This window comes from Phreatobacter sp. (assembly GCF_052440005.1).
Taxonomy (GTDB): domain Bacteria; phylum Pseudomonadota; class Alphaproteobacteria; order Rhizobiales; family Phreatobacteraceae; genus Phreatobacter.
Genome location: NZ_JBQVQL010000003.1, coordinates 1 through 93639 on the forward strand (window position 1 = coordinate 1; position 93639 = coordinate 93639).

Consider the following 93639-nt stretch of genomic DNA (forward strand, 5'->3'; position numbering starts at 1 on the left):
TCGACGCCGCCCTCGACGACCGCTGAAACTAGCGCCGCCAACTCGGCGGCACGGGCGGCTGCGGCGGTGCGCGCTGCCCTTCCTCGATACGCCGGCGCATGTGATCGGCGACGTCCCGCACCGGTTCCAGCCCCCGGTCGAGGTCGCTCGCCTGCACGTTGGCGAATTCCAGCTCTGAGATGATCTTGTCGATCTTGGCGAGCGCCTCGGGATCAGGCCGCGTCACCAGTTCCAGCCCGAACAGGATCAAGAGCGGGCCCACCGGGATGAAGAGCATCAGCGCGATGGTGACCTGCCAGAGCAGGGTGCGGTCGTCGAGGGTCGGCGCGTTGAAGGCGCCGACATAGGCGGCGCCGATGGCCGGCGGCAGGAGCAGGACCACGATGATCCCGACCCACCCTGCGAATCGCGGCCTCAACCGTGTCGTGATCTGCATTGCTCGCCCCGCGGGAACGCCCGAGGGCGCCAGTGTGGGACGAGGCGAGGGTCAGCGGCAAGACCCCATGGCCGTACCGTCAGGGCCGGGGCGTTGCCGCCGGGGGAGCGGGCACTCCGCCCGAGGCGGGGCTGCGCGGATCAGGGCGGGGGTCCACCTCGACGGCCTCCTTGCCCCGCTCGGCGTTCTCCCGGTCGCGGACGGTACGTCCCTCCTGGCCGGCCTCGACGCCCTGGGCGTCCTCGTCGTCGGCCGTCATGCCGCCGCCGGATGAGCCCCCGGCGGAACTCGCACCGCCCATCCCCCCATCGGGTTGGACCGGCGGCACCTGGGCATAGGCGGCGGCGAGGGGCACTGCGAGCAGGGCTGCGGCGGTCATCAGGCGGCGGGTGATCATGAATGCTCCGGGGCGCGGGGGGTGTCGCCGGCGGCGCCGGCAGTAATGGCAGGCCGAAGGCGTCAGGGAGCCTGACGCGGCGTAGAGCCGGTTGCGGAGGGGTCGGCGGGGGCCGGCGACGGCGCCGCCGTGGTCTGTCCGCGTTCCATCGGCGTCTGGCCGCTCGGATTGCCGCCCATCATGGAGAAGACCACGATGCCGAGGACGAGAACCGCGCCAAGGCCGCCGATGAGGCCCCAGTTGCCGGACGTGCTGCGGGTGACGCGCGGATCGGTCGGCGGATCGAGGTCAGGGCGACGGCCGCCGTCGAGGCGGGTCGGCTCGGCCGGGACGCGCTCGTCGCGGGGATCGTGCTGGGTCATGGGGATATCCTCCTGCCGAGGGTAACCCCCGCGCAGGCCTGCGGTTCCGCGCAAACGGGGGTCCGTTCGCAGCGGAGATGTCAGGATATCGATGAGGAAGGGGAAATTGGTCGGAGTGCCGAGATTTGAACTCGGGACCCCTTGCACCCCATGCAAGTGCGCTACCGGGCTGCGCTACACTCCGACCGTGCGGGGGATTTAGGACGTTTCGCGCGCCGCCGCAACCCGCTTGGTGATGGCCAGCCCCCACAGCAGTCCGGCGAGCACCCAGAAATGGCGCCAGTGGTCGCTGTCGATGATCTGCCCCTCGAAGGCAAGGCCGCAAAAACACGCGAAAACCGCGATGGTGAGGGGCTGCCAGGGCGTCCGGATCAGGGATGCGACCAGTCCGACGATCAGCGTCGACCCTGTGAGCACGAGGTAACCGATGCCGCCGATCCAGCCGCCGGCCATGAAGGAATTCAGATAGACGTTGTGCGGATCCTCGGGAAAGAAGCGGGCGAACTGCAGCGGACCGATGCCGAACGGCCGATCGAGAGCGAGCTGCCAGCCGTAGGCGTGCCGGCCGAATCGCCCCATCGGCCCCGAATCGTAGCTCTGGTTGAGGCTGGCGCGCTCGCGCATCAGCTCCGCCACCTTGTCGACGCTGAGCAAGACGGCGACGAAGGCCATCAGCAGGACGAGGCCGGCGGCGACGACGAGGAGAATTCGGAATCGCTGGGCCGGTGTTTCCGCCGTGAGCACCATCAGCCCGATCATGATCGCGGCCGAGAGGCCGAAATGGATCCAGGCGCCGCGCGAGAACGAGAGGAGCAGGGCGACCAGCAGCACCGCGAAGACGGCGCCGGCCTTCACGAGCGAGGCGGATGAAGCGCGCAGGAAGGCCTGCATCGCCACCAGCATGGGGAGCACGATGAACGGGCCGAAGACGTTGGGGTCGTTGAACGTACCCTTGGCGCGGCCGTACAGGGTGAAGAGGTCGAAGGCGCCGGGAAAGAGACGGAAATAGCCGGCGATGCCGGCCGCTGCGGCGATCAGCGCGGCCAGGGTCCAGCCGCGGAGGATCACCTCCATGCGCGCTGCCGTGTTGTCCGCAGCCGCCACCGCGAAGAAGACCATGGTGACGGCCAGATACCAGGAGACTGCGATCCAGGGCGCGACCTTCGGCTCCGCCAGCACGGGGATCGCCGCGATCGTCAGGCCGAGGCAGTAGACGACGAGAACGACGAGCAGCGGCGCATGGACCGCGCGCAGCCGGATGCCGCCGGTCAGCGCGAAGGCGGAGATGGCGAGGAGCGCCCCGATCTCATAGGGGCTGGGTTCGGCGAAGACGAAGGCCCCGCCCACCATCATCAGCCAGAGCGCGGCGAGCCTCAGGGGCTCGCCGCCGGCCATCCCCCCGGCGCGGGGCGCGGGGAGGGCGAGGGTCAAAACGCGTTCTCGCGGTGCCTGGCGAGCGAGATAGGGGTCTTGGCGAGAATGTAGAGGTCGAAGAGCACCGACCAGTTCTCGATGTAGTAGAGGTCGTGCTCGACGCGGCGCTGGATCTTCTCCGGCGTGTCGGTCTCGCCCCGCCAGCCGTTGATCTGCGCCCAGCCGGTAATGCCGGGCTTCACCTTGTGGCGGGCGAAATAGCCGTCGACCACGTCGTCGTAGAGCTTGTCGGCGGCCTTGGCGTGGGCCGCGTGGGGCCGCGGGCCGACCAGCGACAGGTTGCCCTTGAACACGACGTTGAAGAGCTGCGGCAACTCGTCGATGGAGGTCTTGCGGATGAACCGGCCGACGCGGGTGACGCGCGGGTCGCCCTTGGTGACCAGCTTCGAGGCGGTGGCGTCGCTCATATCGGTGTACATGGAGCGGAACTTGAACACCTCGATCATCTCATTGTTGAAGCCGTAGCGCTTCTGCCGGAAGAAAACCGGACCCTTCGAATCGAGCTTCACGGCGATGGCGGTGGCGAGGAAGACCGGCGACAGGGCGATCAGCGCGGCGGTGCCGACGATCTTGTCGAACACCCATTTCAGCACGACGTCCCAGTCCTGGATCGGCTTGTCGAACACGTCGAGCACGGGGACGTTGCCGATGTAGGAATAGGCGCGCGGCCGGAACCTGAGCTTCGCGGTGTGGGCGGCGAGGCGGATGTCCACCGGCAGTACCCAGAGCTTGCGCAGCATGTCGAGCACGCGCTTCTCGGCGCTCATCGGAATGGTGACGATGACGAGGTCGACACGGGTGCGGCGGGCAAATTCGAGGAGGTCGTCCACGTTGCCGAGCTTCGGCACATGGGCGGCATGGTCCGGCGAGCGCTCGTCCGTGCGGTCATCGAACGTGCCGCAGATCGTCACGTCGGTATCGGCCTGGGCGAGGATGGAGCGGATGAGCTCCTCGGCCGGCTCGCCGCCGCCGACCACCACGGCGCGACGCTGCAGGCGTCCGGCGCGCGACCAGGTGCGGACGAGCTGGGCGAGCCCGGTCCGCAGCCCCATCATGATGACGAGCCCGGACAGATACCAGGAGCCGAGCCAGACGCGGGAGAAGGCATCGCCCGCCTTCGCGAAGAAGGCGACCGCCATTGCCAGCAGGAACACCATCGTCCAGGCGAAAAACAGCCGGCTGAACTGCGCCACATGGGTGCGGAAGACGTGGACGTCGTAGAGCCCCGCCGCCTGGAACGCGGCGAGCACCAGCATGGCGACGCCGAACAGGCCGACCAGCGAAATCCATTGGACGCCGTGGAGCGGATAGACCCAGCCGAGATAGACGGTGGCGCCGAGAGCGAGGACGATGACGAATTCGACGAGGCGCACGAGGCCCGAGAGCACAACGGGCGAGTAGACCGGGCCGACGGCCTCGTCGGCGATCCGGGCTGCGAGATCGGAAAGGGGCCGTCGTGGCTCTGCGGACGGCTGGCTGGCGCGGCCCGCTTCCGTCGCCTGGATGATGTCCCGACCGGTAAATCCCAACATGTTCCGGCTACTCCGTCGCGCCACCGGGGCGCGTGACCTGTCCCGCCGGCCAGCATTAACCGCCAAAGGTTGCTTTTCGCTTGATCCCGGCGAGGGTTTCAGCCTGCCCGGCGGGCCGCCAGCGCCTCGCCGTAGGCCGCGAGCACGCCCTCGGCCATGGCCTCCACCGAGAAGCCGGCGCGGATGCGGTCCCTGAGGCGCGCGGCCAGCGCCAGGGTTTCGTCGGGATCGTCGAGGGCGGCCTCGATGGCGCCCGCGAGCGCCCAGTCGCTGCCGGCCGGCACAAGCCGGTCTGCGTCGGGCCCGAAGATCTCGCCGATGCCGCCTACGGCGCTCGCGAGCACCGGGATGCCGGCGGCGCCGGCCTCGATCACCACATAGGGGAGAGACTCGGCCCGCGAGGGCACCACGAGCAGGCGGCCGCGCGCGAAGGCCTCGCGCGCGGGCAGCGCGCCGGCGAAGGTCACCGCCTCCGCCAGTCCCGCATCCCGGGCCTTCTGCCGAAACAGACCGGCATCGGGGCCGTCACCCACGATGGTCGCCGTCAGCGGCCGGCCCCGGCCGCGCAGCAGGGCAATCGCGTCGATCAGCACGTCGATGCCCTTGAGATGCCTGAGCTCGCCGATGAAGAGGAGGTCGGTGGCGTCCGGCCTGGCCGGCACGGAGGAGAACTCCCCCTCGCTGACGCCGTTGTGGACCACGCGCACCGCGCCGCCGGGCTTGCAGACCTTGGCGGCGAAGGCGTTCAGCCCGTACAGGCTCTCGAACAGGAAAAGGTCGGTGCGCGCGGCGAGAACGCGCTCGAGCGTCAGGTAGACGAAGCCGACCGGCGTGCCGCGGGAATAGTGCAGGCTGCCGCCGTGGGGCGTGTAGACCTTGAGGCGCGAGCCGCCGGCGAGGCGGGCGAAGGCGCCGCCCTTGGAGCCGTGGCCGTGGACGACGTCGACGTCCTTGTCGGCGATGAAGCTGGCCACAGCGCGTCCGGCGGACCAGTCGGCCGGACCGAGTTCCCGGCTCATCGGCACGCGGGCGAGACCGAGGGCGAGGGCAGGCTTCAGCCCCTCGAACACGGCGTTCGCCCTGTCACCGCCCGTCGAGGCGTCCGCGACGATGCCGACCCGGTGCCCGCGGGCGGCCTGCGCCGTCGCCAGGTCCACCACGTGGCGGAACAGGCCACCGACGGGGGCGCGCATCACGTGGAGAATGGAGAGGCTCTGCACGGCGGACGATCAGAACCAGCGCTCGCGCACCACGACGGTGTCGCCGGGCGCGAGCGGATGGGTCAGCGGCACGTCGGCGCGGTAGAGCTGGCCGTTGAGCTTGCGCGTGACCTCGATGTTCCACCGGTTGGCCCGTGGGGTGAAGCCGCCGGCGATGGCGATGGCGTTCTGCGCTGTCATGCCGGTGACGAAGGGAAACTGTCCGCCAGCCGTGACCTCGCCCATGATGAAGAAGGGGCGATAGGTCTCGACCTCCACCGAAACGCTGGGCTCGCGGATGAAACCGCCGCGCAGCCTGGCCGCGATGTCACGGGCCAGCACCTCGGTCGAGCGGCCGGCCGCCGGGACGAGCCCGATCAGCGGCATGGCGATCGAACCGGTGGCGTCCACGGCATAGGAATTGGTCAGCCCCTCCTGGCCGAAGACCACCACGCGCAGCCGGTCTCCCGTGTCGAGGAGATAGGGTCCGCGGGGCATGATCTGGTCGTGCGGCACGAGCGTGCCCTGGGGATCGACGGGCCCGACCGTGCCACGCGTCGTATCGACGAGTGTCCCGGGTCCAGCGCCCGGACGGCCGGCGCAAGCGCCGAGAACCAGCGCCGTCGCCGCAACCAGCAGGATGGAGCGCATCACGGCTGCACCTCGATACCTTTCATGCTCATGGGGTGATCATCGGCCAACGTGGTTAAGAAAACCTGACCGCCGCACGCCATGCGCGAGCCAATTAACCCGATGGCAACCCTAATGATTTTTAATCCTCTCCGTGGGCGTCGCATGGAGATGACAGCATTATGGTCGGGGCAGGTGACACGGTACCGACGGGTCGCGGCAGGGCGTCCCTGGTCGACCTCGATCTCGCGGGTCTCGCCCGTGCGGTCTGGGCTGCGCGCCTGTGGATCGCTGTTCCCACGCTCCTCGCGCTCGCCGGCAGCTTCGCCCTCGTCAGCGTCAGGACGCCGACCTATCGCTCGGAGGCCCGCATCCTCGTCGAGAACGGCGAGAACGCCTTCACCCGGCCGGAGAGCGACCGGTCGAGCGGCGAGCGCGCCGCCGTCGACCAGGAGGCCGTGCTCAGCCAGGTCCAGCTGATTCTCTCCCGCGACGTGGCCAAGGCCGTGGCGCAGAAGCTCGATCTCGCCCGCAAGCCGGAATTCGATTCCGCGCTCCGCAGTTTCAATCCGGTCAAGCAGGTGCTCATCTTCCTCGGACTCGCCGAAAACCCGATGCGCATGACCGCCGAGGAGCGCGTGCTGCGCAGCTATTTCGAGAAGCTGACGGCCTTCCAGGTCGACAAGTCCCGCATCATCGCCATCCAGTTCGATTCCCACGACCCGGTTCTCGCCGCCGAGGCCGCCAACATGGTGGTCGCGCAGTTCATCGAGGCGCAGCAGGCCAACAAGCGGAGCCAGACCCGCAACGCCAGCCAGTGGCTTTCGGGCGAGGTCGACGGGCTGCGTCGCAAGGTCGAGGAGGCCGAGGGCCGGGTCGAGAGCTTCCGCGCCCGCGCCAATCTCTTCGTCGGCTCCAACAACACCAGCCTCACGGCCCAGCAGCTCGCCGAGGTGAACAGCCAGATCGCCGCCGCCCGCGCCCAGCAGTCGGACGCCCAGACGAGGGCCCGGCTGCTGCGCGACTTCCTGCGCTCCGGCCGCCCGATCGAATCAGGCGAGGTCCTCAACTCCGAGATCATCCGCCGCCTCAACGAGCAGCGCGCCGCTGCTCTCGCCCAGCTCGCCGAACAGTCCTCGACGCTCGGGCCGCGCCGTCCGCGAATCGCCGAACTCCAGGCCCAGCGCGCCAATCTCGACGGCCAGCTCCGCTCGGAGGCCGAAAAGCTCGTCCGCGTGCTGGAGAACGACGCCCGTTTCGCCGGCGCACGCGTCGAGGCGCTGCAGCAGAACCTCGACCAGGTGAAGCGGCAGGCCGGCGAGGCAAGCGAGCAGGAGGTGCAGCTGCGCGTGCTGGAGCGCGAGGCGAAATCCCTGCGTGACCAGCTCGAAACCCTTCTCGCCCGCTATCGCGACGCCTCCGCCCGCGACACACTGGCCACCCTGCCGGCCGACGCCCGCGTCATTTCCCGCGCTCTCGTCTCCAACGTTCCCGCCTTCCCGAAGAAGCTGCCGACGATCCTGATCGTCACGCTGGGAACCTTGCTGCTCGCCACCACGGTGGTGGTCACCCTGGCGCTCCTCGCCGGTACGCCCGCCCCGGCGGCCGAGGCCGCAGACGCAGCTCCGGAAGCTTCGCACCGTGCCGGCGATATCGATGCGCCGCCGCTCGCCGCCACGCATGAACCGGACTTTTCCGACCTGCCTCCCGCGACCGCGGAGACCGCGACGCCCGAGAGCATCGCCGCGCTCGCCCACCTGCTCGACGCCGGCCCGGACGGCGCGGCCTGCCGCCGCACCCTCGTCGTCGCGACCCGTGACGGTCTCGCCGCATCCGGTGTCGCCCTGGCTCTGGCGCGGGAACTCGCCGGCGCCGGACGGCGCGTGGTGATGATCGACCTCGATCGCGACGACGCCTTCCTGTCTCCGCTCGCCGGTCCCGATGCCGCCGGCCTGTCCGATCTGGCCGCCGGGGCCGCGGGTTTCGGCGACATCATCCACACCGATCCGCAATCGCCCTGCCACATCGTGCCGGCGGGAACGCTCGGAGCGCCGGACGCCGACATGGCGGCCTTCGCGGTCGAGGCCCTGTCGCGGGGCTACGAGGCGATCATCCTGTCGGCCGGCGTCATGCCCGCCGACGCCGAGGACTTCGACGCACTTGGCGCACTGGCGGGCGATGCGGTGGTCGTCGCCGAAGGAGAGGCGAGCGACCCCGAGGTGCGGGCGGCCTATGGCAGGCTGGCCGGCGCGGGACTGAAGCCCGTGGTGGTGATGCTGGCGACCGACGACGAGATGGCCGCGGCCTGAGTCGGGCCGGGTCGTTTAGCGCCCTGTGGGGTCGACACCGCCGCAGCAGCTCATCGTCCACATCATCAAGTTCTGAAAGAGAAGACGAGGCCGTCAAAGAAGTCTCAAGACTTGGTTGGCAGTCTCCCGTCCGTGATTTTGCGCATGAGACGCAGCCGGGGAGGGTGAGACCATGAGCGATCTCAGGATGAACGTATTCCGGGCCGGCCTGGAGGCGCTCTACCTTACCAACGCCCACCGGCTGATGCGCCCCTATGTCGGCGGCGTCGGCGCCGTGCTGATGCTCCATCACGTGCGTCCGGCGCGGCAGCAGGATTTCGCGCCCAACGCCCTGCTCGAGGTGACGCCCGAATACCTCGACGGCGTCGTCGAGCGCGTCCGCGCCAACGGCTTCGACATCGTCACCCTCGACGAGGCCCATGACCGGCTGCTGGCGGGCGAGGAGGGCCGGCCTTTCGTCACCTTCACCTTCGACGACGGCTACCGCGACAATGCCGAATACGCCTATCCGGTGCTGAAGAAGCACGGCGTTCCCTTCACCATCTACCTGCCCACCTCCTTCATGGACCACGAGGGCGAGCTCTGGTGGCTTGTGCTGGAACACACGATCCGCAACGAGCAGTCCGTGACGGCCACGATCGCCGGCGAGACCGTGCAACTCGACTGCTCAACGCCCCAGCGTAAGCGGGAGGCCTTCCACAGGATCTACTGGTGGCTGCGCTCGCTTCCCGAGACGGAGCTGCGCGCGTGCGTCCGCGATCTCGCGGACCGCCACGGGTTCGATTTCCGCACCACGTGCCGTGATCTCTGCATGACCTGGGACGAGGTGAGGGCGCTCGGCGCCGACCCGCTCGTCACCTTCGGCGCCCATACCGTCGACCATCTCATGCTGGCGAAGTTTCCGGAGGAGACGGTGCGCAGGGAGATGGCGACGTCACGCGGGCGCATCGAGGGCGAGCTCGGCCGCAAGGTCGACCACTTTGCCTATCCCGTGGGGGATCCGACCTCGGCCGGCCCGCGCGAATTCGCGATTGCCCGCGAACTCGGCTTCAAGACGGCGGTCACGACTCGCCCCGGCCTTCTCTTCCCCGAGCACCGCGAACATCTCACCGCACTGCCGCGCGTCTCGCTCAACGGCCATTTCCAGTCGCTGCGCTATGTCGACGTGCTGTTGTCCGGGGCGGCCTTCGCCGTTTTCAACAGGTTTCGGCGGGTCAATGCGGCGTGATCCGCCGCTTCCTGGAAATTCCGCCGCGCCCCCGTCGCGAGAAGGCCTGAATCAGATAGTTTGTGCTGGCTGACCCGCTCCCCGCGGATCAACCATCATGATCGGCCGATGTCAGAAGCCACCGGAACACGTCCCTTTTCCGCTTTCGAATGGATGCTCTCGCTGCGCTACCTCCGGGCGCGCCGCAAGGAGGGCTTCATCTCGGTCATCGCCGGTTTCTCCTTCATCGGCATCATGCTCGGCGTCGCGACGCTCATCATCGTCATGGCGGTGATGAACGGCTTCCGGAAGGAGCTGCTCGGCAAGATCCTCGGCGTGCAGGGCCACATGGTGCTCCAGCCCATCGATACGCCGCTGACCGACTATGCCGAGGTCGCCCAGCGCCTGATGCGCATCCAGGGTGTCCGGCTGGCGGCGCCGGTCATCGAAGGCCAGGCGCTCGCCTCATCCGCGTTCAACGCGGGCGGCGCCATCGTGCGCGGCATGCGGGCCGAAGACCTGCGCCGCCTGCCGCTCATCTCCACCAACATCAAGCAGGGCGGCCTCGAGGATTTCGACACCAGCGAGGGTGTGATGGTCGGCCAGCGCCTCGCCAACCAGCTCTCGCTGAGGCTCGGCGACAGCCTGACCCTCGTGTCGCCCAAGGGCTCGTCCACGCCCATGGGCATGACGCCCCGGATCAAGGCCTATCCGATCGTGGCGATCTTCGAGGTGGGGATGACGGAATACGATTCCGCCTTCGTCTTCATGCCCTTCACCGAGGCGCAGGCCTATTTCAACCGCGAGGGCGACGCCTCCTCCATCGAGGTCTATACCGACAACGCCGACCGCATCGAGGAATACCGGAGACGCGTCTCGGAGGGGGTCGAGCGGCCTGTCTTCATCGTCGACTGGCGACAGCGCAACGCCACCTTCTTCTCGGCCCTCCAGGTCGAGCGCAACGTCATGTTCATGATCCTGACGCTGATCGTCTTCGTCGCGGCGCTGAACATCATTTCCGGCCTCATCATGCTGGTGAAGGACAAGGGCCGCGACATCGCGATCCTCAGAACGATGGGCGCGACGCGCGGCGCCGTGATGCGCATCTTCCTCATCACCGGCGCCTCCATCGGCGTCGTCGGCACCATCGCCGGCTTCATCCTGGGCGTCGTCGTCTGCCTCAACATCGAGAAGATCCAGGAGTTCGTCTCCTGGCTGACCGGCACCACCCTTTGGGACCCGACAGTGCGCTTCCTCACCCAGATCCCGGCGGACATGTCGACGGGCGAGACCCTGACCGTGCTGGTCATGGCGCTGGTCCTGTCCCTGCTCGCCACCCTCTACCCGTCCTGGCGGGCGGCCAAGCTCGATCCGGTCGAGGCGCTGCGCTATGAGTGATGTCGTGACCGCTGAAGCGCCCGTCGCCACCGCCCCCGCCGGCGAGGAATCACCCGTTCTCTGGATGGAGAAGGTCGAGCGCCGCTATGCGGAAGCCGGCGCGCCGCTGGAAATCCTCAAGGGCGCCGATTTCGCCATCTGGCCAGGCGAGACCGTCGCCCTGATCGCGCCCTCCGGCACCGGCAAGTCGACGCTGCTGCACCTTGCCGGCCTGCTGGAGGCCCCCGATGGCGGCGAGGTCTATATCAGCGGGCAGGCCACCTCGAAGCTCGCCGACAAGGAGCGCACCCGCATCCGTCGACTGGAGATCGGCTTCGTCTACCAGTTCCACCATCTGCTGCCCGAGTTCTCGGCGCTGGAGAACGTCATCCTGCCGCAAATGATCCGGGGGCTGACCTACAAGGAAGCCAAGGACCGGGCGAGCGAGCTCTTGACCTATCTCGGCCTCGGGGAGCGCCAGACTCACCGTCCCGCCGAGATGTCGGGCGGCGAGCAGCAGCGCGTCGCCATCGCCCGCGCTGTCGCCAATGCGCCGCGCCTCCTGCTGGCGGACGAGCCGACCGGCAACCTCGACCCGAAGACCGCCGACCACGTCTTCTCGGCGCTGGGGCAGCTGGTGCGCGCCTCGCGGCTCGCGGCCGTGGTCGCCACCCACAATATGGACCTCGCCGGGCGCATGGACCGGCGGGTGACCATCCGCGACGGGCTCATCGTCGAGCTGTAGACGTTAACTCCCCGGTAACTTCGATGGTTCCGATTTTGTTCTCATGGATTGCGCAAGGAACAAAATGAGAACATGATGTCCTGGCTTTCGGAAACGCGGGAGGACATCATGATCCGCAGCTTCATCGAAGACGCAGCCGCCCTGGTCGCCCTGGGCCTCTTCACCGGCATGATCACCGTCTGGGTCCAGGCGCTTCAGGGGTAGGGCAGGCGAGGCAGGTGCCCCTCTACGACGGGCTCCGCCGCCACGACCTCGATACGGAGACAGCGGAACTGGGCCGCGAGGCCGACGCCGCGTTCGAACGAGACGATGTGATGGGGCGGCAGCGCCTCGCCACTGGAAAAATGGCCGCGCGCTTCCGTCGAGATCGTGAGATCGACGATCTGGTTGATGCTGTCGAAGCCGTCCAGCCGGAATGAATCGACATCGTGGAAGCGCAGCGTCGCAAGCACATCGGGTCCGCGCCAGTCGATCTGGGTCGCCCGCAGCACGAGGATGCTGGCGTTGGTGACCGGCAAGCAGTTGCTCTCGTTCCAGTCGCCCGGCGCGATTTGCCCGCGCCAGAGATGGAGGTCGATCACTTCCGCATCGTGAAACGATGGCCACCGGCCGAAATGGCTGGTCAATCGGTGATGATGAAGGATGGAGGCGATATCGAAGGACATCCGGGCCGGCTCCCGTCGATACGGGACTGTGCATCGTGCACGCCGGCCGCGCAATCCGCATTGCCCGGCGACTGATGGACGGGCAAGAGTGAGCCTCACAGACTCAACCTCGCGACGGGACCAGACGCTTTGGCCGACCAGCATTTCGTCCACCTGCGGGTCCATTCCTCCTTCTCGCTGCTGGAGGGCGCGCTCTCGATTTCCAAGCTCGCCAAGCTCGCCGGCCATGACCGCATGCCGGCGGTGGCCGTCACCGACACCAACAATCTGTTCGCCGCCCTCGAATTCTCCGAGAAGATGAAGGGCGAGGGCATCCAGCCCATTGTCGGCCTCACCCTCGGTCTCGACTGCGGCGACAGGACCGTCGATCCCAAGCGGCCCAATCTCCAGGCGGCGAAGCCCCGCATCGCCCTTCTGGCGGCGAGCGAGGAGGGCTACCGCAACCTCATGGCGCTGTCCTCGCGCGCCTTCATGGAGAGCGCCGACGTCGGCGACGCCAGCGTCCCGCTCGCGGTGCTCGCCGCCCATGGCGAAGGGCTGATCGCGCTCACCGGCGGTCCCGGCGGTCCGGTCGATCAGGCCTTCCGCGACAGCCAGGCCGATCTCGCCCGCGGCCGCCTCGACCGTCTCGAATCCATCTTCGGCGACCGGCTCTATGTCGAACTGCAGCGCCATGGCCTCGAGGAGGAGAGGGCGGTGGAGCCCGACCTCATCCAGGAGGCCTATGCGCGCGGCCTGCCGCTGGTCGCCACCAACCAGTGCTATTTCGCCTCCCTCGGCGACTACGAGAGCCACGACGCGCTGATCGCCATCGCCTCGGGGCGGGTCCTTGGCGACTCCGAGCGGCGCCAGCTGACGCCCGAGCACCGGTTCAAGACGCAGGCCGAGATGGCTGCGCTCTTCGCCGATCTGCCGGAGGCGATCGCCTCGACGGTGGAGATCGCCCGCCGCTGCCACTTCCGCCCGAAGACGCGCAAACCGATCCTGCCGAGCTTCACCGAGGAGGCCGGCGGCGTCGCCTTGGACGAGGCGGCCGCGCTCGCCCGCCAGGCCCGCGAGGGCCTCGACCGTCGGCTCGCCGTGCACGGGCCGGCGCCGGGCCTTACCGAGAAGGACTATCGCGACCGGCTGGACTTCGAGCTCTCGATCATCGAGCGCATGAAGTTCCCCGGCTACTTCCTCATCGTGTCCGACTTCATCAAGTGGGCCAAGGCGCAGGACATTCCCGTCGGGCCCGGCCGTGGCTCGGGCGCCGGCTCGCTCGTCGCCTATGCCCTCACCATCACCGATCTCGACCCGTTGCGCTTCGCGCTGCTCTTCGAGCGCTTCCTGAACCCCGAGCGCGTCTCGATGCCGGACTTCGACATCGACTTCTGCCAGGACCGTCGCGACGAGGTGATCCGCTACGTCCAGGAGCGCTACGGCCGCGCCCAGGTGGCGCAGATCATCACCTTCGGCACCCTGCAGGCGCGCGGCGTGCTGCGCGACGTCGGCCGCGTGCTCGAACTGCCCTACGGCCAGGTCGACAAGCTCTGCAAGCTGGTGCCGCAGAACCCCGCGGCGCCGGTGACGCTGGACAAGGCCATCGAGGGCGAGCCCAAGCTCCAGGCCGCCCGCGACGAGGACCCCGTCGTCTCCCGCCTGTTCGGCATCGCCACCAAGCTGGAGGGGCTGAACCGCCACGCCTCCACCCACGCCGCCGGCCTCGTCATCGGCGACCGGCCGCTGGTCGAGCTGGTGCCGCTCTACCGAGACCCGAAGACCGATATGCCGGTCACCCAGTTCAACATGAAGTGGGTCGAGCAGGCGGGGTTGGTGAAGTTCGACTTCCTCGGCCTGAAGACGCTGACCGTGCTCCAGAAGGCGGTGGACCTGATCGCCCGGCGCGGCATCGCGATCGATCTCGCCACCATACCGCTGGACGATACCAAGACCTACGACATGCTGGCGCGCGGCGAGACGGTCGGCGTGTTCCAGGTGGAAAGCGCGGGCATGCGCAAGGCCCTCGTGGAGATGAGGGCGAGCCGTTTCGAGGACATCATCGCCCTCGTCGCGCTCTACCGTCCGGGCCCGATGGCCAATATCCCGGTCTATTGCGCCCGCAAGCACGGGCTGGAAAAGGCCGAGTACCCCCATCCGCTGCTGGAGCAGGTGCTTTCCGAGACCCACGGCATCATCGTCTACCAGGAACAGGTGATGCAGGCGGCGCAGATCCTGTCGGGCTATTCGCTCGGCGAGGCCGACCTTTTGCGCCGCGCCATGGGCAAGAAGATCAAGGCGGAGATGGACAAGCAGCGCGAGCGCTTCGTCTCCGGCTGCGTCGAGCGGTCGATCCCCAAGGCCAAGGCGGACGAGATTTTCGATCTCCTCGCCAAGTTCGCCGACTACGGCTTCAACAAGAGCCATGCGGCCGCCTATGCCCTCGTTTCCTACCATACGGCCTATCTGAAGGCGAATTACCCGGTCGAGTTCATGGCGGCCTCCATGACCCTCGACCTCTCCAACACCGACAAGCTCTCCGAATTCCGCCGCGAGGCGGTGCGCCTCGGCATTCCCGTCGATCCGCCGAGCATCAACCGCTCCGGCGTCCATTTCGACGTTTCGGAGGGGCGTATCCTCTATGCGCTGGCGGCGGTGAAGGGTGTCGGCCAGCAGGCGGTCGAGGCGATCGTTTCGGCCCGCGACGGCGAGCCCTTCCGCGACCTCGGCGACTTCGCCCAGCGCATCAACCCGCGCATGCTCAACCGCAAGACGCTGGAGAACCTCGCCTCCGCCGGCGCCTTCGACGACCTTGAGCCGAACCGCGCCGCCGCCTTCGCCGCCATCGACCAGGTCCTCGCCGAGGCCCAGCGCCAGGCCGAGGGGAGGGCCCTCGGCCAGAACGAGCTCTTCGGCGGCTCCGGCGCGCCGCTCATCCGCGTGCCGAAGGTCGAGCCCTGGCTGCCGGCCGAGAAGCTCGACGAGGAATACAAGGCGATCGGCTTCTTCCTGTCGGGCCACCCGCTCGACGACTACCAGGCGGCGTTGAAGCGCCTGCGCATCGAGCCCTTCGCCGATTTCTCCCGCAGTGTCCGCCAGGGCGCCAGCGCCGGGCGGCTGGCGGGGGTCGTCACCTCGCGCCAGGAACGCCGCACCAAGACCGGCAACAAGATGGGCATCGTCACCTTCTCGGACCCCTCCGGCCACTACGAGGGAGTGCTGTTCTCCGAAGGGCTGGCGCTCTACCGCGACCTGCTGGAGCCTGGCAAGGCGGTGCTTCTCGCGGTCGGTGCCGAGCTGCAGGGCGACGACGTGCGCGTACGCATCCAGTCCGTCGAGCCGCTCGATGCCGCGGCCGTGCGCGTCCAGAAGGGGTTCCGCGTCTTCGTCGAGGACCTCGGTGCCATCGATTCCATCGCGCGGCGCCTGCCGTCCAAGGGCGACGGCGAGGTGAGCCTGGTGCTCCGCCTCGCCGATGCGGCGAGCGAGGTCGAGGTGAAGCTGCCGGGTCGTTTCGCCGTCTCGCCGCAGATCGCCGGCGCCATCAAGGCGGTGCCGGGCGTCCAGGCCGTCATGGAGATGTAGACGGCCTCAGGGCGAAAGGCCCGCGAGCCGTTCGGGAAGGCTCGAGATCGCGGCCTCGTCGGCATTGGCGAAGGCAAAGCGCAGGTGGTCTTCCTGGCCGGGCCCGAAATAGGAGCCCGGCAGGCCGAGCACCCCCCGCTGGCGCGCCAGCGCCTCGGCGACGCGGTCGGCAGGAACCCCGGCAAACGGATGGCGCACATAGGCGAAATAGGCGCCGATCGACGAGATCGCCCAGCCATCGCAGGCGTTCACCACGGTCTCGAAGGCCGCGATCCGGCGGTTGATCGTCGCCCGTGTCTCCACCCGCCAGTCGGCGACGCCGGTGATCCCCCAGGCGAGCGCGTCCTGGGCGGGACGGGCGGCGCAGATCTGGAAGCTGTCGAGAACCTTGAGGATCTGTCCCATGGCCCGCGGGCCGGCCGTGATGGCGCCGATGCGATGCCCCGGAACCGCATAGGCCTTGGAGAAGGAATAGAGCTGGACGACCGTGTCGCGCCATTCAGGCGCCGCCAGCAGGCCGTGCGCCCGGTTCGTCCCCGGCGCGAGGAAGTCGCGGTAGGTCTCGTCGACGATGAGCGCGAGACCTCGGCGGCGGGCGAGGGCCTCGAAGGCGGCGATGACGCCCTCGGGATAGATGGCACCCGTCGGATTGTTCGGTGTCACCAGCACGATGGCCCGCGTCGTGGCGTCGATCAGCGCCTCGGCGGCTGCGGGATCGGGCACGAAACCCTGCTCCGGCCGGCAGGCGAGGGGTGTCACGCCGATGCCGAGCATCTGCAGCGTCATCTGGTGGTTGAAATACCAGGGCGCGGGCAGGATCACCGAGGAGCCCGGCCCCGCGACCGCCAGGGCTGCGGCGAGGAAGGCGAGGTTGCAGCCGGCGGTGATCGCGATATCAGCGGCACCGACATCCGCACCATAGATCCGCGACACCTCGTCCGCATAGGCCTCCCGCAGCGCCGCGTCGCCGAGGATGGCGCCGTAGCGGGCGATGTCCGGGCGGCCAGCCGCCGCCGCCAGGCGCTCGAGCAGGGCAGGGGGCGGCGGCGAGCCGGGAGCTGCCTGCGACAGGTCGATCGGCGGCCCCGCAGCGCCCGCATAGGCGGCCATCCAGGCGCGCGCCGCCGGGATCGGCGGCGTGCCGGTATCGACGACGTTGCTGTTGAGAGCGAACAAGAAGCTTACCACGCGCCCGTGTTCGGCATCGACGCCCAGGGCTCGGCCGGGGCCTTGGCCTCGCCCTTCTGCAGGATCTCGATGGAGATGTTGTCAGGCGAGCGGACGAAGGCCATGCGGCCGTCGCGCGGCGGGCGGTTGATGACGACGCCAGCCTTCTGCAGCTTCTCGCAGGTGGCGTAGATGTCGTCGACCTCATAGGCGAGGTGGCCGAAATTGCGGCCGCCCGAATAGGCCTCGGGGTCCCAGTTGTAGGTGAGCTCCAGCATCGGCGCGTCGCGACGGCCGGCGGCGATGTCGGCCTCCGCCGCAGCCTTGTCCTCCGGCGCGCAGAGGAAGACGAGCGTGAACTTTCCCTGCGGAAAATCGTTCTTGCGCACCTGAACCAGGCCGAGCTTGTTGCAGTAGAAGTCCAGCGACTGGTCGAGATCGGTCACTCGGACCATGGTGTGCAGGTAGCGCATGGGGAACCCTCGTTCTCGCCGGAGGTGTCGATGACGGAAGCGGAGTTGAAGACTGCCACGGACGATCTGGCAAGTCTCTTCCGGCAGTCCAGCCGCGCGGTTGCCTTTACCGGGGCGGGCATCTCGACCGAGAGCGGCATTCCCGATTTCCGCTCGCCCGGTGGCCTGTGGACGCAGAACAAGCCCATCCCCTTCCAGGCCTTCATGGTCAGCCGGGAGGCCCGCGCCAAGGCCTGGCGGCGCAAGTTCACCATGGACGACAGCTATCGGGGAGCGGCCCCCGCCCGCGGGCACCTGGCTCTCGCGGCGATGATCCGTGCCGGCGTGCTCTCCGGCATCATCACGCAGAACATCGACAACCTGCACCAGGACGCCGGCACCGGCGATGCGCATCTCATCGAGATTCACGGCAACGGAACCTACGCCACGTGCCTCGGCTGCGGGCGTCGACACGAACTCGCCTGGGTGCGCGAGCGCTTCGAGGGAAGCGGCGGCGAGCCGCCGGACTGCGAGGAGTGTGGAAGCCCGGTGAAGTCCGCCACCATCTCCTTCGGCCAGGCCATGCCGGAGGCCAAGATGCGCCGGGCGACCGCCTGGTCCACCGACTGCGACCTCTTCCTCGCCATCGGCTCCTCGCTCGTCGTCTACCCGGCCGCCGGCCTTCCGCTGGCCGCCCGCGAGAGCGGCGCGCGGCTCGTGATCATCAACCGCGAGGAGACCCCGCTCGACGAGGCCGCCCACCTCGTCATCCGGGCCGATATCGGCGCGGTCCTGGAGGGGCTGGCGCGCCGTCTGGGCATCGATCGGCTTTCCTGACGATCATCAACAGCTCATGCACCAAAGTGGTGGGGAAGACGCACTGCGGCTGCATTTTGGGCTTTGCCGAAGCCGGACGGGTGTTATCCTTTGTCCTGAGAATCAGGGTGGGGCGGGATCGAGGCCACGATCCCGATAGCGCGGCGGTGAGAGTGATGACGTCGGACGGTTCCGATGCAGACGGCCTCGGCGGCAAGAGCGGCCTGGCATTGCGGGCGGAAGCTTCCTCCGCGCCCGAAACCGCGCCGACCGACCTGGTCGAGATTTCAGGCGCCATCAAGTGGTTCGACGTCGCCAAGGGCTACGGGTTCATCGTGCCCGATGGTGGCGGGGCCGACATCCTGCTGCACGTGACGACGCTGCGTCGCGACGGCTTCCAGACGGCCCACGAGGGCGCCCGGATCGTGGTCGAGGCGACCGCCCGGGCCCGCGGCCTCCAGGCCTTCCGCGTCCTCTCCATGGACGATTCCACCGCGATCCATCCGGCCCAGATGCCGCCGGCCCGCACTCATGTCGCCGTGGTGCCGACCAGCGGGCTGGAGCGCGCCGAGGTGAAGTGGTTCAACCGCCTGCGCGGCTTCGGCTTCCTGTCGCGCGGCCCCGGCACCCCGGACATCTTCGTTCACATGGAAACGCTGCGCCGCTACGGCATGACCGAGCTGCGGCCCGGGCAGTGGGTCCTCGTCCGGTTCGGCGACGGCTCCAAGGGTCTGATGGCGGCCGAGGTCCGGCCTGACGGAGCGCCCTTTCCAGCCTCCCACTGACGGGCTAGAACTGCGGCCATGATAATCGATCGCCGCCGTCTTCTCGCCGCTGCCCTCGTCCTGCCAGCTGCCCCCGCCCTGGCGCGGAGCGATACCGGCCGCTTGACCATCGTCACGCGGGCGGGCGTCAGCCACCCCTTCGTCCTCGAGATCGCCAATACCCCCGAGACCCGCTCCCGCGGCCTGATGTTCCGCCGGGAGTTGCCCGACGGGCGCGGCATGCTCTTCGACTTCGGCACCCGCGAGACCGAGGTCACCATGTGGATGAAGAACACCTACATCCCGCTCGACATGATCTTCATCCGCGCCAACGGCCTCATCAACCACATCGCCGAGAACACGACGCCGCTGTCCGAGGCGACGATCTCGTCCAACGGCCCGGTCAAGGGCGTGCTCGAAGTGATCGGCGGCACGTCGCGGCGCCTCGGCATCGCCGCCGGCGACCGGGTCGAGCACCCGTTCTTCCGAGGCTGATCAGGGCGTATCGTGCTTGCCGCTGCCGCGACCCTCGGCTATTGCCAAGGCTGACGGGGCGTAGCGCAGCCTGGTAGCGCGAGAGTTTTGGGTACTCTAGGTCGCTGGTTCGAATCCAGTCGCCCCGACCAGATCCGGAGGAACAACGTGGTCGCCCGTATCTACAAGCCCGCCAGGACCGCCACCCAGTCGGGTCTGGCCAAGACCGACCACTGGCGCCTCGAGTTCGAGCCGGAGGCTCCGCGCACGGTGGAGCCGCTGATGGGCTACACCAGCTCGACCGACATGGCCCAGCAGGTCCGGCTCTCCTTCGACACCCGCGAGGAGGCCGTCGCCTATGCCGAGAAGAATGGCATCGCCTATCAGGTCTTCGAGGCGGAGACGCCGAAGCGCCGTCTGGCGGCTTATTCCGACAATTTCAAGTTCAACCGGGTCGGCGCCTGGACCCATTGAGGGCGAGGGCGGCGGTCGGGTTCCGGTCCCGTAGCTCAGCAGGATAGAGCATCTGCCTTCTAAGCAGAATGTCGCAGGTTCGAGCCCTGCCGGGATCGCCAGTGCTTGTCCTGCGGTGCGCCACTGTCGTGAGGCCCTTGACTGAACCGCGCTCCGCGGGGGACCAGACCGACGTCCCGTGACCTATTTCGGCGGCCCCCGCTCCCTGATGCCGAAGGGCCGCGGGGCGAGGTACTGGACCAGGAAGTCCGGTGTCGGCATCGCAATGGTCAGCGTGACGGATGGGGCGCTGTGCCTCGGGCTCTTCGCGTTGCGGGCGACCTCCGCAAACGCGGTCACGGCGCCGACCGACAGGACCGCGATCACGCCGGTCGCCGCCGCAGGCCGCCGTGAGATGGCGATGGCCGAGAGGATGGCCAGCACGGCGACCGCAGGCTGCGTCCCGCGCATCATCAGATCGTTGACCGCGCCGACATAGGCGAAGGGAAGAATGGCCAGCGTCGCAGCCGTCACGGCGAGTAGGGCGCGCTCCTGCGTCGATCGCAGGGCGATGGCGAGGAACCCGGCCAGGACTCCCCATTCGATCAGCATCAGGAGAGCCCACTTCGCCCATGTGAACTGAGGCGTCGACCAGGCGAAGGCGACGGGGACGGAGGATATCCCGCTGGTGAGATAGACGAGAATGGGAAGCGCGATGGCGGCGCCCACCACATTGGTCACGGTTAGAGGGCTGGTCATGCCGTCCCGCGCCCATCGATAGACCATGAACGGCGCCAGTCCGGCTACGGTGAACGGTGACCACAGGAGGACCGCGGCACCGATCACGCCCCCTATCCTCGTGATCGGAAACCTTGACCCCACGACGAGGCCGATGATCAGCCAGCCGGGGATGGCGTGCTGCGGGGTCCAGAACAGCGACGTGGTGGTGGACGAAATCTGTCCCCACCCGCTCCACCACTCGTAGTGGAGCGGCATGATCGCGAACTGGGTGATCAGATATCCGAGGATGTCGGCCCCGCTGAACAGTACGAAGACGACGGCCGCGAACCGCACCCCGGCCACATTGGTGACGAGCCTCAGCGACAGATAGACTCCGAGGCAGGTCCACAGGCCCACCAGCGTTTCGAGTTGGGCGGGCATCACCTTGGCAAGGCCGGCCGGGATGAGATACCAGCCGACGACGTAGCGGAGATATTGACCCTCGTACGTCGGGGGCCAGGCGTCGGAGACCAGCAGGTTCAACACGGCCGAGTGTTTCAGCCAGTCGAGGCCTTGCCCCCCGATGGGCCAGATTCCCGCCAGAAGCGTCCAGACAAACGCGACGCTCACCAGCCACAGATCGATCGACGTCGGTTCCGGCCTGTCCACGGCGCCCCGCATGCGCCATCCGATGAAGGCGAGCCCGGCAAGACAGGGCAGGCCGATGGCCGGCTGCAGGAACCACGCAAAGAACAGGGCGAGCGGCGCGCCGATATAAAGGAGCGCGGCTGCCTCGCTGGCGCGCAGCCGGGGCCGGTCATCCCCATCGTCAGCCATGACCATCGAGAACGTCCTGTCGGTGAGAGGCATCTCCCGGTGGGCGAGTCGGCACCGGCCACAAGAAGGTCGGCCACCGCCGACCCGGTGTTGGAACATGCGCCTCGCAGGCGCTGTTACCCCCTCCAGCAGGGAGATGATCCATGAGCAAGACGCGCGATCTCACCGGGACGGACGACAAGACCCTCGACGACCAGGCGCACTGGGACGTTCCTCGCCGCGGCGAGAAGCCCGCCGGAGGCGGCGCCCAGGCAGCCGACCAGCCGGCAGGCGTGCCAGATCGGACGCGCAAGCCCGACGAGGCTCTGCCGCGTGATGTGGACGAAGGGGACGGCCGCAACACCAACTAGCCTGCGACCAGCCTCAGCCGCCCGCATACTGCGCGTCGGTCACCGGCTCCATCCAGTCGACATGCTTGCCGTCGAGCGCTTCGTGAATGGCGATATGCGTCATCGCGGTGCCGGGCGCAGCGCCGTGCCAGTGCTTCTCCCCCGGCGGAATCCACACGGTGTCGCCGGCCTTGATCTCCTGGATGGGCCCGCCGAGCGTCTGCGCGAGGCCGCTGCCTTCGATGACATAGAGCGTCTGGCCCAGCGGATGGGTGTGCCAGTTGGTGCGGGCGCCGGGGTCGAAGCGCACCACCGCGGCGCGCACGCGCGCCGGCGCCTCGGCCTCCACGATGGGATCCTGCCAGACGCTGCCGGTGAACCAGTCGGCGGGGGGGCGGCGGGAATCGATCGAGCCGCAGCGGCGGATGTCCATGGTGTCTCCTCGGGAATGTTGGTGGCCGCAGTGCAACGTCGGCTGCTGTGGGCGGCGGGGCGAGTAAAGACGCAAGGGGCCGCCGTGTCGAGGGCGGTGCCCGTCAGCCGGCAAAGCCCCCGTCGGCGAGGAACGCGCGCTCCTCCGCCGTCGTCTCCCGCCCCAACAGGGCGTTGCGATGGGGGAAGCGGCCGAAGCGCGCGACGACGTCCCGGTGACCGACGGCATGGTCGAGATAGGGCGCGCCGATGCGCTGGTTGAGCGCCACCGCCCGCTCCTGGTCCGCCAGTTCCTCGGAGTGCGAATAGGGCAGATAGAGGAACACGCGCAGCGCCGGATCGATCCGCCCATCATCGCCGCGCGCATCGGCGATCCGGGCGAGCGACAGGGCGAGCGGATCGGTGGCATACATATGCCCGGTGCCGCGGAAGCAGTTGCGGGGAAACTGGTCGAGCAGGATCATCAGCGCCAGCATGCCATCGGCTGTCTCCATCCAGCCGTCGAGATCCCGCCGCGCCGCCGCGAAATGGTCGTCCAGGAAGGCCGCGCGGAACCGGCCGTCGAAGGCGGCGTCCTTGGTGAACCAGGCGTCGGGGCCGGCCTCGCTCCAGAATCTGATGACGTCGGCGGGGGTGGTCGGGGAAGCCATGGGGCGCTCCTGATGCTCCGGCGAGGAAGGCGAGGGTATCACGGGCACGGGACCAGCCACGCCGGCAGCGCACTGGTCCGCCCTTGCGAGCCTGGTCTAACGTAGCGTCAGAATACCGCTCGCCTGTGCAACGGGTCTCCTGCATGCCGGTTCCCGCATCCCGCCCCTTCGTGATCGACGGCGCCCAATATGCCGCCTGGTCCCGCAGGATTTTCGAGGAGATGCGGACTGGCGGCGTCGACGTGGTCCATGCCACCGTCGGCTATCACGAGAATTTCCGCGAGTCGGTCGATCTCCTGGTCGCCTGGAACCGCCGCCTCGCCGCCCATGGCGACCTCATCGTCAAGGCCCGCTCGCTCGCCGACATCGAGGCGGCAAAGGCTTCCGGCCGCACCGCCATCCTCTTGGGCATGCAGAACCCGTCCCCGATCGAGGCGGACCTCGGCCTACTCGAAGTGCTGCGCGATTGCGGCCTGACCTTTCTCCAACTCACGTACAACAACCAGTCCCTCCTCGGCGCCGGCTGGCAGGAATACGAGGATGGCGGCATCACCCGCATGGGCCGCGAGGTTATCACCGAGATGAACCGCCTCGGCATGATCATCGACATGTCCCATGCCGGCGAGCGCACGACCGTCGATGCCATCGAGCGCTCGGCGCGACCCGTCACCGTCTCTCACGCCAATCCGCGCTGGTGGCGCGACACCCCGCGCAACGTCTCCGACCGCGTCATCGACGCGCTCGCCGCCCATGACGGCCTCCTCGGCCTGTCTCTCTATCCCCATCACATGGCCGGCGGCTCCGCCTGCACCCTGTCCGACTTCGCCACCATGGCGGCGCGGCTCGCCGAGCGCATCGGCCCCCACCGCATAGGCATCGGCTCGGACCTCTGCCAGGACCGGCCGGACTCCGCCGTCGCCTGGATGCGCGACGGGCGCTGGACCTTCGAGACCGCGTCCAATCCCAACGGGCCGCCCGTCTTCCCGGCCCAGCCTGCCTGGTTTCGCTCCAATGCCGATTTTCCGGGCATCGCCGCGGGGCTGCGGGCTGCGGGCTTTGCGCAGGACGAGGTGGACGGCATCATGGGCGAGAACTGGATGGCCTTTCTCAGGCGGGCACTGGGCCCCGGTTGAGTTTGGCCTGAAGCGTGCATGGACGCGGCAGCGCCCTGGAGCGGCCGCGGGCAAGGGCCCGGTGGGCCGACAAGGGTGAGGACTGCATATGCCGCGCATGACCGTCGATGCCATCGAGACCCTCGCCGCCGCGGCGCTTCGCCGGCATGGTGCGAGCGAGGCGCAGGCGGCGGCGCTGGCAGCGGGCCTCGCCGGGGCCGAGCGCGACGGCATCCGCTCGCACGGCCTCATGTACCTGCCGGTCTATTGCGAGCACCTGACCTGCGGCAAGGTCATCGGCGGCGCCGAGCCCGCGTTCTCGCGTCCTGCGCCCGCGAGCCTCGTCGTCGATGCGGGTTCCGGTTTCGCCCATGCTGCCATCGATCTCGGCCTGCCGGCGCTCATCGACACCGCCCGCAGCCAGGGCATCGCGAGCCTCGCCATCCGCAACTCCTACAATTGCGGCATCCTCGCCTATCACACCGAGCGCATCGCCGAGGCGGGACTCGTCGGCATCGGCTTCACCAATGCGCCGGCCTCCATCGCGCCCTGGGGTGGCCGCAAGCCGGTGCTCGGCACCAATCCCTGGTCGCTCGCGGTTCCCGACGGCAAGGGTGGCGCGCGCTTCGTCATCGATCAGAGTGCCAGCGTCATCGCCAAGAGCGAAGTGATCAAGCGTTCCAAGTCCGGCGAGGCGATCCCCGAGGGCTGGGCCTTGGACGCCGACGGCAAGCCGACGACCGATGCGGCTGCGGGCCTCAAGGGCACGATGGTGCCTTCCGGCGGCTACAAGGGCGTGGGCGCGGCGCTTCTCGTCGAGGTTTTCGCCGCCTGCCTCGCTGGCGCGATGCCGGGCATCCAGGCGAGCCCCTTCTCCGGGCCCGCCGGCGGGCCGCCGAAGACCGGCCAGTTCTTCATCGCGCTGGCGCCCGACATCTCCTCCGGCGGCTTCTTCGCCGACCGCCTCGCCGTGGTGGTGGAGGCGCTCGGCGCCGAGACCGGCGGCCGTCTGCCGGGCGGCCGGCGCGCGGCGGCGCGGGCCCGCATCGCCGCCGAGGGCGTCGAGGTGGACGAGGCGACCGAGGCCATGTTGCTGCGCCTCGCGGGGCAGGGCGCATGACCCTCGCGCTCCGCTCGCCCGACTCGGTGATGACGCTGGAGCGGCTCGGTGCCGCCCATCCCACCCGCCTGAGCTTCTTGCGCGCCCTCTTGCGGCGCATCGAGGCCGAGGGCTGGACGTATGCCCGGACAGCCTGGGAGATCGATCCCGAGGGCTTCGGCCATGCCGTTCTGACCGTATCTTCGCCCCGCAGCACCTATTCCCTCGTCGCCTTCTCGACGCCGCTCGCCGACGAGATGCGCACCGACCGCGTCATCGCCGAGGCCTGGGACACCAGCTACGTGCTCTATGACGGGGTACCCACGGCCGCCGAGGTCGAGCGCTTGCGCGCCAACGCGCCGCGCCAGGAGGCCGGCCGCTTCACCGAGCGCGACCTCGTGCTCGCCCGCGCCAACAAGAGCGTCCGCCTCTTCGCCCATGTCGCCGACAGCCTCGCCGCGGGAAGGCAGCCCGACGCAGCGCTCCTCGCCGGTGTCGGTTACCTGATGCGCACGACGGCCGTCTACGGCAACGGCAAGTTCGGTATCGCCGACCGCGACCGGATCGCCGGCCGCCCGGAACTCGCCGGCCCGTTCCGCGCCGAGATGCTGGCCGTCTGGCTCATCCGCACCTTCACCCTCGACCTCGTCGAGCACGTGGCCGTCGCCCGCGGCGGCGATCGCGCGGTACGGCTCGATCCGGCGCTGCGCCGCAGCCTCGGCGTCGGCAATTCCACCGGCCTCGGCATGGCGCCGTTCCTGGTGCGACATCCTCTCCTGGTCCACCGCTGGTTCCACGCGCGGGAGACGGCGCTGGCGCGGGTGAGGGCGGTTCCGGTCGCTTCGGCAAAGCAGCAGGCGGACTTCCGTGCGGCGCTGGGGGCGATGCGCTCCACCGTCGCCCGCTGGCACACCGACGATCCCGTCCAGGCGCCGCGGATCGCCGGGCTCGCGAGTGATCTCGACGCCCTCGCAGCCGCCGCCGGCCCGCTTCTCACCGCCCCCGCTCCCTGGGACGCGCTCTACCGCCATGCAGAGGCGAACCTCTCACTGGAGGGGCAGGAATCCGTCGTCGCGCTCATCCTCGAGCCCAACGGCGCGCTGGTCGACGATCTCGCCGATACGATGGACGCCGACGAGGACGCGGTCTTCCCCATCGACGGGCGGATGACCGTCGGCGATTTCCGCGCCCGTCTCCACGCGGCCTATGCCTGGGTGCGACGCTTCGACTTCGCAGACCCGGCGAGCGAGGCCCGCTTCTGGTACGTCTCGGAGGAGAAGCTCGAGCCGCGGCTCGGCGAACGGCAGGCGGAGGAGGGGGCCGACCGTGAGCAGCCACTTGCTGTCGCACGGGACGTGAGCCGGCTCATCGATGCGCTCGGCGCGGAGCCTGCAGGCGAGACCGTCGCCGCCTTCCTGATGCGCCGCCCGGCCTTCCGCCACGTGGTGCGGCGGGCGCAGATCGCACTCGCCCATCCCTATGCCGAGGTGCGCGACAATCTCGTCGCCGCCACCATGCGGCCGGTCGACCTCCTGCGCGCCAAGCTCGCCTTCTTCGGCGCCAGCCGCTTCGATCCGCGCTCGGACCGATGGCTGCGCATCGCCCTTTTCGCCGACGCCCCCTTCCCGGACGAAATCTGCCGCGCTTCGGCGGAGCGCATGGCATCGTGAGGGTTCCGTCGTGAGTGCCGTGCCTGTCGATCTCTCGCTGAACGAGGTGGAGACCCTCGCCGCCAAGGCGGCGCGGGGGGCGGGGCTCTCCTGGGGCGGCGCTGAAGAGATCGGGCGCGCCGCGCGCCGCCTCGCACGCGCCGGCGCGGACTGGCCGGCCCTGGTTCTCGCGCTCGACGGCCCCGCCTATGGCGACCCGGCCGTGGAAGCCTCCGCTCTCGACCGTGCCGAGGCCGCCGTCGCGACAGCCGATGAGCGCGCCTTCACCCGAGCCGCCGTCCCGGCCGACATCATCGCCGCGCTCGATGCGTTGGCGGCCCGCACCTACGTGCCGGCCTCGGCGCGCTCGCGCGTGCTGGGGGCAGGTGCGGGACTGACCGACAACGATTGATCCGGAGAATACCGCAGATGTTTTCGCGTTGCGTCGGGGTTCATTGCAGATAGGCTGTTCTCCGGCAGCCGCACGTAGGGGAATGCGCATGGCAGGCAAGGCTTCCGCCCAGGTGATCGCGATGCGCGGCGCGGGCTACTATTCCTCCAATACGGTGGGGGCCAAGGCCGTCATCGACAAGGCCGGCGATCTCGTGGTCGAGGCGCTTGGTTCCATGGCGCTGGAGGCGGCGGAAACCGCCTTCTCGGTCTGCGACTACGGCGCCGCCGACGGCGGCACCTCGCTCGACATGATGCGGCGTCTCGTCGAGACGGTCCGTCGGCGGGCGCCGGGGCGGGCCATCCAGGTCACCTATACCGACCTGCCGCACAACGACTTCTCGGCCCTGTTCCGCCTCACCCAGGGGCTGCTCGGCGACCAGGCGCAGTCGCCCCTCGCAGACACGCCGAACCTCTACATCCTCGGCTCCGGCACCAGTTTCTACCGGCAGATCGTGCCCGACGGCACGCTCCATCTCGGCTTCTCCGCCACCGCCATGCACTGGCTGAGCAAGCGCCCGGGCCTCATCGCCGACCATGTCCAGGCGGTGGGCGCGACGCCCGATGAGCAGGCGCTGTTCCGCCGGCAGGCCATGGAGGACTGGGACACGATCCTGCTCGCCCGCGCCCGCGAACTCGCCCCCGGCGGCAAGCTGGTGCTCGCCAATTTCTGCGCCGACGAGCAGGGCCGCTATCTCGGCAACACGGGCGGCGTGAACATGTTCGACGAATTCGCCCGCCACTGGCGCGAGCTGTGGAAGAAGGGGCGCATCACGGAAGCCGAGTATCGCGGCGCGACCTTCCAGCAGTTCTACAAGACGCCGGACGAGTTCGCCGCGCCCTTCCGAGACGCGGGCTCCGCGGTCTCGCAGGCCGGCCTCGTCCTCGACCACATCTCCACCACCGTGACGGCCTGTCCCTACGCGGCGGACTTCGCCCGCCACGGCGACGCGGCGGCCTTCGCCCACGCCTACGTGCCGACGCTGCGCTCCTGGTCCGAGACGGTCTTCGCCGGAGCGCTCGACCCGCGCCGGCCGGCGCCCGAGCGCGCCGCCATCGTCGACGCCTTCTACGGCGCCTACGAGGCCGAGGTCGCCGCCAATCCGGCCGGTCACGCGATGGACTACGTCCACTGCGTCACCGTCATCAGCAAGAAGGCCGGCAACTGACGCATCGCACGACCAGTCTTTGGGGGAACGTCGAGGAAGGCACGCGAGAAGTGCCACCGACGCCGAACACACGGGAGACCATCATGAAGAGACGTCACTTTCTGGCCGGCACGGCAGGAGCCGCCGCCGCGGCCGTCGCCGCGCCCGCCCTGGCCCAGACTCCCTCCGTGCGCTGGCGCATGGTGACGAGCTGGCCGAAGAGCCTCGACACCATCCACGGGTCCGCCCTCGCCATGGCCGAGCGCATCGGCCAGATCACCGAGGGCAAGTTCCAGATCCAGGTCTTCGCCGCCGGCGAGATCGTGCCGGCCCTCGGCGTCTTCGACGCGACGGCAAATTCCACCGTCGAGTGCTCCCACACGCTCTCCAGCTATTTCTTCGGGCGCAATCCGGCCATCGGCTTCGACGGCGGCATGCCCTTCGGGCTCAACACCCGCCAGCAGCAGGCCTGGATGATGGCCGGCGGCGGCAAGGAGCTGATGCGCGACGTCTTCGCCAAGTTCGGCCTCGTCAACGTGCCCTGCGGCAATGTCGGCGTGCAGATGGGCGGCTGGTTCCGCAAGGAGATCAACACGCTCGAGGACCTCAAGGGCCTGAAGTTCCGCATCGGCGGCGTCGGCGGGACGGTGCTGTCGAAGCTCGGCGTCGTGCCCCAGCAGATCGCCGCCGGCGACATCTACACGGCGCTGGAACGCGGCACGATCGACGCTGCCGAGTGGATCGGCCCCTATGACGACGAGAAGCTCGGCTTCGCCAAGGTGGCGCGCTTCTACTACACGCCCGGCTTCTGGGAGGGCTCGGCGCAGATCACCTCCTTCGTCAACCAGGCGAAATGGGCCGAGCTGCCCCCGGCCTTCAAGGCGGCCTACGAGGCGGCGGCCAGCGAGCAGTGCGTGCAGATGATGGCGAACTACGACGCCAAGAACCCGGACGCCCTGCGCCGGCTCGTGGCCGCCGGCGCCCAGCTGCGCGCCTTCCCGAAGCCCGTCCTCGACGCCTGCCTGAAGGCGACGGTGGAGACGCTGGACGACTTCGCGACGAAGAGCCCGGAGTTCAAGGCGGTGTACGACAGCTGGAAGAAGTTCACCGACGATTCGAACCTGTGGTTCCGCATCGCCGAGAACACGCTCGACCAGTTCCGCTTCGCGGCACCCGCCTGGGTGAAGAGCTGAGCCGGCACGCCCGGCGCATGACCGGTTCCGACATCGGGCGGCGCAGCCTCGTGCTGCGCTGCACAGAAATATGCGAGCCTACGCATAAATCCGTATGCCGCGGGATGGAACCTCCCCCCTAGAGTGACGGCAGAAGCGGTTCATGTTCGTCAGAGCCGCCAGAGGAGAACGACGATGTCGCAACCGTCCACCCTGCGCGGCCTGCTGGCCGGCGCGGCCCTTGCCGTCGGCCTGTCCATGGCCGGCCCGGCCTTCGCCCAGACCAAGGTCAATATCGGCATCTCCGGCTGGACCGGCTTCGCGCCGCTGACGCTGGCCAACGAAGCCGGCATCTTCGCCCGCAACGGCCTCGACGTGACGATCCGCAAGATCCCGCAGGCGAGCCGCCACCTCGCCATCGCCTCCGGCGACATCCAGTGCGCCGCCACCACGGTGGAAACCTGGATCGTCTGGAACGCCAACGGCATCGCCACCACCCAGCTCTTCCAGCTCGACAAGAGCTACGGCGCCGACGGCATGGCCGTGCGCAACGGCATCAACTCGATCCGCGACCTGCGCGGCAAGACGGTGGCGGCCTCCGCGCCGGGCACCGCGCCCTATTTCACCCTCGCCTGGATGCTGAAGGAGAATGGCCTCTCCATCCGCGACGTCACCGTCGTCAACATGGAGCCGGGTCCGGCCGCCCAGGCCTTCGTCGCCGGCCAGAACGATGCCGCCATGACCTACGAGCCCTTCCTCTCCTCGGTGCGCGCCGCGCCGCAGGCCGGCAAGATCATCGCCACCACCCTCGACTATCCCATGGTGATGGATACGTTCGGCTGCACGCCCGCATTCATTCAGGGCAATGAGGCCGCCGTGCGCGCGCTCGCCAAGAGCTATTTCGAGGCGCTGGAGATGATCAAGTCGAACCAGGCCGAAGCCTTCCGCATCATGGGCGCCGACGTGCGCCAGACGGCGGAGCAGTTCGGCAATTCGGCCCAGTACCTGCGCTGGCAGGACCAGGCGGCGAACAAGACCTTCTTCGCCGGCGAGTGGCGCACCTTCTCCGAGAAGGCCGCCGACCTCCTGCTGGAACTCGGCATCATCCGGCAGAAGCCGAACTTCGACACCATGGTCGACACGCGGTTCATCCAGTAAGCAGGCGCGATCATGTCGTCATGCCCGGCCTCGTGCCGGGCATCCACGACGTCCTTCTCACACCTTGTGGTCAAGGCGTGGATGGCCGGGCCAAGCCCGGCCATGACGCGTTGGAGGTCGCGGCGATGCATGCTGCGGAACGGATGATCCCATGAAACCCCTCGAGCCCGTATCGACGACGGCGCGCGTCGTCCTCGGCATCGCCTTCTTCGTGATCTTCTTCGCCGCCTGGGCGGCGGTCACCTTCGGCGGACTGGTGCCGAAGATCTTCCTCGCCGATCCCGTCACCATGCTGCGCGAGGGCTGGTATCTCATCACGAACCACGGGTTCCTCGCCGACATCGCCGTCACCGTCTGGCGCGTCGTCGGCGGCTTCATTCTTGCGGCACTCATCGCCGTGCCGCTCGGTCTCGCCATGGGCGCCTACAAGCCGGTCGAGGCCTTCTTCGAGCCCTTCGTCTCCTTCGCGCGCTACCTGCCGGCGTCCGCCTTCATCCCGCTCTTCATCCTCTGGGCAGGCGTCGGCGAGAAGCAGAAGCTGCTCGTGATCTTCGTCGGCTCGGTGTTTCAGATCGTGCTGATGGTGGCGGTGGCGGTCGGTTCCATCCGCCGCGACCTGGTCGAGGCGGCGCTCACCCTCGGCGCCCGAGACGCCGGCATCGTCGGCCGCGTCATGGTGCCCTATGCCGCGCCGCAGATCGCCGAGATCCTCCGGCTCGTCCTCGGCTGGGCCTGGACCTATGTCATCGTCGCCGAGCTCATCGGCTCGTCCTCGGGCATCGGCCACATGATCATCGAGAGCCAGGCGCTGCTCGCCACCGGCCAGATGATCTTCGGCATCATCGTCATCGGCGTCATCGGGCTCATCTCAGACTTCCTGTTCAAGGCGGTCAACCAGAAGCTGTTTCCCTGGAGCACGATATGAGCGGCGTCGTCGTCAAGGGCGTCTCGCGCACCTTCCCCGGCGTGCGCGGCGGCAATCCTGTCCAGGCGCTGGCGCCGGTCGACCTGACGGTGGGCGAGGGCGACTTCGTCGCCATCCTCGGCCCCTCCGGCTGCGGCAAGTCCACACTGCTGCGCATCGTCGCCGGGCTCGACCGCCCGACCACGGGCACCGTGACGCTCGACGGCAGGCCCGTCACCGGACCCGGCGCCGACCGTGGCATGGTGTTCCAGAGCTACACGCTGTTTCCCTGGCTCACCGTCGTCGAGAACATCGAGTTCGGCCCGCGCGAACGGGGGGTGGGGGCCGCCGAGCGGCGCGCCACCGCCGAGAAGCTGATGGCGCAGGTGGGCCTCACCCAGTTCGCCAACCACTATCCCAAGCAGCTCTCGGGCGGCATGCAGCAGCGCGCCGCGCTCGCCCGGGCGCTCGCCAACGATCCCAAGGTCCTGCTGCTGGACGAGCCCTTCGGCGCGCTCGACCACCAGACCCGCTCGCTGATGCAGGAACTGCTGCTCTCCATCTGGGAGACGCACCGCAAGACCGTGCTCTTCGTGACCCACGACATCGAGGAGGCCGTGTTCATGGCCAACCGCGTGCTGGTGATGAGCGCTCGGCCGGGCCGGTTCAAGAGCGAGGTCACGATCCCCTTCGCCCACCCGCGTTCCTACAAGCTGAAGACGACGCCCGACTTTGGCCGACTCGAGGAGCAACTCACCGAGGACATCCGCGGCGAGACGATCATTGCGGTGCAGGCGGGGTTCTGAGGCGTCAGTCCGTCAGCCGCTTCAGCGCGGCGAGGTCGGTCGCGAGATCGTGGAAGTCGCTGGGCAAGCGGCCCTGCGGCGTCTCGACCTCCGAGAAGTCCAACGTCGCGAAGACCATGCCGGCCTGCGGCGAGGCGTGGCCTATCGCCATGTGCCAGTCGGGGAACAGGCGGCGGTCGGCGGCGACATGCTCGACCACCTGCACGGAATGGTGCCGCGGGTCGGGCTCGATCAGGGCATAGAGCTGCTCGATGCTCGCGGCCGGCCCCTCGATGACCTGGGCGAACCAGGCGCGCGCGCAGATGAGGAAGCCGGTGACGCCGAGATCGCCGTTGCGCGGCACCGCCACCTGTTCGATCGCGGTGAAGGCGGGATTGAACCCGTCAGCGTCGCAGGGGAGATCGTGGCGGCTGAAATAGGTCAGACGCATGAGGTCGGTGGTGTCGCTCATGCGCGCGTCGCGGGTCTCAGTGGTCCTGTCCATCGCCCATCATGCCGCATATCGCACCTCTGCCAAGTGTCTTTTGACATTATCGCGCGGCTCTGGGCAGAGCCCGCAGCCAGGCGAGGCCTTCGGCGATCCAGCGAGCGTCCATGTCATGGCCGCCCGCGTGGGTGCAGAACGTGAGCGCGCCGCCCCGGCAGGCGCGCCATGTGGTGCAGGTCTCCGCGCCGAGTTCGCCGACCTCAGGCACCGGCGCGCAATGGTTGGTCACGAGGGCTGCTGCGAGGCTGGCGCGGATGTCGCCCTGCCGCGCTCCGCCCGATAGCGTCCGCCCGGCGAGCGGAACCGTGTGGTCGTCGCGGCCGTGAACATGGCGGATCGCGACCGGACCACCGGGGCAGGGGCCCTCGCGGACGGGATGCCAGAGACCGCCCGCCACCGGCAGGAAGCCGGTGAACCGGCCGGGCCGCTCGCAGGCAAGCGTCCAGGTGAGGAAGGCTCCGGCCGAAAAGCCGCTGGCGACCACCATGGCGGGATCGACCCGGTGGCGCGCCATCACGTCCTCCGCCACCGACGCTGCGAAGGCGAGGTCATCGCGGGGCCGCGGGCCGCCGGGGCGCACGTGCCAGCGCGCTTCGAGACCCTGCGGCACGGCGAGGATGACGCGCTGCTCCTCGACGAGGCGCATCATGTCCGTGCGCGCGAGGACGCCCGCCGGACTGTCGCCGAACCCATGGAAGAAGACGATGAGGGGGAGGGCCGTCCGGCCGTCCCAGCCGCGGGGAAGGGCGAGGGCATAGGCACCGGACGCCACCCGGCAGGGATCGGCGGGCGGACAGGGACCCGCCGCGCGCGCGGGCGACGGGGCGGCGAGCACCGCGAGGCTGAAGGCGATCGCGGCGGCACGCAAGGCGAAACTCCCGGTCGGACACGCGGCAGTCTCGCCCGCCGCGCGCCGGTCCGGAAGCCGTGCGGTGATCACGCCTCCTTGAAGCCGTAGTCCGGGATGCCCTGCTCGTTGCCGTAGTATTTGAAGGGCAGGAACTTGCCGGACATGGTGATCTTCACCCGGTCGCCCTTCGGGTTCGGCTCGCGCTCGAACTCCATGTTGAAGTCGATGGCCGACATGATGCCGTCACCGAACTCCTCCTCGATGATCGCCTTCCAGGCCGGACCATTGACGAGGACGAGCTCGTAGAAGCGGTAGATCAGCGGATCCGTCGGCGGCATGGAGGTGCCGGTGCCGCGCATCGGCACCTCGTTGAGCATGGCCTCCTCGGCGGCGGAGAGGCCGAACAGGGCGGCTGCCTTCTTCGCCAGCGGCTTCACCAGCTTGTGCTGGCCGAGCAGGGCGCCGATGACGAGCACGGGCGACATGCCGCCGATCTCGTCCGTGATGTGCTTCCACGTCCAGCCCTTCTCGCGCTTGATGTCGAGAATCTTTTCCGTGAGGTCGTCGCGGATCATGTCCGTCTCCTTGGGGATTGTTGTGGTGGATGGGTCAGACGGCCCGCACCAGCGGCGCGGAGCCGCCAGCGGCGCCGGGCGTCACGAGAGGCGGGGCCCGGCGGTTCCAGACCTTGCCCGGCTGGGCGAGCTCCGCGGCGAAGGTCTTCGAGCGCTCCACCAGGAAATCGATGATGTGGTTGCGCACGGGATAGTAGGCGGGATGCTTGTGTACCTCGTTGCGCGATCTGTCAGCCGGCAAAGGATTGACGACGATCTCCGCCACCCGCGCATCCGGCCCGTTCGTCATGAGCACGATCTTGTCGGCGAGGTAGATGGCTTCGTCCACGTCGTGGGTGATCATGAACACCGTCTGGCCGGTGTTGCGGCAGATGCCGCGCACCTCGTCCTGCAGGGTGCCCCGGGTCAGCGCGTCGAGGGCCGAGAACGGCTCGTCCATGAGCATGATCTTCGGCTCGATGGACAGCGCCCGGGCGATGCCGACGCGCTGCTTCATGCCGCCGGAGAGCTGGGCCGGCTTCTTCATCTCGGCGCCGGACAGCCCGACCGTGGCGATGGCCTTGCGCGCATGGTCCTCGACCTTCGCCTTCGGCCAGTCGCGCCATTTCGACGAGACCGCATAGGCGACGTTGCCGAGCACCGTGCGCCAGGGCAGCAGGCCGTGGCTCTGGAAGATCACCGCGCGGTCGAGGCTCGGTCCCTCGATCGCCTTGCCGTCGATGATGACGGCGCCCTCGCTCGGCTCGTCCAGCCCTGCCAGGATGTTGAGGACGGTGGTCTTGCCGCAGCCGGAATGGCCGATGACGCAGACGAACTCGCCCCGTTCCATCGCGAACCAGAGGTCCTCGAAGATGGTGGTCTTCCCCCCCTCGGGGGCCGGGAAGCGGCGGGCGATGCCCTCGATGGAAATGTAGGAAGCGGCCACGCGCGTCACTCCGGATAGGTCACGAGGCGCGTGAGGCGCGCCAGGATCTGGTCCAGAGCCATGCCGACGAGGCCGATCAGCAGGATGGCCGTGATGATGTCGGTGAGCGACAGGTTGTTCCACTGGTTCCAGACGAAGTAGCCGATGCCCGTGCCGCCCACGAGCATCTCGGCGGCGACAATGACCAGCCAGGCGATGCCGACCGAAATGCGCATGCCCGTGAGGATGGTCGGCGCCGCGGCGGGCAGGATCACCGTGAAGGCCTTGCGCACCGGCCCGACTTCGAGCGTGCGGGCGACGTTCAGCCAGTCCTTGCGCACCGAGGCGACGCCGAAAGCCGTGTTGATCAGCATCGGCCAGAGCGAGCAGATGAAGATCACGAAGATCGAGGAGAGCGAGGAATCCTTGATCGTGTAGAGGGCAAGCGGCATCCAGGCGAGGGGCGAGATCGGCTTCATCACCTGGATGAAGGGGTCGAGCGCCCGGTAGACGATGGGCGACATGCCGATGAGAAAGCCGAGCGGCACGGCCACCGCCACGGCGATGCCGAAACCGAGGAGCACGCGGGCCAGCGAATAGGCGAGCTGGATGCCGATGCCCATGTCGTTGGTGCCGCGCACGTAGAACGGGTCGGAAAGGTGCCGCCAGATGGCCTTGCCGACGTCCACGGGCCCGGGCATGGGCGTCTGCCCGCCGGTGGCGGCCGCCGCGCCCACGAGCTTGGCATATTCCGGGTCGACCGCCTGGCTCCCCGCGCCGCCGCCGCTGACGGCGACGTGCCAGGCGGCGAGGAAGATGCCGAGGATGACGAGGGAGAGGACCAGCGCGCGGGCGCCGACCGAACGGGTCATGATGGGGTCTCCTGGCTTGCCGGCGTCACAGGCCGAGTTCCGTCAGGCCGGGGAAGTCGGCCGGGCGGGGACCCGCGTCCCAGGTGAACAGCCGGTCCGCCTCGCGGATCGGCACGTCGTTGATGCTGGCCTCGCGCCGTTCCATGTAGCCCGCGGCGTCGAACTGCCACTGCTCGTTGCCGTATGAGCGGAACCATTGGCCGGCGCCGTCGTGCCACTCGTACTGGAAGCGCACCGCGATGCGGTTCTCGTGGAAGGCCCAGAGCTCCTTGATCAGCCGATAGTCCTGTTCCCGGGCCCATTTCGCCGCGAGGAAGGCGCGTATCGCCGGCCGGCCGGAGAAGAACTCAGACCGGTTCCGCCAGGTGCTGCCCTCGGTATAGGCCAGCGCCACGCGCTCGGGGTCGCGCGTGTTCCACGCGTCCTCGGCGGCGCGCACCTTCTGGCGCGCCGTCTCGGGGGTGAACGGCGGGGTGGGAGGCCGGGTCATCGGCAGGGCTCCGCAGCGTGTGGCCGTCAGGTCCGCTTGATCGCGAAGGAGGCGATGTACTCCTCGGGCTTGGCGGGATCGAAGGCCTTGCCCATGACCGAGAAGGTCTTGGTCGAGGCCTCCGGCGGGGTGAGGCCGAGTTCCTTCATCATCGCCGCCGCGTCGGTCGCGAGGAACACCTGGCGGGTGATGCCGGCATAGTCCACGTCGCCCTTGATCTGCCCCCAGCGCTTCATCTGGGTGAGAATCCACACCGAGAAGCTCTCCCACGGGAAGGGGTCGAACTGGATGCGGTTCGGGTCGCGCTTCACCTGGCCGAGGCCGTCGGCATAGGTGCCGGTGAGGATCTGCTCGAGCACTGTCACCGGCTGGTTGAGATAGTTCGGCGCGGCGATGGCCTCGGCGATCTGCTTGCGGTTCTCCGGCTTCTGCGCATGGGCGGTTGCGTCGATGATGCCCTTCAGCAGCGCGCGGTAGGTGTTGGGCATGCTGGTGGCGAATTCGCGGCTCGCCGCGAAGGCGCAGCACGGGTGCCCGTCCCACAGCTCCTTGGAGAGCAAGTGGATGAAACCGACGCCGTCGAAGACCGCGCGCTGGTTGAACGGATCGGGGCCAAGATAGCCGTCGATATTGTCGGCGCGCAGGTTGGCGACCATCTCCGGCGGCGGCACGGAGCGGATCTGCACGTCGCGGTCCGGATCGATGCCATGCTCCGCGAGGTAGTAGCGCAGCAGGTAGTTGTGCATGGAATAGTCGAAGGGCACGGCGAAGCGGAAGCCCTTCCACTGGCGCGGATCGCGCTTGTCCTTGTGCTTGTTGGCCAGCGTGATCGCCTGGCCGTTGATGTTCTCGATGGCCGAGACGGCGTAGGGGATCGGGTTCGAGCCGGCGCCCATGGTGATGGCGAGCGGCATCGGCGCCAGCATGTGCGCGGCGTCGTATTCCTTGTTGATGGTCTTGTCGCGGATGACGGCCCAGCCGGCGGTGCGCACCACCTCCACGTTCAGGCCGTGCTTCGAATAGAAGCCCAGCGGATGGGCCATGATGATCGGGGTCGCGCAGGTGATCGGGATGAAGCCGACCTTGAGGTCCTTCTTCTCGATCGGGCCGGTCTGGGCGAGGGCCTCGGTGGCAGCCCCGATGGGGAAGAAGGTGGCGATGGCGGCGGCGGCCGTGGAGGCGCCCACCGCCTTCAGGAACGCGCGGCGCTGGTGGTCCTCGGGGAAGAGCGCGCGCATCACCGCCTGCTCGACGATGCGGCGGTAGCGGCTCTCCTCGCCGGCCGCTTCGACGGCGACCGCTTCCGCCGTGATGGACGCTTCATGTTCGGCATCGGAGGCGTGGCGGCCGCAGACGCAGCCTTTCAGGAAACGCTTCGCGGCATTGAACGGATTGTCGAACAGGGCCATGGGGTCATCCTTCGGCTTGCGGTGGACGGCGATCGCATCTCCTTCGCTAGCAAGGTCGAGGCCAGTTCCAGGGCAGAGGCGCAAAGCCGCAGCGCCACTGACATCTGGCCGTCGGTCGCCAGATCACGAAAAATCGTCATTGACGAAATATCGTTGCATATCTCACGATATGTCGTGATGTAGGGAGGCCCGCCGTGATTCCGACTGCTTCCCCCGCCGGGGCCGCCTTCACTGCGCTGGCCGAGCCCGCGCTGGTCGTCGATCCGCGGTCCGCGGCCATCGTCGATGCCAATCCGGCCGCCGAGCGGCTCCTCGGCTATCCCGCGGCGGCGCTGAGGGCCCTGCGGATCACTGATCTGCATCGCGGCCAGCGGCCGGCCCTGGTTGTCTTCACCGAAGAGGTCCTCCACAGGGGTCTTGCCCATACGCGCAGCTTGTCGCCGCTGAAGGCGGGCGGCGGGACGCTGCGTGTCGAATATGCCGGGACCGTGCTGCGGGCCGGCGCCGAGCCCCTGATCCTCCTCACCATGGCCGACCTCGACGCACGCCACCGCCGCGACGTCGATGCCGATGCCGACGGCACGCTCCGCCAGGGAATCGACGAGTGGAAACGGGTGGAGCGCCTCTTCCACACCATCGAGCGGGAGAACCAGCTGATCCTCAAGGCGGCGGGCGAGGGAATCTACGGGGTCAATGCCGACGGCAAGACGACCTTCGTCAATCCGGCCGCCGAAGCCCTGCTCGGCTGGACCGCGGAGGAGCTCGTGGGCAAGGACATGCACTCGCTCGTCCACCACCACCGCGCCGACGGCTCGCCCTATCCGAACCACGACTGCCCGATCTATGCAGCCTTTAGGAACGGGGCGGTCCAGACCGTGGCGGACGAGGTCTTCTGGCGCAAGGACGGCACGCCGCTCTGGGTCGAATACACCTCGACGCCCATTCGCGAGCGCGGCGCCATCATCGGCGCGGTGATCGTGTTCCGTGATGTCAGTCAGCGGCGCGAGGCGGAGGAGAAGCTGCGGCAGGCTCTCGCCGAGGTCGACAGCCTGCGCCAGCGGCTGGAGCGCGAGAACGCCTATCTCCAGGAGGAGATCCGCCTCGAGAGCAATCACCGCGGCATCATCGGACGGTCGGCGGCCATCCAGAAGACTCTGCGCCAGATCGATCTCGTCGCCCCGACCGACGCGACCGTCCTCGTCACGGGCGAATCCGGCACCGGCAAGGAGCTGATCGGTCGCGCCATCCACGAGGCCAGTGGCCGGCGCGACCGGCCCCTCATCCGCGTCAACTGCGCGGCGATCCCACGCGAGCTCTTCGAGAGCGAGTTCTTCGGCCACGTGCGCGGCGCCTTCACCGGCGCGCTGCGTGACCGCGTCGGCCGCTTCGAACTCGCCGACGGCGGCACGCTCTTTCTCGACGAGGTCGGCGAGATCCCGCTCGAGCTCCAGGGCAAGCTCCTGCGCATCCTGCAGGAGGGCCAGTTCGAGCGCGTCGGCGAGGAGCGCACCCGCAGCGTCGACGTGCGCGTCATCGCCGCGACCAACCGCGACCTGCGCGCCGAGGTGAGGGCAGGGCGGTTCCGCGAGGACCTCTATTTCCGCCTCGACGTCTTCCCCATCCACTCGGTCCCGTTGCGCGAGCGCGTCGACGACGTGGCGCCGCTGGCGCTGCATTTCCTTCGCCACGCCGAGCGCAAGCTGAAGATATCCGGCCTCGGCCTCTCGGAAGAGGATGTGCGGCGCCTCGCCGGCTACGCCTGGCCGGGCAATGTCCGCGAACTGCAGAACGTCATCGAGCGCGCCGCCATCCTCGCCCGCAAGGGCCGCCTCGCCATCGACCTGCCGGGCAGCACTCCGAGCCGCACCGCTCCGGAGGCGATCGTGATGCCCTCCGACGGTCTGCTGACGGAGGAGGAGCGGCGCCAGCTCGACCGGCGAAGCCTGATCGCGGCGCTGGAGCTCTCGGGCGGCAAGGTGTCTGGACCGGGCGGGGCGGCCGAGCGGCTCGGCCTTCGCCCCACCACCTTCGCGTCGCGGCTGAAGGCCCACGGCCTCGATCCCCGCGCCTGGCGGAGTGCGTCCCGTCCGTCTGTCTGACGCCCCTGTGTTCGCGCCAGGGTTGCTGCGACGGATCGCCGCAACGCGTCATCCCGACGACGGTCACGGCCTCGTGCCGCCGCCCGGCGCGCCTGCGGGATAGGCAGACCTGCGGGAGCGAAGCGGTGCCATGGCACCGGAAATCGGGGGTCCGACCCATCAGTTTGATGCGGGAATCGGCACGCGGAACCGGTACTGCGCAACCGATAAGCGTGGCTGATGCAAATTGTCACAGATATTGATGCCCCCGTTGAAATGCGGGGAAACCTTTCGCAGACCTTACCTCCGCTTCCGGGACCCACCGGCAGCCCACGGTTGCCCCGACGACGCCTCCGGCGCGCGGGTTCCTCACAGGAGAGTAGGGAATGATCAGGAACATCGTCCTGGCGGGCCTCGCGGCCACCGCCCTCGTCTTCGGCCCGACGGCCGCTGAGGCGGGCCGCGATCTCGACGCCATCAAGGCCCGCGGCACGATCCGCTGCGGCGTTCAGGGCCCGTCCAACCCCGGCTTCGGCGTGCCGAACGCCCAGGGCGTCTGGGGCGGCTTCAACGTCGAGATCTGCCGTGCCATCGCCATCACGATCTTCAACGACCCCTCCAAGGTCGAGTTCGTGCCGGTGACCACCCAGTCGCGTTTCCCGGCGCTCACCAACGGCGAGGTCGACGTCCTCTCGAACAACACGACCTGGACGCTGACCCGCGACACCGGCGTCAACCGGTTCAACTTCCCGGCCATCGTCTTCTATGACGGCCAGGCCATCATGGTGCCGCGCCGCCTCAACGTGACCTCGGCCCGCGCCCTGAACGGCGCCACCGTCTGCGTCCAGCCGGGCACCACGACCGAGCTGAACCTCGCGGACTACTTCCGCCAGAACAACATGACCTTCCGCCCCGTCGTCATCGAGGCGCTGGACGAGCTGCGCCGCGCCTACGACCAGGGCCGCTGCGACGTCTTTACCAACGACTTCGCCGCGCTCGCCGCGCAGCGCACGCTGCTCGCCAACCCGCGAGACCACGTGATCCTGCCGGAGCGCATCTCCAAGGAACCCCTCGGCCCGACCATCCGCCAGGGTGACGAGGAGCTCACCAACATCGTCGCCTGGACGGTCTTCGCCCTGATCGACGCCGAGGAGTTCGGCATCACCCAGGCCAACGTCGACCAGATCGCCGGGTCCGCCACTGATCCCCGCATCCGTCGCCTGCTGGGCGTAGAGCCGGGCATGGGCACGGCGATCGGTGCCGCCAACGACCAGTATGCCCGCACCATCCTCAAGGCCTTCGGCAATTACGGCGAGATCTTCGAGCGTCATCTCGGCGTCAACACGCCCCTCGGTCTGGAGCGCGGCCAGAACGCCATCTGGACCAAGGGCGGCCTTCTCTACGCACCGCCGGCCCGTTGACCGGCGGATCGCCATCAACCGGCAGCCTTAACTCGCCGGGGCGCTCCAGCGCCCCGGTGCCTTTTTTGCCGGGCATGCCCCTTGCGTGCCCTCCCGGACGATACGGCACCACGGACGCCCTCATGAGCACGATCGAGACCCCGCCCGCGGCCAGAACGGCGTTCTGGAACGACCCGGTCAAGCGCGGGCTCGCCCTGCAGTCGGCGCTCGTCGCCTTCGTCGTCCTCGTGGTCTGGGCGGCGTGGACCAACATGTCCGCCAACATGGTGGCCCGCGGCCTCACCTTCGGCTGGGACTACCTCTCCCGACCCGCGAACTTCGCCATCGGCGAGGGGCTCATCCCCTTCGCCCCGACCGACAGCTATGGCCGCGCCCTCGCCGTCGGGCTTCTCAACACCCTGCGCATCGCCGTGGTCGGCATTGTCCTCGCCACCCTTCTCGGTGTGGCGATCGGCGTCATGCGCCTGTCCTCGAACCCGCTGCTGGCGCGCCTCGTCGCCGGCTATGTCGAGGTCGTCCGCAACACGCCCCTCCTGCTGCAGCTCTTCCTCTGGTACGCCATCATCAACACCCTGCCGGGGCCGCGGCAGGCTCTGCCGTTCGGGCCGGGCATGTACCTGTCGAACCGCGGCATGAAAGTGCCGTGGGTGGAATGGTCCCACGTGCTCTGGCCCGTCGTCTGGGCCTTCGTCGCCGGCGTCGTCGCCGCGGTCATCGCCGCCCGCGCGCTGAAGCGGCGCCGCGAGGCGACCGGCGACGCGCCGCCGACCCTGCCCATCGCCGTCTCGCTGATGGTCGTGCCGCCGTTCCTGGCGCTCGCGGTCCAGGGCTTTCCGGCCACCATCAGCGTGCCCGTCCTCCAGGGCTTCAACTTCACCGGCGGCATCGAGCTCTCACCCGAGTTCGTCGCCCTGCTGCTCGGCCTGGTGCTCTACACCGCCGCCTTCATCGCCGAGATCGTTCGTGGCGGCATCGTCGCCGTCTCCAAGGGCCAGTGGGAGGCCGCCCGCGCGCTCGGGCTGCCGGCGCCGCGCATCATGCGGCTCGTGATCCTGCCGCAGGCGTTGCGGGTGATCATTCCGCCGCTCACCAGCCAGTATCTCAACCTCACCAAGAACTCGTCGCTGGCGGTCGCCATCGGCTATCCCGACCTGGTCCATGTCTCCAACACGACCATGAACCAGACAGGCCGCGCCGTGGAGGTGATCCTCGTCTTCGCCCTGGTCTATCTCACGATCTCGCTGCTGACCTCGGGCTTCATGAACTGGTACAACGGCCGTGTCGCGATCCGGGAGCGCTGACCCATGAACCGCCCCGTCTCCCTGGACGCGCTCGTCCACTACGTCGCCGGCGAGAAGCTCGCCGACCTGAAGCCGCCGGCAAGCGTCCTGCCGCCGTGGCCGGTCGCGCTCTTGCGCACCTATTTCGGCACGCCCGGCACCGCGGCGATCACCATCGTCTGCCTCGCCGTCCTCGCCTGGACGCTGCCGCCCTTCCTGTCCTGGGCCTTCATCAACGCCACCTGGACCGGCACCGCCGCCCAGTGCCGCGAGGCGGGCGGGGCCTGCTGGGCCTTCATCGGCGAGAAGTTCTGGTTCTCCGTCTTCGGCCTCTACCCCTTCGAGCAGCGCTGGCGGCCGGCCACCGTGCTCGTGATCTTCGCGGTCATGGTCGCGCTCTCGACGCAGCGCCTCTTCTGGCGGCGGGAACTCGTCTATGCCTGGCTCGCGATACTCGCCCTGATGTGGGGCCTGATGGGCGGCTCGGTCCTCGCCATTCCGATCCCCGGCCTCGAGCCGGTGGCGACCCGGCTCTGGGGCGGCTGGCTGGTCACCATCTTCCTGTCGGTCTTCGGCCTCGCCATGGCCTATCCCATCGGCATCATGCTGGCCCTCGGGCGGCGGTCGCGGCGGCCCGTGGTGCGGGCCCTTTCGGTTGCCTGGATCGAGTTCATCCGCGGCGTGCCGCTGATCTCGCTCCTCTTCATCGCCACCTTCATCGTGCCGCTCTTCATGCCGCAGGGCGTCGAGATCGACCGGCTGATCCGCGCCCAGATCGCCTTCATCGCCTTCGCCGCGGCCTATATGGCGGAGGTCTTCCGCGGCGGCCTCCAGGCCATCCCGAAGGGCCAGTTCGAGGGCGCCCAGTCGCTCGGCCTGAACTATGCTCAGACCATGCGGTTCATCGTCATGCCGCAGGCCCTGAAGATCACCATTCCCGCGCAGGTGAACACCTTCATCGGCCTGTTCAAGGACACGACGCTGGTCCTCATCATCGGCATCTTCGACTTCTTCACCACGCTGCGCTCGGCGCTGGGCGATTCCAACTGGCTGGGCTTCGCCACCGAGGCCTATCTCTACGCCGCCTTCGTCTATTTCGTCGCCTGCTACACCATGAGCCGCTATTCGCAGCGGCTGGAGAAGGACCTCAACCCCGAAAGGGTGCGCTGAGACGGGGTCAGAGGATCAGCGCGCCCGGCGCCTCGGCATCCAGCGGCCATTTGGGCCTGGCGATGCGGCTGTAGTGGTGGGTCTCGTAGCGCTGGGTCGAGGGCCCCTGCGTCTCCGAGTAGAAGACATGCGAGGCGAGCGGGCCGTAGGCCGCCATGAAGTGCTGCGCCGATTTCAGAACCAGCAGGCGGTACGACGCGGGATCGAGGCCGAGGGCCGTGAAGAGCTCGCGTCCCAGCGCCTGGGCGCGGTTGGTGTTCATGATCACGGTGACGCCGCCGATCCTCACCGCCGCCAGATCGCCGACCGGTCCCTTCGCCTCGCCGAAGCTCTGGTGGCAGTCCTTCGCCACCGCCAGCACCTCACAGTCGGCGTCGAAGGGCTCGCCCGAGAGCTCGGACGTCTTGCCGCCGATCCGCAGGCGCAGGCGGGCGCCGGCTCCCGCCGCATGGCAGAAGCCGACCGCCATCGGGTCCCAGAGCGGCGCCACAGCCGCGTTCTCCACGCCGCGGGCGACGAGTTCGCGTAGCGACATCGTGTTGTCGGAGGCCGAGCCGCCGCCGGCATTGTCGGCGGGTTCGGCGATGATGGCCGGCCCCCTGGCGGTGTCGGCCGCCAGCGCCTGGTCGAGAGCCTCGGCGAAATCGAGGTTGGGAGGCGCGGTCTTGCCGCGCAGGGCGATGATCTCCTCGCCGAGCCGCGTCGCCAGCGCATCACCGGTCGCCTTGGCGTCGTCGGTATAGACCAGCACCCGCGAGCCCATCTCCGGCACGTCGGCATGGGGAAAGCCGTGGACGAAGGAGACGGAGAGCACCCCGTCGCGCCCCTCGAAGCTCTTCTGGCGTGCGACGAAGGACGTGTTGGGCTCCGAGGTCGTGGGATAGAAGGCGATCATGCCGCAGTCGTAGAGCGAGGCGACCGGGCGGATCTCCTTGCGGATCGTCTTCAGCACCAGCGTCACCAGTTCCTCGGCGCGCGGGACGATGTCCACGTGCGGATATTCCTTGAAGCAGATGATGATGTCGGCGAGGCCGACCCGCTTCTTCGTCATGTGGTTGTGCGGATCGAGCTCGACGCCGATGACGCAGGACGGGCCGACGATGGCCCGTACGCGCTCCAGCATGTCGCCCTCGCAGTCCTCGTAGCCGTCGGCGACCATGGCCCCGTGCATGCCGAGCAGCACGCCGTCCACCGGCAGCGCCGCCTTCAGCTGGTCGAGGATTTCCTCACGCATGCTCTCGTAGGCGACCTTCGTGGTCGGTCCGGCCGGCTGGGCGAAGAAGCAGGAGCCCTCGACCAGCGTGAACCCTTCCTGCGCGGCGCGGCGGCGGGCGACGAAGAGCGGCGCGGTGCACAGCGTCGGCTTGTCGGTGGGATGCTCGCCCGGCCGGGCCGCAAGGCTCGTCAGGTAGCTCTCCAGCGACGTCGGAATGGGAGAGAAGGTGTTCGTCTCCGTGGCGATGCTGGCCGTGAAGATGCGCATGTCCTGAAGGTCCCGTCGCTCGCAGCCGATGGTGCGGCGAGACCTTTCCACGGGCTTGCGGCGATGGCCAGCGAGCCCGGCTGGAAGCGAGGCATCCGCGGCGCGCATGGCTCGGCGGCCGCCCTCAGGGCGCGGCGCGGCGGCTGACGATGGCGAAGTCGAGATTGCTCAGTTCAAGGTTGAACCGCGCCCCCGTGGCGAGGGCGGAGGCCTGAAGCGACCAGCGGCTGCCGACCAGCGTCACATCGCCGACCGCGGCGAGCCCGGCCTCGGTCAATTGCTGGTCGATGGCGCGCCTTTCCTCGCCCGTCGGTGCGCGCCCGGTCACCGCGCTCGGCTCGGCAGCCATGGCCATGGTCGCGGCAAAGGCTCCGGCGACGGCGAGACTGCGGACCAGGGTGGCGACTGTCATGGCGAGGATCACAGGCGGAACGGCAGGACGACGGCGGAAGAGCCGGCCATGCGGGCCGCGAGGACGGCGTTGCGCAGCAGGGCCCGGTCGGCCGGGACGATCCGGAAGACAGCGACGTCGGCGTCGTTGTCGTGACGGGGTGTCGCTCCGGGGCGAAGGCTTCCGCCGGTCCCGGCGAGCGACGTGGTCCAGTCGTGGCCGCAGGAGTCGCAATGCCAGTCGTGCTCGATGCGATCAGGCGCGAGATGGCGAGACCCGACCGGCGCGATGGGGTGGCGGACGCCGCATGCCGGGCAGCCGGACCAGCCTTCGGCATAGAGCGCGTCGAAGCGACGGGGAGACGAAGTGCGGCGAAGGGAATTGTCACGTGTCATGAATGATCTTTCGGTCGGCGGTCGCGCGCAGGAAGCGGCGCGGGCGCCTGTAGAACTGGCGCGCCACGTCAATTCGCAATCGCAAGAAGAGGGCGGTGCCGTCAGTATCGCAGTCGATCATCAGTTCCAGCGCCGCGGCGCCGGCTCGGTCGTTGTCGCATCGACGGCGTCGCAGAAAACACAAGCGCGCCCCGATAGGATCGTCGATGGATCGAATTGCATCGGAGCAAGGTGACGGCACGTTGCAGCGATTGATCATCATCGCATGAATATTGAATAGAGCCAAGGTTTTATTTGCATGGTGGCAGGGGCGCGATGCCGCACGCCGCCCGTCCCACGCGTGGCATCTGCGCGCCGCGCCGAGGTGACAGATGCCTCGCTGCCGCTTACGACTCGCATGTCCCCCATCATCGCCGTCCCGGCCGACGCCGGTGCGCCTCGTCTCGCCTGGTCTCCTCTGACGATGCCTCAACCCATTCGCATGTCCGGGGGCGCCGCCCTCCTCGCCAATCCGGCCCTCGATCGCCATCGGGCCTATGGTGAGGGGGAACGGGCGATCCTCTCGCTCGCCAAGGCGGCCGAGGCCCACCGCGCCATCTCCGCGTGGGACGGCTACCGGCCGACGCCGCTTCTGTCGCTCGGCAGGATCGCCGCCGAGGCAGGCGTCGCCGAGGTGCTCTACAAGCATGAGGCGCACCGCTTTGCCCTGAAGAGCTTCAAGGCGCTGGGCGGGGCCTATGCGGTCGAGCGCCTCGTCGCGGCCCGCGGATCGGCCGACGGGCTCACGGTCACCTGCGCCACCGACGGCAATCACGGCCGCGCGGTCGCCTGGGGCGCGCGTCGCCTCGGGGTCGAGGCGGTCATCTACGTCCACGAGACGGTGAGCGAGGGCAGGGCGGCCGCGATTGCCGCCTTCGGCGCCGAGGTGCGGCGCGTGCCCGGCAATTATGACGACGCCGTGCGCGCTTCGGCCGAGGCTGCCGCCGCCAACGGCTGGACCATCGTCTCCGACACATCCTGGCCGGGCTATGATCTCATTCCGCGTGACGTCATGCAGGGCTATGCGGTCCTGGCGCTGGAGGCGGAGGGGCAGGGCGCCCGCCCGACCCACGTCTTCATCCAGGGTGGCGTCGGCGGCCTCGCCGCCGGGGTGCTCTCCTGGTACTGGGAGAAGGAAGGCGCTTCCCGGCCGGTCCTGGTCGTCGTGGAGCCGGACCGGGCCGATTGTCTCCTCGTCAGCGCGAAGGCGGGCCGCTGGACCAGTGTCGGCGGCGACCTCGACACGATCATGGCGGGTCTCGCCTGCGGAGAGCCCTCCGAACTCGCCTGGGCGCTGCTCTCGCCCGGCGCCGACGCCTTCATGGCGATCCCCGACCTCCTCGCCGCCGACACCATGCGGCTGCTCGCGGGCGAGGGCCTCGCCGCGGGTGAGTCCGGTGTCGCCGGCCTTGCCGGCTTCCGGGCGGCGGCAGGCGATGCGCGCATGAGGGCCGCCCTTGGCCTCGACGCCGGCGCGCGCATCCTCTGCATCGGCACCGAGGGCGCCACAGACCCCGCCATCTACCGTGAGATCGTCGGCCGCGACGCCGCCGACGTCGAGAAGGAGCCCGCATGAGCCGCATCGTCACCGTCGGCGCCGCCCAGATGGGCGCCATCCAGCGGGCGCATTCGCGCCGCGAGGTCGTCGCCCGCATGGTCGAGCTGATGCGCGAGGCGGCCTCGCATCGCTGCGACCTCGTCGTCTTTCCCGAACTGACGCTGACCACCTTCTTCCCGCGCTGGTGGATGGAGAGCCAGGAGGAGATCGACAGCTTCTACGAGCGCGAGATGCCCTCCAACGAGACGGCGCCGCTGTTCAACGAGGCGGCTCGGCTCGGCATCGGCTTCTCGCTCGGCTATGCGGAACTCACCCCCGAGGGGCGGCGCTTCAACACGGCCATCCTCGTGAACAAATCCGCAAAGGTCATTGGAAAATATCGAAAAATTCATCTTCCAGGTCATGCGGGGCACGAGCCCTGGCGCGCCTTCCAGCACCTGGAGAAGCGATATTTCGAGGTCGGCGACCTCTCATGGGGCGTGTGGAACGGCCTCGGCGGCAATATGGGCATGATGATCTGCAACGACCGCCGCTGGCCCGAGAGCTACCGCGTCATGGGCCTGCAGTCGGTGGAGATGATCCTGCTCGGCTACAACACGCCGCGCCACAATCCGCCGGCCCCCGACCATGACCGCCTGTCTGAGTTCCACAACCAGCTCGTGATGCAGTCAGGGGCCTACCAGAACGGCACCTGGGTGGTCGGCGTGGCGAAGTGCGGCGTCGAGGAGGGCTGCGAGATGATCGGCGGCTCCTCCATCATCGCCCCCACCGGCGAGGTGATCGGCCAGGCTCTGACCCAGGAGGACGAACTGGTCGTCGCCCGCTGCGACCTCGACCTGACCAAGAGCTACAAGGCGACCATCTTCAACTTCGACATGCACCGCCAGCCGGACCATTACCGCAGGATTGTCGAGCAGCGGGGGGCAGTGGCGCCGGGGGGTTGACTAGCAGAGCAGGGCGGCCGGCCCTCCAAGTCGGCAGCTCCTGCAACCTAAATCGCCGCATCAACTACTCTAGGTAGGGTACGACCACTGGGTTTCCCTCGGAGAGGTCTTTCAAATCGCTCTTTGCGACTTCGAAGACGGAGTAACTCACCTCTGACCCATGAGCTGGCGCGTCCTGATCTTGATCGAGCGGGGGCTCATTCGAAATGCTTATGAGACTTCGAATGCCCTCAAAACGCCTGGTTACGGGCTGGTCATCATTGGTCCGTGATGCGGCAGTTCTGGGGCGCTTGTTAGTCACTCCGCCGCCTGCTGGGCCTCAGCCTCCCAGCCGAGGAGCTTGCCCGGGTTCATCAACCCGTGCGGGTCGGCCTGCCGCTTGAATTCGGGCTGCGGCGCGTCGATGCGCTTCCATCCCGCATTGTTGAGCACGAAGGTGTGGGCGTTCGACGGCTGCACGCCGCCCTCCGCCGCCCGTTCCATGATCTGCGTGAGGCGCTCCGGGGTCGTGTATTTCACCAGCGGCAGCGAGGACGTGATGACCTTGCCCTCGCGGCGCTGGAACTCGAGGTGGAAATAGACGTCCTCGTCGAACTCCTTCGCCGCCCATTCGACCAGCGCGAGATTGTTCGGCGCGGGAAAGCGCAGCTGCAGATAGGTGATGGACGGATCCATCTTCAGGGCGTGCAGCGTCGTGTGGTTCCACGTGTATTCGTAGAGGGGCCCTGGGCCGCCGCGCTCCTTGTGGGTGCCGAAGGCCACCGCCTTGGCTTCCGCCGCACCGCGCCGGAAGGTGACCTCGCCCTTGTGGTCGCCGATCAGCAGGTCGAGCGTGTCGGCCTGCGGCTCCGAGACCATGAGGATGGCAAAGGCGCGGCCTTCCTGGAGGTAGGGCGCGAGGCGCTTCAGGTAGGGCACGATGCGGGGGTCGTGGACCGAGACCAGCTTCTTGGCGATGCCGTCGCATTCCATGAAGGCCTGGCCGAAGCGCGCCGCTGCCATCAGGCTGTCGAAGGTGACGATCCGCTCGGCCCAGTCGTGGGAGGGGGCGGTCGGCACCTCCACCTCGGTGATGATGCCGTTGACCCCATAGGCGTGCATCACCTTGAGAATCTCGCGGCCGCGCAGCTCGATCAGCCGCGGCTCGGCCTCCACCGTCATGACCTCCAGCGCCGTCACCGCGCCGAGATTGTCGATCTGCCCCCAGGTGCAGGAGCCGGCCCCAGCCGCCCCGCCGGCGACGAAGCCGCCGATGGTGGCCTGCGCCCGGGTCGAGGGGTGGAAGCGCAGCTCCTGGCCGTGCGGGTCTAGGAGCTTGTCGATGTCGAGCATGTTGGCGCCGGCCTCGAAGCGCGCGCCTCCCGGCCGGGCGAAGACCATGCGGTTCATCTGCCGCATGTCGACCACGACGCCTCCGGCGAGCGGAACGGCCTGGCCGTAGTTGCCGGTGCCGCCGCCGCGGATCACCAGCGGCACGCGGTGGCGGGCACAAGCCGCGGCGATGCGGCGCAGCTCCTCCTTGTCCGCCGGGGTGGCGACGAGGTCGGCCACCTTGCCCTCGAGCTCCGGCTTCAGCACCGGCGAGAACCAGAAAAAGTCGCGGCTCGCCATCCTGACGGAGGCGGCGTCCTCGGTGAGGGCGATGCCGGCGAGGTCGGCGCGAAGACGGTCGAGAGCACTCATGGACGAAACCCGTTGGAGACGGCGGCACAGTGCCAAATCGCGGCGGTCAGCGCCATGCCGGCGAACCGGTCAAAACCGCAGTTCAAGGATGAGAATTTGCGCGGGGCAAGGTGCAGATGCTTAAAAAATATGCAGGCTGATCCCGGGGGCTTTACGATATCGTAGGATAAGCCGGCATGCCCGTTGCTCTGGCCGCCATCATGGATTTCAAGGGTCGTACAAGGCCCGCTTCAGGAGAGGTCGCATGTCCGTCAAGTCCCCCGCCCATCGCATGACCCGCCGCCGTGCACTCGCCCTCGGGGCCGGCGTCTCCGCCGCCTATCTGATGCGGTCCGATCTCGTCACGGCCCAGGGCCTCGACAAGGTCTCCTACCAGACCAACTGGCGCGCCCAGGCCGAGCATGGCGGCTTCTACCAGGCGGTCGCCGCCGGCATCTATCGGAAGTACGGCATCGACGCCGACATCCGCATGGGCGGACCGCAGCAGAACCCGTCCCAGCTCCTGCTCGGCGGCCGGGTCGACATGATCATGTCGAACTCCTTCGAGGCCGTCCGCTATGTCCAGGAGAACCTGCCGTTCCTCTGCATCGGCTCCATCTTCCAGAAGGACCCGCAGGTCATCATCTGCCATCCCGGCGTCGGCAACGACAGCCTGGCCGCGCTGAAGGGCAAGACCATCCTCGTCGGCGCCGGCGGCCGCACGTCGTTCTGGCCCTATCTCAAGGCGCGCTTCGGCTTCACCGACGAGCAGGTGCGCCCCTACACCTTCAACATGGCGCCCTTTCTCGCCGACAAGAACATCTGCCAGCAGGGCTTCCTATCGTCGGAGCCCTTCGCCATCGAGCAGCAGGGCGGAGTGAAGCCGCTGGTGCACCTCATCGCCGATGCCGGCTTCGCCAACTACAACACGACCATCAACATCTCGAAGAAGATGGTCGACGAGCGCGCCGACGTGGTGCAGCGCTTCGTCACCGCCTCGCTGGAGGGTTGGGCCGAGTACATGAAGGGCGGCGCCGCCATCGCCGATGCCAACAAGCTGATCATGCGCGACAACCCGGACATGGACCAGAAGAAGATCGACTATGCCATTAAGGTCATGACCGAGAACGGCATCGTCATGTCGGGGGACGCGACCACGCTCGGCATCGGCGCCATGACCGATGCGCGCTGGCAGGCCTTCTACGTCCAGATGCGCGACGCCGGCGTCTTCCCGGCCGGCATCGACGTGAAGAAGGCGTACGACCTGCGCTTCGTCAACAAGGGCGTGGGCAAGTCCACGTGACACCAGTGTCGACCATGGACCGGCCGGTGGCGACGGGCGCATCCACGCTCGTCGCCATCCGTCACGTCTCCAAACAGTTCGCCAACGGCACCATCGCCGTCCGCGACGTGAACCTGGACCTGGCACGCGGCGAGTTCGTCAGCCTGCTGGGCCCGTCCGGCTGTGGCAAGTCGACCCTGCTGCGCATGATCGCCGGCCTCGGCGAGCCCAGTATCGGCACGATCGACTGGACGACGATGACTCACGACGCCTGGGGGCGGCCGGCGCGCGAGCTCGGCTTCGTCTTCCAGGACCCGACCCTCATGCCCTGGGCCACCGCGCTGGACAATGTCGTCCTGCCGCTGAAGCTGTGCGGCACGAACAAGGGCGAGGCGCAGGCGCGCGGCGCCGAGATGCTGGCGCTCGTCGGCCTCAAGGGCTTTGAGAAGAGCTATCCCCGCGAGCTCTCGGGCGGCATGAAGATGCGCGTCTCCATCGCCCGCGCCCTGGTGACCCATCCGAAGATCCTGCTGATGGACGAGCCTTTCGCGGCCCTCGACGAGATCACCCGCCACAAGCTCAACGACGACCTCCTGCGCCTGTGGGAGGCGAACCGCTTCACCGCCGTCTTCGTCACCCATTCGGTCTTCGAGAGCGTCTATCTCTCCCAGCGTATCGTCGTCATGGCGGCGCGGCCCGGCCGCGTCATGGCCGACCTCCGCGTCGAGGCGGCCTATCCGCGCGACGACCTGTTCCGCACCTCCGCCGACTACGCCCACTGGTGCCGGATCGCATCCGAGAAGCTGAAGGAGGCGATCTCCGCATGACCGACGCGACGCTTCCCCCCTCCGCCGTCCCCCACGACGGGACAGACGCCGAGGCCCGGCCGATCTTCCGCGAGGACCGGAAGGTGCTCGGGATCTCCACCGAGGCCTGGCCGGGCATCCTGGCGCCCCTCGGCATCGGCATCTTCGCGCTCGCCGCCTGGGAGTTCATCGTCTGGTGGCGGGAGATCCCGCCGTTCATCCTGCCGGGGCCCTGGCTGATCGCCAAGACGCTGGTCGCCGACTGGGGGACCCTTTCGGCCTCGCTCTGGGTCACACTGCGCATCACCGCCGCCGCCCTCATCGCCGCAGTGTCCCTGGGCGTCGGCCTCGCCGTGCTCTTCACCCAGTCCAAATGGCTGGAGAAGTCGCTCTTTCCCTATGCGGTCATCCTGCAGGTGACGCCGGTGGTCTCCATCGCTCCGCTGATCATCATCTGGGTCGGCGACATCAACCTGTCGCTGCTGATCTGCGCCTGGATCGTCGCCTTCTTCCCGATCCTGTCCAACACCATCCTCGGCCTCAACTCGGCCGACCACAACCTGCGCAACCTCTTCGAGCTCTACGGTGCTTCCCGCTGGCAGACCCTGCGCCACCTGCGCCTGCCCGCGGCGCTGCCCTATTTCCTGGGCGGGCTGAAGATCTCCGGCGGCCTCGCCCTCATTGGCGCCGTAGTGGCGGAATTCGTCGCAGGGTCTGGCGGTTCGGCCTCGGGCCTCGCCTACCGTATCCTCGAGGCCGGCTACCAGCTCAAGATCCCGCGCATGTTCGCGGCGCTGATCATGATCTCGATGTCGGGCATCGCCATCTTCCTCACCATCAGCTGGGTGTCGCACCTCTTGCTGCGCCGCTGGCACGAAAGCGCGCTGAAGCGGGAGAATTGAGGGCGGCAGCCCTGAACCGCCATGTCAGGCCTCGATCGAGCACCGCGCGGTCTTGCGGGCGCCGTCTTCAAGTCGTGGATGGCCGGGACGAGCCCGGCCATGACGGCAGGGGCGAGCGAGCGGCCAGTCCGTCCGCAACAGCTCCGACGCGGGATTGATGGCGTCGGAGGACCTTGCTCTCGAACCTCCACCCGTCATGCCCGGCCTCGCGCCGGGCATCCAAGACTTGCTTTCGGTGGTTGAGGCGCAGGGAAAAGGACGCCTTCACACCCCCGCCATCGCCGCCCTCACCCTGGCGATGAAGCCCGTGCGCTGCTCCTGCGTCGCGACGTTGAGGTGGTAGAGCGCGAGATAGCGGCGCTTCGCCTTGCGGCCCGTGAACCACCAGAGGTAGCGCATCACGATCTTCTTCGGCGGGTCGCCCATGTAGAGCGCGTACCAGAACGGACGACCGTAGGTGACGATGCCGGTGATGGAGCGGATGTGGCCGAGAAGCGGCTTCACTGCCGCGGGGTTCGAGATGTCGAAGCCGACGCCCGGCATGAACATGCGGTCGAAGAAGCCCTTGAGCATGGCCGGCGGGCCGAAACTCCACGTCGGGAACTGAACCACCAGCGCCTCGGCCGCCCGCAGCCTCGCGATCAGCGGCTCCAACCCCTGCTGGTTGCGGCTCTCGTCGTGGTAGCGCCTGCGGCCGTCCTCGGAGAGAACCGGATCGAAGCCCTCGGCATAGAGGTCGAGGAGATCGACCTCGTGGCCGGCCGCCGCCAGCGCGGCCAGGGCCTCGGTGCGGATGGCCGCATGGAAGCTCTCAGGGAGAGGATGGCAGTAGAGATAGAGCACGCGCATGAGGGCACCGGCTGGAGGAGCGACAGGGCAGGGGGCAGCAAGTCCCGTGCCTCAGCGCACCGGCACGAAGCTCTCCATCTTGCCGGGATTGAGCAGACCCATCGGGTCCACCTCCGCCTTGAAGCCGAGCTGGTCGGCCTCGGCCCGCTTGTGGCGCGAGCCGCCCTCCAGGCCGAACACATGCGGATTCGCGACCATGACGCCGCGCTCCTCGTGCAGCCGGATGATCTCGAAGAGCCGCTCCGGCGTGGTGTAGCGGACGATCGGCAGCGCCGAACAGGTCAGGCGACCGCCGAAGCGGATGAACTCGAGATGCGGCAGCACCTCGCCCGCGAACGTCTCGGCCATCTCCGTGACGCTCTCCTCCAGCCGGTCGTGTGGATAGAGGAGTTGCAGATAGGTGATGGAGCGGTCGGTCTTCAGCCACTGCAGCGTGGTGTGGTTCCAGGCATATTCGTAGAGCGGCGTCTCCCCCGGCTCCTCCCGTGACGGCGCCCGCCAGGTGAGGGTGCCGCGCCCGCCCAGGATCGCCTCGAAGCTTTCGAGGAACGGCTCGGCGATCATGCAGACGAGGATCGCCTTGCCGTCCGGACAGGCTTGCCTCAGGGCGGCGAACTGGCCCGGGATCGGCCAGGCGATGGGGGTGACGAGCTTCTTCACCACCCCGTCGGCATGGGCGATGTCGCGACCGGCACGGAAGGCTTCGGCGAAGGTGTCGAAGGCGACGACCACGTCGATCCACGGCCAGGCAGGGGCCGTCGGCATCTCCAGCTCGGTGATGATGCCGGTCGTGCCGTAGGCGCGATTGACCTTCTGCGCCGCGTCCTGCCGCAGTTCGAGAACGCGCGGCTCTTCCTCCACCGTGACGACGCGGGCGGCGAGAATGTTCCCAGGTTCGCGCAGACCCCCGTAGGCGACGGAGCCGACCCCGCCCGAGCCGCCGGCGACGAAGCCGCCGATGGTCGCGGTGCGTTTGGTGGAGGGATGCATTCTCAGCTCGTAGCCGTTCGGCCGCGTCGCCTGATCGAGGGCGAGGATGTTGGTGCCCGCCCTGACGCGCACCGATCCCGGCTTCTGCCAGAGAACGCCGGTCATCTCGGTCATGTCCAGGAGAACGCCGCCGGCCAGCGGCATGGCCTGACCGTAATTGCCGGTGCCGCCGGCCCTGACCGTCAGGGGAATGCGCAGCTTCGCGCAGGCCGCGGCCGTCCGGATCACGTCCGCCTCGTCGCGCGGCCTGACGATGATGTCCGCCGCCACGTGCTTCAGCTGTTCCGCGAGAATCGGCGAGTACCAGAAGAAGTCGCGCGAGCGCCGGCGGACGATGGTCGGCTCGCGTTCCGTTGGCACATCGCCGAGAAGACGCTCCAGCGCTTTGAGGTCGACTTCGGCGCGGGGCGGATATCCCTCACGTATCATGGATGTCTCGTGATTTCGGCGGTGCTGTCGTCGCCTCTAACGATTTTCAACGCGGGAGTCATGCGGCTTGATATCCAGCAAAAGTGTGCATTAACGCTGCGGCAACGAAATGTGCAGCATGTTTCTGCGAATTCTGCGGAGATCGACCTTGCAAATCCGGACCAAGCTTTTTTCCATCGTCGCCGGCCTCACCGCCGCCTCGCTCATCGTGGCAGGCGTCGCCATCTACGGCTTTCAGCGCTACCAGCATGCGGTCGAGGAGAACCAGCGGACGGCGCGGGTGACGCAGCTCGCCGAGCGCGCCAACGGCCTCATCTATGCGGTCGTGATGGAATCGCGCGGCATCTACATGTCGGCCGAGAAGGCGGCGCTGGAGCGCTTCGCCGCCGGCCAGGATCGGGAGCTTGCCAAGCTGCGAACCGTTGTGACCGAGTGGGCGAGCCTCGCCCATCCCGAGGACGAGGCGCTGAAGAAGCGTCTTCTGGAGCAGGCCGAGCACTTCATCCGCCTGCGCACCGAACTCGCCCAGACCGGCCGGAGCAGCGGCAACGAGGCCGCACGGGTGATCGGCGACAACGAGCCCAACCGCGCGACGCGCCAGCGGCTGAACGCCGAAATGGCCGCCTTCGCCCAGACCAACGCCCGCCGCGTCACGGCCCTTTCCGCTGAGGTCGATGCGACCCGCCAGACGCTGGTCTGGCTCATCGGCGCCATGATCGCCCTGGCGCTGCTCGCCGGTCTCACCGCCTTCTGGACCATCTTCACCGGTGTCACGCGTCCGCTCGGTCGGCTGACCAGCGCCGTCAACGGCGTCGCGGAAGGGCGCACGGATGTCGAGGTCAGCGACGTCGACCGCAAGGACGAGATCGGCGGGCTCGCGCGCTCCGTCCTCGTCTTCCGCGACAACGTCCGCGAGGTCGAGCGCCTCAAGGCCACCGAGGCCGAGCGTGAAAAGGACATGCGCAACCAGCGTGCCCGCGAGATGTCGGCCCTCGCCGACGAGTTCTCCGCCACCGTCCAGTCGGTCGTCCAGACCGTCACCCGGTCCGCCGAGGAAATCGTCGACAATGCCAGCCGCGTCGGCGACGTGGCCCGCAATGTCGCCGATCTCGGTCAGACCGTCGCCGCGACCTCTGCCGGCGCGACCCAGAGCGTCGAGAGCGCCGCCAGCTCGGCCCAGGAGCTCGCCTCCTCGATCGGTGAGATCTCCAGCCGAACCGCCCAGGCCCAGCACATCGCGGCCTCCGCCGTGCAGCAGGCGACGCGTACCGGCGAGATTGTCGCCACGCTCGCCACCTCTACGCAGAAGATCGGCGACGTCGTCGCTCTCATCAACGCCATCGCGGCCCAGACGAACCTGCTCGCCCTCAACGCCACCATCGAGGCGGCGCGCGCCGGCGAGGCCGGCAAGGGCTTCGCCGTCGTCGCCACCGAGGTGAAGAGCCTCGCCGCCCAGACATCGAAGGCGACGGAGGAGATCGCCAGCCAGATCGGCGCCGTCCAGTCGGTCACCGGCGACGCCGTGGCCGCCATCGAGGCCATCAACAAGACGATCGGCGAGATCAACTCGGTCTCGTTCTCGATCATGGCCGCCGTCGAGGAACAGTCCGCCGTCACCAACGGCATCGCCGGCTCGGTCTCCGACGCTGCCGGCGGCACCCGCTCGGTCGAAACGGACATCGGCCGCGTCACCCGCGCCGCCGACGAGACCGGCACCGCCGCCAGCGCGATGAACGACGCGGCGCGCCACCTCAAGCAGGGTTCGGTCGAGCTCGACCGGGCGGTGTCCGGCTTCCTCGGCCGCATCCGCGCCGCCTGATCGTCTCCCGATCCCTGAAACAAAAAGCCCGGCGGAAACGCCGGGCTTTTTCGTGTCTTGAAGGGGTCGGATCAGGCCGTCGCCAGCTTGCGGAACTTGTTGGACCGCTTGGGATGCCACCACTTGCCGGCGATGACCGTGCCCTCGGAGACGATCTTCTTGTCGCCGATCAGGTGCTCTCCCACCACGTCGACATAGTCGAACTTGCCGTCCTTGATGGTCAGGATGGTCGCGTCGCCGACCGATCCGGGCTTCAGGCTGCCGAGCTCGGGGCGCTTCAGCGCCATGGCGGCGTTGACCGTCGACGCCGCGATGACGCGGTCGAGCGGCATGCCGAGGCAGAGGAACTTCGACAACGTCGTCACCTGGTCGAAGGCCGGGCCCTCGATGCAGAGCGTGTGGACGTCGGAGGAGATGACGTCGGGCTCGAAGCCGTTCGCCAGCATGTTGCGCGTGGTCTTGAACGAGAACGAACCCTTGCCGTGGCCGATGTCGAAGATGACGCCCTTCTTGCGGGCGGCGACGACCTCCGGCTTCACCGCGCCCTGGGCGGTGACCGGCGCGTTGGGGAAGGGGCGGAAGGCGTGGGTCAGCACGTCGCCGGGGCGCAGACGGCCGATCACGTGCTCGTAGGACGGCGGCGGGTGGTCGATATGGGCCATCAGCGGCATGCCCACCTCGTTCGCCACCTGCAGCGCCATGTCGAGGGCCGCCTCGCCGTTGGTGCCGGAGGAGTTGCGGCCGACGCGCACCTTGATGCCGACGATGAGGTCGCGGTTCTCGTCGGCGACGCGGGCGCAGTCCCAGGGATTCAGGTGGTCGATCTCGCGGCTCTCGCCCACCATCACGCGCTTGTCGAAGCCGTAGATGCCGGCATGGCTGACGTGGAGATAGGCGAGGATGCGGACCTGGCTCTTCTCGATGACGTGCTTGCGGAAGCCCATCCAGTTGCCCGGGCCGGCCGAGCCGGTGTCGATGGCGGTGGTGACGCCCGAGGTGCGGCAGAATTCCTCGGCGTCGATGCCGAGCGAGGTGCCGCCCCAGTAGACGTGGGTGTGAAGGTCGATCAGGCCCGGCGTGACGATGTAGCCCGACACGTCGCGGATCTCGGTGGCGGGGCCGGGCTTCAGATCCTTGCCCACCGCGGCAACCTTGCCGTCGGTGAAGGCCACGTCGCGCACCCCGTCGATCTTCTGCGAGGGGTCGATCACGCGGCCGCCGCGCAGGATCAGGTCGAAAGTCATAGAAGGCTCCGCTTGCTGGAAAGGCCGGTCCAGTGCATTGCGCGGCCCTTGTCCGGCGCGCACATTGCGCGCCGGAGCGCGGCTTGCCAACAGCCGTGACATGAGCCTTGCGGAGACCTCCCATGCCGGCCCGTCACTGGGGTGACCTGAAGACCACCGATTTCGATCGGCTCGATCCGGCGACCACCGTCGCCGTGCTGCCGCTGGCCGCCATCGAGCAGCACGGCCCCCATCTGCCGGTCTCCACCGACACGTCGATCATGCAGGGCATGATCGACACAGCCTTTCCGCTGGTCGGGCCCGAGGTGACGGCGCTCTTCCTGCCCATCGAGGCCGTCGCCAAGTCCAACGAGCACCTCCACTCGAAAGGCACCCTGACGCTGTCCGCCGAGACGGTGCTGAAGAGCTGGATCGAGATCGGCGAGAGCGTGAAGCGCGCCGGCATCGACAAGATCGTGCTCTTGACCTCCCACGGCGGCAATCTCGACCCCATGCGCGTCGTCGCGCGGGAGCTGCGCATCCGCTTCCGCCAGCTCGCCGTGGTCACCAGCTGGACCGCCTTCGGTCGCCCGGCCGGCCTCTATGGCGACCTCGACATCAAGCATGGCATCCATGGCGGCGACGTCGAGACCTCGCTGATGCTGCACTTCCGGCCGGACCTCGTCGACATGGGCCAGGCGAAGCTGTTCGAGCCGGTGATGGTGTCGATGGAGAAGGAGTTCACTTATCTCAGGCCGACGCTGAACCACGCCTTCGGCTGGATGGCCCAGGACATCAACCCGCACGGGGCGGCGGGCGACGCCTCGCTCGCGACGGCGGAGAAGGGCAGGGCGACCGCCGCGTTCCAGGCCGCCGAATTCGTCAAGCTGCTCGCCGACATGGCGCGGTTCGACACCGGCCGGCTCTATGCGCCTGCCTAGTCGATGATGTCGTCGGCCTCGGTCCGGCGCAGGTCGAAGGCGAAGACGCGGGTGGCGGACTCGCCCCTCTGGAGGTCCAGTCCGAAGGCCTTCCAGCGCACGCCGCGCACCTGGCCGCCGGGGAAGGTCGTGACGAAGTGGCCTGACAGCGCCTCCTGGGAGAGGAGTGCGCCGCGGATGATCCCTTCGAGGCGCTCGGACAGGCCGCCGACGAGGTCGAGGGCGTTCTGCCGGATCGCCATGCGCCTGTCCTTGAGGTTGAGGCATTTGGCGAAGGGCGCGTTGCAATTGAGAATGGTGCCGTCGCGCGCGAGCACGACCATGCAGCTGGTCGATTCGGCGACGAGCGTCTCGATCGTCGCCCGCATGGCGCCGACCACCGCGGCCTGCCGCTGCTCCTTCTCGCAGTTCCGGTAGAGACCGACGACCACGGGATGGCCGGCCAGCCATTTGAGCACGCAGACCGACTCGATTTCGCTGGCTGCATGATCGAGGTCGTCGAAACGGAAATGGTCCGGGCCGGCGCTGCCCGTGTCGATCGCCTGCTTCAGGTGGGCGCGGAACTTGCCGGCATCCTCGTCGTTCGCCTGCTTCAGGAGGTCGGTCAGGGTCGCCTTGATGACCACGGTGCGGTCGTTGGCGTCGACGCTCTCCCAGCGCACCCGCTCGGTCTTCAGGTCGATGGACCAGCTGTGGATGCGCAGCAGCCTGAGGAGTTCGCTCTGGCGCGGCGCTCCCGAGGGTTCGTCGGCGAACAGCGGTGGCGAGCCGACCCGGGGAAGCGTGGCAGGAGCCGTCGGCGATACAAGCAGGGACATGACCGTGCCCTCTCTTTCAACCGATCATCCCCGAAATCCATAAAAGAAGCGAGAAAAGAGAAGGACAACAGGGGCTTAATGGTCAACCGTGCAGACGGTTGACGGCTTCGCGGTCACCCGTGGCCCAACGGGTCCGTGAGGCTGGCGAAAGCCTCACCCGGGACAGGCCGCCACCCGTCGATCGTCGATCGGCTCCTCCGTCAGGCGAGGCGCTGTGCCGCTTCTTGCAGGTGCGCGGTCGCGGCATCGATGTCGCCCGTGGTCGCGGCGATCGTGCCCATGCGGCGGGAGATGGCCTGTACACCCTCAGCTGCGACCCGCATGCTCGACGACATCTCGCTCGTCACCGCGCTCTGCTCCTCCACCGCGCTGGCGATGGCGGTGGAAATCCCGCTGATGCTGAGGATGGTCGTGGAGATCGCCCCGATGGCGCCGACCGCCCCGTCGGTCGAGGCCTGCACCGACGCGATCTGCGCGCCGATTTCGTCCGTCGCGCGCGATGTCTGGCTGGCGAGCTGCTTCACCTCCTGGGCGACGACAGCGAAGCCTCGGCCGGCCTCTCCGGCGCGCGCCGCTTCGATCGTGGCGTTCAGCGCGAGGAGATTGGTCTGCGCCGCAATGCCGTTGATGAGCTGCACGACGTCGCCGATGCGCGCCGCTGCCGTCGACAGTCCCTGGACGATGTCCCCGGTTCGCGCGGCCTCCTCGACGGCGCCTTGCGAGATTTCACGGGCGCGGGCGACCTGCCTGCTGATCTCGCCCACAGATCCGGCGAGCTGCTCGGCCCCCGCCGCCATGGCCTGGACGTTCTGCGCCGTCTGGCCGGAGGCGGCTGCGACCTCCGTCGCCTCTTCGCGGGCCACGGAGACGGATCGCGCGATGCCCGTGAGCCCCTTGTGGATCTCCTTCTGCGCTCGTTCGCGGCGCTCGCTCTCCTCGACCTCACCCGTCACGTCGCTGGCGAACTTCACCACCTTGAACGGTTTGCCGTGGACGTCGTGGATCGGGTTGTAGGAGGCCTGGATCCAGACCGGTCGCCCGCCCTTGCCGACGCGCCGGTAGCGACCGGTCTGGAATGTGCCCTTGGCGAGCCGGTCCCAGAAGGCCCGGTACTCCGTCGAGCGCGCCTCGACCGGATCGACGAACATCGCATGGTGCTTCCCACGGATGTCGTCGAGGCCATAGCCGATGGTTGCGAGGAAGTTGGCATTGGCGGTGATGATCGTCCCGTCGAGGTTGAATTCGATCACCGCCAGAGACCTGTTGAGGGCTTCGATCTGGCCGGCCGCTTCGGTCGCCCGTTTTTTCTCGGCCGTCACGTCGGTGGCATATTTCACCACCTTGTAGGTCCGTCCGCGACGGTTCTTCAGAGGGTTGTACGAGGCCTGGATCCAGATCTCCCGGCCGCCCTTGCCGATGCGGCGAAACTCGGCGGAGCGGAATTCGCCGGCCGCCAGGCTCGTCCAAAGTGTTTTGTAGGCCGGGCTCTCGCGCTCTTCCGGCGCGACGAAGATCGAATGATGTCGCCCGCGGATTTCGTCGAGGGCATAGCCGACGGCACCAAGAAAATTGGCGTTGGCAGCCAGGATCGTCCCGTCCGGCTGGAATTCGATCACCGCCTGCGAGCGGTCGAGAGCGGCGACGCGGGCGGCGGCTTCGGCTGAGAATGACAGCATGGTCCCATCCGGTGTGTCGGTCGGCCTCCATGCCGACTCCTGATGTTACCTTAGGTAAGTCGGCGAAATTGACAGAAACTGAATGGGGAAAGCCCGCGGCTGCGACACGTTGTCTTGAGGGGGAGCAAGGGGGGCCCGCAGGCTGTCATCGCCCGCGCCGCCGCTCCCGGAGGCGCGGCGGCAGGAAACGGGGCACCGGTCGCCGGCGTCCCGTCGAGGTCGTCAGGCCAGAGAGCGCGACGCGGTCCGGACCTTGGCGGTCGCCTCGTCGATGTCTCCCGTCGAGCGGGCGATCATGTTCATGCTCGTGGAGATGGCCTGGACGCCTTCCGCGGCCACGCGCATGTTGGCCGACATCTCCGCCGTCACCGCGCTCTGCTCCTCCACCGCCGTGGCGATCGCCGTTGAGATCTCGCTGATCCGCACGATGGTGGTGGAGATGTCGCCGATGGCGCTGACGGCGCCCTCGGTCGAGGCCTGCACCGAGGCGATCTGCGCGCCGATCTCGTCGGTGGCCTTTGCCGTCTGGCTTGCGAGGCTCTTCACCTCGGAGGCCACCACCGCGAAGCCCTTGCCGGCCTCGCCGGCCCGTGCCGCCTCGATGGTGGCGTTGAGAGCCAGAAGGTTGGTCTGGGCTGCGATGTTGTTGATGAGCTGCACCACGTCGCCGATCCGGGCCGCGGCCGAGGAGAGGCCCGAGACGATCTCGCTGGTCCTGGTGGCCTGTTCGACGGCACCGCCGGAGATCTCCCGGGCGTTCGTCACCTGACGGCTGATCTCGCCGACGGAGGCGGCCAGCTCCTCGGCACCGGCGGCCACCGCCTGCACGTTGCCGGACGTCTGGGTCGAGGCCGCGGCGACCTGCGTCGCCTCGTGCTTGGCGCTGGAGACGGCATCACCGATATGGCCGAGATCGCCGTCGATCTGCCGCTGAACCTGCGCCCGGCGCTCCTGCTCCCTGATTTGCGCCGTGATGTCGGTGGCGAACTTCACCACCTTGAACGGCTTGCCGTTCATGTCGAAGATCGGGTTGTAGCTGGCCTGGATCCAGACCTCCGTGCCGCCTTTGCCGATGCGCTTGTACTGCGCTGCCTGGAACTCGCCGCGCGCCAGCGACGCCCAGAAGGCCCGGTACTCGCCGGAGTTGGCCTCTCCCGAGGCGACGAACAGGGAGTGGTGCCGGCCGCGGATCTCGTCGAGGCCGTAGCCCAGGGTCTTCAGGAAGTTCTCGTTGGCGGTGAGGATCGTGCCGTCGAGCGTGAACTCGATGACGGCCTGGGCCTTGTGGATCGCGGCGAGCTGTCCCTCGATATCGGCGTTGCGCAGCTTCTGGTCGGTGACGTCGGTCGCATATTTGGCGACCATGTAGACCCGGCCACGGGAGTCCTTCACCGGATTGTAGGACGCCTGGATCCAGACCTCCTTGCCGCCCTTGCCGATGCGCTTGTACTCGGCGACCTGGAACTTGCCGGCGCGCAGTTCGTCCCAGAACTGGCGATAGGCCGGTCCGTCCTTGTCCTCGGGGGCGACGAACAGCGAGTGATGCTGGCCGCGGATTTCCTCCAGCCGGTAACCCAGCGTCTTCAGGAAGTTCTCGTTGGCGGTGATGATCTTTCCGTCGGGCTCGAACTCGATCACGGCCTGAGAGAGATCCAGGGCCGCCAGCTTGTTGGCGGCGTGGTTGCGGAACAGCATTTGGACGTTTCCTGGTTGGTCCTGGGGGAACCAGCGACGCCCCATCCATCACCCTGCGCAATTGAACAAAATCTGAATCGAAACGCGCCCAAAATGCCCCTCATGGTGACGTTACGACAACCTTCGACGCGAGACCCGCAGGAGCCAAACCCCAGAAGTGAATTGCGTAATCTTTTTGCAGTATCAAGCTGTGCAGAAGTTGCGCAGCGGAGCCAGACTTCATGGACGTCATGCGCAGCGGCATGGCGTTTTAGTGTGGCATCCGACCGCTGGGGGGGCGCTCTTGAACAGGCCGATCGACATTTCGCGACTGTCGCTCCTCACCGGCGTCAACGTGTCGACGCTGCGCAGCTGGGAAAGGCGCCATAGCCTCATCGCTCCCTCCCGGACGGTCGGCGGCCACCGGCTCTATTCCGCCGAGGATGTCGAGCGGCTGATGCTCGTCAAGGAACTGGTCGTCACGGGGCACAGGGTGTCCGAGTTGAGCGGCCTCACCATTGCCGAGCTGAAGCAGTTGCAGCCGTCGCTGCCGGACCTCCGCTCTCTCGACCGCGACATGATCCTCAAGCTCGAACAGGCGGTCGATGATCGCGACGTCGATGCCTTCGGGATGATGCTGCGGTTCGTCTTCACGGCCTCGCCGCCCGCCGTCGCCGTGGACGTCTACGGCCGTGCGATCCGCCATGTCGGCCAACGCTGGCAGGAGGGACGGCTGGGGGTCGGCGACGAGCACCGCCTGTCGGCGAAGGCGCGCGACGTCGTCACCGCCGCCATATCGGGACTGGCGCCGGCGGCCTACCGGCCCCCCATCGCTTTCGCCACGCTGGGTGAGGAGCGCCACGAGCTCGGACTCTTGGCGGGCGCCTTCATCGCCGCCTCACTGGGCCACCGCCTGGTCTATTTCGGTGCGGGCATGCCGGCCCGGGCCCTCGCGGCCGATGTCGCCGCAGCCAAGGTCGCCCTGATGGTCATCAGCGCCGTGCATAGCCTTCCCGGCGGTTCGCTTCAGGAGGATCTGGTCCATCTCGATCGCGGGCTCGCCGAGGACGTTCCCATCTGGATCGGCGCCCACGAGGCGACGCTGCGCCATCTCCTCGTCCCGCAGCGCATGGTCGTCGTGCGTGACTATGCGGAGTTCCGCCGCCGCCTGATGATGACCTTCGAGTCCTGATACTGCGTCAGCCTGCGACCGGCTTGACGTCCACGGCCACCGAGATGTCGTGGTCTCCCGCGGCGATCACGACGCCGCCGTTCGGCGCGACGTCGACGAAGTCGCGGCCGATGGCGAGCACGATATGGTCCTCGCCGACGATCAGGCCGTTGGTCGGGTCGAGCCCCCACCATCCGAGCTCCGGTCCGCACCAGAGCGACACCCAGGCGTGGGTCGCGTCGGCGCCCTCGAGCCGCGGCTGTCCGGCCGGCGGAATGGTGCGCAGGAATCCCGAGACATAGGCCGCCGGCAGGCCGAGGCCGCGCAGCCCCGAGATCATGATGTGCGTGAAGTCCTGGCAGACGCCGCGGCGCATGGCGAAGGCCTTCGCGGCCGGCGTCGACGTGTCGGTGGTGCCAGGCGCATAGGCGAAGTCGGCCTGGATGCGCTTGGCCAGGTCGAAGGCCGCTTCCAGGATCGGCCGTCCCGGCGGGAACGACGCGCTGGCATAGGCGCGGATCGCTGGGTCGCGCGGCACGTAGGTCGAGGGAAACAGCGCATGGACCGGCGAGGCCGGCGACATGTCGGCACTGGCGAAGGCCGTCTCGCGCACCCGCTCCCAGGGCGGGTCCATGCCGGGCAGGGGCCGGCTCGTACCGGCGACGCTGATCTCGGCGCGCATCTCGATCTTCAGGCTGCGGTGCGGGCGGTCGAGGTCGAGGAAGATGCGCCGATTGCCGAAGAAGTCCGTGTCGTCGCGCCGCATCGCCGGCTCCGGCGAGATGGCGATCTCGCAGCGCGAGACCGTCTGGCCCGGCCGGTCGACCGGCACGATGCGCAGCACGTGCTGGGCGAAGACGACCGGCCGCGCGTAGCTGTAGTCGGTGACCTGGCGGACCTGGTAGCGCATCAGAACAGATCGCTGGCGGCGGCACCGACCGGGGTCGCCCCGTCGCGGTGGGTGAAATAGCGTTCGGAGACCTCGTCGGAGATCGCCATGAGCCGCTGCTCGATGGCGAGTATCTGGCGGCTGTCGAGGGTGTGGGCGTCGGCGGTCTGCAGGTCCACCCGCGCGCGGGCGATCAGCTTTTCCGGCACGTTCAGCCGCCCGTCGGAGACATGGTCCGGCAGGTGGGCGAGATGGTCGGCGATCCGCTCCACCTGGAAGGCGACGGAGCGGGGGTTGTTCGGATCGAGCGTGATCAGGTCGAGCACCGGCGCGCGCGCCGCGATCATCACGTAGCGGCGGCGGTAGGTGATCTGGCTGTCGGCGAGCGCCAGCAGCAGGTCCAGCCCCGCCGTGCCGGCCTTGGCGTCGGCGAAGGTGCGACCGAAGCGGCAGATGCCGAGCGCCCGCTCGATGCGCTTGCCGATCTTCAGGAAGCGCCAGCCGATGAGCTGGTTCATGTTCTCCTGGGCGAGGCCGGAGAAGACCGCAGACAGCCTGAGTCCCGCCTCCACCCGGTCGAGGGCGCCCGCCTCGGGGCGCCGGCCGTCCTCGGCGAGATGGACCATGTCGCCGATGGTCTTCCAGGCGTCCGGCGAGAACCGGTCGCGGATGACGGAGGCGGCGTTCAGCGCGGCGCGCGACAGCGACAGGAGCCCGCCCGGCCGGTCGCCATGAAGCACCGCGGCCGCCACGGCATGGGGGTCCGTGAGCACGGTGTCCTTGGGCAGCGCTTCCCAGGAGATCAGCAGCTCGACCAGCCGCTTCATCATGTCGGGGCCGGTCGTCTCGCCGCTGCCGACGTGATCGCCGAGCGCCCTGAGCAGCCTCAGGGTCGCCTCGGCCCGCTCCATGTAGCGGGCGAGCCAGAACAGGTTGTCCGCCGCGCGGCTGGGGAGAGAAGACGTGGACCGCCGCAGCTCTACCTTGTCCGGTGTCGGCAGCAGCGTCGTCTCCGCCACCGGCCCCTCCGCCAGCACGCAGACATCGGCCGATCGGCCGTCCCGCTGCATGGTGACGGCGCGTGCGTCGATGCGGTCGCCGATGCGGCAGAAGCCGCCGGGCATCACCTGCCATCCGTCGCCCACCCGCGCCAGGAAGAGGCGCAGGATGAAGGGACGGGGCTCGAGATAGCCGTCGTTCCACACCGGCATGGTCGAGAGCTTGACCACTTCCTGGGCGACGAAGTCCGACCCGCGCAGGCGAATTTCCTCGGCGAGCCGGAGCCGCTTCTCCGGGGCGAGGCTGGACGCGAGGACCGCGCCCTCGTCGAGGAGGCCGGGAATGGTCTGGGCGAAGGCCGGCGCGATGACGAAGGAATCGAGGTCGGCGATGACGGCGCCGCGTTCCAGCGGCTGGCCGCACCACCAGGTCGCGACATGGGGAATGGCGAGGTCGCGGCCGAGCCGCGCGCGGGCAATGGAGGGCAGGAAGGCGAGCAGCGAGCGCGCTTCCAGCACGCCCGAGCCGAGCGCATTGGCGAGCGTCACCTTGCCGGAGCGGATGGCATGGACGAGGCCGGCGACACCGAGCTGCGAGCGCGGGTTGAGCTCGAGCGGATCGGCGAAGTCGGCGTCGAGGCGGCGCCAGACCATCTCCAGCTTCTTCAGCCCCGAGACCGTGCGGACATAGAGCGTGTCGTCGCGAACGGTGAGGTCGGCGCCCTCCGCCAGGAGGAAGCCGAGATAGCGGGCGAGGAAGGCGTGCTCGAAATAGGTTTCGTTGAGCGGGCCGGGCGTCAGCACGGCGACGCGCGAATCCGTCGCCGCCGCATGGCCGGAGAACTCCGAACGCAGCGCCTGGAAGAACCCCGCGAGCCGCTCCACCGGCAGGTTGCGGTAGATCTCGGGCAGCGAGCGGGACATGGCGAGGCGGTTCTGCAGCGCGTAGCCGGCGCCCGACGGCGCCTGCGCCCGGTCGCCGAGGACCCACCACCGCCCGTCGGGCCCGCGGCCGACGTCGACGGCGTAGTAGAGGAGGTGGGAGCCGCCGCGCGGCGGCGTGCCGACCAGGGGTCGCAGGAAGTCCGGCGAGCCAGCGATTGTGGCGCCGGGAACGAGGCCGTCGCTGACGAGGTCGGCCGGGCCGAAGAGGTCCTTCAGCACGTGTTCCAGCAGGCCGGCGCGCTCGATGAGCCCCTCCGACAGCGCCCGCCACTCGTCGGGCGCAATGACCAGCGGCAGATGCGCCAGCGGCCAGGCGCGCTCGCCGTTCTTCGGGTCGTCGTAGACCCGGTAGAAGACGCCGGAATCGCGCAGATAGCGGTCGGCGCCGGCGAAACGCTTCTCCAGCTCCCGCGGACCGAGGTCGGCAAGGGTTGCCAGCACCGGCTGCCAGTGGGCGCGCGGCTCGCCATGCTCGTCGAGGATCTCGTCATAGACGCCGGGCACGGGCTGATAGCGCGCCAGCATCGCGAGGATGCGCTCGGCGCGGTGGTCGCTCGTGCGTTGGCTCCGGAACGTCATGTCCTTCAATGCACCGGCGGACGGCGCAGGTCGAGGGTCGCGGGAAACTCTCCCGACCGTTCGGCCCCCGGCGGATCGACCAGGCCCGGCGTATGGCCGTGATCCTGGAACCGGGCGCGGCGGCGCGCCTCGGCCTCGTAGGCGTTGACGGGGAAGGTGTCGTAGTTGCGCCCGCCCGGATGGGCGACGTGATAGACGCAGCCGCCCATCGAGCGGCGGCTCCAGATGTCCACCACGTCGAAGGTCAGCGGCGCATGGACCGGAATGGTCGGATGCAGGCCCGAGGGCGGCTGCCAGGCCTTGAAGCGCACGCCGCCGACGAACTCGCCGCTGCGGCCGGTGGCGGTCAGCGGGACGGGACGGCCGTTGCAGGTGACCGTATGGCGCTCCGGCTGCAGGCCCATGAGCCGCACCTGCAGGCGCTCGACGGAGGAATCGACGAAGCGCACGGTGCCGCCGATCGCCCCTTCCTCGCCGAGCACGTGCCAGGGCTCCAGCGCCTGGCGGATCTCCATGCGCACGCCCGCATGGTCCACCTGGCCGGCGAGGGGGAAGCGGAACTCGAACTGCGCCTCGAACCAGGCGGGATCGAAGGCATAGCCGGCGCGGCCGAGGTCGCCGAGCACGCCGAGGAAATCCTCCCAGACGAAATGCGGCAGCATGAACCGGTCGTGCAGGGCGGTGCCCCAGCGAACCAGAGGCCCGTCCTGCGGCTCCTTCCAGAACCAGGCGACGAGGGCGCGAATGAGAAGCTGCTGGGCGAGGCTCATGCGCGCGTCGGGCGGCATCTCGAAGCCGCGGAATTCGACGAGCCCGAGGCGCCCCGACGGGCCGTCGGGCGAGAACAGCTTGTCGATGCACAGCTCGGTGCGGTGGGTGTTGCCGGTAGAATCGACCAGGAGGTTGCGGAACAGCCGGTCCACCAGCCAGGGCGGCGGGGCCTCGCCCTCGCCGGGCTTGGGCACCATGGCCATGGCGATCTCGAGCTCGTAGAGCCCGTCGTGGCGGGCTTCGTCCACCCGCGGCGCCTGGCTGGTCGGGCCGATGAAGAGCCCGGAGAACAGATAGGACAGCGAGGGGTGGCGCTGCCAGTAGAGCACCAGGCTCTTCAGGAGGTCCGGCCGGCGCAGGAACGGCGAATCCGCCGGCCGCGCGCCGCCGACGACCACGTGGTTGCCGCCGCCCGTCCCGGTATGGCGCCCGTCGAGCATGAACTTCTCGGTGCCGAGCCTGGCGAGCCGCGCCTCCTCGTAGAGCCCGCGCGTGATGGCGACGCATTCCCGCCAGGATGCCGCGGGATGCACGTTGACCTCGATCACGCCCGGATCCGGGGTCACCTTGATGACGTTGAGCCGCGGGTCGGTCGGCGGCGGGTAGCCCTCGACGTGCACGGTGAGGCCGAGTTCCTTGGCGGTGGCCTCCGTCGCGGTCAGAAGCTCCAGATAGTCCTCCAGCCGCTCGGTCGGTGGCATGAAGACACAGAGCTTGCCGTCGCGCGGTTCCACCGCGAGCGCCGTGCGCACCGAATTGTCCTCGGTCAGGACCTGTTCGACCTGTTCGGCGCGGTCGGTCTCCCGCTCGCGCTCCACCGAGACGCGCTGGGCGATGCGCCCCTCGATCTCCTGCGGATCGGGAAGATCGGACGGCACCGTCCACGGGTCGGCGGCGACCACGTAGGGGTATGACGCCGGCGGCACGTAGGGGAGGGAGGCGAGGGGAAGGCGGTATCCGACCGGGCTGTCGCCCGGCACCAGGAACAGCTTCTCCCGCTTCAGCTTCCACTTCTCCGTCATCCAGTTGGACTTCGCCGGCGCCGCGTTCCAGCGCTGGATCGGCAGTACGAAACCGGACGGATGGGTCAGGCCGCGTTCGAAGACGCGGGCGATGCGGGCGCGGGCCTCGGCGTCCTCGAGCTTGGAATCGAGCGCATCGACGTTGATCGGAAGCTCCGCCTCCTTGATCACCCAGTGGGCCGGGTCCTCGTAGGCCGGCAGCGCCGCCTCGCCGTCCAGCCCGAGCTTCTCGGCGATGCCCGCGGCGAGCGCCCCGGCGCCGTCGATGGTGGCGGGGGTTTGCGCATCCTCGCGGGCGATGAGGCTCTCGTCGCGCCACACCGGCTTGCCGTCGCGCCGCCAGTAGAGGGCGAAGGTCCAGCGTGGCAGGGTCTCGCCGGGATACCATTTGCCCTGGCCGTAATGCAGGAAGCCGCCGGGCGCGAAGCTGTCGCGCAGGCGGCGGATCAGCACGTCGGCGCGCTCCCGCTTGGTCGGGCCCACGGCGGCGGTGTTCCACTCCTCGCCTTCATAGTCGTCGATGGAGATGAAGGTCGGCTCGCCGCCCATGGTCAGCCGCACGTCGGAGGCCGCGAGATCGGCGTCGACCCGGTCGCCGAGGGCGTCGAGGCGCTCCCAGGCCTCGTCGGAGAAGGGGGCGGTGACACGCGGCCGCTCGTCGATGCGGTCGACGCGCATGTCGAAGGCGAAGGAGACCTCCGCCGGATCGACGGCACCCGAGATCGGTGCGGCCGAGCGGTAGTGCGGCGTCGCCGCCAGCGGAATGTGCCCCTCGCCGCAGAGGAGGCCCGATGTCGGGTCGAGGCCGATCCACCCCGCGCCGGGGATGTAGATCTCCGTCCACGCGTGGAGGTCGGTGAAGTCCTTGTCGGTTCCCGCCGGCCCGTCGAGGGCCTGGAGGTCGGGCTTCAGCTGGATCAGGTAGCCGGAGACGAAACGCGCGGCGAGGCCGAGGCGGCGGGCGAGCTGGACGAGCAGCCATGCCGAGTCACGGCACGAGCCTGAGGCGTTCTCCAGCGTCTCGCCGGGCGTCTGCACCCCCGGCTCCATCCGCACGATGTAGCGGATGTCCTGCTGCAGCTTCTGATTGAGGGCGACGAGGTAGTCGATGGTCTGTTTCGGCTCGCGTGACAGGCCTGCCAGATAGGTCTCGAAGACGGCCTCACCCGGCTCGACCGCCAGATAGGGCGCCAGTTCCTCCGCCAGGGCCGGGGCATAGGCGAAGGGAAAGGTCTCCGCATAGCTCTCGATGAAGAAGTCGAAGGGATTGACCACCGCCATGTCGGCGATGAGGTCGACGGTCACCGAGAACTCCGTCGTCTTCTCGGGGAAGACGAAGCGCGCCAGCCAGTTGCCGTGCGGATCCTGCTGCCAGTTCACGAAGTGCTGCTCGGGCACGACCTTCAGCGAGTAGCTTGGAATGGTCGTGCGGCTGTGGGGCGCGGGGCGCAGCCGGATCACTTGCGGGCCCAGCGTGACGGGGCGGTCATAGAGGTAGCGCGTGACGTGATGCAGCTTTGCGAGAATGGCCATGGCAACGATGGGTAAAGGGTGACGACCGGCCGGTCAAAGCCTGAGATGGCGTGGCAGGTCACGAGGCAAGCAAGGACCGCGCCGCCGTCATTCCTCCGGCGGGCTTCCCAGCCCGGGCGAAGCGACCCATAACGTCCCCGCTGGAGAACCCGTGATGCCGCTGACCATCCCCCATGCCGACGACCATGCCGACCTCCGGGACGCCGTCCGCGACCTGTGCGGGCGCTATGACGACGCCTACTGGCGCAAGGTGGATGAGGAACGCGGCTATCCGGAAGCCTTCACCGAGGAGCTGACGAAGGCCGGCTGGCTCGCGGCGCTGATCCCGGCGGAATATGGCGGCTCGGGTCTCGGGCTCACAGAGGCCTCCATCATCATGGAGGAGATCAATCGCTCGGGGGGCAATTCCGGCGCCGTGCACGGCCAGATGTACAACATGGGTACGATCCTGCGCGGCGGCTCGGATGAGCAGAAGGCACGCTACCTGCCCAGGATCGCGGCGGGCGAGCTGCGTCTGCAGACCATGGCGGTCACCGAGCCGACCACCGGCACCGACACGACGAAGCTGAAGACGACGGCCGTGCGCAAGGGCGACCGCTACGTCGTCAACGGCCAGAAGGTCTGGACCAGCCGCGTGCAGCATTCCGACCTGATGGTGCTCCTCGCCCGCACGACGCCGATCGACCAGGTGCGCAAGAAGTCGGAGGGGCTTTCGGTCTTCCTCGTCGACCTGCGCGAGGCGATCGGCAAGGGCATGACCGTCCGGCCGATCCGCAACATGGTCAACCACGAGACCAACGAGGTTTTCTTCGACGACCTGGAGATCCCGGCCGAGAACCTGATCGGCGAGGAGGGCAGGGGCTTCAAGACCATCCTCTCCGGCCTCAATGCCGAGCGCACCCTGATCGCCGCCGAGTGCATCGGCGACGGCTACTGGTTCATCGACCGGGCCAAGAAGTACGGCTCCGAGCGAATCGTCTTCGATCGCCCCATCGCCCAGAACCAGGGCATCCAGTTCCCCATCGCCCGCGCCTATGTGAACATCCGTGCCGCGGACCTCATGCGTTTCCAGGCCGCAGCGCTGTGCGATGCCGGACAGGAGTTCGGCGCCGAGGCCAACATGGCCAAGCTTCTGGCCGCCGACGCCTCCTTCGAGGCGGCCAATGCCTGCATCCAGACCCATGGCGGCTTCGGCTTCGCGGCGGACTACGACGTCGAGCGCAAGTTCCGCGAGACGCGGCTCTACCAGGTGGCGCCGATCTCGACGAACCTCATCCTCGCCTATGTCGGCGAGCACGTGCTGGGCATGCCCCGCTCATATTAGCCCTGCACGGAAAAGATTGCGCATTTTGCCCCGGCGGCCTTGACGCGGTGCGCCTTTTGCGGCCTTCGATGGGTGCACACCCTGGCCGGGGACGACTGTGCAGCTTTACCTTCCCATTGCAGAATTGCCCGTCAACATGCTCCTCATCCTGGGCATGGGGCTGGCGATCGGCTTCATCTCCGGCATGTTCGGTGTCGGAGGCGGGTTCCTGCTCACGCCGCTGCTGATTTTCATCGGCATTCCCCCCGCCATCGCCGTGGCCAGCGTCTCGGGCCAGATCGCTGCCTCCTCCCTGTCGGGAACGTTGAGCTACTGGCGCAAGAACGCGGTGGATCCGAAGCTCGTCAGTGTGCTGCTCATAGGCAGTGCCGTCGGCACCGCGACCGGCGTCGCCGCCTTCTCCTACCTCAGGCGCGAGGGCCAGCTCGACCTCTTCATCGCCCTGTCCTACGTCACGCTGCTCAGCGGTATCGGCATGCTGATGGTGGTCGAGAGCGGCCGGGCCATCGCCCGCTCCCGCTCCGGCGAGCCGCCCAAGCTGCTGCCGGCCCGCGACCGAAGGGTCGGCACGGGGCTGCCCTTCGTCATGCACTTCCCGCGATCGCGCATCACCGTCTCGGCCCTGCCGATCATCGCCATCGGCCTCGGCATCGGCTTCCTCGGCTCGATCATGGGCATCGGCGGCGGCTTCCTGCTCGTGCCGGCGCTGGTCTACCTCCTGCGCGTGTCGACGGCAGTCGTCATCGGCACGTCGAGCCTGCAGACCCTCGTCACCATGCTGATGGCGGTGGTCTTCCACGCCGTCACCAACGGCTCGGTCGACGTCGTCCTCGCGCTCCTGCTGATGATCGGCGGTGTCGTCGGCGCCCAGTTCGGCGCCCGCACCTCACTCGCCATGAAGGGCGAGGAGCTGCGCCTGCTCCTTGGCCTCGTCGTGCTTGCGGTCGGCATGCGGTTCCTGATCGATCTCGTCGTGCGGCCGGACGATCCCTTCTCCAACACGGTGATGGAATGGGCGGTGCGGGTATGACGCGCCTCCTTGTCGTCCTGGCGGCTCTCCTGGCGCTCTCGCCGGCGCGCGCCGAGACCATGATCACCTCGCTCTCGACGCACCGGCTGCAGATCACCTCCAACTTCACGGGCTCGGAGATCGTCCTGTTCGGCGCCATCGAGCGCGACGCCCAGACCATCTCCCGCCCGGGCGGCTACGACATGGCCGTCATCGTGCGCGGCCCCCGCGCCCTGATGGTCACGCGCCAGAAGACGCGCGTTTTCGGCATCTGGGTGAACACCGACGCGCGCGAATTCGTCGAGGTACCGTCGTTCTACGCTCTGCTCTCCAACAAGCCGGCCGCCGACCTCGCCGACATCGAACTGCGCGCGCGCCAGCAGATCGGCGTCGACTCCATCACGGCGATCACGCCACGCCTCGGGACCAATCCCGGCGCCACCCCGACCTTCCGCGAGGCGCTCCTGCGCATCAACCGCGCCAAGGGCCTCTATCGCGAGAATCCCACGGGCGTCACCTTCCTGACGCCTAACCTGTTCCGCGCCAATATCCCCGTCGTCCCCAACACGCCGGTCGGCTCCTTCGACGTCGACATCTTTCTGATGTCCGGCGGTGTCATCCTCGCCCGCGAGAGCACCAACTTCGAGGTCACGAAGACCGGCTTCGAGGCCTTCGTCGCCAATGCGGCCCGCGACAACGGCGTCCTCTATGGCCTGGCGGCGGCGATGCTGGCGCTGTTCACCGGCTGGGCTGCGAGCGTCGTCTTCCGGCGCGACTGACGATGAAGGCAGAACCTGTCCGTGGGTGACGACATCGACGCCGGCTGGAACGAAGGATGGCTTGGCGCCCTGCTCCTCTATGGCGCCGGCGCCTTGCTGGCGCTGCTCCTGGCGAAGGCAGGCGGCCTCGTCTGGCCGGCAGCGGCGGCGGCCGGCCTTGCCCTGGTTGCGGTCGGTACGCTCCTGCGCCGCCGTCCGCGCGTGCGCGCGCCGCTCGAGGACGAGATGCTGGCTCGCCGCGCCGCGCGCCTCACCGACCTCACCGTCGAGGGCCTGATGGCCGCGCTGCCGGTGCCGGCCATCCTGCTCGATCCGAAGCTCGCGGTGCGCACCCACAATGCCCGCGCCGCGGCACTGCTGCCGGCGCTGAGGCGCGGCGAGCCGCTCACCCTGTCGCTGAGGGCGCCGGAAGTCGTGGAGGTCGTGCGCCGTGCGCTGGCCAGCAACAGCCCGCAGGTCATCGACTATGCCGAGCGCGTGCCCGTCGCACGATGGTTCAGCGTCGAGGCGACGCCCGTCGCGGTCACGCCGGAGGCGCGCGACGGTAGCCGGGCCGACTTCATCCTCCTGTCCCTGCGCGATCTCACGGAGGAGCGCCGGCTGGAACAGCTCCGGGCCGATTTCGTCGCCAATGCCAGCCACGAGCTGCGCACGCCGCTCGCCTCCGTCGTCGGGTTCATCGAGACGATCCAGGGGCCAGCCCGCAACGATCCGGAAGCGCGCGAGCGCTTCCTCGGCATCATGCTGGCCCAGGCCCGCCGCATGTCGCGCCTCATCGACGACCTCCTGTCGTTGTCGCGCGTCGAGCTGAACGAGCACGTCCGCCCCGGTGCCGTCGTCGATCTGGTCCAGCTGTTGCGCCACGTGCGCGACACGCTCGGCCCCTTCGCCAAGGCGCAGGGCGTCACGGTCGAGATCGACGCGCGCCCGGCCACCCTGCCGGTCCTCGGCGACAACGACGAACTGATCCGCCTGTTCGAAAACCTCGTCCAGAACGCAATCAAGTACGGGGCCGAGGGCAAGCGGGTCGAGATCACCCTCGACCGCGAGGCGCGCGACGGCCGCGCCGCCGAGGCCATCGTGAGCGTCCGCGACCACGGCCCCGGCATTCCCGCCGAGCACCTGCCGCGCCTCACCGAGCGCTTCTACCGGGTCGACGTGGCCTCGAGCCGCGACAAGGGCGGCACCGGCCTCGGCCTCGCGCTCGTCAAGCACATCCTCAACCGCCACCGCGGGCGGCTCTCCATCGAAAGCGTGCAGGGGGAGGGGGCGACCTTCACCGTCAGGATCGAGGCGCTCGACACCGATGGTGCCACGGACCTGCCCGTCGCCGGCGGTGCGTGATACCACTGCGCTTGGCGGAGTCGCGCGGCCGCGCTGTCGCAACCCCGGCAACGCATTGAATTGCCACAATGATCGCTGTCATTGATGCGTCACCTGACGGGCATAGAACCGTCGCGGCGCAGGGCTATTGAACAACTCCCCGTCGCCCCTCGCAGGAGCCTGCCATGACCGAACACACCGTGAGCGCCTATGAGAACGAACTCAGGGGCCTCGCGCAGCGCGTGGCCGAGATGGGCGGGCTCACGGAGAAGCAGATCGTCGGCAGCATCGATTCGCTGATCCGCAGCGACCTCGAACTCGCCCGTCAGGTGCGCGCCGTCGATCCGCAGATCGACGCCCTCCAGCGGGAGATCGAGGAGGTCGGCATCCTCGTCATTGCCAAGCGCCAGCCCATGGCCATCGACCTGCGCGAAATCGTCGGCGCGCTGCGCATCGCTTCGGATCTCGAGCGCATCGCCGACCTCGCCAAGAACATCGCCAAGCGCGTCATCGCCATGAACGGCACCCTGCCGCTGGCCAAGGTGACGGGCGGCTTCGACGCCATGGCGCGTCTCGCCCTGGAGCGCGTCAAGCGCGTGCTCGACGCCTATGCCCAGCGCGACGTCGAGGCGGCGCTGGACGTCTGGAAGGCCGACGGTGACATCGACGCCCTCTACAATTCGCTGTTCCGCGAACTCCTCACCTACATGCTCGAGGACCCGCGCAACATCGGCTCCTGCACCCACCTCCTGTTCTGCGCCAAGAACCTGGAGCGCATCGGCGACCACGCCACCAACATCGCCGAGACCATCCACTACATGGTGAAGGGCGTTCCGCTCGCCGACGAGCGGCCGAAGCTCGACACCACGACCATGGCCGCGGTCGGCCTCTGACCGCGGATACCGGCACGACGGGGATTGATCCATGACCGCACGCATCCTGGTGGTCGAGGACGAGGAGCCGATCACGGTTCTTCTGCGCTACAATCTGGAGGCCGAAGGCTACCAGGTCGAGGTGGTCGGCCGCGGCGACGAGGCCGAGGTCCGGCTGCGCGAGGCGGTCCCCGATCTCGTCCTGCTCGACTGGATGCTGCCCGGCCTGTCCGGCATCGAGCTCTGCCGCCGCATCCGCCTGCGGGCCGAAACCGAGCGCCTGCCGGTGATCATGCTCACCGCCCGCGGCGAGGAAGGCGAGCGGGTGAGGGGCCTCGCCATCGGTGCCGACGACTACGTCGTGAAACCCTTCTCCGTGCCGGAACTGCTGGCGCGGGTGCGGGCGCTGCTGCGCCGCGCCAAGCCCGAGCACCTGTCGAGCCTCCTCAAGTCCGGCGACATCGAACTCGATCGCGAGACGCGGCGCGTCCATCGCGCCGGCCGCGAGATCAACCTCGGGCCGACCGAATTCCGGCTGCTGGAGTTCCTCATGCAGTCGCCCGGCCGGGTCTATACCCGCGAGCAACTGCTGGACGGCGTCTGGGGCCGTGACGTCTATATCGACGAGCGCACCGTGGACGTACACATCGGCCGCCTGCGCAAGGCGGTGAAGCGCGGCCGCGAGGCGGACCCGATCCGCACCGTGCGCGGCTCCGGCTATTCGTTCAACGAGCGCTTCGCGGGAGCTGCGGCCTGATCGCCGTCACGCCTCCAGGCTCTCCTTCAAGAGTTCCAGCTCCAGCCAGCGGTCCTCGGCGGCGGTGAGGTCGCCCTGCGCCTTCGTCATCGCCGCGCTCGCCCGGTCGAAGGCGGCGCGGTCGCGCGCATAGAGGCCGGGATCGGCGAGGATCGTCTGCAGCTTGGCGATGTCGCGCTGCAAGGCCTCCATGCGGGCGGGAAGCGTGTCGAGGTCGTGCTTGTCCTTGAACGACATCTTGCGCCGGGCCGGTTCGCCCTGCGGCTCGGCCTTCGCGGCGGATGTGGGCGCCTCGTTGCGGGCGGGCTTCGCCACCGCCCGCGCCTCCACCCCGGCGCCGCGCTGGTTGACCATGTCGCTGTAACCGCCGGCATACTCGACCCAGCGGCCGTTCCCTTCGCTGACGAGCACCGACGTGCAGACGCGGTCGAGGAAGTCGCGGTCGTGCGAGACCAGAATCACCGTGCCGGGGAAGTCGGTCAGCATCTCCTGCAGGAGATCGAGCGTCTCGAGGTCCAGGTCGTTGGTCGGCTCGTCCAGCACCAGCACATTGGCGGGAGAGGCGAGAGCCCGCGCCAGCAGCAGACGGCCGCGTTCGCCGCCGGAGAGGACGCCGACGGGCGTTCCCTTCTGCTCGGGGGAGAACAGGAAGTCCTTCATGTAGCCGATGACGTGGCGGTTCTCGCCGTTGATCGTCACGTAGTCGCCGCGCCCGCGCGTCAGCGCCTCGGTCAGCGGCATGGCGGGGTCGAGCGCCTCGCGCTTCTGGTCGAGCGTCGCCATGGCGAGGTTGGTGCCGAGGTCGATGGTGCCGGTGTCGGGCGGGAGCGTTCCCGTGAGGAGCTGGACGAGCGTGGTCTTGCCGGCGCCGTTCGGCCCGACGATGCCGAGCCGGTCGCCGCGCAGGATGCGGATGGTGAGGTCGTCGACGATGGGCCGGTCGCCGTAGCGCTTGGAGATGCGGCGGGCCTCCACCACGCGCTTGCCCGAGACCTCCGCCTCGCTCACGGTCATCGAGACGGTGCCGACGGCCTTGCGGTGCTCGCGGAAATCCTTGCGCAGGGCGTGCAGGTTGCCGAGGCGGCGAACGTTGCGCTTGCGGCGGGCGGAGACGCCGTAGCGCAGCCAGTGCTCCTCGCGGGCGATCTGCCGGTCGAGCTTGTGCTGGTCCTTTTCCTCCTGCTCCAGCACCTCGTCGCGCCACGCCTCGAAATGGGCGAAGCCCTTGTCCAGCCGCCGCGTCGTGCCGCGGTCGAGCCAGATCGTGGCGCGCGACAGCGTCTCGAGGAACCGCCGGTCGTGGCTGATCATGACGATGGCGCTGGAGAGCCGCTTCAGCGTCGCTTCCAGCCATTCGATGGCCGGCAGGTCCAGATGGTTGGTCGGCTCGTCCAGGATGAGGATGTCGGGCTCCGGGGCGATGGCATGGGCCAGCGCCGCCCGCTTCGCCTCGCCGCCGGAGAGCGAGGTCGTGCCCTCCTCGCCGGTCAGGCCGAGATCCTCCAGCAGCATGCGGGCGCGGTAGCGGTCGTCGCTGGGGCCGAGCCCGCTCTCCACATAGGCCAGCGTCGTGGGGAAGGCGGAGAGATCCGGCTCCTGCAACAGGTAGCGGATGGTTGCTCCCGGCTGGGCGAAGCGGCTGCCGCCATCGGCCTCCACCAGGCCGGCGGCGATCTTCAGGAGCGTCGATTTGCCGGAGCCGTTGCGGCCGACCAGCGCGAGCCGGTCGCCCGCCTCCACCGACAGTGCGGCGGCGGTGAGCAGCGGCGTGCCGCCGAAGGTGAGCGCGATGTCTTGCAGTTGCAGGAGCGGAGGAGCCATGGCGCGCCGTCTAGCATCCTTGCGCGTCCCGTGCACGCTGGAGGCTGACGATTCTGCTCCCGGATTTCGCCATGCGCATGCTGGTCATCTACTGCCATCCCTGTCCCGAGAGCCTCACCGCCGCCATTCGCGACCGGGCGGTGGCCTCGCTCGACGCCGCGGGCCATGAGATCCGGCTGGTGGATCTCCACGGCGAGGGCTTCGATCCCGTGATGGGCGCCGAGGAACGCCGCCGCTACCACGAGCCCGGCGCCAACGAGGTCCCCGTCGCCGCCCATCTCGATGCGCTGCGCTGGGCCGAGGGGCTGCTCTTCATCTATCCCACCTGGTGGTACGGCCTGCCCGCCATGCTGAAGGGCTGGCTCGACCGCGTCTGGATCCCGCACGCCACCTTCACCATGCCGGAGCCGGGCAAGCCTATCGGCCGGGTGCTGACGAACATCCGCTTCATCGGCGCGGTGTCGACGCTTGGTTCGCCCTGGTGGTGGTGGCGGCTCGTCATGGCCGAGCCCGGACGCCGGACGCTGCTGCGCGGCCTGAGGCCGCTCGTGAACCCGCGCTGCCGGACGCTCTGGCTGGCCCTGCACGGCATCGACGGGGCGACCACGGGGCAGCGCGAAGCGTTTCTGGATAAGGTGGAGCGCAGGCTCTCCGCCCTGCGCTGAGCCTCAGTCGAACAGGCTCGACACGCTCTCCTCGCTCGCAGTGCGGGCGATGGCCTCGCCGATCAGGCTGGCGATGGAGAGGGTGCGGATGTTGCGGGCGACCCGAACGGCCTCCGTCGGCTGGATGGAATCGGTGATCACCAGTTCCTTCAGCTTCGAGGCGGTGATGCGGGCGACCGCGCCGCCCGACAGCACGCCGTGGGTGATGTAGGCCGAGACGTCCTTGGCGCCGCGCGCCAGCAGCGCCTCGGCGGCATTCACCAGCGTGCCGCCGGAATCGACGATGTCGTCGACGAGGATGCAGCTCTTGCCCTCGACGTCGCCGATGACGTTCATCACCTCGCTCTCGCCCGGCCGCTCGCGACGCTTGTCGACGATGGCGAGGAGGGCGTCGATGCGCTTGGCGAGCGCGCGGGCGCGCACCACGCCGCCGACGTCCGGCGAGACCACCATCACGTCCTGGACGCTGCGGGTGTCGCGGATGTCCTTGGCCAGCAGCGGTGCGGCGAAGAGGTTGTCGGTGGGGATGTCGAAGAAGCCCTGGATCTGCCCGGCATGCAGGTCGAGCGTCATGACGCGGTCGGCCCCGGAACGGGTGATCAGGTTGGCGACGAGCTTGGCCGAGATCGGGGTGCGCGAGCCGGACCGGCGGTCCTGGCGCGCATAGCCGAAATAGGGAATCACCGCGGTGATGCGCTTGGCCGAGGAACGGCGCAGCGCGTCGCAGATGATCAGGAGCTCCATCAGGTGGTCGTTGGTCGGGAAGGAGGTCGACTGGACGATATAGACGTCCTCGCCGCGCACGTTTTCCTGGATCTCGACGAAGATCTCCATGTCCGCGAAGCGGCGGACGGAGGCCTTGGCGGGCGGCGTGTTCAGATAGGCCCCGATCGCCTCGGCGAGCGGCCGGTTGGAATTGCCGGAAACGATCTTGATCCCGGGTTTGCGCGACATTGGAAAGGTTCTCGGGGCGGCAAGGGTGCGGCCCTCATAGCAACCGGAGTACCGCGCCACAATGCCGCGCGGCCGCCCAGCACGATTGAATCAACAGGCTGTGACGGCGGGGCGACGGAGATTTCACGGCCGCGTGCCGCAGTGCGATACGAAAACGCTGTGTGGTCAGCCGGCGAGTGCGATGCCTGCGATGTGGCGGCCGTAGTCCGGCTCCTTGCGGTGGGTGGTCCGCCGGAAGGAGTAGAAGCGAGCCTCGTCGGCATAGGTGTCGAGGCCGAGATCGTCGATGACCGTGATCCCCGCCGCCGCCAGCCGGTGGGCGATGAAGCCGGGCAGGTCGAACTGGGCGTGGCCCGGCCGTCCGGTGACGAAGAACCGCCCGTAGCTTTCGTCGGCGGCGCGGAACTGGTCGACGAAGGCTTGGCTCACCTCGTAGCTCGGCTGCCGGATGAGTGGCCCGATGGCGGCGCTGATGCGGGTGCGGTCGGCGCCGAGCCCTTCCATCGCCGCGATTGTCGCCTCGAGCACGCCGCCGATGGCGCCCTTCCAGCCGGCATGGGCGGCGCCGACGACGCCCGCCGCCGCATCGGCGAAGAGCACCGGGCCGCAATCGGCCGCCGCGACCCCGCAGGCGATGCCGGGGACCCTGGTCACCACCGCGTCGGCGCGCGGCCGGTCGCCGCCCGTATGCGGTGTCTCGGCGATGATCACGTCGGGCGAATGGATCTGGAAACAGGAAATCAGCGCGTTCTCGGCGACACCGAGGGTCTCGGCCATGCGCCGCCGGTTCTCGCGCACCCTGTCGCCGTCGTCGTTGGAGCCGATGCCGGCATTGAGCGAGGCGTAGAGTCCCTCCGACACGCCGCCCTCGCGGGTGAAGAAGGCGTGGCGGATGCCGGGGAGTGCGGCGAGGGCGGGGGAGGTGACGAACATGGGGAAAAGCGAAATCTGCTTCGCCCGCCGCTGTCAATCGGTGCGCCTCAGGCGGCCTCCTCCTGGGTCAGCGCGTGCTTCCAGTAGCCGACCGCCAGGCACTTCGCCCGGTCGAGCCCCTTCTCCTCGCGCCAGTAGCTGCGGATGCGCCGGGCAATCGCCTCTTCCGCGCCGAGCCAGCAGAGCACGTCGTCGTGGTCCGGCAGCGGCGCCGCCATCACGGCGTCGGCGAGGATGTCGTTGCGACCGGGCTCACGCCCCCGCCGGAACAGCCAGAGCAGGGTAACGCCCGGGGGATGGTCGAGATCCTGAACCTCGCGCTCGTCCTCCACCTCGATCATCGCCTGTCCCGTCGTCTCCGCCGGCAGGCGCGCGAGGATGCGCGCCATGGCGGGAATGGCGGTCTCGTCGCCAGCGAGCAGCACATGGGCGGCCGGCCGCATCTCCCGTCCGCCCGGGCCCATCAGCCCGATCACCTGGCCGGCGCGCGCGCCCGCCGCCCAGCCGGAGGCGATGCCCGGCGCCGCATGCAGCACGAAGTCGATGTCCAACTCGCCCGCCGCGGCGTCGATGCGGCGGATCGTGTAGACCCGCTGCGCCGGGCGGCGATCCTCCGGCGGCCAGACCGGCCGGCCGTTCTTGCCCGGCTTCGGCCATTCCGGCGGATGGACGCCCTCCGGCGGAAAGAGCAGGCGCACGTGCAGGCTGTCGCCCTCGAAGCGCTTCAGGTCCTTGCCCGTCAGGGTGATGCGGCGGACGTGCGGCGTGATGTCGGCGACACGCAGCACGGTCATCTCCCGCAGGCTCGGCAGCACGTCGACGTCGCAGCCGTCTCCGGTCCACACGACCTCGGGCTTCTCGGCTGCGGCGACCTCCTCGATCTGCGTGCTCAGCAGGAACTTCAGCACCGACAGGCCCTGCTCGGTGCGCGATTCCAGCCGCATATGCAGCCGGCCGTCATCGGCCTCCAGCGTCCCCGTCCCGAGCCCGTCCACCAGGGCGATGCGCCCCCGGCCCGCCTCGGCGCTGGCGTCGAAATCCGACTGCGCCAGGCGCGCGCAGACCGCGGCGACATAGGACTGGCCCGCAGTGGTGGGAATCGTGGCTTCGGCCTTCAGCATCGTCATCGTCCAACCCGTGGGCGCGGAGGGGGCGGCTGGCTGGCGGAAGCGGATCGCTGGCGGGCTGGCGCATGGGCCTCCTGAAGGAGGCAGGAGGAGCAATAGAAAAGTGGATACCTTAAGTCAACAATCAGCTGAGCTAGGGCAGGGCCTTCAGAGTTGCGGGCGATGACGCGACGGATATCGCCTTGAACAGGCTCCCCATTCCCGCAGGCTCAGGGTTGATCAGCCGCTCGACGGCGACGCGCAGGCTCTCGAAGGCCTCGGGCCGCAGCCCCGCCAGCCGTTCCGCGCGCTCGCGCAGGCCGAGGCCGAAGAGCAGCGCCCGCTGGGTTACCGGCGCGCCCGTCACGAGCCCGGCACCGGCCAGCGCCGCGGCGAAGGCCTCGAAATCGACATGGGCGGTGAGGTCCGCCTCGCCAGGCGCTGCGAGAGGGTCGGCGAAGCGGTGGCCCTTCACGGCCTGCAGCGTTTCGCCATGGGCGGACTGCACGTGGCCGTAGTCGACGAAGAGGGCGGCGATGGGAGCGTCGCGGTCGGCGAGTGCGGTCGCCAGCGCCCGGAAGGCCGGGCAGATTTCCACCACGGCGCCGGGCGATGCCTGACGCAGCCCGGCGGGGATGACCTCCACGGGCATGGGGTCGCGGGCGAGGCCGAAGGCGAGCGCCCCATCCGCAAGGCCGACCACGCGCTCGCGCCAGCCGTCGGCCGTCATGACGAACTGGCGGATGGGCAGTGCGTCAAGGAACTCGTTGGCGACGAGGATGGTCGGGCCAGGTGGCACCGTCGAGAGGTCCCGGTGCCAGGCGCAGGGCACCCCGGCCGACGCCAGGGTCTCCCGTTGGCGGGCCGTCAGAACCGGCGAGGTCTCGACCAGTTGCACCGAGAGCGCCGCCGCGAATGCGGGGAGCGCCCGCGCCGCACGGAGGAGGTCGGCCATCAGCGTGCCGCGTCCCGGGCCCAGTTCGACGAGGTTGACGGCGGGTGGCCGTCCGAGAGCCTCCCAGGCCGACGCCGCCCATACGCCGATCAGCTCGCCGAAGACCTGGCTGATCTCCGGCGCCGTGACGAAATCGCCCGCCCGCCCGAACGGATCCCGCGTCGTGTAATAGCCGTGGCCGGGATGGCCGAGCGCCAGCGCCATGAAGCGGTCGACGGGGAGGGGACCTTCCGCTCTGATCAGCGCCGCAAGTTCCGCCGCGAGCGCGCTCATGCCGGCAGGCGCCGCGCCCTCAGCACCAGCCAGAGGCCGACCGCGACGAGCGGCACCGACAGGAGTTGGCCCATGGTGGCGCCGGCGAAGAGGAAGCCGAGTTGAGGATCGGGCTGGCGGAACAGCTCGCCGAAGGAGCGCGCGAGGCCGTAGCCGATGCCGAAACAGCCGGCGACGAGACCCGGCCGCTTCAGCCCGCCCGAGCGCGCGATTACCAGCAGCACGACGAAGAGCAGCAGGCCCTCGGTCAGCGCCTGGTAGATCTGGCTCGGATGGCGCGGGTCAGGGCCTGCACCGGGGAAGATGATGGCCCAGGGAACGTCGGTGACGCGTCCCCACAGCTCCGGCTTGATGAAATTGGCAAGGCGCCCGAGCGCGATGCCGATCGGCGCGACGACCGCCGCGAGGTCGATGAGCGGCAGCAGCGGCAGCGAATTGCGACGCGCGAAGATGAGAAGCCCCACCACCGCGCCGACGATGCCGCCGTGGAAGGCCATGCCGCCCTCCCAGACCGCGAGGATGGCGGCGGGATGGGCGAGGTAATAGTCGAGATTGTAGACGAAGACGAAGGCGAGGCGGCCGCCGAGAATGCCGCAGAGCGCCGCCCAGACGATGGCGTCGTCGATCACCGTGGGCGCAAAGGGCGCCTTGCCGCCGGGCCACAGCCTGTCGGTCGCGACCAGCTTCTTCGCCAGCCACCAGCCGAACAGGAAACCGCCGATATAGGCCAGCGCGTACCAGCGGATGGCGAGGGGGCCGATCTCGATCAGCACCGGGTCGATGACGGGAAAGGGCAGGGCGAGCAGCGGCATGGCGGGGATGTGCCCGCCCCCGCCGGCAAGGTCAAGCCGAGGCCGGCCGCTCTTGCGCTGGCGCCCCCGCGACCCCATACCCTGACCAGCAGCGGAGATATCCCATGACCCAGACCAGCGGCCGCATCGCCGACGAATTCGCCAAGCTCATGACCGACGCCGCCGGCTTCGCCCAGGGCATGAAGCGCGAGGCCGACACTTTCGTGAAGACCCAGGCGGAGCGTCTCCTGCGCGACATGGACCTGCCGAGCCGCGAGGAATTCGAGGCCGTGCGCGACATGGCCGTGAAGGCCCGCGAGGAGAACGAGGCGCTCAAGGCGCGCATCGAGGCGCTGGAAGCCCGGCTCTCCGCCGGCTGAGCCGGCTGAGGGCCCGGAGGCTTGTCCTCCGAGCCTCCAGCCTCAGTGGTTCGACATTGGCCTGCGGCGGACGTCGGGCCTCAGGTGCTTGAAGGGGATGACGCCAGTGTCGTCCAGCGCGGCGCCGGGCGAGGCCCCGACCACCACCGAATCCGCATAGGGCTGCCAGTCGCCGCGGAAATGCACCGAGCTCTTCAGCACCACCACCTTGTAGCCGGTGATGTCGACGCCGAGATGGGTGCAGACCGCCACGCAATGGGGCTGCTGGCGCACCGAGCCGACCACGAGGTCGATGCCGCCGATCCTGAGCCAGGCCGAGGGCCCCATGTTGATCGGCTGGCCGCCGACCATCGGCCCGGTGCCGGTGAAGCGCCCGTCCGAGACCGCCACCACCTCCGCCTTCGTCGTCAGCGGCTCCTCGCCGGGGCCTGACCCGTTGGCTGCGAAGGTGACCTCGATGGTCGCGCCCTTGCCGGCGGCATGGGCGGCTTTCGCAATCTCCGGCTCGTGGTAGAGCGCCATCAGCGTCTCCTTCGCGCCACGGTTGATCATGGCGCGCAGGAAACCGGTGGTGATCGAGGAGCCGCCGGCGCCCGGATTGTCCTGGGTGTCGGCGATGATGACGGGCCTGGAGGCCAGTGCGGCGCGCGAGAAGGCGAGCGTCACCGCCTCGTCCTGCGGCTTGGCGAGATGTTCGAGGAAGGCAGCCTCGGACCGCAGGACGGCCCTGTAGAGGCGGTCCTCCGCCTCATCCACCGTGGTCTGGTCGGCGCCGTAGCCGATGACGGTGGCGCCCATGTCGAAAATGTCGGCGGAGGGAAAACCGGGGCATAGCGAGAGATGCACGCCGGTCTCTGCCTCGATCTCGCCGAGCAGCGCATAGAGCCCCTTCATCGGCTCGATCATCGAGCAGCCCGAGGCGATCGGGATGAGGAAGGGCAGCTGGCGGAAGGCACGCGCCGGGTGCGGCCCCCAGGACACGACCCGGTCGAACCATTCGGCGACGCGCTGGCCCGTCTGCAGCCAGTCGATATGCGGATAGGTCCTGTAGGCCGACATGAAGCTGGCATTGTCGACCATAAGCCGCGTCACGTTGGCGTGGAGGTCGAGGGAGCATACGACCGGCATGTCCGGCCCCACGAGGCGGCGCACCCGAGCGAGCAGTTCGCCCTCGGCGTCCTCGATCGTCTCTGTGGTCATGGCGCCGTGCAGTTCGAGAAACACCGCGTCGGGCGCGGCATCGGCGATGTCGGCGAGGATGTAGGACACGGCACGTTCGAAGACCGCATCCTCCACCCGCCCCGATGGCTGGGCGAAGGACCAGGAGAGCGGCACCATCGTGTGCCCGGCCTTCTCGGCGATGCCCATGAACCCCGTCGAGGCGATGTTGAAGGGCCGGAACTTCGTCAGCATGGCGGGACCGCGGGTGAAGCCCGGCCAGGCGCCCTCCTGGTTGAACATCGCCCAGGGCGTCGGTGCGGGTACGAAGGTGTTGGTCTCGTGCATGAAACCGCCGACGGCGATGCGCATGGGATGAATCTTTCGCAAAATGAAGAAGCCATTCGTGGCCCAAGTGTCGTCACCCGTCACCCTCCGCGAGCGAAGAGCAGTCCTGCTGATGGGAAGACTGGAACGCCTAGCATTCCATGGCTGCAACATGGCCGAGGCGCGCATAGGCCAGGATAGCCTGGTCGCGCGTGACGATCGTTAGTTGCATGCGGCGGGCCGTGGCGATGACGATCCGGTCGGCAGGGTCTCCGGGAGGGCTGGCTGGGAGTTCGCAGGACGCGATGAGGACATCCGCGTCGAGCGGCGCGATCTCCACCCCCGGATGATCGAGGACGCGCTGAAACCACTGGTGCGGAGTCATGGTCAAGGCAAGTCGCCCCTTCCTGACGAGGGTTGCGATCTCCCAGGCTGAGAACGGCGACACATGGAGGGTCCGCGCCGCAGCGGCCTGGGAGATGGCGGTTCGCGACTCTTCGGTCATCTTGGAGCCGCCGAACAGCCAGATGACAGCACCGGTGTCGAGGAGGAGGCGCGGGCTCACGATTTGCCCGCCTCGGCCTCCCAACGCTCACCGGTCGGAGTCACAAGTGCCGTCTCATCGCGGACTGTCACCGTACCTCCGAGTGCACCCCACGGGTCCGAAGGTAGTCCTTGCTTCTTCTGCCGCACACGCACGAACTCGACCGTTCGACGCGACAGATCGAGGTTCTCGGTTCGCCACCCCGCATCGAGCCAGGCCTTAGCTTGGCTGTGGCTGGCATCATTCGCCCACCATGCCTGATACTCATCGGCGCTGCGGGGCAGGGACACCCCCAGAAGCCGCTCGACGGCCGTGAAGTCCAGCCGGATGCGATCAGCGGTCTGGTCGACGAGAAACTCCGAAATCGGCGAGTATTTGGCCATAATTCCCTCCGCAGAAAACACTTTAGTGTTCCCTTTTTGGCTGTCAAACAACCGCGATAGAAGAAGGGCGCGACCTTGCGGCCGCGCCCTCTCCGAATTTCTAGAGGGTGCCTGAACGAGGCTTGTCACCCCATGGTGGGGATGACGAAGCTGGCGCCGTCCTTGATGCCCGAGGGCCAGCGGGACGTGACGGTCTTCGTCTTGGTGTAGAAGCGGAAGGCGTCCGGGCCGTGCTGGTTGAGGTCGCCGAAGGACGAGCGCTTCCAGCCGCCGAACGTGTAATAGGCCAGCGGCACCGGGATCGGCACGTTGATGCCGACCATGCCGACCTGCACCTTCGCCGCGAAGTCGCGGGCGGCGTCGCCGTCGCGGGTGTAGATGGCGACGCCGTTGCCGTATTCGTGGTCGTTGGCGAGGTCGAGGGCCTCGTTATAGGTCTTGGCGCGGACGACGGAGAGGACGGGTCCGAAGATCTCCTCCTTGTAGATCCGCATGTCCTTGGTGACGTTGTCGAACAGGCAGCCGCCCATGTAGTAGCCGTTCTCGTAGCCCTGCATCTTGAAGCCGCGGCCGTCGACGACGAGCTTGGCGCCTTCCTTCACGCCGATATCGACGTAGCCCTTCACGCGCTCCAGCGCCTGGGCGGTGACGAGAGGGCCGAAATCGACGTCGGCCGAGGTCGAGGGGCCGATCTTCAGCGCCTCGACGCGCGGCACCAGCTTGTCCATCAGGCGGTTGGCGGCGTCCTCGCCCACCGGCACCGCGACGGAGATCGCCATGCAGCGCTCGCCGGCCGAGCCGTAGCCGGCGCCGATCAGGGCGTCCGCGGCCTGGTCCATGTCGGCATCCGGCATGATGATCATGTGGTTCTTCGCGCCGCCGAAGCACTGCACGCGCTTGCCGGCCGCGCAGCCGCGCGAATAGACGTACTCCGCGATCGAGGTCGACCCCACGAAGCCGACCGCCTTGATGTCCTCGTCGTCGAGGACCGCGTCCACCGCTTCCTTGTCACCGTTGACGACGTTGAAGATGCCCGGCGGCAGGCCGGCCTCGAGGAAGAGCTCGGCGAGCATGAGGGGCACGCCCGGGTCGCGCTCGGAGGGCTTCAGCACGAAGGCATTGCCGGCGGCGATCGCAGGTCCCGCCTTCCACAGCGGGATCATGGCGGGGAAGTTGAACGGGGTGATGCCGGCGCAGACGCCGAGCGGCTGGCGCATCGAGTAGATGTCGATGCCGGGGCCGGCGCCCTCGGTGTACTCGCCCTTCATCATCTGCGGCGCGCCGATGGCGAACTCGACCACTTCGAGGCCGCGCTGGATATCGCCCTTGGCGTCGGGAATGGTCTTGCCGTGCTCGCGGGCGAGCAGCTCGGCCATCTTCTCGTTGTCGCGGGCGCAGAGCTCGAGGAACTTCATGAGGACGCGGGCGCGGCGCTGCGGATTGGTGGCGGCCCAGGCCGGCTGCGCCGCCTTGGCGTTCTCCACGGCCTCCCGCACCTCGGCCTTGGAGGCGAGCGCCACCGTGCCGAACACCGAGCCGTCCAGCGGCTGGAACACGTCGGCGGTGCGGCCGGACTTGCCGGCGACGTGCTTGCCGCCGATGAAATGACCATAATTGCGCATGGACGTCGTCTCCCTCGGTGCCTGGCCGGCGGGCGGAAGCGTCGCGCCCCGGGCCAGGCGTCAGATCGAAATGGACCAAGGCCATCCCTAGAGCGAAGCCTTGCGGCAACCAAGCACCAAGTTGGCGCATGCCTTGTGCGCAAAATGGCGTAAGATGGGGCCATGACGCCAAACTGGGATCATGTCCGGGTTTTCCTCGCCGTGGCGCGCGCGCGCCAGTTCCTCGCCGCTGGGCGGGCGCTGTCGCTCGACCACGCGACGGTGGCCCGCCGCATCACGTTGCTTGAGGAGCAACTCGGCACCCAGCTCGTCGCCCGCTCGACCGCCGGCATTGCCCTGACGGTGGCCGGCGAGAAGTTCGTCGCCGCCGCCGAAGCCATGGAGACCGCCTGGCTCGACGCCCAGGCCGACGTCTCGCAGGTCGACCGGGTCATTTCCGGCACGGTGCGCATCGGCGCGCCGGAGGGTTTCGGCGCCCTGTTCCTGAGCGCCCGGCTGGGCCGCCTCGCCGAACGCCATCCGGACCTCACCATCCAGCTCGTGCCGCTGCAGCGGACCATGTCGCTGTCCAAGCGCGACGCCGATCTCGCTGTCGTCATCGATCCGCCGACCGACGGGCGGCTCACCGTGCGCAAGCTCACCGACTACGGCCTCGGCATGTATGCGACGGAGCGCTATCTCGCCCGCCGCGGCATACCCGAATCGGCCGAGGCGCTGCGCCGGCACCTGCTGGTGACGTCGGTGCAGGAGCTGCACTATTCGCAGTCGCTGACCTATTACCCGCCCGCCTTCGATGCGGGACAGCGCCGCTTCGAATGCGCCAGCGTCCTCGCGCAGATGGAGGCGGTGAAGGCCGATGTCGGCATCGGCGTGCTGCATGATTACGCCGCGCGTGACGCCGGGGGCCTCACACGGGTGCTCCCGGGCCTGACGATCCGGCGCACCTATCATCTCGTCGCCCACGTCGACACCCGCCGCATCGCCCGGATCGACGAGGCCTACCGCTTCCTCGTGGAGGAGGTGGAGGCTGCCGCCGGCCTCTTCCTGTGACGCGGCTTCAGCCGCCGGTCGCCGGCATGGCGAGGTCGAGCGCCTCGGCAACCCGCGCGCTGGCCGGACGGGCGAGCACCTCCGCCGGCACCCCGACCTGCAGGATGTCGCCGCGGTCGATCACCGCGAGGCGATCGGCGAGGCCCGCCGCCTCGTCGAGGTCGTGGGTGACGAGCAGGATCGGCACCCTCACCGCGGCGCGGATAGTGGCGAGTTCGCCGTGGAGTTCGCGGCGCACGCGCCGGTCCACGGCGGAGAAAGGCTCGTCGAGCAGGAGGACGGCCGGATCCCGGGCGAGCGCCCGGGCCAGCGCGACGCGCTGCTGCTGACCGCCGGAGAGTTCGGCCGGGTAGCGCCGCTCCAGTCCGTCGAGATGGACGAGGGCGAGAAGCCGGCGTGCTTCCGCCTCTCGCTCGGCCGCGGGCCGGTGGCCCATGGCTGCCGTGACGTTGGCGAGCGCTGTCATGTGGGGAAAGAGCGCGTAGTGCTGGAAGACGAGGCCGGCGCGCCGTGCGTGCGCCGGCAGGGCGAGGCCGGCTTTGGTATCGAGCCAGGTCTCGCCCCCGCACACCACCCGGCCGGCCGAGGGGGTGTAGAGCCCGGCGATGGCGCGCAGGACGGTGGTCTTTCCGCTGCCCGAGGGGCCGACGAGCGCCAGCATCTCGCCCGGCGCGCAGGCCAGCGTCACGGCGAGCGGGATGGGCGCCGCCTGGGCGAGGTCGACGGTCAGTCCCGCATCAGCCATGCCGGCGCACCAGTCGGGCGGAGAGCATCGAGGTCGTGGCGAGGGCGACGACCGATACCACCACGAGCACCGCCGCCATGACATGGGCCGCCGCATCGTCGAAGGCCTGGACCCGGTCGTAGATGGCGATGGAGAGGGTGCGCGTCTCGCCCGGCAGTGAGCCGCCGACCATCAACACCACGCCGAACTCGCCGAGCGTATGGGCGAAGGTGAGGACGAGACCGGTGACGATCCCCGGCCAGGCCAGCGGGAGGTCGATGCGGCGCATCACGGTGAGTGGCGTCATGCCCGACACGGCGGCCGCCTCGCGGACCTCCGTCGGGATCGCCCGGAAGGCCTGTACCATCGGTTGAATCGCGAAGGGCAGGTTGGCGATGACCGAGGCGATCAGCAGCGCCTCGAAATGGAAGACGAGCTGGCGGCCGACGAGGGCCTGCCAGAGCTGGCCGATAGGCGAGGCCGCCCCGAGCCCGACCAGCAGGTAGTAGCCGAGGACAGTCGGCGGCAGGACCAGCGGCAGGGCGATGAGCGCCTCCACCAGTCCCTGGCCGCGGAACGGGCGGAAGGCGAGGCGGCGCGCCACGACGAAGCCGACCGGCAGCAGGATGAGGACCGTGGCCGCGCCCAGCTTCAGCGAAAGGGAGAGCGCGACCCAGTCCATGGATGATCAGGATTCTTCGCCGGCGATCAGGAAGCCGTGGCGGCGGAAGATCACCCGCGCTTCCGGGCCGCGCAGGTAGGCGTGGAAGTCGCGCGCCACCGGACCCGCCGTCTTCATCAGCGCCATGCGCTGGCGCAGCGGCAGGTGCCATTCGGCGGGCACCAGCGCAAAGCTGCCGAGCGCCCGCACCTGCGGCGCCAGCACCAGCGAATGGGCGACGAGGCCGCCCTGGGCTGAGCCGCTGGTGGCGAAGCGCACGGCCTGCGCGATGTCCTCGCCGATGGCGAGCCGGCCCTGCAGCGGCTCCCACAGGCCCTGGCCCTTCAGCACCTGCTCGGCCGCTCGGCCATAGGGCGCATGTTCCGGGCTGGCGATGGCGAAGCGGGTGACGCGGCCGTCGACAAGGCCTGCGCGCAGGTCAGCGAGGGCGCTGTCGGCCTTGAGCGAGGAGCCGTTCGGCACGAAGAGCACGAGACGCCCCTCGGCATAGACCTCGCCGCGGTCGGCCGCGAGGCCCGCATCCGCGAGCTGGAAGATGAAGCCCTCATCGGCCGAGAGGAAGAGCTGGAACGGCGCGCCCTGGCGGATCTGCCGGGTGAAGTTGCCGGAGGCGCCGTAGACCACCGAGACCTCCTGGTCGGTCGCCTGCCGGAAGGCGGCGGCGAGCTCGTCCATCGCCGGCTTGACGCTGGCGGCCACGGCGATCTGCGGGGTCTGGGCCGCCGCGGACGTGGCGATGCCGGTCACGGCGAGGGCCATCGTGAGCGCGAGAGAGCGAAGGCGGCGGGCGAGGGGGGCCATGGACAGCTCCAGCGATATTTCCGTTCGGCTATATCGCGTGGCGCTGCCGCCGCTGTCAATCGCCCGCCGGGCGGAAGAGACCCACCAGCGTCGCCATCTCGGCCGCCGCCGTCGTCCTGAGCTTCTCCTCCATGGCGCGGAAGGCGGCGAGCACGGTGCGCCCGGCCTCGGTCAGCTCGGCGCCGCCGCCGTCCCGCCCGCCCTTGGACGAGGCGACGAGCGGTGCGGCGAACATGGCGTTCATGGTCTCCACCAGCATCCAGGCGCGCTTGTAGCTCATGCCCATGCGCCGTCCCGCGGCGGCGATGGACCCGGTGTCGCGGATGCCCTCGAGGAGGTCGGCCTTGCCCGGACCCAGCCTCACGCCTGGGGCGAAGTCGACGCGCAGCGTCACGAGGGGTGTGGCGGCCGGGGAGGGCGCCTTGGGCGGAGCGGACATGGCGGGAGCCTAGCGGCGGCGCGGCCCGCTGTCAGCCTGATGGGAAAGAGCCCGGCGCCCACGGGGGCGGACCCGTGGAGGCCGGGCTCCCGTGCCCCCGCGCGCCGTCGAGGCCACGCAGGGACGCGTTCGCTATTCCGCGGCGACGCGGATGGGGCGCTGCGCCTCGCCGGGAGGCGGGGCGTCGGCCGGC

Annotated in this window: 88 protein-coding genes and 3 tRNA genes; 42 read left to right on the plus strand and 49 right to left on the minus strand. The window is 68.7% G+C overall.

The genetic code is table 11. The features are described from left to right. Positions 1-28 precede the first annotated feature (28 nt). The 8 genes from ACT6XY_RS01275 to ACT6XY_RS01310 form a co-directional block, all read right to left on the minus strand. Positions 29-382 (minus strand): hypothetical protein, encoded by a 354-nt coding sequence (locus ACT6XY_RS01275; RefSeq protein ID WP_444746536.1) that lies wholly within the window; start codon positions 380-382, stop codon positions 29-31. Between the two features lie 133 nt (positions 383-515). After that, positions 516-833, minus strand: coding sequence for a hypothetical protein (locus ACT6XY_RS01280; protein ID WP_444746537.1), 318 nt, complete (start codon positions 831-833; stop codon positions 516-518). A 62-nt stretch (positions 834-895) separates the two neighbouring features. After that, positions 896-1195: a hypothetical protein gene (locus ACT6XY_RS01285; protein ID WP_444746538.1), complete on the minus strand. Its 300-nt coding sequence runs from the start codon at positions 1193-1195 to the stop codon at positions 896-898. 107 nt (positions 1196-1302) lie between these two features. Next, positions 1303-1379 (minus strand) — tRNA-Pro (locus ACT6XY_RS01290). Between the two features lie 14 nt (positions 1380-1393). Then, the gene (locus tag ACT6XY_RS01295) at positions 1394-2626 is read right to left on the minus strand and encodes an O-antigen ligase family protein (RefSeq protein WP_444746539.1); all 1233 of its coding nucleotides are present in this window, start codon (positions 2624-2626) and stop codon (positions 1394-1396) included. After that, complete coding sequence (locus ACT6XY_RS01300) at positions 2623-4161, minus strand: undecaprenyl-phosphate glucose phosphotransferase (protein ID WP_444746540.1); 1539 nt, start codon at positions 4159-4161, stop codon at positions 2623-2625. The genes ACT6XY_RS01295 and ACT6XY_RS01300 overlap by 4 nt, the downstream gene beginning before the upstream one ends. A gap of 98 nt (positions 4162-4259) precedes the next feature. After that, a complete protein-coding gene (locus ACT6XY_RS01305) occupies positions 4260-5381 on the minus strand; it encodes a glycosyltransferase family 4 protein (protein ID WP_444746541.1) in 1122 nt (373 codons plus the stop codon). Between the two features lie 9 nt (positions 5382-5390). Continuing rightward, positions 5391-6011, minus strand: a complete 621-nt coding sequence (locus ACT6XY_RS01310; protein ID WP_444746620.1) for a polysaccharide biosynthesis/export family protein — start codon at positions 6009-6011, stop codon at positions 5391-5393. A gap of 161 nt (positions 6012-6172) precedes the next feature. On the opposite strand from ACT6XY_RS01310, the gene ACT6XY_RS01315 reads away from it, so the two are divergent. The 4 genes from ACT6XY_RS01315 to ACT6XY_RS01330 all read left to right on the plus strand — a co-directional run bounded on the left by ACT6XY_RS01315 (position 6173) and on the right by ACT6XY_RS01330 (position 11628). Beyond that, complete coding sequence (locus tag ACT6XY_RS01315; protein WP_444746542.1) at positions 6173-8299, plus strand: GumC family protein; 2127 nt, start codon at positions 6173-6175, stop codon at positions 8297-8299. Positions 8300-8471: 172 nt separating this feature from the next. Further along, positions 8472-9527, plus strand: a complete 1056-nt coding sequence (locus ACT6XY_RS01320) for a polysaccharide deacetylase family protein (protein ID WP_444746543.1) — start codon at positions 8472-8474, stop codon at positions 9525-9527. A 108-nt stretch (positions 9528-9635) separates the two neighbouring features. Next, positions 9636-10904, plus strand: coding sequence for a lipoprotein-releasing ABC transporter permease subunit (locus ACT6XY_RS01325; protein WP_444746544.1), 1269 nt, complete (start codon positions 9636-9638; stop codon positions 10902-10904). 64 nt (positions 10905-10968) lie between these two features. Next, entirely contained in the window at positions 10969-11628 is a 660-nt protein-coding gene (locus ACT6XY_RS01330; RefSeq protein WP_245898318.1) for an ABC transporter ATP-binding protein, read from the plus strand. A 194-nt stretch (positions 11629-11822) separates the two neighbouring features. Here ACT6XY_RS01330 and ACT6XY_RS01335 read toward each other — a convergent pair whose 3' ends face one another. After that, positions 11823-12293 carry a hypothetical protein gene (locus ACT6XY_RS01335; RefSeq protein ID WP_444746545.1) on the minus strand — a complete coding sequence of 157 codons (471 nt, stop codon included), beginning with the start codon at positions 12291-12293 and terminating at the stop codon, positions 11823-11825. Positions 12294-12422: 129 nt separating this feature from the next. Here ACT6XY_RS01335 and dnaE point away from each other — a divergent pair, with 129 nt between their 5' ends. After that, the gene (dnaE, locus tag ACT6XY_RS01340) at positions 12423-15857 is read left to right on the plus strand and encodes a DNA polymerase III subunit alpha (RefSeq protein WP_444746546.1); all 3435 of its coding nucleotides are present in this window, start codon (positions 12423-12425) and stop codon (positions 15855-15857) included. A 6-nt stretch (positions 15858-15863) separates the two neighbouring features. Here dnaE and ACT6XY_RS01345 read toward each other — a convergent pair whose 3' ends face one another. Together ACT6XY_RS01345 and gloA are read right to left on the minus strand one after the other, a co-directional pair. Next, entirely contained in the window at positions 15864-17045 is a 1182-nt protein-coding gene (locus ACT6XY_RS01345; RefSeq protein WP_444746547.1) for an aminotransferase, read from the minus strand. Further along, a complete protein-coding gene (gene gloA / locus ACT6XY_RS01350; RefSeq protein ID WP_444746548.1) occupies positions 17039-17497 on the minus strand; it encodes a lactoylglutathione lyase in 459 nt (152 codons plus the stop codon). The genes ACT6XY_RS01345 and gloA overlap by 7 nt, the downstream gene beginning before the upstream one ends. Before the next feature lie 30 nt (positions 17498-17527). On the opposite strand from gloA, the gene ACT6XY_RS01355 reads away from it, so the two are divergent. The 6 genes from ACT6XY_RS01355 to ACT6XY_RS01380 all read left to right on the plus strand — a co-directional run bounded on the left by ACT6XY_RS01355 (position 17528) and on the right by ACT6XY_RS01380 (position 20105). Further along, entirely contained in the window at positions 17528-18313 is a 786-nt protein-coding gene (locus ACT6XY_RS01355) for an SIR2 family NAD-dependent protein deacylase (protein WP_444746549.1), read from the plus strand. A gap of 155 nt (positions 18314-18468) precedes the next feature. Continuing rightward, entirely contained in the window at positions 18469-19077 is a 609-nt protein-coding gene (locus tag ACT6XY_RS01360) for a cold-shock protein (RefSeq protein WP_444746550.1), read from the plus strand. 18 nt (positions 19078-19095) lie between these two features. Next, positions 19096-19551: a DUF192 domain-containing protein gene (locus ACT6XY_RS01365; RefSeq protein WP_444746551.1), complete on the plus strand. Its 456-nt coding sequence runs from the start codon at positions 19096-19098 to the stop codon at positions 19549-19551. A gap of 54 nt (positions 19552-19605) precedes the next feature. Beyond that, positions 19606-19682: transfer RNA gene (locus tag ACT6XY_RS01370), tRNA-Pro, on the plus strand. A 16-nt stretch (positions 19683-19698) separates the two neighbouring features. Then, positions 19699-20004: an ETC complex I subunit gene (locus ACT6XY_RS01375; RefSeq protein ID WP_444746552.1), complete on the plus strand. Its 306-nt coding sequence runs from the start codon at positions 19699-19701 to the stop codon at positions 20002-20004. A gap of 24 nt (positions 20005-20028) precedes the next feature. Then, positions 20029-20105, plus strand: a tRNA-Arg gene (locus tag ACT6XY_RS01380). A gap of 82 nt (positions 20106-20187) precedes the next feature. Here the strand turns inward: ACT6XY_RS01380 and ACT6XY_RS01385 are convergent. Continuing rightward, positions 20188-21546, minus strand: a complete 1359-nt coding sequence (locus ACT6XY_RS01385; protein ID WP_444746553.1) for a hypothetical protein — start codon at positions 21544-21546, stop codon at positions 20188-20190. A 137-nt stretch (positions 21547-21683) separates the two neighbouring features. Between ACT6XY_RS01385 and ACT6XY_RS01390 the strand changes: the two genes are divergently transcribed. After that, positions 21684-21890 carry a hypothetical protein gene (locus ACT6XY_RS01390; protein ID WP_444746554.1) on the plus strand — a complete coding sequence of 69 codons (207 nt, stop codon included), beginning with the start codon at positions 21684-21686 and terminating at the stop codon, positions 21888-21890. Positions 21891-21903: 13 nt separating this feature from the next. Here the strand turns inward: ACT6XY_RS01390 and ACT6XY_RS01395 are convergent, their stop codons facing one another. Both ACT6XY_RS01395 and ACT6XY_RS01400 read right to left on the minus strand, forming a co-directional pair. Further along, positions 21904-22302, minus strand: coding sequence for a (R)-mandelonitrile lyase (locus ACT6XY_RS01395; protein WP_444746555.1), 399 nt, complete (start codon positions 22300-22302; stop codon positions 21904-21906). Between the two features lie 103 nt (positions 22303-22405). Next, the gene (locus ACT6XY_RS01400) at positions 22406-22951 is read right to left on the minus strand and encodes a DUF924 family protein (protein WP_444746556.1); all 546 of its coding nucleotides are present in this window, start codon (positions 22949-22951) and stop codon (positions 22406-22408) included. Between the two features lie 143 nt (positions 22952-23094). On the opposite strand from ACT6XY_RS01400, the gene ACT6XY_RS01405 reads away from it, so the two are divergent. The 9 genes from ACT6XY_RS01405 (at position 23095) to ACT6XY_RS01445 (ending at position 32449) form a co-directional block, all read left to right on the plus strand. Next, entirely contained in the window at positions 23095-24084 is a 990-nt protein-coding gene (locus ACT6XY_RS01405) for a membrane dipeptidase (protein ID WP_444746557.1), read from the plus strand. Positions 24085-24172: 88 nt separating this feature from the next. Next, positions 24173-25183 (plus strand): Ldh family oxidoreductase, encoded by a 1011-nt coding sequence (locus ACT6XY_RS01410; RefSeq protein ID WP_444746558.1) that lies wholly within the window; start codon positions 24173-24175, stop codon positions 25181-25183. Continuing rightward, positions 25180-26832, plus strand: coding sequence for a hypothetical protein (locus ACT6XY_RS01415; RefSeq protein ID WP_444746559.1), 1653 nt, complete (start codon positions 25180-25182; stop codon positions 26830-26832). Before ACT6XY_RS01410 ends, ACT6XY_RS01415 begins: the two co-directional genes overlap by 4 nt. A gap of 10 nt (positions 26833-26842) precedes the next feature. Then, positions 26843-27223 carry a DUF3726 domain-containing protein gene (locus tag ACT6XY_RS01420; protein ID WP_444746560.1) on the plus strand — a complete coding sequence of 127 codons (381 nt, stop codon included), beginning with the start codon at positions 26843-26845 and terminating at the stop codon, positions 27221-27223. Positions 27224-27311: 88 nt separating this feature from the next. Further along, positions 27312-28430, plus strand: a complete 1119-nt coding sequence (locus ACT6XY_RS01425; protein WP_444746561.1) for an SAM-dependent methyltransferase — start codon at positions 27312-27314, stop codon at positions 28428-28430. An 83-nt stretch (positions 28431-28513) separates the two neighbouring features. Beyond that, the gene (locus ACT6XY_RS01430; protein WP_444746562.1) at positions 28514-29602 is read left to right on the plus strand and encodes a TRAP transporter substrate-binding protein; all 1089 of its coding nucleotides are present in this window, start codon (positions 28514-28516) and stop codon (positions 29600-29602) included. Positions 29603-29776: 174 nt separating this feature from the next. Then, positions 29777-30739, plus strand: a complete 963-nt coding sequence (locus tag ACT6XY_RS01435) for an ABC transporter substrate-binding protein (protein WP_444746563.1) — start codon at positions 29777-29779, stop codon at positions 30737-30739. Positions 30740-30890: 151 nt separating this feature from the next. Continuing rightward, positions 30891-31664: an ABC transporter permease gene (locus ACT6XY_RS01440; RefSeq protein ID WP_444746564.1), complete on the plus strand. Its 774-nt coding sequence runs from the start codon at positions 30891-30893 to the stop codon at positions 31662-31664. After that, positions 31661-32449: an ABC transporter ATP-binding protein gene (locus ACT6XY_RS01445; RefSeq protein ID WP_444746565.1), complete on the plus strand. Its 789-nt coding sequence runs from the start codon at positions 31661-31663 to the stop codon at positions 32447-32449. The genes ACT6XY_RS01440 and ACT6XY_RS01445 overlap by 4 nt, the downstream gene beginning before the upstream one ends. A gap of 4 nt (positions 32450-32453) precedes the next feature. Here ACT6XY_RS01445 and ACT6XY_RS01450 read toward each other — a convergent pair whose 3' ends face one another. The 7 genes from ACT6XY_RS01450 to ACT6XY_RS01480 form a co-directional block, all read right to left on the minus strand. After that, the gene (locus ACT6XY_RS01450) at positions 32454-32933 is read right to left on the minus strand and encodes a BLUF domain-containing protein (protein WP_444746566.1); all 480 of its coding nucleotides are present in this window, start codon (positions 32931-32933) and stop codon (positions 32454-32456) included. 46 nt (positions 32934-32979) lie between these two features. Then, positions 32980-33804, minus strand: a complete 825-nt coding sequence (locus ACT6XY_RS01455; protein WP_444746567.1) for an alpha/beta hydrolase family esterase — start codon at positions 33802-33804, stop codon at positions 32980-32982. 68 nt (positions 33805-33872) lie between these two features. Beyond that, the gene (gene cynS, locus ACT6XY_RS01460) at positions 33873-34361 is read right to left on the minus strand and encodes a cyanase (RefSeq protein ID WP_444746568.1); all 489 of its coding nucleotides are present in this window, start codon (positions 34359-34361) and stop codon (positions 33873-33875) included. A 34-nt stretch (positions 34362-34395) separates the two neighbouring features. Then, positions 34396-35286: an ABC transporter ATP-binding protein gene (locus ACT6XY_RS01465; RefSeq protein WP_444746569.1), complete on the minus strand. Its 891-nt coding sequence runs from the start codon at positions 35284-35286 to the stop codon at positions 34396-34398. Positions 35287-35291: 5 nt separating this feature from the next. Then, positions 35292-36137: a nitrate ABC transporter permease gene (gene ntrB, locus ACT6XY_RS01470; RefSeq protein ID WP_444746570.1), complete on the minus strand. Its 846-nt coding sequence runs from the start codon at positions 36135-36137 to the stop codon at positions 35292-35294. Positions 36138-36162: 25 nt separating this feature from the next. After that, positions 36163-36627, minus strand: a complete 465-nt coding sequence (locus tag ACT6XY_RS01475) for a nuclear transport factor 2 family protein (protein ID WP_444746571.1) — start codon at positions 36625-36627, stop codon at positions 36163-36165. A 26-nt stretch (positions 36628-36653) separates the two neighbouring features. Beyond that, positions 36654-38036, minus strand: a complete 1383-nt coding sequence (locus ACT6XY_RS01480; RefSeq protein ID WP_444746572.1) for a CmpA/NrtA family ABC transporter substrate-binding protein — start codon at positions 38034-38036, stop codon at positions 36654-36656. 194 nt (positions 38037-38230) lie between these two features. On the opposite strand from ACT6XY_RS01480, the gene ACT6XY_RS01485 reads away from it, so the two are divergent. The 4 genes from ACT6XY_RS01485 to ACT6XY_RS01500 all read left to right on the plus strand — a co-directional run bounded on the left by ACT6XY_RS01485 (position 38231) and on the right by ACT6XY_RS01500 (position 43985). Beyond that, positions 38231-40135 carry a sigma 54-interacting transcriptional regulator gene (locus tag ACT6XY_RS01485; protein ID WP_444746573.1) on the plus strand — a complete coding sequence of 635 codons (1905 nt, stop codon included), beginning with the start codon at positions 38231-38233 and terminating at the stop codon, positions 40133-40135. A 365-nt stretch (positions 40136-40500) separates the two neighbouring features. After that, the gene (locus ACT6XY_RS01490) at positions 40501-41535 is read left to right on the plus strand and encodes an amino acid ABC transporter substrate-binding protein (protein WP_444746574.1); all 1035 of its coding nucleotides are present in this window, start codon (positions 40501-40503) and stop codon (positions 41533-41535) included. A gap of 122 nt (positions 41536-41657) precedes the next feature. Next, complete coding sequence (locus tag ACT6XY_RS01495; RefSeq protein ID WP_444746575.1) at positions 41658-42836, plus strand: amino acid ABC transporter permease; 1179 nt, start codon at positions 41658-41660, stop codon at positions 42834-42836. A gap of 3 nt (positions 42837-42839) precedes the next feature. Continuing rightward, a complete protein-coding gene (locus ACT6XY_RS01500; RefSeq protein ID WP_444746576.1) occupies positions 42840-43985 on the plus strand; it encodes an amino acid ABC transporter permease in 1146 nt (381 codons plus the stop codon). A 7-nt stretch (positions 43986-43992) separates the two neighbouring features. Here the strand turns inward: ACT6XY_RS01500 and ACT6XY_RS01505 are convergent, their stop codons facing one another. The 4 genes from ACT6XY_RS01505 to ACT6XY_RS01520 all read right to left on the minus strand — a co-directional run bounded on the left by ACT6XY_RS01505 (position 43993) and on the right by ACT6XY_RS01520 (position 46540). Next, positions 43993-45468 carry a M81 family metallopeptidase gene (locus ACT6XY_RS01505; RefSeq protein WP_444746577.1) on the minus strand — a complete coding sequence of 492 codons (1476 nt, stop codon included), beginning with the start codon at positions 45466-45468 and terminating at the stop codon, positions 43993-43995. Between the two features lie 124 nt (positions 45469-45592). Continuing rightward, positions 45593-45880, minus strand: coding sequence for a hypothetical protein (locus ACT6XY_RS01510; RefSeq protein ID WP_444746578.1), 288 nt, complete (start codon positions 45878-45880; stop codon positions 45593-45595). An 8-nt stretch (positions 45881-45888) separates the two neighbouring features. Further along, positions 45889-46254: a hypothetical protein gene (locus tag ACT6XY_RS01515; protein WP_444746579.1), complete on the minus strand. Its 366-nt coding sequence runs from the start codon at positions 46252-46254 to the stop codon at positions 45889-45891. Next, complete coding sequence (locus tag ACT6XY_RS01520; RefSeq protein WP_444746580.1) at positions 46244-46540, minus strand: hypothetical protein; 297 nt, start codon at positions 46538-46540, stop codon at positions 46244-46246. Before ACT6XY_RS01520 ends, ACT6XY_RS01515 begins: the two co-directional genes overlap by 11 nt. 195 nt (positions 46541-46735) lie before the next feature. Between ACT6XY_RS01520 and ACT6XY_RS01525 the strand changes: the two genes are divergently transcribed. Both ACT6XY_RS01525 and ACT6XY_RS01530 read left to right on the plus strand, forming a co-directional pair. After that, on the plus strand, positions 46736-47869 hold the full coding sequence (locus ACT6XY_RS01525) for a diaminopropionate ammonia-lyase (protein WP_444746581.1): 1134 nt from the start codon (positions 46736-46738) through the stop codon (positions 47867-47869). Continuing rightward, positions 47866-48795, plus strand: a complete 930-nt coding sequence (locus tag ACT6XY_RS01530; protein WP_444746582.1) for an N-carbamoyl-D-amino-acid hydrolase — start codon at positions 47866-47868, stop codon at positions 48793-48795. The genes ACT6XY_RS01525 and ACT6XY_RS01530 overlap by 4 nt, the downstream gene beginning before the upstream one ends. Positions 48796-49092: 297 nt before the next feature. Here the strand turns inward: ACT6XY_RS01530 and ACT6XY_RS01535 are convergent, their stop codons facing one another. Further along, complete coding sequence (locus tag ACT6XY_RS01535; protein WP_444746583.1) at positions 49093-50478, minus strand: FAD-binding oxidoreductase; 1386 nt, start codon at positions 50476-50478, stop codon at positions 49093-49095. 244 nt (positions 50479-50722) lie between these two features. Here ACT6XY_RS01535 and ACT6XY_RS01540 point away from each other — a divergent pair, with 244 nt between their 5' ends. Genes ACT6XY_RS01540 through ACT6XY_RS01550 form a run of 3 tightly spaced genes read left to right on the plus strand, consistent with a single transcriptional unit; the run spans position 50723 to position 53447 of the window. Then, positions 50723-51760, plus strand: coding sequence for an ABC transporter substrate-binding protein (locus tag ACT6XY_RS01540; RefSeq protein ID WP_444746584.1), 1038 nt, complete (start codon positions 50723-50725; stop codon positions 51758-51760). 14 nt (positions 51761-51774) lie between these two features. Continuing rightward, positions 51775-52566, plus strand: a complete 792-nt coding sequence (locus ACT6XY_RS01545; RefSeq protein ID WP_444746621.1) for an ABC transporter ATP-binding protein — start codon at positions 51775-51777, stop codon at positions 52564-52566. Beyond that, positions 52563-53447 carry an ABC transporter permease gene (locus ACT6XY_RS01550; RefSeq protein WP_444746585.1) on the plus strand — a complete coding sequence of 295 codons (885 nt, stop codon included), beginning with the start codon at positions 52563-52565 and terminating at the stop codon, positions 53445-53447. Before ACT6XY_RS01545 ends, ACT6XY_RS01550 begins: the two co-directional genes overlap by 4 nt. A 264-nt stretch (positions 53448-53711) precedes the next feature. Here the strand turns inward: ACT6XY_RS01550 and ACT6XY_RS01555 are convergent, their stop codons facing one another. After that, entirely contained in the window at positions 53712-54296 is a 585-nt protein-coding gene (locus ACT6XY_RS01555) for an NAD(P)H-dependent oxidoreductase (RefSeq protein ID WP_444746586.1), read from the minus strand. A gap of 51 nt (positions 54297-54347) precedes the next feature. Beyond that, positions 54348-55715, minus strand: a complete 1368-nt coding sequence (locus tag ACT6XY_RS01560; protein WP_444746587.1) for an FAD-binding oxidoreductase — start codon at positions 55713-55715, stop codon at positions 54348-54350. 148 nt (positions 55716-55863) lie between these two features. Here ACT6XY_RS01560 and ACT6XY_RS01565 point away from each other — a divergent pair, with 148 nt between their 5' ends. After that, a complete protein-coding gene (locus ACT6XY_RS01565) occupies positions 55864-57534 on the plus strand; it encodes a methyl-accepting chemotaxis protein (protein WP_444746588.1) in 1671 nt (556 codons plus the stop codon). A 71-nt stretch (positions 57535-57605) separates the two neighbouring features. Here the strand turns inward: ACT6XY_RS01565 and ACT6XY_RS01570 are convergent, their stop codons facing one another. Further along, positions 57606-58778, minus strand: coding sequence for an amidohydrolase/deacetylase family metallohydrolase (locus ACT6XY_RS01570; RefSeq protein ID WP_444746589.1), 1173 nt, complete (start codon positions 58776-58778; stop codon positions 57606-57608). Between the two features lie 122 nt (positions 58779-58900). On the opposite strand from ACT6XY_RS01570, the gene ACT6XY_RS01575 reads away from it, so the two are divergent. Continuing rightward, a complete protein-coding gene (locus ACT6XY_RS01575; protein ID WP_444746590.1) occupies positions 58901-59698 on the plus strand; it encodes a creatininase family protein in 798 nt (265 codons plus the stop codon). On the opposite strand, the gene ACT6XY_RS01580 is transcribed toward ACT6XY_RS01575, so the two are convergent. The 3 genes from ACT6XY_RS01580 to ACT6XY_RS01590 all read right to left on the minus strand — a co-directional run bounded on the left by ACT6XY_RS01580 (position 59695) and on the right by ACT6XY_RS01590 (position 63887). Continuing rightward, positions 59695-60516 carry a hypothetical protein gene (locus tag ACT6XY_RS01580; protein ID WP_444746591.1) on the minus strand — a complete coding sequence of 274 codons (822 nt, stop codon included), beginning with the start codon at positions 60514-60516 and terminating at the stop codon, positions 59695-59697. The two genes, ACT6XY_RS01575 and ACT6XY_RS01580, sit on opposite strands and share 4 nt — an antisense overlap. Positions 60517-60716: 200 nt before the next feature. Then, a complete protein-coding gene (locus tag ACT6XY_RS01585) occupies positions 60717-62192 on the minus strand; it encodes a methyl-accepting chemotaxis protein (protein WP_444746592.1) in 1476 nt (491 codons plus the stop codon). Between the two features lie 222 nt (positions 62193-62414). Then, complete coding sequence (locus ACT6XY_RS01590; protein WP_444746593.1) at positions 62415-63887, minus strand: methyl-accepting chemotaxis protein; 1473 nt, start codon at positions 63885-63887, stop codon at positions 62415-62417. 283 nt (positions 63888-64170) lie between these two features. Here ACT6XY_RS01590 and ACT6XY_RS01595 point away from each other — a divergent pair, with 283 nt between their 5' ends. Further along, complete coding sequence (locus tag ACT6XY_RS01595) at positions 64171-65058, plus strand: MerR family transcriptional regulator (protein WP_444746594.1); 888 nt, start codon at positions 64171-64173, stop codon at positions 65056-65058. Between the two features lie 7 nt (positions 65059-65065). Here ACT6XY_RS01595 and ACT6XY_RS01600 read toward each other — a convergent pair whose 3' ends face one another. The 3 genes from ACT6XY_RS01600 to ACT6XY_RS01610 are packed head-to-tail and all read right to left on the minus strand — an operon-like array spanning position 65066 to position 71774. Next, positions 65066-65947: a transglutaminase family protein gene (locus ACT6XY_RS01600; protein ID WP_444746595.1), complete on the minus strand. Its 882-nt coding sequence runs from the start codon at positions 65945-65947 to the stop codon at positions 65066-65068. Next, positions 65947-68448, minus strand: a complete 2502-nt coding sequence (locus ACT6XY_RS01605; protein ID WP_444746596.1) for a circularly permuted type 2 ATP-grasp protein — start codon at positions 68446-68448, stop codon at positions 65947-65949. The genes ACT6XY_RS01600 and ACT6XY_RS01605 overlap by 1 nt, the downstream gene beginning before the upstream one ends. Positions 68449-68453: 5 nt before the next feature. After that, the gene (locus ACT6XY_RS01610) at positions 68454-71774 is read right to left on the minus strand and encodes a transglutaminase family protein (protein WP_444746597.1); all 3321 of its coding nucleotides are present in this window, start codon (positions 71772-71774) and stop codon (positions 68454-68456) included. Between the two features lie 154 nt (positions 71775-71928). Between ACT6XY_RS01610 and ACT6XY_RS01615 the strand changes: the two genes are divergently transcribed. The 6 genes from ACT6XY_RS01615 (at position 71929) to phoB (ending at position 77838) form a co-directional block, all read left to right on the plus strand. Beyond that, complete coding sequence (locus ACT6XY_RS01615) at positions 71929-73098, plus strand: acyl-CoA dehydrogenase family protein (protein WP_444746598.1); 1170 nt, start codon at positions 71929-71931, stop codon at positions 73096-73098. Positions 73099-73195: 97 nt separating this feature from the next. Then, positions 73196-74128, plus strand: a complete 933-nt coding sequence (locus ACT6XY_RS01620; protein ID WP_444746599.1) for a sulfite exporter TauE/SafE family protein — start codon at positions 73196-73198, stop codon at positions 74126-74128. After that, entirely contained in the window at positions 74125-74886 is a 762-nt protein-coding gene (locus ACT6XY_RS01625) for a TIGR02186 family protein (RefSeq protein WP_444746600.1), read from the plus strand. Before ACT6XY_RS01620 ends, ACT6XY_RS01625 begins: the two co-directional genes overlap by 4 nt. A gap of 21 nt (positions 74887-74907) precedes the next feature. Further along, a complete protein-coding gene (locus ACT6XY_RS01630) occupies positions 74908-76230 on the plus strand; it encodes an ATP-binding protein (protein WP_444746601.1) in 1323 nt (440 codons plus the stop codon). Between the two features lie 164 nt (positions 76231-76394). Next, complete coding sequence (gene phoU / locus ACT6XY_RS01635; RefSeq protein ID WP_444746602.1) at positions 76395-77102, plus strand: phosphate signaling complex protein PhoU; 708 nt, start codon at positions 76395-76397, stop codon at positions 77100-77102. A 31-nt stretch (positions 77103-77133) separates the two neighbouring features. Next, positions 77134-77838, plus strand: coding sequence for a phosphate regulon transcriptional regulator PhoB (gene phoB / locus ACT6XY_RS01640; protein WP_106748118.1), 705 nt, complete (start codon positions 77134-77136; stop codon positions 77836-77838). 6 nt (positions 77839-77844) lie between these two features. Here the strand turns inward: phoB and ACT6XY_RS01645 are convergent, their stop codons facing one another. After that, the gene (locus tag ACT6XY_RS01645) at positions 77845-79659 is read right to left on the minus strand and encodes an ABC-F family ATP-binding cassette domain-containing protein (RefSeq protein ID WP_444746603.1); all 1815 of its coding nucleotides are present in this window, start codon (positions 79657-79659) and stop codon (positions 77845-77847) included. Positions 79660-79730: 71 nt separating this feature from the next. On the opposite strand from ACT6XY_RS01645, the gene ACT6XY_RS01650 reads away from it, so the two are divergent. Continuing rightward, a complete protein-coding gene (locus ACT6XY_RS01650) occupies positions 79731-80324 on the plus strand; it encodes an NAD(P)H-dependent oxidoreductase (protein WP_444746604.1) in 594 nt (197 codons plus the stop codon). 3 nt (positions 80325-80327) lie between these two features. Here the strand turns inward: ACT6XY_RS01650 and ACT6XY_RS01655 are convergent, their stop codons facing one another. The 5 genes from ACT6XY_RS01655 to lgt all read right to left on the minus strand — a co-directional run bounded on the left by ACT6XY_RS01655 (position 80328) and on the right by lgt (position 85357). After that, positions 80328-81278, minus strand: a complete 951-nt coding sequence (locus ACT6XY_RS01655) for a ribose-phosphate pyrophosphokinase (RefSeq protein ID WP_444746605.1) — start codon at positions 81276-81278, stop codon at positions 80328-80330. A gap of 165 nt (positions 81279-81443) precedes the next feature. Beyond that, positions 81444-82211: a peptidoglycan editing factor PgeF gene (gene pgeF / locus ACT6XY_RS01660; RefSeq protein WP_444746606.1), complete on the minus strand. Its 768-nt coding sequence runs from the start codon at positions 82209-82211 to the stop codon at positions 81444-81446. A 47-nt stretch (positions 82212-82258) separates the two neighbouring features. Then, a complete protein-coding gene (locus tag ACT6XY_RS01665; protein WP_444746607.1) occupies positions 82259-83332 on the minus strand; it encodes a DUF2218 domain-containing protein in 1074 nt (357 codons plus the stop codon). Between the two features lie 139 nt (positions 83333-83471). Beyond that, the gene (locus ACT6XY_RS01670; protein ID WP_444746608.1) at positions 83472-84545 is read right to left on the minus strand and encodes a class I SAM-dependent methyltransferase; all 1074 of its coding nucleotides are present in this window, start codon (positions 84543-84545) and stop codon (positions 83472-83474) included. After that, complete coding sequence (lgt, locus tag ACT6XY_RS01675; RefSeq protein WP_444746609.1) at positions 84542-85357, minus strand: prolipoprotein diacylglyceryl transferase; 816 nt, start codon at positions 85355-85357, stop codon at positions 84542-84544. The genes ACT6XY_RS01670 and lgt overlap by 4 nt, the downstream gene beginning before the upstream one ends. Positions 85358-85461: 104 nt before the next feature. On the opposite strand from lgt, the gene ACT6XY_RS01680 reads away from it, so the two are divergent. After that, the gene (locus tag ACT6XY_RS01680; protein WP_444746610.1) at positions 85462-85716 is read left to right on the plus strand and encodes an accessory factor UbiK family protein; all 255 of its coding nucleotides are present in this window, start codon (positions 85462-85464) and stop codon (positions 85714-85716) included. A 42-nt stretch (positions 85717-85758) separates the two neighbouring features. On the opposite strand, the gene ACT6XY_RS01685 is transcribed toward ACT6XY_RS01680, so the two are convergent. The 4 genes from ACT6XY_RS01685 to ACT6XY_RS01700 form a co-directional block, all read right to left on the minus strand. Further along, the gene (locus ACT6XY_RS01685) at positions 85759-87246 is read right to left on the minus strand and encodes a M81 family metallopeptidase (protein WP_444746611.1); all 1488 of its coding nucleotides are present in this window, start codon (positions 87244-87246) and stop codon (positions 85759-85761) included. A 106-nt stretch (positions 87247-87352) separates the two neighbouring features. After that, positions 87353-87766 (minus strand): type II toxin-antitoxin system VapC family toxin, encoded by a 414-nt coding sequence (locus tag ACT6XY_RS01690; protein WP_444746612.1) that lies wholly within the window; start codon positions 87764-87766, stop codon positions 87353-87355. Continuing rightward, the gene (locus ACT6XY_RS01695; RefSeq protein WP_444746613.1) at positions 87763-88128 is read right to left on the minus strand and encodes a DUF7662 domain-containing protein; all 366 of its coding nucleotides are present in this window, start codon (positions 88126-88128) and stop codon (positions 87763-87765) included. Before ACT6XY_RS01695 ends, ACT6XY_RS01690 begins: the two co-directional genes overlap by 4 nt. Positions 88129-88253: 125 nt before the next feature. Further along, positions 88254-89750 (minus strand): CoA-acylating methylmalonate-semialdehyde dehydrogenase, encoded by a 1497-nt coding sequence (locus ACT6XY_RS01700; protein ID WP_444746614.1) that lies wholly within the window; start codon positions 89748-89750, stop codon positions 88254-88256. Between the two features lie 162 nt (positions 89751-89912). Between ACT6XY_RS01700 and ACT6XY_RS01705 the strand changes: the two genes are divergently transcribed. After that, positions 89913-90800 carry a LysR family transcriptional regulator gene (locus ACT6XY_RS01705; RefSeq protein WP_444746615.1) on the plus strand — a complete coding sequence of 296 codons (888 nt, stop codon included), beginning with the start codon at positions 89913-89915 and terminating at the stop codon, positions 90798-90800. A gap of 7 nt (positions 90801-90807) precedes the next feature. Here the strand turns inward: ACT6XY_RS01705 and ACT6XY_RS01710 are convergent, their stop codons facing one another. From ACT6XY_RS01710 to ACT6XY_RS01725, 4 genes are read right to left on the minus strand one after another with little or no spacing between them, the layout of a single operon-like run. Beyond that, on the minus strand, positions 90808-91545 hold the full coding sequence (locus tag ACT6XY_RS01710) for a sulfate/molybdate ABC transporter ATP-binding protein (RefSeq protein WP_444746616.1): 738 nt from the start codon (positions 91543-91545) through the stop codon (positions 90808-90810). After that, positions 91538-92206 (minus strand): molybdate ABC transporter permease subunit, encoded by a 669-nt coding sequence (modB, locus tag ACT6XY_RS01715; protein ID WP_444746617.1) that lies wholly within the window; start codon positions 92204-92206, stop codon positions 91538-91540. The genes ACT6XY_RS01710 and modB overlap by 8 nt, the downstream gene beginning before the upstream one ends. A 6-nt stretch (positions 92207-92212) precedes the next feature. After that, positions 92213-93007 (minus strand): molybdate ABC transporter substrate-binding protein, encoded by a 795-nt coding sequence (modA, locus tag ACT6XY_RS01720; RefSeq protein ID WP_444746618.1) that lies wholly within the window; start codon positions 93005-93007, stop codon positions 92213-92215. A 55-nt stretch (positions 93008-93062) separates the two neighbouring features. Beyond that, positions 93063-93446: a winged helix-turn-helix domain-containing protein gene (locus tag ACT6XY_RS01725; RefSeq protein WP_444746619.1), complete on the minus strand. Its 384-nt coding sequence runs from the start codon at positions 93444-93446 to the stop codon at positions 93063-93065. Positions 93447-93639 lie beyond the last annotated feature (193 nt).

Bases quoted from the DNA above. Each gene is read 5' to 3' on its own strand.
- ACT6XY_RS01280 (WP_444746537.1), bottom strand. From the start codon at position 833: ATGATCACCCGCCGCCTGATGACCGCCGCAGCCCTGCTCGCAGTGCCC.
- ACT6XY_RS01285 (WP_444746538.1), bottom strand. From the start codon at position 1,195: ATGACCCAGCACGATCCCCGCGACGAGCGCGTCCCGGCCGAGCCGACC.
- ACT6XY_RS01300 (WP_444746540.1), bottom strand. From the start codon at position 4,161: ATGTTGGGATTTACCGGTCGGGACATCATCCAGGCGACGGAAGCGGGC.
- ACT6XY_RS01310 (WP_444746620.1), bottom strand. From the start codon at position 6,011: ATGCGCTCCATCCTGCTGGTTGCGGCGACGGCGCTGGTTCTCGGCGCT.
- ACT6XY_RS01315 (WP_444746542.1), top strand. From the start codon at position 6,173: ATGGTCGGGGCAGGTGACACGGTACCGACGGGTCGCGGCAGGGCGTCC.
- ACT6XY_RS01320 (WP_444746543.1), top strand. From the start codon at position 8,472: ATGAGCGATCTCAGGATGAACGTATTCCGGGCCGGCCTGGAGGCGCTC.
- ACT6XY_RS01325 (WP_444746544.1), top strand. From the start codon at position 9,636: ATGTCAGAAGCCACCGGAACACGTCCCTTTTCCGCTTTCGAATGGATG.
- ACT6XY_RS01330 (WP_245898318.1), top strand. From the start codon at position 10,969: ATGGAGAAGGTCGAGCGCCGCTATGCGGAAGCCGGCGCGCCGCTGGAA.
- ACT6XY_RS01335 (WP_444746545.1), bottom strand. From the start codon at position 12,293: ATGTCCTTCGATATCGCCTCCATCCTTCATCATCACCGATTGACCAGC.
- gloA (WP_444746548.1), bottom strand. From the start codon at position 17,497: ATGCGCTACCTGCACACCATGGTCCGAGTGACCGATCTCGACCAGTCG.
- ACT6XY_RS01355 (WP_444746549.1), top strand. From the start codon at position 17,528: ATGACGGAAGCGGAGTTGAAGACTGCCACGGACGATCTGGCAAGTCTC.
- ACT6XY_RS01360 (WP_444746550.1), top strand. From the start codon at position 18,469: ATGACGTCGGACGGTTCCGATGCAGACGGCCTCGGCGGCAAGAGCGGC.
- ACT6XY_RS01365 (WP_444746551.1), top strand. From the start codon at position 19,096: ATGATAATCGATCGCCGCCGTCTTCTCGCCGCTGCCCTCGTCCTGCCA.
- ACT6XY_RS01385 (WP_444746553.1), bottom strand. From the start codon at position 21,546: ATGGTCATGGCTGACGATGGGGATGACCGGCCCCGGCTGCGCGCCAGC.
- ACT6XY_RS01390 (WP_444746554.1), top strand. From the start codon at position 21,684: ATGAGCAAGACGCGCGATCTCACCGGGACGGACGACAAGACCCTCGAC.
- ACT6XY_RS01395 (WP_444746555.1), bottom strand. From the start codon at position 22,302: ATGGACATCCGCCGCTGCGGCTCGATCGATTCCCGCCGCCCCCCCGCC.
- ACT6XY_RS01400 (WP_444746556.1), bottom strand. From the start codon at position 22,951: ATGGCTTCCCCGACCACCCCCGCCGACGTCATCAGATTCTGGAGCGAG.
- ACT6XY_RS01405 (WP_444746557.1), top strand. From the start codon at position 23,095: ATGCCGGTTCCCGCATCCCGCCCCTTCGTGATCGACGGCGCCCAATAT.
- ACT6XY_RS01410 (WP_444746558.1), top strand. From the start codon at position 24,173: ATGCCGCGCATGACCGTCGATGCCATCGAGACCCTCGCCGCCGCGGCG.
- ACT6XY_RS01415 (WP_444746559.1), top strand. From the start codon at position 25,180: ATGACCCTCGCGCTCCGCTCGCCCGACTCGGTGATGACGCTGGAGCGG.
- ACT6XY_RS01425 (WP_444746561.1), top strand. From the start codon at position 27,312: ATGGCAGGCAAGGCTTCCGCCCAGGTGATCGCGATGCGCGGCGCGGGC.
- ACT6XY_RS01430 (WP_444746562.1), top strand. From the start codon at position 28,514: ATGAAGAGACGTCACTTTCTGGCCGGCACGGCAGGAGCCGCCGCCGCG.
- ACT6XY_RS01435 (WP_444746563.1), top strand. From the start codon at position 29,777: ATGTCGCAACCGTCCACCCTGCGCGGCCTGCTGGCCGGCGCGGCCCTT.
- ACT6XY_RS01440 (WP_444746564.1), top strand. From the start codon at position 30,891: ATGAAACCCCTCGAGCCCGTATCGACGACGGCGCGCGTCGTCCTCGGC.
- ACT6XY_RS01445 (WP_444746565.1), top strand. From the start codon at position 31,661: ATGAGCGGCGTCGTCGTCAAGGGCGTCTCGCGCACCTTCCCCGGCGTG.
- ACT6XY_RS01450 (WP_444746566.1), bottom strand. From the start codon at position 32,933: ATGGACAGGACCACTGAGACCCGCGACGCGCGCATGAGCGACACCACC.
- cynS (WP_444746568.1), bottom strand. From the start codon at position 34,361: ATGATCCGCGACGACCTCACGGAAAAGATTCTCGACATCAAGCGCGAG.
- ntrB (WP_444746570.1), bottom strand. From the start codon at position 36,137: ATGACCCGTTCGGTCGGCGCCCGCGCGCTGGTCCTCTCCCTCGTCATC.
- ACT6XY_RS01475 (WP_444746571.1), bottom strand. From the start codon at position 36,627: ATGACCCGGCCTCCCACCCCGCCGTTCACCCCCGAGACGGCGCGCCAG.
- ACT6XY_RS01480 (WP_444746572.1), bottom strand. From the start codon at position 38,036: ATGGCCCTGTTCGACAATCCGTTCAATGCCGCGAAGCGTTTCCTGAAA.
- ACT6XY_RS01490 (WP_444746574.1), top strand. From the start codon at position 40,501: ATGATCAGGAACATCGTCCTGGCGGGCCTCGCGGCCACCGCCCTCGTC.
- ACT6XY_RS01495 (WP_444746575.1), top strand. From the start codon at position 41,658: ATGAGCACGATCGAGACCCCGCCCGCGGCCAGAACGGCGTTCTGGAAC.
- ACT6XY_RS01500 (WP_444746576.1), top strand. From the start codon at position 42,840: ATGAACCGCCCCGTCTCCCTGGACGCGCTCGTCCACTACGTCGCCGGC.
- ACT6XY_RS01505 (WP_444746577.1), bottom strand. From the start codon at position 45,468: ATGCGCATCTTCACGGCCAGCATCGCCACGGAGACGAACACCTTCTCT.
- ACT6XY_RS01510 (WP_444746578.1), bottom strand. From the start codon at position 45,880: ATGACAGTCGCCACCCTGGTCCGCAGTCTCGCCGTCGCCGGAGCCTTT.
- ACT6XY_RS01515 (WP_444746579.1), bottom strand. From the start codon at position 46,254: ATGACACGTGACAATTCCCTTCGCCGCACTTCGTCTCCCCGTCGCTTC.
- ACT6XY_RS01525 (WP_444746581.1), top strand. From the start codon at position 46,736: ATGTCCGGGGGCGCCGCCCTCCTCGCCAATCCGGCCCTCGATCGCCAT.
- ACT6XY_RS01530 (WP_444746582.1), top strand. From the start codon at position 47,866: ATGAGCCGCATCGTCACCGTCGGCGCCGCCCAGATGGGCGCCATCCAG.
- ACT6XY_RS01535 (WP_444746583.1), bottom strand. From the start codon at position 50,478: ATGAGTGCTCTCGACCGTCTTCGCGCCGACCTCGCCGGCATCGCCCTC.
- ACT6XY_RS01540 (WP_444746584.1), top strand. From the start codon at position 50,723: ATGTCCGTCAAGTCCCCCGCCCATCGCATGACCCGCCGCCGTGCACTC.
- ACT6XY_RS01545 (WP_444746621.1), top strand. From the start codon at position 51,775: ATGGACCGGCCGGTGGCGACGGGCGCATCCACGCTCGTCGCCATCCGT.
- ACT6XY_RS01550 (WP_444746585.1), top strand. From the start codon at position 52,563: ATGACCGACGCGACGCTTCCCCCCTCCGCCGTCCCCCACGACGGGACA.
- ACT6XY_RS01555 (WP_444746586.1), bottom strand. From the start codon at position 54,296: ATGCGCGTGCTCTATCTCTACTGCCATCCTCTCCCTGAGAGCTTCCAT.
- ACT6XY_RS01560 (WP_444746587.1), bottom strand. From the start codon at position 55,715: ATGATACGTGAGGGATATCCGCCCCGCGCCGAAGTCGACCTCAAAGCG.
- ACT6XY_RS01570 (WP_444746589.1), bottom strand. From the start codon at position 58,778: ATGACTTTCGACCTGATCCTGCGCGGCGGCCGCGTGATCGACCCCTCG.
- ACT6XY_RS01575 (WP_444746590.1), top strand. From the start codon at position 58,901: ATGCCGGCCCGTCACTGGGGTGACCTGAAGACCACCGATTTCGATCGG.
- ACT6XY_RS01580 (WP_444746591.1), bottom strand. From the start codon at position 60,516: ATGTCCCTGCTTGTATCGCCGACGGCTCCTGCCACGCTTCCCCGGGTC.
- ACT6XY_RS01585 (WP_444746592.1), bottom strand. From the start codon at position 62,192: ATGCTGTCATTCTCAGCCGAAGCCGCCGCCCGCGTCGCCGCTCTCGAC.
- ACT6XY_RS01590 (WP_444746593.1), bottom strand. From the start codon at position 63,887: ATGCTGTTCCGCAACCACGCCGCCAACAAGCTGGCGGCCCTGGATCTC.
- ACT6XY_RS01600 (WP_444746595.1), bottom strand. From the start codon at position 65,947: ATGCGCTACCAGGTCCGCCAGGTCACCGACTACAGCTACGCGCGGCCG.
- ACT6XY_RS01605 (WP_444746596.1), bottom strand. From the start codon at position 68,448: ATGACGTTCCGGAGCCAACGCACGAGCGACCACCGCGCCGAGCGCATC.
- ACT6XY_RS01610 (WP_444746597.1), bottom strand. From the start codon at position 71,774: ATGGCCATTCTCGCAAAGCTGCATCACGTCACGCGCTACCTCTATGAC.
- ACT6XY_RS01615 (WP_444746598.1), top strand. From the start codon at position 71,929: ATGCCGCTGACCATCCCCCATGCCGACGACCATGCCGACCTCCGGGAC.
- ACT6XY_RS01625 (WP_444746600.1), top strand. From the start codon at position 74,125: ATGACGCGCCTCCTTGTCGTCCTGGCGGCTCTCCTGGCGCTCTCGCCG.
- phoU (WP_444746602.1), top strand. From the start codon at position 76,395: ATGACCGAACACACCGTGAGCGCCTATGAGAACGAACTCAGGGGCCTC.
- phoB (WP_106748118.1), top strand. From the start codon at position 77,134: ATGACCGCACGCATCCTGGTGGTCGAGGACGAGGAGCCGATCACGGTT.
- ACT6XY_RS01645 (WP_444746603.1), bottom strand. From the start codon at position 79,659: ATGGCTCCTCCGCTCCTGCAACTGCAAGACATCGCGCTCACCTTCGGC.
- ACT6XY_RS01650 (WP_444746604.1), top strand. From the start codon at position 79,731: ATGCGCATGCTGGTCATCTACTGCCATCCCTGTCCCGAGAGCCTCACC.
- ACT6XY_RS01655 (WP_444746605.1), bottom strand. From the start codon at position 81,278: ATGTCGCGCAAACCCGGGATCAAGATCGTTTCCGGCAATTCCAACCGG.
- pgeF (WP_444746606.1), bottom strand. From the start codon at position 82,211: ATGTTCGTCACCTCCCCCGCCCTCGCCGCACTCCCCGGCATCCGCCAC.
- ACT6XY_RS01665 (WP_444746607.1), bottom strand. From the start codon at position 83,332: ATGCTGAAGGCCGAAGCCACGATTCCCACCACTGCGGGCCAGTCCTAT.
- ACT6XY_RS01670 (WP_444746608.1), bottom strand. From the start codon at position 84,545: ATGAGCGCGCTCGCGGCGGAACTTGCGGCGCTGATCAGAGCGGAAGGT.
- lgt (WP_444746609.1), bottom strand. From the start codon at position 85,357: ATGCCGCTGCTCGCCCTGCCCTTTCCCGTCATCGACCCGGTGCTGATC.
- ACT6XY_RS01680 (WP_444746610.1), top strand. From the start codon at position 85,462: ATGACCCAGACCAGCGGCCGCATCGCCGACGAATTCGCCAAGCTCATG.
- ACT6XY_RS01685 (WP_444746611.1), bottom strand. From the start codon at position 87,246: ATGCGCATCGCCGTCGGCGGTTTCATGCACGAGACCAACACCTTCGTA.
- ACT6XY_RS01695 (WP_444746613.1), bottom strand. From the start codon at position 88,128: ATGGCCAAATACTCGCCGATTTCGGAGTTTCTCGTCGACCAGACCGCT.
- ACT6XY_RS01700 (WP_444746614.1), bottom strand. From the start codon at position 89,750: ATGCGCAATTATGGTCATTTCATCGGCGGCAAGCACGTCGCCGGCAAG.
- ACT6XY_RS01705 (WP_444746615.1), top strand. From the start codon at position 89,913: ATGACGCCAAACTGGGATCATGTCCGGGTTTTCCTCGCCGTGGCGCGC.
- ACT6XY_RS01710 (WP_444746616.1), bottom strand. From the start codon at position 91,545: ATGGCTGATGCGGGACTGACCGTCGACCTCGCCCAGGCGGCGCCCATC.
- modB (WP_444746617.1), bottom strand. From the start codon at position 92,206: ATGGACTGGGTCGCGCTCTCCCTTTCGCTGAAGCTGGGCGCGGCCACG.
- modA (WP_444746618.1), bottom strand. From the start codon at position 93,007: ATGGCCCCCCTCGCCCGCCGCCTTCGCTCTCTCGCGCTCACGATGGCC.
- ACT6XY_RS01725 (WP_444746619.1), bottom strand. From the start codon at position 93,446: ATGTCCGCTCCGCCCAAGGCGCCCTCCCCGGCCGCCACACCCCTCGTG.